Origin of the sequence: Rhodococcus sp. MH15 (assembly GCF_019266045.1) — a bacterium.
GTDB classification, from domain to species: domain Bacteria; phylum Actinomycetota; class Actinomycetes; order Mycobacteriales; family Mycobacteriaceae; genus Rhodococcus_F; species Rhodococcus_F qingshengii.
On sequence record NZ_LPNP01000061.1, the window covers coordinates 631,730 to 747,072 of the forward strand.

Consider the following 115,343-nt stretch of genomic DNA (forward strand, 5'->3'; position numbering starts at 1 on the left):
GACAGAACCAGATTCGGATCCGCTAGCCGAACCGGTTCCTGATCCGGATCCGCTCGACGAACCGAAATCGACAGATCCGACCGCCGGCGCGGCGACCGCGGACCCAGCCCCGGCAAATACAGTGATCGCGCTCAGCGCCACCGCAGCTACGAGTGTTCTTGATGAATGCATCGCGCTCCTTGTTAGATAGCTGACAAACAGTGATAGAACGATCTAGAGCGAGTACTCCCGGTCCAACGACGAGAGACCGTCACGAGGTCCGCACTCCGCACTACTACTTGGTGGGTTGAAAGTCGTTCGTCAGAGCGCCGCGAATCGCGTCGGTGTCCGACTGAGACCAGTTGTCGGGGTGCAGGATCCGCGCCCACATGTCCGCCGCCTCGGCACCGTAGTTGTGCCCGTGACCTGGCGGAACGTCCGCCGAGAAGACCATGTCGAGTGTCACCTGCCAGAATGTCAAGAACGGTATCCACGTCATTCCCGGATCGACATCACGGCCGAGAGGCTCGGCAAGCCAGTCCGGCTTGTTCAGAAGCAGGTCGAAAGACCACCAGACAATTGGGTCGCTGGCGTGCTGCCAGTACACGACGCGTGAGTCGTTCCACGGCGCATCCAGTTCGAGATCCTCCGGATAGGCAGCGAAACGAATCGACTGCCCGTCGTCGATCACCGGCACGGCTTCCCGTGAGCCGGAGTCACGACTGCTGGTGATCTCCTGCCATTGAGCGGTGAAGTTCGGAGTCCCCGACCACAACGCCCCATCCACCCGCGTCGCCATGTCCTGTGCTCCCGCGAACGCGGCCTGTCCCCCGTACGATCCGAGGCTCTCGCCGAAAACGACAAGCTTGGGGCGCTTGTCGAACGGCAGATCGATCCACTTCGCATAGACAGAGTTGAACAGCGCCCGGCCTGCGGCCATCGGGGTTTCGCGATCGGCGATGAATGCCAAAGGGCTGGGAAGGAACGAGTACTGCATCGCCGCGATGGCGGTGTCGCCGCCCTGGACGTATTCGAAAGCGGACGCCACGTCGTCGTTCACCCAGCCGCGGCCGGTGGTGGTCACTACTGCCAGGACGGCACGGTCGAAGCCGCCGGTGCGCTCGAGTTCGTTGACGACCCGCTGCGCGACACCGTCGACGGAATCCGACGACTCACGGCCGGCGTACACGCGGATGGGTTGCTTCGCGTCCAGCCCGGTCAGCGCGGAAATCTGCACCGCAGACGGCCCGCTACCCATGAAGGTGCGACCCTCCTTGCCCAGCGAATCCCATGCCTCGGCAGACATGGGTGAACCACTGCGTTCGGCGATCAGAGGCTGGTCGATACCATCGGGCGTGTCGTTGTCCGCGCCGGAGAAACTCCAGTTCGCAAAAGCGATGAGCCCGTTGTAGAGGGCACCGTTGACGACGAAGATCGCCAACGCGAAGACGACGACCAAGCTCGCGACTTTCGCTGCTTCCTTGGGAACAAACCGCAGAGCAACGGCAGCGAGTCCTCTGGTGAGATGCCGCAGACCGCGACCCACCTCCAACAAGATCAACCACACCACCAGCGAAATCAGCAGCACCAGAAGATAGTTCGCCCGGTTCACGCGAGGCGCCTCGACCAGATCACGGACGATCTGCTGCCACCACGAACCCAAGATCAGAAAAAGAGGCACCAATATCACTGCCAGTACGGCGAGTACGGCCCAACCGATCCGCTTGGTCCGGTCCGACCATCTCGGTTCGACTCCGCATTTGCGGATCATCCACGCCACGCTCACACCGATGCCGTACCCGGTGGCGACGGAAATACCGGTTGCCACGCCCTGCAGGTACCACGCGCGCGGTAAGAGGGACGGGCTCATCGAGAGGACGAAAAACACCAGACCGAACGACAACCCGACCGAGTGCAGTGTCTTGCCGTAGCGCCGCACACCTTCCCACACACGTTTCATGCCCGAATCGTAAGTGCGCCAGAAAGATGAAATGCGCCTCTCATCCCTTTCGAATGAGGCGCGAACTACGTCGGTGGAAAGTGTTCGCTATTCCGCGTCATGCACCGAAAAGCTTCGACCCAACGGCAATCACGGGCGAACACCGGTGGTGCGTTGACAGATTTCACACACGCGATTCCGCGTACACTGTGTGGGGTCAATCCACTCAGCACGTACAAATTCGGCGCGATTCTCATGGCGGCAAAACGAGGAAACCTACCGATCGAACTGAGCAGTTTCGTCGGTCGCCGGTCCGAGGCCAAAGAAGTCCGACGCCTGCTGTCGGACTACCGGCTCGTGACCCTTACGGGCCTGGGTGGGGTCGGCAAAACCCGCTTGGCGCTCCGTGCCGCCGATGATTCCTCCCGTGCGTTCCCCGGGGGCGTCTGGTTCGTCGACTTCAGCGAACTGCGGGAGCCGGCACTTCTCGATCAGACGATTCTTGCCGCACTCGGAGTACAAGACCGATCTACGCGGTCACCGCGATCGGTACTGATCGGCCGTCTCGTCGACGAACGTGTCCTGCTTGTTCTGGACAATTGCGAACACCTCATCGGCTGGGTGGCCGACACCGCCGCCGAACTCCTCCGGTGCTGTGCCCGATTGGCACTTCTGGCGACCAGCCGAGAACCGCTCGACATTCCCGGCGAGATGGTATTACGGGTGCCGCCTCTGCGATTTCCCAACGAGGCGCCGTCGCCAACCGACACCCGTGATGGTGATGCGATGATGCTGTTCGAGCAGCGGGCACGTTCCTCCGTGACGGACTTCCGCATCACCAGCGAGAACAGCGCGGCTGTGGAGAAGATCGTCCGCCGGTTGGAAGGACTACCGCTGCCGATCGAGTTGGCGGCTGCCCGACTGAGGGCGATGTCGGTCGATCAGATCCTGCAAAAACTCGACGACCGCTTCCAACTGCTGACGCGGGGCAGCCGGAACGCTCCAGCGCGTCAACAGACGCTTGCACAGAGTATCGACTGGAGCTTCGATCTGTGTACGCCGCCGGAGAAGTCGTTGTGGGCGAACTCGAGCGTATTTGCGGGTAGCTTCGATCTCGGGTCCGTCGAAGGAATTCTCGCCGACGAAGCACAGAACGACGACTTGGGCGATCTCGTGATGTCCCTTGTCGACAAGTCGATCCTCATCCGTGAACAAAACGGCTCGTACGTCCGCTACCGCCTACTCGAGACTCTTCGCGACTACGGGCGTGAACTGGTGTCAGTCGACGAGTGGGTCTCGCTGCAGCGCAGGCACAGTGAGTGGTTCAGGCAACTCGTCTTCCGCGCCGGAGTCGACTGGACGGGGCCGCACCAAATCGACTGGATGACGCGGATCGACCGCGACTTACCCAACGTGCGCACCGCGTTGGAATTCGGTCTGACCGAACCCGACTCGGTCGAAGCCACATTGCGTACCGCAAGTGCTCTGCATGATTACTGGCTTGCACGTGGTCGATTCAACGAAGGTCGCTACTGGTTGGGTCGCGCCCTGGCCGAGGTGCCCGAACTGACCGAGGGCACTCTCGGTGACGCGGTAGTCGAGGCCGCCGCGACAGGCGCACTGCTGGCAGCCCTCCAACGAGATATCGCTTCGGCGACAAGCATTGCCGAAGAGGCTCGGCGACAGGCCGAGATGCAGCGGAACGACGACGGACGCATACTGGCGCGGTACACGCTCGGATTCGTCGCGGTCGCCGACGGCGATCTCGTGCGCGGCGCCGAGTACCTGGAGCAGGCTGTCGCAGCATTCCGGGCAAACGACGACATCGCCCGTCTGGTACCCGCGCTCTACTGGTTCGCCTTCGTCGTCGACGCACTCGGCGAAACCGACCGGGCTGCAAGTATTTACGAGGAGGAGTTGGCCCTCACCGAATCGCGCGGCGAAATCTTGTGGCGGTCGATGACGATGTCGGACTACGGATCCGCCCTGTGGCGTCATGGCAACCACGCTCGCGGTATCGAGCTACTCGAAGATTCTCTCCGATTGCTGCGAGGGCTGGGTAACCAGTTCGGATGTGCATGGTGCCTCGAGGAAATCGCGTGGACGCTTGTCGACCGGGACGCAAAGCTGGCAGCCACACTGATGGGAGCTGCCAACACGCTGTTCACCGCCACGGGCAGCCCGATGGACACCTTCAGGAGCATGGTCCCGTACCACGAAAACAGCGTGACCGAGGCTCGTAACCGGCTCGGAGACAGGGTGTTTCAAACAGCATTCGATCATGGACGAGCTCTGACTCTCGACGACGCAGCGGCCCGCGCGCTGAGAGAGCAACCGCCCGGTGGATCACCGAAATCGGCGGCCGACGAAGTGCTGACTCCGCGGGAGCAGCAGGTGGCCGAACTCGTCGCACAGGGCCTGACAAACCGAGCAATCGCGGACAAGCTGGTCATTTCTCAGCGCACTGTCGACGGCCACGTCGATCACATACTGAACAAACTGGGGTACGGCTCGCGCACCAGGATTGCGGCCTGGGTGCTCCAGCGCACAAACGACTTCCGCAACCCTTCGACCTCGTGACGGTCGGTGTCTTCGATCGATCGCGGCGCGGCGGGTAACCCGGCCGAATCCTGTCGCAAGAATCCGACCGTCGAAAGTTTTCTCAGCCTTCGTGATCAGCGAGAGTCCAGTGTCCCGCACCGCGCAGTTCGAGTTGTCGATTGTGAAAAACGTCGAGAGTGCTGCGATGCCCGACGCTGACAATGATGCTGTCGGGCAGTTCACGGCGAAGGATGTCGTAGAGCGTGTACTCGAGGCCTTCGTCGATTCCGGATGTCGCCTCGTCGAGAAATGCGGTTCGCGGTCGGATCAGGAGGACTCGGGCGAACGCCAACCGTTGTTGTTCGCCCGGCGACAGAATTCGAGTCCAATCAGCCGGCTCGTCGAGCCGACCGATCAAATGTGCGAGATGCACCTCGGCGAGCGCATCGTGGAGCCTGCGGTCGTCGAAGTTCGAGCGCCCGGTGTTCGGCTGACCTGAGGGCAACTGGTCCGGATATGCCAAACCCGCGCGCAGAGAACCCAATGGTAGGTATGGCCGTTGTGAGAGGAACAGGACGTCTCCGACCGGGGTGGTCACGGAACCGTTTGTGTACGGCCACAACTGCGCGATGCTGCGGAGCAGCGTGGTTTTGCCGCTACCCGACGGACCCTTCACCAGCAGTGCATCGCCGGGCCCCAGTGACATGTCGAGTTCGGAGATCAACGCCTCACCAACCGGCGTGCGCACGTCGAGTCCCCGAACAACCAAATGACTGCCAGCGGAGAACGCGTCGAGCACGGGAAGTGCGCGGGCACGTCGATTGGCATCGGCGAGCCCGGTCAAACGGATCAGTGTGGCCCGGAAACTTGCAAAATCGGCATAGGACTCTCGAAAGAACGACAACGAATTGTGCACCTGGCCGAATGCTTGAGCAGTTTGCATCACGTCGCCGAAAGTGATCTGCCCGCTGAACAATCGAGATCCCTGGACCAGAAACGGAAACACCACCGCTGTCTGATCCACTGCCAGATTGAAGCCACTGAACTTGAGCGTCCGGAAGACGATCGCCCACATATTGCGGATCACTGCAGCAAAACGTAGTCCGAGCGTGCGTCGTTCGACGTTCTCTCCGCGATAGAAGGCGATGCTTTCGCCGTACTCCCGTAGTCGAACCAACGCGTACCGGAAGCTGGCGCCGAGTTTCTCGTTCAAGAAGTTCAGCATGATCAAAGGCCGGCCGATCCAGAATGCGAGTGCCGTGGTCACCAACACGTAGATGTAGACGAGAAAGATCATCGCTCGCGGAATCTCGGCACCGAAAACAGTCAAGGGACCGGACAGATCCCACAGGATCTTGGTGAAGCTGACGATCGAGACCATTGCGGCGACGGCGCCCATGGACAACGTGCGGGACGACGTCGCGAATGCGGTGATGTCTGCCTGAATACGTTGGTCCGGATTGTCGACCGGGTTCTCCAGGAAGTTTCCGCGATAGTACGCGCGGCCGTCGAGCCAATCGTCGGTCAATGTGTCATTGAGCCAACTGCGCCAATTGATATCGAGTGTTTGGCCTACCAGGTAGACGACGAGTGAGCTAGCGACGTGGACTGCGGCCAATATCGCGAACACTCGCAGGTAGTGCCAGAAAGCGGTTTCGTCGAGGTTCTGAATGGCGTCGTAGAAATCCTTGTACCAGTACGAGAACAACACCGTCACGCGGACACCGAATATCGTGAGCAGCAGCAGTAACGCGAGAATCGACAGCGGAATGACGGTGCGCCGGGGATCGAAGTAGGGCCAAGCCATTCGCCGAAACTGGTTGCCCCAGACGGTATACCGAGCAAGCAGCAGCGCGGTGACGACGAGAACCGCTACCGTGATCGCATATGCCTCTGCCAACCACAGTGCGCTGTCCGGTACCGCGCTACCCCAATTCACCGTAGCCTCCGTCCTGGAGGGGAACTGACGATCACATATCGGTCGACAGCATTCGGTTCGCGATCCGCAATCCCGAGTCTTCCGCGGCATCCAATGCACGTGATTGCTCTGCCGTTATCCTGTCGCACACCCAATCCCAGTGCATCGTCACCACAGCGCCGGGGACGGGCATCGCCGCAAGCGCGTTGCCCTCGACCCTCCACCGCACTCTCTGCGTTGCCGGTCGGCCGCGTGCGAGTTGCTCACCGTCGAACTCGAGCGGGGACGAAACCACCAATGCATGCTCCTCGCCGACGTCCTCGACCACTCCCCATCTGATCCGGCAGTTCTGGAGGACGGACAGTGGGACCGCACCGCGCTTCCGAAGAAGCTTGACCCACGGATACACCAGAAATACGTGAAAACTGTGGTGCGCGAGCGCGCGGTCCCGACCCCCGAGGACGGGGAGGAACCCGGTGTTCTCGCGTTCACCGAATGCCCCCCTCAAGTGCTGTAACAACTTCCCCGAATCGAGAGAGTCGAGGAGATCACCTCCCACCCAATAGGCTTCGATCACTCGCGAATCCAGGGGGTCGTCGATGCCCGCTCCTACAGCCAATGCCTCGAGGTACGGCCACGCACCGTCGAATTGACGAGCGTGATCACGGTCGCCGCTGCCCGAGTTGCCGCTGGCCAGACGAAGCAGCACTGAAGGATCGTCGGGTCCGCAGTAACCCAACTCGTTCGGCGGATACGCGTAGCGGGCAAACAACGCCGGCCCGTTCATACCGACGGCAGTCATCAGCAGATCCGAGGAAGTTGTTCACCTGCCGGCAAATCCACTACCCGATTGCCTCCCAATGCCGTACGCGCCACCACCATTGTGCGATGTTCGGCCACGCACTCCCCGATCACGGCGGCTCCCACACTCAGTGGATTGCCGTGCATCGCTTCCAGAACCAGGGCGGCATCTTCGCGTGGAACGAAAGCGATCAACTTGCCCTCGTTTGCGACGTACAACGGATCCAAGCCGAGTAGCCCACAGGCGTCGCGCACGTCAGCGGGAATCGGCAGATCTCGCTCCACCAGCGCAACCCCGATGTTCGACGCCTGAGCGATCTCGTTGAGGGTCGCGGCGACTCCGCCCCGCGTAGGGTCGCGCAGGACGTGGATGTCGACGCCGGTGGCAATCATGTCGGCCACCACGCCGTTCAGGGCCGCACAATCACTGCGCACTTCGGTCCCGAATTCGAGACCTTCGCGACAACTCATCACGGCCACGCCGTGAACGCCGATGTCGCCGCTGACGATCACGACGTCACCCACTTGTGCGCGAGTGGGGCTGATGTCCACCCCGTCTGCGACAATCCCGATTCCTGCGGTGTTGATGAAGACTCCGTCGCCGTGACCGGCATCGACGACCTTGGTATCACCTGTCACCAGCCGAACGCCGGCAACGTGCGCGGCCTCACCGAGCGCCTTCGCGATTCCCGCGATGTCGGTCAGTGCCGTCCCTTCTTCCAGGATGAATGCCGTCGACATCACCAATGGCTGCGCTCCAGTCATCGCCAGGTCGTTCACCGTTCCGTTGACAGCGAGATCGCCGATAGTTCCGCCGGGAAACACCATGGGTTTGACGACATACGAGTCGGTCGAGAACGCGAGTCGCACCCCGCCGACGTCGAATACGGCCGAGTCACCGAGTTCTGCTTCGGCAGCGCTTCCGAACGAGGGCAGGAACAGGTGCTCGATGAGCTCGGCGGACATCGCTCCTCCACCACCGTGCCCCATGACGATGTTCGGCGAATCACGCAGCGGCAGTGGGCAGACCCACGCCGACAAGTCCACGACAGCGGTCTCCTCAGCCGGCATGACCCGCCTCCTGAAGTTCCAGGCGCCGGTACAGGTAGTACGCGGCGCACGCCCCCTCGGACGACACCATCGTGGCACCGAGCGGATTCCGCGGAGTGCATTCCTTCCCGAAGGCACTGCACTCGTGTGGCTTGATCAAACCTTGCAACACTTCTCCGGAACGGCAGACGCTCGACTCGTCAGTGTGGATATCGGTCACCGAAAAACGCTCTTCGGCATCAAAATACGCATACTTCGGTGCCAGCTGCCAACCGCTGTCCGGGATCGATCCGATGCCGCGCCACGTCCGGTCCGACACGGCGAACACATCCTCGAGCATCGCTTTCGCTGCGGTGTTGCCCTGCGCGGTGACGGCACGGGCGTAGGCATTTTCGACCTCGTATCGACCCGATTCCAACTGCAGCACCGTCTTTCGGATGCCCTCCAGCAGATCCAGCGGCTCGAATCCGGTGACGACGATCGGGACCTTGTACTTCTCGGCCAGCGCCGGGTACTCCGACGTTCCCATCACACTGCATACATGCCCGGCCGCCAGAAATGCCTGCACGCGGCACTCTGGCGAATCCATGATCGCGGCCATCGCCGGCGGGACCAGAACGTGCGAGACGAGTAGCGAGAAGTTCTCGATACCCAGGCGATTGGCCTGATAGACGGTCATGGCGTTGGCCGGCGCGGTGGTCTCGAATCCGATCCCGAAGAACACCACTTGCCGGCCCGGATTCTCCTTGGCAATAGTCAGTGCATCCAACGGTGAGTACACCACCCGCACGTCACCGCCGGCGCTCTTGATGCGGAACAGATCCGACGAACTCCCCGGAACTCGCAACATGTCCCCGAAGGAGCAGAAAATGACATCGGGTCTTGCCGCGATTTCGAGAGCTTTGTCGATGATCTCGAGCGGGGTGACACAGACCGGGCATCCGGGTCCGTGGATCATCTCGATCTGTTGGGGAAGTAATTGATCGATGCCGTGTCTGATGATCGAATGTGTCTGACCACCACACACTTCCATGATCGCCCATCGCCGTGTGGCCAGCGCACGGATCTGATCCAGCAGTTTGCCGGCCAGTTCCGGATCGGAGAACTCGTCCAGATATTTCATGATTCCGTCTCCTTCGGTTCGATCCCCGCGGCCCGGGCAGCCCTTTCGAACCCGTCACCGAATTCCTCTTCCAGTACGCCGAGGTGCTCGAATTCCGCCAGCGTGCTGCGAGCGGATTCCTCGTCGAGTCGCTGGATGGCAAATCCGACGTGCACCACGACGTACTCGCCGACTTGGGCGCCCGGAATGTACTCGAGGCACACTTCTTTTCGGACGCCACCGAAGTTCACCACCGACATCGTCGTTCCGTCGCGTTCCTCCAGGGACTCGATACGTCCCGGTACGGCTAGGCACATGACACAACTCCTGACCTCATGACGAACTCCCCACCAGCACTTGGCCGTAGGCGAGACCGCCGTCGTTCGGCGGCAACTCCAGTCCTGTCAACGGCGTGAATCCAGCGTCTGAGAGCAGAGCACACGCCCGAACGAGCAGTAGAGGGTTCTGAAAGACACCTCCGGTGAGTACTACCTCGTCCACTCCCGCCAGTTCCCGGCCACGAATTGCCCACTCGAGCACCAGGTGCGCTACGGATTCGTGGAAACGGGCGCCGATCACTTCAGCGGGCAACTTCTCCCGGAGATCGCGGACAACAGCCCGAATGACCGACCGCGGATCTGCTGTCCACGAATCGTCGTCCGACTGCGTCCAATCGAAGGTGTACCGCGAACCGGCGCTGTCGACTCCCCTCGACACCCCCTCCAACTCGATGGCAGCCTGCGCTTCGTAGTCGACCCTCTGACGGACCCCGGTCAGCGAGGAGACTGCGTCGAACAACCGCCCCATGCTCGAGGTGTCCACGCACCCGAAACCGGTTTCCATCTGGTGAAGTAGGACCGACTGCTCTCGGGGCGGACAGGCTGCCACGGGCGCGAGGTCGGATTCCCAGTCCAACCCGGCATGCCACAGGTGGGCGAGCGCCATTCGGTACGGCCGTTCCACTCCGGCATCGCCCCCGGGCAGCAGTACGTATCCCAGATGCGCGAGACGGCGATAACCCTTGTACGTCGCCAGCAGTAGTTCCCCTCCCCACACTGCGCCGTCCGCCCCGTAGCCGGTGCCGTCGAACGCTATTCCGAGAACTGGTTCGCTCCCGTCCCGGCCGTTCTCCCCCATCACGGAAGCCACATGTGCGTGGTGATGCCCGACGATGCGCACCGGTCGGTCACCACTACGACTGCGAGCCCACGAGGACGAGCGATACCGCGGATGCTCGTCACAGGCGATCTGGTGCGGCACCACCCCCGTGATCGATTCGAAGTGACTCTCCGACGCAGCAAAACTGTCGATGACAGCGAGGTCGCCCATGTCTCCGATGTGCTGACTCGGCCACACATATCCGTCCTCGGCAAGACAGAAGGTGTTCTTCAGGTCGGCCCCGACCGCCAAGGTAGGCGGTACGTCGAACGGCGCGGTGACGGGCAGCGGAGCATATCCGCGCGAGCGACGAAGCAACTGTCTTCCACTGCCGACTATTCGCATCACCGAGTCGTCACACGGCATCAAGATCGGACGGTTGTGGGTCAATACCCCGTCGGCCAGGTCACCCAATCGTTCGAGATCGTTGTCGGAGTACAGAATCGGCTCACCGCCGATGTTCGCCGATGTCATGACCAACACCGCTGGGCCCGCCTCTTCTCCGGCCAAACCCAGAAGAAGATGCTGAATCGGGTTGTAGGCCAGCATGATTCCGATATCCGGAATGCCGGGGGCAATCAAGGGGGAAAGCGCGTATCCAGACGCTTTGGCAACCAGCACAATCGGGCGCTCGCGCGAGGACATGGCATCAGCCTCGGCATCACCGACCACACCCAACTCTCTGGCTTCTGGCACATCGCGCACCATCACCGCCAACGGCTTGCTTGCTCGATGCTTGCGTTCACGCAACTCGTGAACCGCGCGGTCGTCGCGGGCATCACAAGCCAGGTGAAATCCTCCGATTCCCTTGACAGCAAGAATCTTCCCGTCTCGCAGTAGGGATCGGGCTCGTAGCAGTGCACCCTCACCGGTCACGGCGGGCGCGTCCCCTTCCACGAACGATAGCGTTGGACCGCACTGCGGGCAGGCAATCGGTTGCGCATGAAACCGGCGGTCGGCGGGATCCACGTACTCCGCCGCACAGTTCGCGCACAACGGGAATCGCTTCATCGTCGTAGCGGCCCGGTCGTAGGGCAGCGATTCGATGATCGTGAATCGCGGACCGCAGTTGGTGCAGGTGATGAATGGATGACGATATCGCCGATCGCTCGGATCAGTCAGTTCCCGGAGGCAGTCGTCGCAGATCCCGACATCCGCCGGCGCCAAGGTTCGCCCGACCGACCCCGCATCCGTCTCGACTATGCGAAACCCCTCACGACCAACCGGCCGCGAGTCCTCGCGCTCCACCGACTCCACCCGTGCCAGCGGTGGGGGGCGGTTTCGCACCCGAGCGACAAATGCATCGATTGTCTCTCCGTCGCCTTCGACGTCGATCACGACACCGAGAGCAGAATTTCCCACCGAACCCGACAGTCCCAGTTCGGTGGCGGTCGCATGGACGAACGGCCGGAAGCCCACCCCCTGGACTACGCCACGAACGATGACACGGCAGGCGATCTTCATGTCCCGACCTCGCCGTTACCAGTATCGGAGTCGACTACCTCACCGTCGTGGCCACCACGGCCCATCAGTTCGAGGCCGGCCCGAGCATGGCGAGCTCCCTGCTCGTCGACCTTCTCGACTGCAAAGCCCATGTGGATCACCACCCAGTCACCTGCCGTGACGGTGCCTTCGTCGAGCATTCCGATGTTGACCTTGCGTGGTGCCCCCTCCACGTCGACGAGAGCGAGTTGACCTCCGTATCCGTCCAGTAGTTCGCGTACCCGTCCCGGAATCCCCAGACACATGACTCACACCTCCGGCCCCAGTGTGGTGGCATCACAGTCCACGTCGATGGACCGGACGAGTGCCAGCACCGCAGAAGCGGCTTGCCTTACCGAATCACGCATCTCCGCACTCAATCCGATTCCGTCGCCGATCGATTTCGCATGTGCCCCCACCACGAACGTCCGCGGGAGTGTTCCGCCGAGGGCCTGCAGGCTGGCAAACACCGAACTCGGATGCATCGAGTGCGCGTCGAAACCTCCTTGCGGGCCTTCACTTTCGGGGTCCACTTCGATGATCGCGAGCTTGCCCGGGACTCCGGTCGCCGGTAAGGCATCGATCAGGACCAGGGCGTCCCACGACTCCAACAAGTCGTACGCCAGATGCACGCCCCGAATCCCGTAGTCGACCAGGTGAGCTCCCGATGGGAGATTCTCATGCTGCAGCGCCCGAACAACTTCGGGGCCGAATCCGTCGTCTTCGAGAAATATGTTTCCGACACCTGCAATCAGCACGCGCACAGCGCTTTACATCTTTCGCATTCGCAGATAGCGCTGGATGTCCGGCATCGACACCACCAGGACGATCGCGGCTGCGATCGCGGTGGCGCCGAGAAGTGCCGTCGACAGCAATCCCATGCTCCTCATGGCGAGTTCTCCTCTCGATAGCTGTGAAGTTCGATAGCTGTGAGTACGTCACGCGCTGTCGCGCGGCATCGGCTCTATCTCGTCCGGCGCGAAGTACAGGTAGCGGCCGTACCAGTTGTGCAGATCGGCGGCCGGATCGTCCAACAGTGTCACCCCAACATGAATGTCGCCGTCCACGTCTTCATGAATGGTGGCGACGTGGGCGATCCGGCCGTCGAAGAACAGGTCCTGAGCATCAGCGCGGCGTGAGGGGTGGAGCCGAACTGTACTTCCACCAGAGACACGGACGCCGTTGATCAGAACTGCGTCGGTGCGTGGTTGGACACTGGTGTCGGCTTCCGGGGTCCACCAGTCCACACCGTCAGGCACCTCGGGTATCAGATCAGAACCGGCGTGCGGATTTCGCAGCACACCGTGCAGGCCGGCTAGATCGTCGTCCGTCAATCGCTCACATCGGTCGATGATGTCGGCAGCTCTGGAGTCGGTAGCTCGCGCCCGCGCCTTTTCCTCGTCGGTCATGGCAAGGATTCTCAGGGTGAGAATTTCGTCGATCTCGGTCGAGTCGAAGAGAGATCCCTCGCTCTGCGGCGCAATCTCGGGAAAGTCGTACAGGATGATCGGTGACACCAGAACGGTGGGAGATGTGCCAGGGTGAGTGGGGTCCTCGGTCCCCGCAAGCACCGGATAACAGCGATTTTGCCGCAACTGCTCCGAGTGATCTGCTTCTTCGAACAACGACAGGAACCTCGAGCCTGTGCAGTTCACAATGACGTGAGTCCCCAGCATCGATTGCGCGGTGGCCGTGCCCTTGTCCCGTGCGTCGACGCTCGTGGCGTTCATGATCGTCACGGAAATCACCGTGCGTCCGTCCCCGGCGGAGGCGCTCACTGCCAAGAGGCCATTGACCGGAAGCCGTGTCCGAACGATCCGTCCGACCACCCTGCCCCGAGAGTCCGACAAAGTCTCTCCTTCGACAACTCCGGCCGCACAGAAGGTTTCTTCGACGCCGGCCTCGAGTTCGTCCAGACCCCACGGACCCAACACGATCTCGGACTCGGTGGCTTCGTCCCACGAGATCGACTCCCGCTCGCCGACCACCAACCGATCGACCGGGATCCACGCCCCGCCGGCGCCGAGTCGTTCAACCGTCCGCGACTGGTGGTGCAGAAATCTCACAGTCGCAGAAACCTCGACGCCGTTCCGCTCGAATTCGCCGAGCAGACATTGCGCGGACATCGACGGTTCCTCGCCGACTCCGACCTCGGCGGCGCCGGGCGGTCCGAGAACCCCGAACTGCCAACGGGATTGATTCTTCGCCGAGCCGGCCCGGTAGGGATAGAGAAGATATCCCTCGTACAGGACGGCGTCGGCCACGGCCCGAACGTCGTGATCCATCCCCGTTCGAGTCATCGCGGCACCTGGCTCGCCGTCAGCAACTGCCGCACGGCTGAATCGAGGTCCGTGAGGCCGTGCGCTGCCTTGAACCGCACGAGATCGGCAATCGTCTCATGGTCGAGGCGTACCCAACCAGACGCCGGATAATGCGCAGCCATCAGCTGTTTCCACACGTCGACCGGCAATTCGTAGGCAGCAGATCTGTCCCACGGGATCTGCTGCACGGAGAAACCACGCGGTCCGTCGGTGAATACCGTGCCGCTCAGTAGAACCACGATCGGAATCGTTCCGTCTCCGAGTGCGTGCATGTACTTCGACGCCGTCACCGAGAAGTCGTACGTACACGCCATGGGCAAGGCCGCGACCGTTGTTCCGGTGAATCCTTGAACGACCGTGGAACATTCCATCCACAGGAAGGTGCGCAGCGTACTCGACCAACGCTCCCGCGGACCGAAGAGATCGCGCAGACCTTCGCCTTCGGCGTCGGAGTACGGTCGGCGGTGTGGTTCGATTCGTACCTGCGCGCGCAGAGCCACCGCACGGACGGTCGTGCCGGTGGATTCCGACATTCTCAATCTCACCGTCAGATTCGGCGTAACCGCGTACGGTTCCACCTCCATGTTGTCGATCGAGAAGTCGAGAACAGTCATGCCGACCTGCTTCGCGCCTCGACGCGCCCGAAGAACTCGTCCACTGCGCGTGCGGCATCCTGGCCACCGTCGAATCCGCGCCACACGGTGCGCAATCGTCCCACCAGTTCGTAACAGGCGTCGATGGGAACAACGAAGCATCTCGGCGATTGTCCTGACGTGGGCACCGACACGATCAACGCCTCGACGTCGGCCCGCATCTGCGCGAGCCCCGGATTCTCCTCGAGCACAGTCTCGAACGAGTCGATGGGCAACTCGGATTCGGTAGCTCCGGCCGGTCCCGGATAGAGGACTATGTACTTGTCGAGGAGTGAGTTGCGGAAGAAGAATGCCAGGCCGACGGGGATTTCCAGAGACTCCCACCGGCCAGGGCCGAGGTCGAAGTCCGGAAACTCGAGGTACCGATCGGGAACCGCTTTGTATCGAAGGTCCGCGTCGACCGGTGCAAAGAGTAGATAGCAGGGTCGGCACACGCACATCAGGCTCCGGACCTGTACGTCCACGACGTGCTGGTGTTCGTCGCCTATGCCCGCCGCACACATCTCACACCTCGGTCCGGTCGGAACGACACGCGACGAGGCGATTCGTGTGAGCACCTCTCCCACAGTGACTTTCATGACCGGGCTGCGTTCACGGCTAGGTCACCGGTATCACAGAATCGTCAGCAAGCGCGACCGAGAGCACTCCGTCGCGAATCAGCACCGGCACAGGCGCCAGGTGCTCGGAGCCGGTGCCCACCCGCGCTCCCGCCCCGTACACACTGAAGTGGGCAGAGCACGTCGGACAGGTGAGGACAGCGGCGTCTCGGGCAGGACGGCCCATCATGCGTTCGAGCACAGCCCCCGCCATCGAGTGCTCACACACCGGGCAACGGTCGCGATACGCGTACAGATCGTCACCGGAGCGGCAGACCAACAGATCGGTGCCCGACACGCGGAAGCCCGCGACCTCTCCCACCTCGACTTCGGCGAATTCGGGGACCTCCACCCAGTGCGTACCTCCCCCGTCGGCGTGAACGTGCGAGAACAGGGACTCGACCGAAATCACACCCGACTTCAGCTCATGCGAATCCGGTGTTTCGACGTCGATTCCGGTGGTCTCGGGTGCCGCCGCCTGCACCGCGTCCTGGACCGCGGTTTCGAGGGTCACCGAGGACGAAGGGCAACTGTTACAGCTTCCGAGAAGCCGTAGTCGCACTACGCCGTCCGCCACCTCGATCAGTTCGACGTCGCCTCCGTGCGAACCGAGGTACGGACGCACGCTGTCGAGCGCAGTGCGGACGCGGGTCTCCACGTCGTGCGGGTGAAGTCCGTGCACCAGTAGCAGGCTGGACACCAGATCGTCGCGAACCATCGCATCCATCGTGGCCGGATCTGCCAGAGCGACGGTGCGTTCGAGTGCTGCGCCGTACAACTGCACGACTTCACGCACCAGTTGCTCGGCGCGATCTCTCGCCACCGGGCCTGCGCCGGCATTGGCCTGCAACAACGTCTCGATGCGCTCACCTGCTCCGCGCCAGTAGTCGGCCGATTGCTCCATCGATCACTCCCCGGTCACGGACTGCGTCGGAGAGTGCAACTTCTCCAGAGTCTTGCCACCGCCGAGATACATGTGAACACCACACGGCAGGCAGGGATCGAAACTACGCACGGTCCGCATGATGTCGATGCCCTTGAAGTGGTCTCGATCGTTCTCCTCGAAGATCGGCTGACCCTGCACGGCATCCTCGTACGGACCGGGGGTTCCGTAGCTGTCGCGCGGGCTCGCATTCCACGGTGTCGGTGGGTACGGGTGATAGTTCGCGATTTTTCCGTCACGAATCACCATGTGATGTGAGAGAACTCCGCGGACGGCTTCGGTGAATCCGCAACCGATACCCTCGTCCGGGACCTCGAACGACTCCCACGTCTTGGTCCGGCCGGCCCGGATCTCGACAAGCGCCTTCTCAGCGAAATGAAGGGCAGCCGCGGCTGCGTATGCCTGGAAATACGTTCGCGCGCGGTTTCTTTCGAGGGTATTGCTGCCATGTTCGGGAATCTTCCACTCGAGCGAGACAGGAGCCTTCAGTGCTGTTTTCGGAAGATTGATCTTCACACTGTGTCCGGTCGACTCCAGGTATCCGATGTCGACCAGGCCGGCCAGAGCGGTGCTCCACAGGCGAGCCAATGCTCCCCCGCCCGTATCCAGAGCAAGGTTGTCTTTTCCGTCGAACCATCGCGGTGACATGACCCAGCTGTACTTGTCCTCGAGGTTCCGCTTCTGCGGGTGAGGGTTGGTGTGCTGATTCCACGGGTGCCTGCGATCGACCGGGTTACCCAGCGGATCGGTTTTGACGAACATCTCCTGATCACTCCAGTCCTCGTAATACGAGGAGCCCAGCATGATTCGGATACCGAGGTTGATGTCCACCAGATCCGTGGTGACCAACTTTCCGTCGACAACCACACCGGGAGTGACAAACATCTTCCGGCCCCAGTCGGTCATGTCCTTGTAGGAGAAATTGCAGTACTCGGGGTCTTGGAACGATCCCCAACAACCCAGCAGGGTCCGCCGCAGGCCAACCTTTTCGTAACCAGGCATCGCCTGGTAGAAGAAGTCGAACAGGTCGTCGTGCATCGGCACGACCTTCTTCATGAATTCGACGTACCGCATCAGCCGCGACATGTAGTCCGTCATCAGTTCGATCGTCGCGACGGTGCCGACGCCGCCGGGATAGAGCGTCGACGGGTGAACGTGCCTGCCCTCCATCAAGCAGAACATTTCGCGAGTCGAACGCGAGACTTGCAACGCTTCGCGATAGAACTCACCCGTGAACGGATTGAGAGTCCGCATGATGTCCGCGATCGTGCGATACCCGTGCTGCTCCTCGTGCGGGCAGCGCGTGTTCTCTGCCTGCGCCAGCACACCGGGATTCGTCTCGGAGACCATCTTCTCGCAGTAGTCGACGGCGACAAGATTCTCTTGAAAGATGTTATGGTCGAACATGTACTCGGCGGCCTCGCCGAGATTGACGATCCACTCGCCCAGATGCGGCGGCTTGACGCCGTACGCCATGTTCTGTGCGTAGCACGAGCATGTGGCGTGATTGTCACCGCAGATGCCGCAGATACGACTGGTGATGAAATGCGCGTCGCGCGGGTCCTTCCCCTTCATGAACAGGGAATACCCGCGAAAGATCGACGACGTGCTGTGGCACTCCACCACTTCGCGATTGGCGAAGTCGATCTTGGTGTAGATGCCCAGACTGCCGACGATTCGGGTGATGGGGTCCCACGCCATCTCGACAAGACCGTCGCGGTCCGCAGTCGAGGTGGGTTCGGGAACGATGGCCGTCATTGCAGTGCCTCCCAGAGACGTTGCTCACGAACTGATTTGAATGTATCCGGTCGGTCACCACGTACGCGTCGCACCGGTGAGTAATTTCGACCCGCGCTCGCGCCAGTGCGGTTCCTTGTCCAACGTGTTTCCGGTGATCCGGCGGAGACTGTGGATCACGGACCCGTACATTCCCACCGCATTGGTGGAGAGTTTGCCGCCAGGTGGTTCATCCATGAACGGCATGAACTTGTCGGGGAATCCCGGCATCGTGCACCCGATGCAGATCCCGCCGACATTAGGACACCCGCCGACTCCGTTGATCCAACCACGTTTGGGGACATTGCATTTCACGACCGGTCCCCAACATCCGAGTTTGACGATGCACTTCGGTGACCCGTACTCCGTCGCGAACTCACCCTGCTCGTAGTACCCACCACGGTCACAGCCCTCGTGTACGGTGGCACCGAAAAGCCACTGCGGGCGCAGGGATTCGTCCAAGGGAATCATCGGCGCCTGATCAGTGGCCATGTACAGAAGGTAGGTCAGGGTCTCGGAGAGGTTGTCCGGCTGAATGGGACACCCGGGAACGCAGACGATCGGGATGCCCGCCTTCGATTTCCAGGTCCACCCGAGATAGTCCGGCACGCCCATCGCACCGGTCGGATTGCCGGCCATCGCATGTATGCCGCCGTAGGTCGCGCACGTACCGACCGCAACTACCGCAGTGGCTTTCGGTGCCAGCTTGTCGAGCCATTCGCTCGTGGTGACCGGTTGGCCGGTTTCGCGATTGTTCCCGAAGCCGCACCAATACCCCTCGTCGTGAAGTTTCTCGTTCGGTATCGATCCTTCGACGACAAGAACAAAGGGTTCCAGTTCTCCGCGGTCGGCTTTCCAAAACCACTCCAGGAAATCGTCAGCGCCACCCTGCGGTCCGCATTCGAAGTCGATGAGCGGCCAATGAACCGCTACCTGCGGCAGGCCGGGCAAGGCGCCGAGCGCGATCTCCTCGATACTGGGTTGCGTGGCTGCAGTGAGCGCCACCGAATCTCCGTCGCAACTGAGACCGGCATTGATCCACAGCACGTGGATCAGAGTTTCTTCCGCTTTGGCCGCTGCGCTTGCGGGGGTAGCTGCGCTTTCGGAGGCAGGTTCCGCCGTGGTGCCAGCAGTCGATTTTTGTGTGTCCATGTCAGCCGCTTTCACGGGTGCACTTGCGCCTTGACTCTCAGCGCCGCGACTGGCCTGACACGCTATGGCCTCAAGACTCTGTGGCCTCGAATTGCCGCGGCACCGAAACGCTGACGCCACCGGAGTCGAACCTCGGCCCACTTGCGTGGCACCCACTCATTTCATTAACTACCCGAGCAGATCAGTTGTCAACGGCCACCGGAGAAATCGCCGAACGACTACCGATCCACTCGTACCACTCGTCCATGCCCTCACCTGTCGTGGCAGACAGAACAACAACGCGCACAGCAGGATTGAGTATTCTCGCCTGCTCGACGCAGGCATCGACGTCGAACTCGACGTACGGGAGCAAGTCGATCTTGTTGATCACCACGAGGTCCGCGACAGCGAAGATGTGTGGGTACTTTTTCGGTTTGTCTGCCCCCTCCGGCGTAGAAATTAGGACAACCTTGCCTTCCTCGCCGAGGTCGAAGAGCGCGGGGCACACCAGGTTTCCGACGTTTTCGATCAGAAGCAGCGATTCTTCAGCGGGATCCAAGGCGCGCAGTGCGCGGTCGATCATCGCGGCATCGAGGTGACATCCGGCCCCGGTATTCACCTGCACCACCGACGCGCCGGTCTCTCGGATCCGCTCGGCGTCGAGCCGGGTTTCCTGGTCACCTTCGATCACGGCTATCGGTCGCTGACATCCGAGCTCCCGGATAGTTCGCGCCAGCAATGTCGTCTTCCCCGCGCCGGGGGAACTCATGATGTTGAGCGCCGTGATTCGGCGGTTCCGCATCCACTGACGATTGTGAACCGCAATGCCGTCGTTCTTGGCGAGCACCTGCTGCTCGAGAATCACGGTGTGGTCGGGGTGGCCGTGCTCATGGTCATGCTCGTGACCGTGCCCATGATCGTCGTGTTCCTGCTCGTGTTCTCCGTCTGCGACAACCGACACCCGAGGTCCTGTGGTGTCCCCGCACCCACACGTCGCGCACATGCTCAGCTCACTTCCATCGACAGGATCCGTAACTCTCGGCCGGCAAGCACCTCGACATCAGCACTGCCGCATTCACACAGCAAGAACATGTCGGGCGGCGAGAACATCACGCCGCAGCTTTTGCATCGCGCGCTGGTTGCAATCTCATCGATGTGCAAGCTGGCACCTTCGGCGTGAGTACCCGCGGTGACGACGTCGAAGCAGAACAGCAGAGAGTGTGGAACCACCGCGCAGAGTTGCCCTACTTCAAGCCGCACGCTCGATACTCGTCGCTCGCCGGCACGCTCACACACGGCTTCGACCACACTCTGCGCAATGGACAGCTCGTGCACGGTGAAACCCACGATTCGTGATCCGGAAACCTCCCTTCCACGATAAGCACCAACGGTCGTTGTGCGTAACCCGTACACGAAAACAGGCTGCGATCCGCAACTAATTGCGGATCGCAGCCTGTGACAGCGTTATTCGTGTGACGAACGCCGGCGAGAAGGATTACGGGTTCGGAACCGGCACCTTCGTCGTCGTGGTCGTCGACGTCACTGTCGTAGTCGGGGGGGCCGTCGTTGCATCCGTTCCCGCTACCGGTGTGGTCGGAACTGTCGACGTCGGCGTCACTGCCGCCGAACCCGTCGGAGTGGCAACCGCTCCCGATGTGACCGACGCCGATCCTGCCGCAGGCACCTGTGACGTGGTTGCGGGCGCTCCAGCAGATCCCGTGGAGCCAGTGGTCCCGGCCGGTGCCTGACCGGTTCCGGTGCCTTCAGCCACCGCGGCGTCGCCCTCAGCATTGCCGTCAGCCATGTAGGCATCGACAGCAGCACTGATCTGTTCCGGGGTCGGCTTCGCAGTTGTGTCGACGGGCTTTCCTTCCTTCGCCTGCTGGGCGAGGTAGGTGAGCCAGGCCGCTGCGTACTCAGCTGAAGTCAACGGCTTGCCGTTGGCCGCATCCGCATCTCGCCAGTAATCGAAGTGGTGTCCGACGTCTGGAGCGAGTGTCTGCTGGTAGGGGTCGCTCAAGATCACGGGAATCGTGTTCTGGTTGGTAGCAATCAGACCGACGATCTCCTTGAAAAGCTTCTGCGGCAGATATGCCAGCGGAGACACCTTGTCGGTGGACACCGTCTCGCCCTCGGCTACCGGCGCCGGCGCGGGTGTTTTTCCGGGCTTGTACTCCGGATCCGAGACCTTGAGCATCACCTGAAGGAATGTCTCGTCACTCTGCATCCAGTTGGGATTGGACGAAATGTCTGCGAACGCCTCGAAGACGATCTGGCCGAACACCACCGCGACGTCCTGACCGGTGGCCGGGTTCAGACCCTGCGCTTCGAGTTGGTCGATGTTCAACTGCCGACCGACATTTGCCGCCAAGATCAACAGAGAGATGTTGCTGGGAGCCGAGCAGGTGAAGTCACCGTCCGAGCAGAAGGACGCGACCTTGCCGTTCAGCTTGCCGAAACCTCCGGCAGTGCCGGGGAGTACACCTTCGCCAGGTGTCGCGGAGGTGCCGTTCTGGTACTTCGTATTGAAGTTATCCGGGTTCGTGAACGGATTCTTGGCACCGAGGAACGTACCGTCGCCCGCTTCACGGCCTGCATCCGCCAGCATGACCACACCGACAACCTTGTCCGGGTCGACCCCGAACTCGTTGTTCTCCTGCGTACCGATGTCCATCGCGACGCGACGCACCACATCGGCGCCTTCGCTGTACCCGACGATCGAGAACTGAGTCTTCGGGCATTCCTTGGCGATGGCACTCATCACGGACTGCGTATTTGCAGCGCCGGCAGCGACGGCATCCTCGTAGGACGCCATGTTGGCCGGGTACGCGATATACACAGCCGCGTACGAGCCGGGCTTGTTCGCGTTGACGGAGCCTGCCGGGTTGATCACCTGGTCGACGCGTTCACTCTTGTAGTCACCGGACAGGGCGGCCGGCAGCGGCTTCCCGTCGGCTCCCAGCAACATCTTCACCGTCGAAGCGTCCGGTGTGTCGTGTCGACCGGCAACCGCGATGCTGACCATGTCGTGACACTCGGTGACCGACGACGTCAATTGTGTCTCGATCGTGCGTGACTCCGGAGAGTCCACAGCGACCGCAACCGCGACCAGTGCGGCCACGCCGAGCGCTGCGGGCGCTACTGCACCCGCCAGTATTCGATGTCGCGAAAAGAACCCACGAACCGGCATATCTTCTCCCCAATCAGCTTTTGGAAAACGTACGACCGACCCCCGGGGCGTCACGCAACGTCATTCGAGTAGTCGTCCAGTACGAGAGGAGCGTTACAACGGGTAACGATTTTCCGTGGCGACTCGGGAGGGAATCGGGAGCGCAAACGCCTCATTTCCGCTGCATAACACCGACGTGCACCTACTCCGCGTCGAAGATAATGACCTGTCGGATTGCTTTTCCGTCGGCGAGTTCGTCCATACCCGAATTGATGTCGGCCAATTCGATTCGCGAGGAAATGAGCTTCTCGACCGGCAGCTTCCCGTCGCGCCACAACTGCGCGTAGATCGGGATGTCGCGGGACGGGACCGCAGATCCCAGGTAGCTGCCGATAATGGTCCGCGCTTCGGCGACCAGTCCGAGAGGTGAGATCGACGAGCGCGCGTCAGGCGCCGGCAACCCGACCGTGACGGTCGTGCCACCCGCTGCCGTCGCAGCCACCGCTGTCTCGAAGGCCCGAGAATTTCCCGCGGCCTCGACGACGATGTCTGCGCGAACGCCACTCTCGGACAGGCCGGACGGTGTGAAGACCTCGGTCGCGCCCAGTTCCAGCGCCTGAGCCAGCTTGGACTCCAGTGCGTCGACGCCGATGACGTTCTCGACCCCGAGTGCCCTCGCCGTCAGGATTGCGGCCATCCCGACGCCACCCAAGCCGACCACCATCACGGTGTCTGCCGGGCGAGGCTTCGCCGCGTTGAGGAGCGCTCCCCCACCGGTCAACACCGCGCAACCGAGTACGGCTGCAATTTCGGCCGGGATGTCGTCGTCGACGGGAACAACCGACTTGGCGTTGACCACAGCATGCGTCGCGAAACCCGAAACACCGAGATGATGTTTGACGTTCTCGCCGGAGCGCCGCAGTCGTTGCGCGCCACCGAGCAAACTGCCGTCGTTGTTGGCAGCGCTACCCACCGTGCAAGGCATCCGGCCGTCAGTGGCGCATCCCGCACATTCACCGCACCGTGGAAGAAAAGTCATCACGACGCGGGTGCCCACCGACAACGAATCAACTCCGTCGCCGAGTTCGATGATTCGACCTGCCGCCTCATGGCCCAACAACATCGGCACGGGTCGTACCCGATTCCCGTCGACCACGGAGAGGTCGGAGTGACAAAGCCCGGCAGCTTCGATCTTGACCAGGATCTCACCCGGGCCCGGGGATTCGAGGTCGAGTTCCGAAATCGAAATCGGAGTCGACTCTGCGAAGGGACGCTTCCGGCCGATCTCTTCGAGCACTGCACCACGGATCTTCAACTGCACACCCCGATTTCGATAGTTCGAACTACTTGCCCACGATCCCGCGTACCGACGCGGGGAGGTCACGAACCCGCTTGTACGGACCCACGACGGCGGCTGCAAACGGCCTCGTCAAGAGCACCTGCGCCACCTCGAGCACCTCTTCGGAGGTGACTGCGTCGATGGTCGCGAGCGTCTGCGCAACACTGCGATGGTTGCCGTAGTTCAGTTCACTGCGACCGATACGGTTCATGCGTGAGCCTGAATCTTCCAGTGCCAGAACCAATCCGCCGCGCAGCGATCCCTTGGCGCGGGCGATCTCGGCATCGGTGATTCCGTCCGTCGCCACGTTCGCGAGTACCTCGCGGATCACCGTGGCAACCTCCCCGAGGTTCTCCGGCTGGCAACCTGCATACACGGAGAACGCTCCGGTGTCCGCGAAGGTGTCGACGCCCGAATAGACGGAGTACGCAAGCCCGCGCTTCTCCCGAATCTCTTGGAACAGACGAGAACTCAGCCCACCGCCCACTGCGGCGTTGAGCACCGACAGCGCCCAGCGATGGCCCTCGTGCCGGCCGAACGCGCGTACCCCGAGCGCAAGGTGGACCTGCTCGCTGTCGCGGTGGGTCAAGCTCAGTTCAGGCATCGTGCGCAACCGCAGAGTGCCTTCGCGCCGCGGCGCCGGCTTGACCCCGCGCTCGAGATGTCCGGCAAATGCACGGCGAGCGAGCGTCACAACCTGCTTGTGGTCGACGTTTCCCGCTACGGCCAGCACCATCCGCTGCGGTGTGTAACGCCGAACATGGAAGGAATGCAACTGATTGCGCGACATCGACTCGATCGATTCGACGCTACCGATGATCGGACGGCCGACAGGATGATCGCCGAACAACGCGGTCAGGAACGCGTCGCCGAGCAAGTCTTCCGGATCGTCGTCACGCATCGCGATCTCTTCGAGCACTACTTGCCGCTCGACGTCGACGTCCGCGGTTCTGCAACGCCCTCGCAGCACGACGTCGGCGACAAGGTCAACCGCCATCGGAAGGTCGTCGTCGATCACGTGCGCGTAGAAACAGGTGTGTTCCTTCGACGTGAATGCATTGAGTTCGCCGCCCACACCATCCATGACCTGCGCGATGTCCAACGCCGTCCGTGACGGCGTCGACTTGAACAGCAGGTGCTCGAGAAAATGCGCGGCACCGGCCACACTCGGCTGCTCGTCGCGCGAGCCGACTCCGACCCACACACCGACGGAGGCGGAACGCACACCGGGAATGAACTCGGTGACGACGCGCAGGCCGCCGGGAAGGACCGTGCGCTGTACTCCGGATTCGGGAGTCGCATCGATCGGCGATTTCAGCACAGCGCTGCGGCTGCGCGTGGTGTTGGGAGTGGTCTTTGCCATGAAAAGGTTCAGCAGTCCTCGGTGCAAGTGGTCAATCAGGTATCTACAGGCTCTGTGTCTACAGACAGTACAGATGCGGCCCCGCACGGAAATCCGCGCGGGGCCGCATCAGAGTACGAAGTGAGATCTACTCGGAAGCAGCCTCGTCGGCGGCCGGAGCGGCAGCCTCGTCGTTGCCCTCTTCGACCGGGATCAGCGAGATCTTGCCACGTGCATCGATGTCGGCGATCTCGACGCGGATCTTGGATCCGACGTTGACCACGTCTTCGACCTTGGCAATGCGCTTACCGCTGCCCAGCTTCGAGATGTGCACCAGTCCGTCGCGTCCCGGCAGGAGCGAAACGAAGGCACCGAAGGCGGTGGTCTTGACGACCGTGCCCAGGAACCGCTCGCCGACCTTGGGGAGCTGCGGGTTGGCAATGGCGTTGATCATGTCGATCGCGGCCTGTGCAGACGGTCCATCGGTGGCGCCGACGAACACGGTGCCGTCGTCTTCGATGGAGATGTTGGCACCGGTCTGCTCGGTGATGGAGTTGATCATCTTGCCCTTGGGGCCGATGACCTCACCGATCTTGTCGACGGGGACCTTGATGGCCGTCACGCGGGGAGCGAACGGGCTCATCTCGTCCGGGGTGTCGATGGCTTCCGCCATGACCTCGAGGATCGTGGTCCGTGCGTCCTTCGCCTGCGAGAGTGCACCGGCGAGGACCTGCGACGGGATGCCGTCGAGCTTCGTGTCCAGCTGCAGGGCCGTGACGAAGTCCTTGGTACCTGCGACCTTGAAGTCCATGTCGCCGAAGGCGTCTTCGGCGCCGAGGATGTCGGTCAGCGCGACGTAGCGGGTTTCGCCGTCGACCTGGTCGGAAACCAGACCCATGGCGATACCGGCAACCGGAGCGCGAAGCGGCACACCGGCGTTGAGCAGTGCGAGCGTGGACGCGCACACCGAGCCCATCGAGGTGGAACCGTTGGAGCTCAGCGCCTCGGAGACCTGGCGAATCGCGTAAGGGAACTCTTCGACGCTGGGCAGAACCGGCATGAGAGCGCGCTCGGCGAGTGCACCGTGACCGATTTCGCGACGCTTCGGCGAACCGACGCGGCCCGTCTCACCGGTGGAGTACGGCGGGAAGTTGTAATGATGCATGTAGCGCTTGGTGGTCTCGGGACCGAGCGAGTCGACCTGCTGAGCCATCTTGACCATGTCGAGAGTGGTCACACCCAGGATCTGGGTCTCGCCACGCTCGAACAGTGCGGAGCCGTGTGCGCGCGGGATGATCGCGACCTCGGCGGACAGCGAACGGATGTCCGTGACGCCGCGGCCGTCGATGCGGAACTGATCGCGCAGGATGCGCTGGCGAACCAGCTTCTTGGTGAGCGAGCGGAACGCTGCTCCCAGTTCCTTTTCGCGGCCTTCGAAGTTCGGTGCAACCTGCTCGAGAACCTCGACCTTGACCTCGTCGGTCTTGTCGTCGCGTTCCTGCTTGCCGGCGATTGTCAGTGCGGCATTGAGCTTTTCGGACGCAGCGGCCTCGACGGCAGCAAAAACGTCGTCCTGGTACGCCGGGAAGACCGGGTAGTCACCCGTGGGCTTTGCAGCCTTGGATGCCAGTGCTGCCTGTGCAGCGCACAGACGTGCGATGAACGGCTTGGCGGCCTCGAGGCCTTCGGCGACGATGGCCTCGGTCGGTGCCTGAGCGCCGTCGGCGATCTTCGCGATGACGTTGTCGGTGGCCTCGGCCTCGACCATCATGATCGCGACGTCGGCGTTGTCACCGCTGCCGGACACGACGCGGCCGGCGACGACCATGTCGAAGACAGCGTTCTCGAGCTGATCGACCGTCGGGAATGCAACCCACTGGCCGGCCTTGTTGTCCTCGGAGACGATGAGTGCAACACGCACGCCACCGACGGGGCCGGAGAACGGCAGGCCCGCGATCTGCGTCGACGCGGAAGCGGCGTTGATAGCCACGACGTCGTACAGATCCTGCGGGTTGAGGCTCATGACCGTGACGACGACCTGGATCTCGTTACGGAGACCGTCGACGAACGACGGACGCAGCGGCCGGTCGATGAGGCGGCAGGTCAGGATCGCGTCGGTGGAGGGGCGTCCCTCACGACGGAAGAACGAACCGGGGATGCGGCCCGCTGCGTACATGCGCTCTTCGACGTCCACCGTCAGGGGGAAGAAGTCGAAGTGCTCCTTGGGGTGCTTGCTGGCGCTCGTGGCGGACAGCAGCATGGTCTCGTCGTCCAGGTAAGCAACGACGGCGCCGGCGGCCTGCTGAGCAAGGCGTCCGGTCTCGAAACGGATGGTGCGGGTACCGAAGGACCCGTTGTCGATCACGGCGGTGGATTCGAACACGCCTTCGTCGACCTCTACTACGGAATTCTCTGTCATTCTTTTCTCTTCACTTCCCTCTCGTCTTCGCCGTACCCGCGCGGGCGTTTCCACCCTCCTGGTGGAAACTGCGCACCGAGGGACGTCCCCCTCTTGAATTGCAGACGCTCCTTGCGATGCGAGCGATTTCTGCTTCGGGACGTCACGACGTTCGGGCGGCCGTCGATCGAAGTCCGCCGGAGCTTTCGGGCACTTGCCCGGTCCGGAGAACCACTACCGACAACCGACACCACGTTCTCTGGTGCATACGGTGTGCTGGCTGCGCACTGCACAACTGCGCCTAGACAACTGCGCCTGGACAACTGTGCATAGCGCCGACAGCGGAAACTGCCTTGCGGCAGCTAACGCCGAAAGCCAGCGAAGCCCAGTATATGCGTGGCTTCGCCGGCTGACGGAGTGTTCGGCAAACCGAAGCATGCCGTGTTGCTTTCGATCAGCGTCGTGAGAAAAATCTAGCGACGCAGGCCGAGACGCTCGATGAGCGTGCGGTAGCGAGCGACGTCAGTCTTTGCCACGTACTTCAGCAGACGACGACGGCGACCGACCATCAAGAGCAGTCCACGACGCGAGTGGTGGTCATGCTTGTGGGTCTTGAGGTGCTCGGTGAGATCGGTGATGCGCTTGGTGAGCATTGCCACCTGAGCTTCAGGCGATCCCGTGTCGGTCTCGTGCAAGCCGTACTCGCCGAGAACGACCTTCTTTTCTTCCGTGGTCAATGCCACTTGATTCACTCCTGTGATGACGTTTGCGTGAAAGGAACTAGATCGGTGCGGCCACCGCAAACCGCAGCACGCACCGAGAGAAGATCCTACCAGCAGCAATGAGGCGCTTTCGCCCACCTGGAGCGAATGTGGCGGCCGCCACTGACACAGGAGCAGCTCAACCGACGCTGCGTTCTGCATCCTCACTCAGAATCCGGCGTGCGCGTTCGACATCTCGGTTCATCGCCGTGATGAGCGACTCGATCGAGTCGAACTTCTCCATACCGCGAATCCGCGAAACCAGGTCGACCGCGACGTGTTGTCCGTACAGGTCTGCTTCGGTGTCGAGAACGTATGCCTCCACGGTTCGGGTCCGGCCCGAGAAGGTCGGATTGGTACCCACAGACACCGCGGCTTGGTATCGGCGACCGGGAACGACGGTTCCGAGTTCCTCGCCGGCACCGAGCACCGTGAACCACGCCGCGTACACGCCGTCGGCCGGAATCGCCGAAAACATCGGCGGTGCAACGTTGGCCGTCGGGAACCCCAACTCGCGTCCACGCTTGTCACCGTGGACGACCACACCTTCGACACGATGTGGACGGCCCAGAGCTTCGGTAGCCGCTTCCATGTCGCCTGCGTCGACGCACGAGCGGATGTAGGTCGACGAGAACGTCACCGCATGCTCGGCGAGCAGCTGGACGCCGTCGACGGCAAAGCCGAAGCGAGCGCCCATTTCACGAAGAAGATCGACATTGCCGAGCGCCTTCTTGCCGAAGGTGAAGTTGTCCCCCACCACGACCTCGGCGACATGTAGACGTTCGACGAGAATCTCGTGGACGTAGCGCTCCGGCGTCAGCTTCATGAAATCAGCGGTGAACGGCATCACGCAGAACACGTCGATGCCCAGATCCTGAGCCAATTCCGCACGCCGTTGCAGCGTCGTCAACTGGGCTGGATGACTACCCGGTCGCACAACCTCCATAGGATGCGGGTCGAACGTCATCAACACGCTCGGAACACCACGTTTGCGGGCAGCGGTAACCGCTCTCGCTATCAATTGGGCATGCCCACGATGCACACCATCGAACACACCGATAGTGAGCACACAACGACCCCAATCGGCCGGAACTTCGTCGAGACCACGCCATCTCAGCACGATTGGCAGCCTACGGGTCCACCGGCGGCGGGTCACGTTCGGACCCGCCCAGCGAATCACCGCTGTGCTGCCGCTCACGTACGGAAGTTCCGGATTTCGTAGCCTAAGCTAAGCGTTGTGGCAGCTCACAAGACCGGAACCTCGGAAGCATCATCGACGTCGGATGGCGACAGCACTTCGGCGCAGGACGCGGCAATCGACACGCTCGCACTCTCGTCGGTGGCCCAGGACTACCTCAAGGTCATCTGGACTATCCAGGAGTGGTCCCACGAGCGGGTTTCCACCAAGCTCCTGTCCGAGAAAATGAGCGTCTCGGCCTCGACGGTGTCCGAGGCGATCCGCAAACTCTCGGACCAGGGCCTGGTCGATCACGCCCGCTACGGATCCATCGCCCTGACCGACAGCGGCCGCGCCGCCGCCGTCTCCATGGTCCGGCGCCACCGGTTGATCGAGACCTATCTGGTTCAGGAACTCGGATACGGCTGGGACGAAGTCCACGACGAGGCCGAAGTCCTCGAACACGCCGTTTCCGATCTGATGATCTCGCGGATGGACGCCAAACTGGGCTTCCCCGAACGTGACCCGCACGGTGATCCCATTCCCGCCACCGACGGTTCGGTGCCGACTCCCCCGGCCCGCCAGCTCAGCGACTTCGCCAACGGTGAGCGGGGCCGCGTTGCCCGGATCTCCGATTCCGATCCCGAAATGCTCCGGTACTTCGATTCCGTCGGCGTCAGTCTCGATGTCGAGATCACCGTCGAGGAGCGCCGCGATTTCGCCGGGACAGTGTCCGTTCGACTCGGCGACAGCCCCGACACCATCGACTTGGGAAGTCCAGTCGCTCAAGCAATTTGGCTCGTCTAGCCGAGGTAGTCAAAGCGGCAGTCGGTATCGGCGTTCCACGGGCCGGACGCCGTCGGTCCGGGTCCAGTCGGCGAGCCTCTCGTCGACGTACACCCACCCTCGACGCTCGTACAGTGCGATCGCCGGCAGAGCGTCGTCGACGACGGCGAGCACCAGTTCCAACCGACTCTCGGCTGCGAAATCCGTCACAGCATCGAGTAGCGCATCGCTGAGGCCGTGTCCACGTGAGCCAGGATGAACGAACAATCGCGACACGGCTGTCGATCCCGCGGTTGTGGGCACACCTGCGACCTCGCTGTCGACGGCCACATGACCGACAACACGACCGTCACTCTCACCGACCCACGCCTTCACCACCGTGGGCGAACTGAGCCAGCGGTGCGGGTTCTGCGGCCACGTGTTCGGATATCCGTCGCACTCGTGGACCTGTGCCAGCGCATCGACGCAACCGTCGAGGTCGCCGTCGACACGCTCGCGGACGATCACCCGCGAAGCGTCGCCGGTCGCACGACCATCACCGAACTGGCGCGTCGACCCTTCTCCTGCAGAAGCGCAATCGTGTGACCGGTGGGATCGATCGCCGCACAGATCCCCTTCATCCCGATCGGCTCGAGCCAGCGCCCCTGGCTGATCGCCTCGGCTTCCTCCGCCGTGATCTGCCGATGCGGAAAAGCCGTCTGCGCGGCCTGATCGATGTCGAGGCTCACACCCGGCTGTTCCGCGAGATCTTCGAGCGTGCGCGCATGTTCGAGAGTGAACGGCCCGACGCGGGTGCGGCGCAGTGCCGTCAAATGACCGCCGACGCCCAATTCACGACCGAGGTCGCGGGCGAGCGAGCGGATGTACGTACCGGACGAGCACTCCACGTCGACGTCCAGATCGACGAATCCTCCCGGGACATCTCGCCGCGCCAGAACCTCGAAAGTCGACACCGTTACCGAGCGAGGCGCGAGTTCGACGGTTTCTCCGGCTCGCACCAGCGCGTGTGCGCGCTGACCGTCGACCTTGATAGCACTCACGCTCGCCGGGATCTGCTTGATGTCTCCGGTCAGCGTGGCCACGATCGCCGCGATCTCCGCGTCCGTCACTTGCGATGCGTCTGTGGAAGTCAGGACCTCACCCTCGGCGTCGTCCGTGTCCGTCGCTGCACCGAGGCGAATGGTCGCCGAATACGCCTTGGTGGTCAGCGCCAGGAGTCCGAGCAACTTGGTCGCACGCTCCACACCGAGAACAAGGACGCCGGTCGCCATGGGATCCAGCGTCCCGGCATGTCCCACTTTGCGGGTGTTCAACAACTTGCGGCACCGAGCGACCACGTCGTGGCTGGTGATACCCGCCTCTTTGTCGACAATCAGAATTCCGGCGCCGACAAGACCGGAGGAAGGCTTTTCACGAGCTGACACGTGTGCCGATTCTGCCAGTCGCGCTCACTGCACCGAAATTGCCGTCAGGATGAGTCCGTCCGACACCAACCACCTGCCGTCGAAAGAGGTGAGCGGCGGACCGGACGTCGCCTCACCGGGGACCAGCAGACGCGAGTTGAAAGTGCCGGACGTTTCCGACTCCGCCTCAAACGTGATGTGGGCGTCCTCGAAACCCAACCAGCGCCCGGTGAGCGGAAACCACGCCTTGTACGTGGCTTCCTTCGCGCAGAAGAGCACTCGATCCCAGTGCACCGGACCGCCGGTTTCCTGAGTGTCCAACCACGTTCGTTCCGCCTCGATGCTGACCGCGGGCAATACCCCGTCCGGCAGCGGGCCGTGCGGTTCGGCGTCGATACCGAGTGAGCGGACCTGCATGGAGTACGCCAGGACAGCGCCGCGGTAGCCGTCGCAATGGGCGAGGCTCCCGACCACTCCCTGCGGCCAGAGCGGCGCACCACGCTCACCGCGCATGACAGCGGCAGACGGAACACCGAGCTTGCCCATCGCCTGACGCGCAAGGTGCCGGGTGGTCACGAACTCACGACGACGCTTCTCGACCGCGCGGCCGATCAACGCCTCCTCACTGGGGTGCGGAACCAGACCGGGCGGATCTACGAAGGCCTCGGCCGTCGCAACTCCACCGGGAAGAATCTGTTCGATCACGTAGCGATACCTCTCAGCGTCCGGCGCGCATGCGCTCGACTTCGGCTTCCTGCTCCGGCGTGACCTTGAAGTGGCCACCCCACTTGTTGAGCGTTCCCGGCGGGTACTCCGGAACGGGAAGAATCTGACGCAACAACTTCTCCGGCAGTCCACGCCGACGCCACTCGCGCGGGTATCCGAGTGAGACTTCCTCGAAGCGGACGCCGTCGTAGTACGTGGTTCGAGGGATGTGCAGGTGCCCGTACACCGAGCACACCGCGTTGTACTTCACGTGCCAGTCGGCGGTCGCGGTGGTTCCGCACCACAGTGCGAACTCCGGATACATGAGTACGTCCGTCGGCTGCCGGACCATCGGGAAATGGTTCACGAGGACGGTTCTTGTGCCTTCGGGAAGCGCATCCAACCGCGCCTGGGTGTACTCGATCCTCGCCCGGCACCACGCGTCGCGCGTCGCATACGGCTGCGGTGAGAGTAGGAACTCGTCGGTGGCGACGACGTTCTTGTCACGCGCGATCTCGAGCCCGTGTTCCTTGTCTCGCGCACCTTCCGGCAGGAAGGAGTAGTCGTAGAGAAGAAACATCGGGACGACCGTGACCGGGCCCCCGTCTCCCTCCCACACCGGGAACGGGTCCTCGGGTGTGATGACGTCGAGTTCGCGGCACATGTTCACCAGGTACTCGTACCGCGGCGCTCCGTGAATCTGAACCGGGTCCTTGGCGGTCGTCCACAGTTCGTGGTTGCCCGGAATCCAGATGACCTTTGCGAATCGGCTGCGAAGGAGCTTCAACGCCCACCGAATGTCGTCAGTTTTCTCGGAAACATCTCCGGCGAGAATGAGCCAGTCGTCAGGCGAATCCGGGAACAGTTCCTCCGTCATCGGCTTGTTGCCGTTGTGACCGACATGAATGTCGCTCACCGCCATCAGCTTTGCTGCCACGATCCCTCTGCTTCCTCAGTTGAACTTCCGCGCTTCGCCGTCGCCGGACCTGTCACTGCCCACTTGCCGGAAAACGCTCGCCACGACACCGCGACCATCCGAAGTACTACGAACACGGTAAGCCCTGCCCAAATTCCGGCGAGCCCCCAGTCGTAGGCGAGAGAGAGCCAGATCGCGGGCAGAAACCCGAGAACTGCGCACAGCATGGTCGCGTTGCGCAGAAACACCACGTCCCCGGCGCCGAGTAGAACACCGTCGAGTGCGAAGACGATTCCCGCCACCGGCATGATCGCGACGAAGAACCACCATGCGATCGACATCTGACCGAGCACCTCGGCGTCGGACGTGAAGAGTCCGGGGATCACGGAGTGGCCGGCGGCGAAGAAGATCGCGAGCACCACGGCAAATACCGTCGACCATGCGGTGATCCGCCAGGTCATCTTTTTCGCCGCGGCTGCGAATCCACCGCCGAGCGCCGCTCCGATCAGCGTCTGAGCTGCGATCGCCAAGGAATCGAGAAGGAGCGAAACCAGGTTCCACAGTTGGAGGACGACTTGGTGTGCACCGACTACAGCCGCACCGAACCTCGACGCCACTGCAGCCGCGGAAACGAAACACGCTTGGAATGCGAGGCTGCGCAGAATCAGGTCACGGCCCATCAGCATCTGCGCCCGCATGATCGCAAAATGTGGTCGAGCCGAAACCGGTTCACGAAAGAGCGCCCAGGCGAACAGCACACCCGAAACACTCTGGCCCACCAGATTCGCCACAGCTGATCCTTCGAGTTCCAGACGCGGAGCACCGAGCAAGCCGTGCACCAGAATCGGACACAACACCGCCGAAATACCCAGGCCGACAAGGACGAACCGCAGCGGTCGCACCGTGTTCTGAACCCCGCGCATCCAGCCGTTGCCGGCCAGGGCCACCAGGATGAGTGGAACACCCAATACCGCTATCCGGAGCCAACTTTCCGCAGCCGCGGCGATGTCGGGAGTCCCGGCCACCGCCGAAGTCAGCGGGCCGGCGATCACCTGCACGATCACGACCAAGGCCAAGCCGATCGCGGCCGCCAGCCAGGTCGCCTGAACACCCTCGCCCACCGCGTCGCGCTCGCGGCCCGCCCCGTGCAGCCGTGCGGCGCGCGCCGTCGTGCCGTACGACAAGAAGGTCAGCTGCGTACTCACCAACGACAGGATCAGACCACCGACTGCCAATCCGGCCAGCGGAAGCGCCCCGAGTCGGCCGACCACGGCGATGTCGAACAACAGATAGAGGGGTTCGGCTGCCAGCACACCGAGTGCCGGAAACGCCAGGGAAAAGATTCGTCGCCCAGTGACGTCGAAATCAGCTGCCGAAGATCCCGCCGAGGTGGCGTCAGATTCGCTCAATGCCGCGGATTCAGCCGAGTGCCGCGACGAGCGCGGCAACAATCTCGTCGCTGGAACTGGTCGACGTGTATCCGGCCGACAGCCGATGTCCGCCGCCACCAAGACTTTCAGCGACCGCCGACACGTCGATCGCCGACTTTGCACGCAACGAGATCGACCAGCTTCCGGAAACCGACTCCTTGAGTACCGCAGCAACTTCGGCTTCCGAAGTGGTTCGCACGATATCGACGACACTCTCGATCTCCTCGGAGCGAAGAGCGCCGATGTCACTGCGTCGGATCACCGCGTACACCAGCCCACGGCCGTCCGCGGCTTCCGGAACCAGCACCGCGGACCCGAGTACCGAAGCCAGCATCGGCAACCACCCGAACGGATGGGTGTCGAGCAGCTTTCGCGCAATCGCGTCGCCGTCGATGCCGGTCGCCAGCAAACGCGCGGCGAGCACGTGCGGAAGCGGACCTCCCCACCGGAAGGAGCCGGTGTCGGTGACCAGTCCGGCATAGAGACAGTGCGCGATATCGCGATCGATCGCGACTCCCCACGCATCGAAGAATCGTGCGATGAGCGCCGTCGTCGAAGCCGCGGCTTCGTCGACGACGTTGATACTTCCGAATTCGGAATTGGAGCGATGGTGATCAAGGACGATCGTGCGATTCGCGCCGCCGAGGCGACTCGCCAACTCACCGAGGCGGCCCTCGCTGCCGACATCCACCGTCACCAGTACATCGACACTTTCCCGAACATCAGTGGGCGCCACGAGCAAGTGGAGACCGGGGAAATCGCGCATCGACTCGGGCAGCGCCGACGGCCGACTGAACGCGACCTGCACCGAAACTCCCCGACGCTCGAGAACGAGACCGAGTGCAAGTCCGCTGCCGATCGTGTCTGCATCCGGTTGCACATGGCAGAGGATTGTCACCGAATGTGCTGCTTCGAGAACCTCGGCCACCTGAGCGAACTTCGCCTCGCAGGGGTCGACGTCCGAAAGTGCGGTGATCGTCATTCTCGGTGCGCGTCAGTCGGCTTCACGAACATCTGGCGACGCCTCGTCTTCGTCCGAAGCCACTCGCGGCTCCTTGTACGGATCTGCATCTCCGGCCGGCTGTGCATTCTCACGCGCCTTGGCGACCTCGTCGTCGGCGGCCTTGGCACGGGCCAGCAGTTCTTCCATATGACGCGCGGTGTCTGGAACGGTATCGGCGACAAACGTCAGAGTCGGTGTGAAGCGAACGCCAGTTCCGGCACCGACCTTCGAGCGGAGAACACCCTTGGCCTTCTCGAGACCTGCGGCGGCGGCTTCCACATCGGGTGCGGAATCGACCTTCTCGCCCATGACTGTGTAGTACACCGTCGCGTCGTGCAGATCGTTGGTGACCTTGGTGTCCGTGATGGTCACGAATGCGAGTCGCGGATCCTTGATCTCGTGATCGATCGCCGTTGCGACGATGGTTCCGATACGCTTTGCCAACTTGCGTGCCCGGGCTGGATCTACCATGACTGTCAGTCTCCTCTACCTGGCCACTCGAATCGAGGTGACTCGATCGATCAAAGTTCTGGTTAACAAGAATTATTACCGACAACAGTCTCGTCCATCGGCTACCCGGCAACCAAATCACCATCGGTAGAGGTCAGTTGTCGCATGTGTCGAGCGTGAGCACAAACACCGCCACAGTTGGTCCCGAAGCCACCGAATCCCTTGCCGACGAACTCGATTCGGTACGCCGTCTGGAAGCGTGGCTCATCGACACCGCCCGATGACGCTCAGTCTTCCGGGCCGAAGATTCGCCTTCGCACAGCCAGCAACTGAATCTCCGGACGCTCGGCGACCGCCCGCTCACAATGATCGAGAACGTCGTGCAGGTGATCGACGGACGAACTGACCACACCGACGCCCACGAGCGCACGACGCAGGCGTCCCTGCTCCCCCGCCTCCGCTGCACTCACACCGAATCGACGGAGTTCCGTCAGGATCGGCGACAGCATCGAACGCTTTTCCTTGAGTGAGTGGACATCGCCGAAAAGGATGTCGAACTCCAGTGCCCCTACAAACATTTTCCCCCTAGACAGAGCCGAATGGACTCTCTCGGACTTGTATGTTCAAGTCCGAGAGAGTCCATGTCAGCTAGTACTCACGTGCGTCCGCCCCAACGCCCGTGTCGACATAATCAGTCGCGCGGCTTCTCGCGAAGCTCGTAGCACTCGAGAACGTCACCGATCTTGATATCGGAATAGGTAACGGTCAAACCACATTCGTAGCCTTCGCGAACCTCGGTAGCGTCTTCCTTCTCCCGCTTGAGCGAGGAGATGGTGACCGTCTCGGCGATGACCTTGCTGTCGCGGATGAGACGTGCCTTGGCGTTGCGACGGATGCTGCCTGAGGTGACCAAGCAACCGGCAATGTTGCCGATCTTGGACGAACGGAACATGGCGCGGATCTCTGCCTTGCCCAGCTCGACCTCTTCGTACACCGGCTTGAGCAGACCCTTGAGTGCCTTCTCGACCTCGTCGATGGCCTGGTAGATCACCGAGTAGTAGCGAATGTCGACGCCCTCGCGGTTCGCCAGCTCCGTTGCCTTGCCTTCGGCGCGGACGTTGAAGCCGATGATGATCGCGTTGGACGCAGCAGCCAGGTTGACGTTGGTCTCCGTGATGCCACCGACACCGCGGTCGATGACGCGCAACTGCACCTCGTCGTCGATCGGAATTCCGAGGAGAGCCTCTTCGAGGGCCTCCACGGTTCCCGAGTTGTCACCCTTGAGGATCAAGTTCAGCTGTGAATGTTCCTTCAGAGCTGCATCGAGATCGTCGAGGCTGATGCGCTTACGACTCTTCGCTGCAAGCGCGTTGCGCTTACGTGCGTTGCGACGGTCCGCGATCTGACGAGCGATACGGTCCTCGTCGACCACGAGCAGGTTGTCGCCTGCACCGGGGACCGACGTGAAGCCGATGACCTGCACCGGACGTGAAGGCAGTGCCTCGTGGACGTCCTGACCGTGCTCGTCCACCATGCGGCGGACGCGGCCGTAAGCATCGCCGGCAACGATCGAGTCGCCGACCCGCAGCGTTCCGCGCTGAATGAGCACGGTAGCGACGGGGCCGCGGCCACGGTCGAGGTGCGCCTCGATGGCAACACCCTGAGCGTCCATGTCCGGGTTGGCGCGCAGATCCAGGGAAGCGTCGGCCGTCAACAGCACTGCTTCGAGCAGTGCGTCGATGTTGAGACCCTGCTTCGCCGAGATGTCGACGAACATGGTGTCTCCGCCGTACTCCTCGGCCACCAGTCCGTACTCGGTGAGCTGCTGCCGGATCTTGTCCGGGTTCGCGCCTTCCTTGTCGATCTTGTTCACCGCGACCACGATCGGCACGTCGGCCGCCTGGGCGTGGTTGATCGCTTCCACCGTCTGCGGCATGACGCCGTCGTCGGCTGCGACAACAAGGATCGCGAGGTCGGTGGCCTTGGCACCACGAGCACGCATGGCCGTGAAGGCCTCGTGACCCGGGGTGTCGATGAACGTCACGAGACGCTCGTTGCCCTCGAGCTCGGTCAGCACCTGGTAGGCACCGATGTGCTGCGTGATGCCGCCGGCTTCGCCCTCACGGACATTCGCCTTACGGATCACGTCGAGCAGACGGGTCTTACCGTGGTCGACGTGGCCCATGACGGTGACCACAGGCGGACGGGACTCGAGGTCCTCTTCTCCGCCGGCGTCCTCGCCGTAGGTGAGGTCGAAGCTGTCGAGCAGCTCGCGGTCCTCGTCCTCCGGGCTGACGACCTGCACGACGTAGTTCATTTCGCCGCCGAGCAGCTCCAGCGTCTCGTCGTTGACCGACTGAGTTGCCGTGACCATCTCACCGAGGTTGAACAACGCCTGCACGAGTGCTGCGGGGTTCGCATCGATCTTGTCCGCGAAGTCCGACAGCGATGCGCCGCGAGCGAGACGGATGGTCTCACCGTTGCCGCGTGGCAGCCTGACGCCGCCGACTGCGGGAGCCTGCATGCTTTCGTACTCGGCGCGCTTCGCCCGCTTCGACTTACGTCCACGGCGAACTGCTCCCCCGGGACGACCGAATGCACCTGCCGCTGCGCCGCGCTGACCGGGACGGCCACCGCCGCCGGGACGACCGCGGAATCCACCGGCCGGAGCTGCTCCACCGGGAGCACCTGCACCAGCACCGGCGCCGGGAGCGCCGCCGCCGCGGTATCCACCGCCGCCGCCGCCCGGACGACCACCGGGAGCGCCACCGGGACGACCCGGACGTCCGCCGCCACCGGGCGCGGGACGAGCGGAACGAGCAGGCATTGCACCCGGGTTCGGGCGAGGAGGCATGGAGCCGGGGCTGGGACGGGGTCCGCCCTGACCTGCAGGCGGACGGGGCCCACCCTGGCCGGGAGCCGGACGGGGACCGCCCTGACCCGGAGCCGGACGAGGTCCACCCTGACCGGGAGCCGGACGGGGACCGCCCTGACCCGGAGCCGGACGAGAACCGCCCTGACCCGCGCCCGGACGCGGTGCGCCGGGAGCCGGACGAGGTGCCGGACGCTCGGCGGGTGCCGAGGAGTACGGGTTGTTACCGACGCGAGGTGCCTTCGGTCCCGGACGCGGTCCGCCGGGCTTCGCGCCGGTGGACGGTGCGGCCGGAGCCGGTGCCGACGCTGCGGGAGCAGCCGGAGCCGGACGTGCCGGCTGTGCTGGTTTCGGAGCGTTGAACGTCGGTGTGGGGACCGGCGCTGACGGTGCTGCCGGAGCAGCGGCTGCGGGAGCCGCGGGGGCTGCCGGGGCCGGAGCTGCGGGAGCAGCCGGTGCGGGTGCGGCCGGCTTGGGGCCGGGACGCGGTGCGCCAGGCTTTGCAGCCGACGGCGACGGTGCGCCGGGCTTTGCCGCGGGGCGAGCCGCCGGAGCGGCTGCGCCGGTCTCGGACTTGGTTTCTGCTCCGCCTGCCGACGGGAATGACTCCCGCAGACGACGGGCGACGGGCGCCTCCACTGTGGATGACGCAGACTTCACGAACTCGCCTTGCTCCTTGAGCGTTGCGAGTAGTTCCTTGCTGGTGACACCGAGTTCTTTAGCCAACTCGTGCACGCGGGCCTTGCCTGCCACTGCTCTCCTCACTGATGAGGTCGAGCAGGAGGCATCCCACAGATGTGGGTCCCGCACGACCTCGGGTTATCGCCGATGGACGTTCATCGTTGGTGCTTCACGGTGTGCTCATGAGTGCTTGTGCCTGTTCTTCTCGAGAGGTACTGCTTTTGTGTGAACTGCGTCGACCAGCTGGTCGACAGCGGACGTGTCCAGATTTCCGGACACTCGCAGTGCTCTGCTGAATGCTCGGCGCCGCTCTGCCAGGCTCAGACAACTCGGATCCAGGTGCAGCCATGCACCTCGACCGGGGAGTCTTCGCGATACGTCGGGGACGAGCGGGGAACCCTCCGGCCCCTGCTCACCAACCACGACCCTCAACAGATCGACAGCCGACCCTTGTTCCCTGCATCCCACACACGTTCTGACCGGCGAACCGGGTTTCACGCGCGCAGAATCCGAGGACTCACGTCGAACCATTGTCCACTCTACCGCCGAACCGTCTCGATCACTGCATTCCACTGTTATCCGTTGGACGTGGCGGGCCGGTCGGACGCGTCGCCAACGGGTGCCGCATCGCTCCGAATGTCGATACGCCAACCCGTCAACCGCGCAGCCAGGCGGGCATTTTGACCCTCTTTTCCGATGGCCAACGAAAGCTGGAAATCGGGCACGATGACACGGGCCGCACGAGCCTCGGGATCGACGACAGTGACGGAGACCACTTTCGACGGGGAAAGTGCGTTGCCCACAAACGTCGCGGGATCTTCGTCGAAGTCGATGATGTCGATCTTCTCCCCCGCGAGTTCGCTCATGACGTTGCGGACGCGCTGACCCATCGGGCCGATGCATGCACCCTTTGCGTTGAGCCCCTGCACACGTGAGGCAACGGCGATCTTGGAACGATGTCCCGCTTCGCGCGCGACGTTGATGATCTCGACGCTGCCGTCCGCGATCTCTGGAACCTCGAGTGCGAACAACTTGCGAACCAGGTTCGGGTGGGTCCGCGAGAGGGTGATCTGTGGGCCGCGGGCTCCGCGAGCAACTCCGACGACGTAGCACTTGATTCGCTCACCGTGCTCGTAGTTCTCGCCGGGAACCTGTTCTGCAGGCGGCAACAATCCCTCGGCGCCATTGGATTCGCTGCCGATTCGGACGACGACCATTCCGCGGGAATTCGCACGCGTGTCACGCTGAATGACACCACCGACGATTTCACCCTCATGGGTCGAGAACTCACCGAAACTGCGCTCGTGCTCGGCGTCGCGCAGACGCTGCAGGATGACCTGGCGTGCGGTGGTCGCCGCGATGCGTCCGAATCCCTCGGGAGTGTCGTCCCACTCCTCACCGATCATGTTGCCGTCGGCATCGGTGTCGTGCGCCATCACTCGCACCGAACCGGTCTTGATGTTGACATCGATCCGAGCGTTCTGCTTGTGCCCCTCGGTGTGGCGGTACGCCGTCAGCAGCGCGGTCTGGATCGTGGCGATCACAGTTTCGATCGAGACACCTTTTTCGGCTTCGATCGCTCGCAACGCTGCAATGTCGATATTCACTTGTCGAACCCTTCTTCGTTTTCTACGTCTTCTAATTCTGCTTCGTCGTCTTCGACACTGTCCACGCCCGAGTCCTCGGTGAGGTCAACCGCATCCGAAGGAACTGCGCGCCCCTCCGGGATGCCGCCCGCGAGTTCCAACTCCGCCTCACTGGGCTTCGAGAACTCCACCTGAACTACAGCCTTTTGAACGTCGCCCAGTGCAATCTCGCGCACGGTCAGTCCGCCACGGCCACCGATGACAACTGCCACGGAATCGTCGTTCATCGTTCCGATACGGCCCACCACGGTCTCGCCGGCCAGATCGATTCGCGCTTTACGTCCGCGAGCCCGACGCCAGTGACGATCGAGCGTCAGTGGGCGGTCAATTCCCGGGGAGGTCACCTCGAGGGTGTACGGCGTTTCACCGATTTCCTCGAGGGTGTCGAAAAGTTCCGAAACGAGTCTGCTGATCTCCGCGGCGGCATCGAGCTCGATCCCGGCATCGCTGTCGACCATGATGCGCACCGCGCTGTGCTTGCCCGCACTGGTCACGACAACGTCGTCGACGTCATAACCCTGGGCGTGCACGAGTTCGGAGATCAGCTCGATCACCCTCTCCCTGGATGGCACCGGCATCTCGCGAACTCCTCATTTCAGTTGTCGTCGATTGTCCGACTTGTGTCGACTGTCGACGTGGGCGGCTGCGAGCATGAAAAGACACCAGGTGCCACATGCTGCAAGCATCCAAGAGTACCGCTCATTGCACGTCTCCGTGACCAGAGTGCCCGACGCACGTCACACTTGAACACGTGCCGCGGATTCGAACGATCGGCCGACCACCTGGCACGATGGACTGGTGCTGACGCCCATGACTACTACCCCACTCTCCCGGCGGAGTGCGCTCAAGATGACGGGAACAGCAGCGTTGGGCGCTGCTGCCTTCTCGTTGTCCGCCTGCACCGACAACGGCACAGCGGAGGCGGCTGCAGAAGTCGACCAGCTGACGGCCCAGGCCGATCGAGCCCGCTCCGACGCGGCAGCCGCAACCGCCGCCATCGCACTCGCACCGGACAAGTCGGCATCACTGACCACGATCAGCGCCGAACGCACAGCGCACGCACTCGAACTCGACGCCGAGATTGCGCGAGCAGCGGGCAGCGGCGCCGCTACGACCACAGCGCCCCCGTCGACCTCGGTCGCAAACGCTCCTACGGGCGTCGAAACCTTGAGTACCTCGCTGGCCGATTCGGCGCGCAGTGCCGCGGATCTCGCTCGGACGATGTCCGGCTATCGCGCGGGCCTGCTCGGTTCGATCAGCGCGTCGTGCTCGACTCAGGTAGCGGTGTTGCTTCCGTGATCATTTCGCACACCCGTCGATCCGAGAGTTCTGCCTTGCTGACCGCAATCGAATCAGAGAATGCCGCGATCTTCGCTTACGGAGTGGTTGCCGCGTTTTCGAATCCTGCCCGTGTCAACGAGGTTGCCACGCACACAGCAGCGCACCGCGCGCGACGTGATGCGCTGGTTGCCCTGTCGACCGACGCGGGCGTGACCCCGCCGACAGCCGCGGCAGCGTACGAGATCCCGTTTCCGGTGACGGACGCCGTTACCGCGGCACAACTGGCAGCACAGATCGAATCCGACACCGCCGTGACCTACCGGGCATTCGTCGAACAGGTCGATACCGACCAACTCCGCACGTTCGGAATCGACGGCCTGACCGATGCGGCTATCCGCGGTGCCGGATGGCGGTCCGCGCTGGGAACCGCTCCGGCCACCTCAGCGTTCCCGGGGGACCCGACTTCGTAACTGCTGTGCGCCTTTATTAACCGCCGGCGGTTAATAAAGGCGCACAGCGGCTCAGGCCTTGCGATGCGAGGGCACGAACCACGCCGCGACAACCGCAACCAATACGAAGCAACCGCCGACGCGCAGTGCAGGTGTCAGCGCATCTCCGTAACCGAGGGGCGTGAGGGCACCGCCGGCGGCAAGGAAGACCGCAGTGAGAACCGCGATTCCCAGTGCAACACCGATCTCACGAAGCGTCGAGTTGGTCGAACTGGCCGTTCCGTGATCAGGCTCGTCCATATCGACGAGTACCGCCGTCGAGCTCGGCGCGAAGGTCAGGCCCATGCCGATTCCCGCCATCAGTAGAGCCGGAACCAGCGACCCGTACGTCACGTCGGGACCGATCAACGCTGCCAACCAGAACAATGCTCCGGCCTGGAGCAACAGACCGGTCAGCAGAAGCGAACGGAGCCCGACCTTCGGCGCCAGAAAACCGGCGAGAGGCGCGAAGATCATCGGCGCTGCCGTCCACGGAAGCGTCCGCAGGCCTGCTTGGAACGGGCTGTAGCCCATCACGATCTGGAGGTACTGCGACAGCAGGAACACCGCCCCGAAGATTCCGATCGAGAAGGTCAAGCCGATGACGTTCGCCATCGAGAAGCTGCGTGAGCGGAACAGACGTAGGGGCATGACCGGATGCGAGGTCTTCATCTCGCGAAGCACGAACAGTGCCAACGCGACTGCGGAACCGACCAACGACGCAACTACTCCAAGCGACCCCCAGCCCTCGTCGTTGCCGTGAACGATCCCCCACACCGCCAGGAACACACCGAGTCCGGCGAGTGCGACACCGGGAAGGTCGAGAGGCTGTGTGCGACCGGTCGATTCACGCAACGCATACAACGCGAGAGGAACAGCGACGATCGCAACCGGCACGTTGATCCAGAAGATCCCCTGCCACGAGAACCCGTCGACTACCGCTCCACCGACCACGGGACCCATCGCGATCCCCAGGCCGGAGACGCCACCCCACACGCCGATTGCCATGGCACGCTTGGCTTCCGGTACCGCTGCCACGAGGAGAGTGAGTGAGAGCGGCATGATCGCGGCAGCGCCGGCGCCCTGAAAGGCTCGGGCCGCGATGAGCAGGCTTGGTGTCGTCGACAACGCCGAAGCAATCGACGCCGCCGTGAACAGCCCGATCCCGAACACGAACATCTTGCGGCGCCCCCACCGATCGCCGAGCGTCGTCGCCGAAAGCATCAGCGTCGCAAAGCAGAGCGTGTACGCATTCATGAACCACTGAAGTTGCCCGACGGACGCATTCAGCTCCTTCTCGATCACCGGCAGCGCGCTCGTCATCACGAGGTTGTCGAGGGTGGCCATGAACATGGGCAGAGAGGCAGCAACCATCGCTATCGCGATCGGAACCTTACGTCCTCCACTGCTTTCCGACCCGGATGCGGCGTCCGATCCGGACTTCGTCAAAACGGTCATCGTGATTCCTCGAGTGAAGGTGCCTTAAGGCATCGGATGATTACTTAAGTCGAAACTAAGCTATCCGGTGATAACGTGTCAACATGTCGATCGGTGCAGCTGAACCACGTACCCGCAGGATGAGCGCACCGGAACGTCGCGCGTTGGTCCTTGCCGCGGCAACGCGAGCTTTCGCAAAGGGTGGATACTCGGGGACCAGTACGGACGCCGTCGCCAAGGAAGCCGGTGTCTCGCAGCCCTACGTCGTGCGTATGTTCGGAACCAAGGCAGATTTGTTCCACGCAGTGTTCACGCGCGCGCTCGACGAAATCGTCCGCACCTTCAACGACAAATTGGATACGGTCACGATCGATCCGAGCAATCCGCAGTTCTGGGCCGAACTCGGATCCGCCTACGGCGAGCTGGTTCTCGACCGAGATCTACTGCTTGTCATGTTGCACGGCTTCGCCACCAGCACCGATGATGTCGCCGCCGTCTCCCGGAACGCCATGTCCGGCATCTACACCTTGCTGCGCGAGCGCACCGGTTGCACACCCGAGCAAGCGCGTTTGTTCATCGCGAACGGGATGCTGATCAACAATCTGCTCGCAATGATGGCGCCCGAACACGCCGAAGAAGATCCAGCCCTCGGCGAGCTCTGGGGCAGCGTCTTCAGCGACTCGACTGCGATCACGCTCACCGGCGACGAATCCTCGAGCGAAACCGACACCGATTCCTGACCGGTCACTGGGAAAAACTACACACATGTGACTGAGGACACCCTACAGTCGATCCGACATGTCTCCGGGAAACCCAGACGAAAAGGACCGACGTTGGATCTCGCACAACGCCTCGACGCGCTCGAACAGATCGAGGAAATCAAGAAGCTCAAGCACGGCTACTGGCGAGCATGTGATGCCAAGGATCCAGTTGGGTTCCGCAACAGCTTCATCCGTTCCGGAGCGTCGATCGACTACGGCCGCCTCGGCGCCTTCGACGACGCGGGGCCGATGGCGGACATCTTCGAGAAGATCGCTCTTCGCAAGGTCGACGGCCGGTACGCGGTCCTCGACATGCATCACGGATTGCATCCCGACATCACACTGACCTCGGAGACGTCGGCGGTGGGGCGATGGGCTCTGCAGTTCCGCCAGATCGACACCGTCGGGCGCACCGAGAAGTTGATGACCGGCGAATACGACGACAAGTACGTGATCGAGGACGGTATGTGGAAAATGAGTCAATGCCATTTCACGGAGACGTGGTCGATCACCACTCCCCTTTCCCCGGACGCTGACATCGCCGAGGGTTCGTTGGGTGGGCCGCGATGACGACGAACGGAAAAGTTGCGCTCGTAACCGGTGCCAGCCGGAGCGTCGGCAAGGGCATTGCCCTCGCGCTGGGAAGCGACGGATGGACGGTGTACGTGACGGCCCGAGGAACCGTCGGCGACGACGGCCCACTCGATCGCACCGCAGCCGAGATCACCGAGCGCGGTGGTCACGGCATTGCCGTGCAGTGCGATCACGCCGACGATCAACAGATCGTCGACCTGTTTGCACGCATCGCCGAGGAACAGTCAGGCCGCCTCGATCTTCTGGTCAACAACGTCTGGGCAAACCCGGCGGGTTATGCAGGCTTCGCCGATCCGTTCTGGAAGAGGCCGATCGACGATTGGGATTCGCTGATCGGAATCGGACTGCGCGCCCACTACGTTGCTTCGGTGGAAGCGGCGAAGTTGATGGTTCCCCGGGGCAGTGGAGTGATCGGCAACATCTCGTCGTTCGGCACCCGCGGGTACCTGCACTCTGTGCTGTACGGGATGTCGAAGGCAGGTTTGGACAAGATGGCCGCGGACATGGCTGTCGAATTGAAGGGGACCGGCGTCACCGCACTTTCCTTCTGGCTCGGGTTGATCCGCAACGAGCGGATGGAGGCGAGTGGGATCGAGAGCTTCGAAGGCTTCTCACTGGCCGAGGCCGAAACCCCGGAATTCGTCGGCCAAGTCATCACTGCATTGGCCAACGATCCAGAAGTGAACGCGCGCAGCGGTCACACACTGATCACCGCCGAGACGGCCGTCGAGTACGGAATCACCGACGCCAACGGGAAACAACCGGCGTCACACCGCAGTGCCTTCGGTGGCGGCCCGCTTTTCTGATTCATCAGTAGCAGTGGTCGCGTCGCGTGCCGGCACAGCACGCGGCGCTGCCACTCGCGCCTTCAGGGCAAGCCAGGCACACCCGATGACGACGACACCGCCGGCCACGATCGAGGGTGACAACGTCTCACCGAGTATCAGCGCCGACCAGGCAATGCTGAGCACCGGTTGAACCAACTGTGTTTGGCTCACAGTGGAAATGGGACCGATCGCCAGACCCCGGTACCAAGGAAAGAACCCGAGAAACATACTCACGCATCCCAGGTAGGCAAACGAAAGCCACGAATTCACATCGGCAGAGACCGGAGCCTGGGCCATGGACGCCACCGTCAACGCAATCGTGACCGGCAGTCCGAGAATCAATGCCCAGGCAATCGTCTGCCACGACCCGATCTCGCGGGCCAGCAACGCACCTTCCGAATATGCCAGCGCTGCACACACCACCGCGGCGAACAGAAGAAGATCAGCGAGATGAAACGAGCCGAGTCCGCCGTTTGCAATCGCCACGAACCCTACGACCGATACCGCGCCGGCGGCGCTTGCCCACCAGAATCCCTTACTGGGACGCTCTTTTCCTCGGACGACCGCAAATACCGCGGTCGCAGCGGGAAGTAGCCCGATCACGACTGCCGCGTGACTCGCCGGCGATGTCTGCAACGCAAACGTGGTGAACAGTGAAAACCCCAGTACCGCACCAACAGTCACGAGTGCGATGCGCAACCACTGCCGAAGCGTCGGAAGCGTCGCGCGAGTAACCGACAGCATCACAATCGCAAGGGCCCCGGCAACGACAGCGCGGCCCGCACCGACGAACAGGGGGTCGAGATCCGCGACGGCGACCCTCGTGAGCGGAACGGTGAACGAGAACGCCAGCACACCGAGCAAGCCCCACCACAAACCGGATCGAGACGATGGCATCGGTAGCGGTTCCTGCGGCGAGACGATAGCGCTACTCTTAATACTCATGTTTTACGATAGCAGTAGCACGCCAACCAGCAAAACTGGTATTTCAGGTGCGCACCCGTGTGCAGGAGATCGAAATTGCTCCGAGCAGTCCGACGAGCGCGAAAGCGTAGAAGCCCCACGGCACGGCGTAACCCGCACCCAGGAGGACTCCGCCCAGGATCGGGCCACAGATCGCACCGACCCGGCCGACACCTGCCGACCATCCGAGCGCGGTCGCGCGAATCTGAGGTGGGTGATTGGCGCTCGTGAAGGCGTAGACCAGTACCTGCGCACTGAACACGAAGCATCCGGCGAGGAAGACCATCACGTAGATTCCGAACGACACCTTCACACTCAGAAGCGCCAGGAACAGTGCAGCTCCGGCGAACCACACGATGGCTGCAGTCCGCGGTCCGATCTTGTTCGCGACGCCCCCGGCGATCAAGAGTCCGACGACGGCGCCGGCATTGAGGATCAGAAGGAACGTCAACGACGCCCCGAGGTTGTAACCGGCCTCACGCATGATCGTCGGAAGCCACGTGTTCAATCCGTAGACGAGCAGCAAGCCCATGAAACTGGTGATCCAGATGGCGATGCTGTTGCGCAGGAACTTCGAAGAGAACAGTGCGCGAACGGGATTGGCGGCTTCGGCGCGCTCAACTTCGGACGTGAGCGCAATCTCGAGTTCGACTCCGTAACGGGCAGCGATTTCCTCGGCTTCGGCACGCTTTCCGTGAGCGAGAAGGTACGACGGGGATTCCGGCAGATACCGCAACATGAGTGGAATCAGGGCGACGGCAGGAAGTGCGCCGACAACGAACATCGCTCGCCAACCGAAAGGTTCGATCACGACGAGCGCCAGCGCTGCGGTGGCAACGGCGCCGACGTGGTAGCCGGTCATCAGCATGGTCGACGCAGATCCACCGCCTTGTTTCTTCGAGAATTCGTTGACCAGAGCCAATGCCGTCGGTAGGGCGCCACCCAGCCCCACACCGGCAAAGAAGCGCAGCAGCCCGAAGATGAACGGATTGGGCGCAATTGCGCACAACAGAGTCAGAATCGAGAATGCGGCAACGGCGTACAGCAGCGCGCGGCGTCGACCGATGACGTCGGTGAGAGTGCCGATGACGAGGGCGCCGATGGTCATGCCGATGAGCCCGAAGGTCGAGATCATCGTGATCGTGCCGGTACTCAAACCCCACGCGTCGTAGTCGAGAAGCGAAGGAATGACCGCGCCGAGTACGACCAGGTCGAATCCGTCCAGAAGCACAGCGATCCAACACAACGGTGCTACCCACATTGCGGCACGCGCCCCAGGCGAACCGGTGATTGAACTCGACTGCGTATGCGGTGCGGTCATCGGATCCTCGACATTCACTGCTTGTGGGCGTTCGCGACCGGTTGGGATCCAGTAGTTCGGATCGAAACGTGTTCGCATTGCGAACGCCTGTTCATAATGAGCACATCGATTGTGTACGGAGTCACAACGCCATGTCAAACGTCGCGGTAATCTCGAGGAATGGCACTCTCCGAAAATGAGCGTGAACAGTTCCTGGCCGAACCCCACATCGGGGCGCTGTCCGTGGCGGACGGCACCGAGCGCGGTCCGTTGACCGTCCCGATCTGGTACCTGTACTCACCCGGTGGCAAACCATGGATCCTCACGGGCAAGGATTCGCGAAAGGCACGACTCATCGAGTCGGCCGGGCATTTCTCGTTGATGGCCGAAAGGCTCGATCCGACAATCCGTTACGTCAGCGTCAGCGGATCCGTCGACAAGATCGTTCCGGGCACCGACGAGATGCTGGTCGAAGTCTCGCGGCGTTACCTGGCTCCGGACAAGGTCGACGGGTATCTCGAATTCGCGCGATCGCAGTTGGGCGAACAGGTAGCGATCTACATGAATCCGCAGCACTGGCTGTCTGCGGATCTCGGGGCGATCTGACAATTCTCAGAAAAGCGAAGGCTCGGCGCGCCGGAGTGGCGCGCCGAGCCTGACCTGCATGTGGAGGGCTCTATGTCAGCTCTCGGTGAAGAAACGCACCCGATTGAGTCGATGACCGCTCGCCTCGAAGCCGAATAATGCGATGGCCGGTTCCCCGCACACGATGACGCTCGCCGTCACGGTGCGACCGGCAACCAGCATCTTGCTCTTCGTCACGCCGGTGAGCAGAGCGTTGACATCAGCGTTGGACAACTGCGTCCCCGCCGGAAGCTCGACGGGTACCGGCGGCGTTCGGCCGACAGCGGCCGCATCGAGGAACCGCGACGCTGCCTTCTTGCCTTTGTCTCCGACGCCGAAGATGCCGCGCGAGAACCCGAGCGCCCCGCCGATCCCCTGGTTCGAGAGCAACTGCGGCGTCAACTTCGCGGCCGCCTTCACCCCCGCCACACCAGCAGTCGCGAGCTGGCTCAACATCGTCGCCAATTCCCAATGCGCGTAGAGGGTTCCGATCCGCAAGGAATCGGGCTCCCCCACCAAGTCGTAGCGCAAGTGCATCGGAACGTCGAGAACGACTCCGGTCGACATCTCGGTAGCGAGGCTCAGATCGCGCCACACCGTCCGGCCGCACACGATGTCGCGCTCGACATGGAAGGTGATCGAATTGGGGGCGATGAACGTGTCGTAGAAACTCTCGATCGCCGCCTGACCGTTGTGCGGACGTGAACCTACAGGGTCGTTGACCTGTCCGTCGCCGGCAAACAGGGCCACCCAGGTCGAGCGGTCATGCGCGCCGACGGCTTTCGGGGATCCCTCCACGACGGCCATCAACTGCTCGCGCGTCACCGGCGCGGTCATGCGCGCATCTCGTATGCACCGTCGTACGCCTTGACCTGCTGCCACACCCGGTCGAAGCGTTCACTGTCGACAACAGGCTTCCGCACCGCGGCCAGGGCCCACTTCTGCTGCTCGGGTGTCGACGACGGCTTTCCGTGCAGTGCGATCGCGTATCCCGAGAAGTCACGAATCTGGAAGTCGAAGATCTGATCGACAACGTCGGCGTCGAGCCCGCTGATCTCGGCCTGTTCGAGAATCAGATGACCGTAGACGACGAGAGAGAACAGGTGCCCGACGTTGAGCATGAAATCGAGATCCTTCTGCTGCTGTGCGTCCGGCGCTGCAGCAGTGAGCAATTCGGTGAGCGCGATCGCCTGCTCGTAAAAACGGGCGACGTTCGGAATCGAAGAGTGCTTCTCGTAGACGGGCTTCCACTCGTGGAACTGAATCTTCGCAGCGCCGCGGGTAGGCCCCTGGTTCCAGAAGAACTCATCGTCGGCGGCGTCGTCGCGCGTGACGATCTCCGGGAACTGCGCCGAGTTGAACAGATAGTTCGGCAAGAACTTGAGAATCAGGCCGACGTTGACGTGGACGGTGCCCTCGAGCTTGGGCAGCGTGCCGATCATCTGCGCTGCCTCGCGGAAGTACGTGGACTTCTCGTATCCCTTGGCTGCGATCACATCGTGCAGCAACCCGACCACCTTCTCACCTTCGGAGGTGACCTTGGCCTTGGTCATGGGATTGAACAGCAGGTAGCGACGGTCCTCGAGGCTGGCGCTGCGGAAGTAGTCGACCGCCCGCGCACTGAACTGCTTCATCGCGATCAGACGTGAGTACGCGTCGACGAAGGCGGCGCGAACGTGGGCAAAATCCGTGACGGGATTGCCGTACAGAATTCGATTCTGCGCGTGAGTGATTGCCTCGAAGAACGCATGCTCGGTGATGCCGATGGAGCCGGTGCAGAGGTTGAACTTTCCGACGTTGACCGTGTTGAGCGCGGCCTCGAATGCGGCGACGCCGGTGTGCAGAATGTCTTCCTCGCGCACCGGGTAATCGTCGAGGCGGAAATTGCTGACATACATCTGCCCGCGCAGGACGTTGTCCACGAGCTGATAGTTCGGATGTGCACTGTCGGCGACAAAGAACACGTAGCCTTCGGGGCCCTCGACGTCGGTACGACGCCCGAACACAGACACCATTCCGGCTACGTTGCCGTTTCCGATGTAGTACTTCTCGCCGCTCGCGCGGAAGGCGACGTCGCCGTCGGTGGGAGTGAGGAGCATGTCGGTGGAGTACACGTCGGCGCCGTGGTCGCGCTCGGACAGCCCGAACGCCATGACACCACCGTCGGCAAGTTCCTGCGCTGCACGCTTCTTCGCAGCGTCGTTGTCACTCATCCAGATCGGTCCGAGTCCGAGGATCGTGACCTGCCAGGCGTACCAGTAAGCGAGTCCGTAAAAACCGAAGATCTCACTCAAGGCCGCGTTGCGGGCACCGTCCCAACGACGGTTCTCGTCACCGTCGGCGAATGCCGCCGGAGTCTGGAACGTCGCGAACAACTTCTCCTTGCCGACGAATTCGAGAAAGTCGGAGACCCACACGGCGTCGAGGTCGTCCTGAAGCAGTTGCTTCTTACCGCGGCTCTCGAACCATTCGATGGTGGCTCGCAGCAAACGGCGGGTCTCCGGATCGAACTGAGCGGGGTCGTAAGTATGGGGGTTGAAGAGCAATCCATCGGTGCCAGACACGTCATTACCTTTCGTCGATGACGCTAAACTACCAGCGGGTAACTTTCCGCGGTGCGATTCATGGAAGACCTGCGATTCTTCGCGAATGCCACAGGTCCATCGGATTCCACGTGCCGGCCCGAGCGCGCGTGATCGGGTAGCACGCCAACCCGAGCAACAACGCAGACATGTGGCCGATGGCGGTGAAATTGGTGGCGAAAATCAGAGGTACACCATAGAAGAGCAGCAACCCCGCGAGATAGACGTATCGCCACGGATCGACGATTCGATATACCAGAATCCCCATGACGCCGGCCAGACCGTAACTCACACCCACGTCGAGAGTGTTGACCGCCGACTCCGCCACGTATCCGTGCCGAATACCTTCGTACAGAACACCTTCGCTGATGTACGTGGCTCCGACGTGGGCGATGACGACAACACACAACCACCGCCACGTCCCGAGCCAACGCTCAGCCGTTGCATGAAAGATGGTGAAGAGAACCAGGTATCCCAACCAACCGCCACCTTCGAGCCAGAAGGCACTCGAGAACAGGACTCGTAGCGGGTCTTCGGCCAGGTGATGCAGATTGGTCGAGCGCTTGCCGAGAAAACGCTCCTCGACATTGTCAGGCAGATGCCGCAGGAACAGTGTGGTGAACAGCAGGGCCAGCAACCAGACGTAGGTACCGGGAGCACTGCGCACCCATCGCCATGCCGCCTTTGCTGCCCCCAGCATCCTCACCGCTTCGAGTCTGCGCTCACTCGTTCACTACTGCAACGGCAAACCCGTCCCATCCCTTCGAACCCACGGTTTGAATGGCGGTGCCGTCGAGTTTCGGCTCGGCCGCGATCATCTCCAACACCGCTCGACTCGCTTTGACGCGCTCGTCGTCGATATCCGGGTTGGACACGTGTCCCCCACGCACCACGTTGTCCACGATGATGACGGTTCCGGGATGCGAAAGGGCCAACGCCCACCGCACGTACTCGGTGTTGTTCTCCTTGTCGGCGTCGATGAAGACCAAGTCGAAAGGTCCCAACTCTTCTTTCGCGATCAACGGGAGACTGTCGAGCGCAGCGCCGACGCGGATGTCGACACGGTCAGCCAGTTCGGCACGCTCGATATTCGCCCGAGCGACATCCGCGTGGATGGGATCGAATTCCAGCGTGATGACCTGGCCCGAGGGACCGACCGCGCGAGCGAGCCAGATCGTGCTGTATCCGCCGAGCGTTCCGATCTCGAGAACATTGCGCGCCAAGCACATTCGCGCCAGAAGGTTGAGGAGCTTGCCCTGGTTCGGCGCCACGTCGATGGGCGGGAGACCTGCCTCGGAATTGGCGGCGAGTGCCGCGTCGAGAACCGGATCTTCACCTACCAACGTGGAAACGAGATAGCCGTCGACTTCTGCCCAATCCGGTTCGCGTTCCATAGCCACGATTGTGGCAGAAAAGAAGGGCCGCCGCAGACACCTCGGAAGGTGGCTGCGGCGGCCCAGACGCCTATTCGAATCAGCCGCGAACTGCGCTGATGATCTCCTCGATCGCCGAGTCGGCGTCGATCTCACGGCTCTCGCCGGTGAAGCGGTCGCGAATCTCGACCTTGCCGTCTGCCCAACCACGGCCGACGACAACGATCAGCGGAACACCGATCAGCTCGGAGTCCTTGAACTTCACGCCCGGCGATGCCTTGCGGTCGTCGAGGATCACTTCGAGTCCCGCGCGGTCGAGCTGCGCGGCGAGGCCTTCGGCGCCTTCGCGAGCGGTCTCGTCCTTGTTCGCAATGACGAGGTAAACGTCGGCCGGTGAGACCTCAGCGGGCCAACGCAGACCCTTCTCGTCATGGTGCTGCTCGGCAATGACGGCCACCAGACGCGAGACGCCGACGCCGTACGAACCCATGGTCGGGCGGACGGGCTTGCCGTTCTCGGCGAGGACATCGACGGTGAAGACGTCGGTGTACTTACGGCCGAGCTGGAAGACGTGCCCGATCTCGATACCGCGAGCCGAGACCAGCGTGCCGGCTCCATCCGGAGAGGCGTCGCCGTCACGAACCTCGGCGGCTTCGATGGTTCCGTCGGGGGTGAAGTCCCGACCGGCAACGAGGCCGACCACGTGCTTGCCGTCTTCGTCGGCGCCGGTGATCCAGCTGGTGCCGTCGACGACACGCGGGTCGACAAGGTAGCGAACGCCGTTGGCCTGCAGCGCCTTCGGGCCGATATAACCCTTGGCCAGGAACGGGTTGTTCTTGAAGTCGGTCTCGGTGATCATCACGAACTCGGCCGGCTCCAGCGAAGCCTCGAGGCGCTTTTCGTCGACCTCACGGTCGCCGGGGATGCCGATACCGAGCAGTTCCCACTCGCCGCCGGGCAGGCGGGTCTTGACCATGATGTTCTTGAGAGTGTCGGCGGCGGTGACGGTACGGCCGAGATCAGCGCCGTTCGCCCAGTCCACCAGGGTGTCGATGGTGGGTGTGTTCGCGGTGTCGTACACCTTGGCTTCGGGCAGCCCGTCGAACGGAATCGAATCGGGAACAACAGTCTTGACGGCCTCGACGTTGGCGGCGTAGCCGGATTCGAGGCAGCGGACGTAGGTGTCTTCGCCGATCTCGCTCTCGGCAAGGAACTCCTCGGACGCGCTGCCGCCCATCGCACCGGAGGTGGCCGAGACGATGACGTACTTGACGCCCAGACGCGTGAAGATCTTCTCGTAGGCGCCGCGATGCGCCTGGTACGACTCCGTCAGGCCTTCGTCGGTCAGGTCGAAGGAGTAGGAATCCTTCATCAAGAACTCGCGGCCGCGCAGAATGCCGGCACGCGGACGCTCTTCGTCGCGGTACTTGGTCTGCACCTGGTACAGGGTGACCGGGAAGTCCTTGTAGGAGTTGTACTCGCCCTTGACCGTCAGAGCAAAGAGCTCCTCGTGGGTCGGGCCGAGCATGTAGTCGTTGCCCTTGCGGTCCTTGAGGCGGAACAGGTTGGGGCCGTACTCGGTCCAGCGGTTCGACGCTTCGTAGGGGTCGCGCGGGAGCAGCGCAGGCAGCAGGATTTCCTGTCCGCCAATTGCATTCATTTCTTCACGGACGACACGCTCTACCTCGCGCAGCACCCGCAATCCCAGCGGCAACCACGAGTAGACGCCTGGAGCGATACGACGCACGTAGCCGGCACGAACCAGCAGTTTGTGGCTGGCAACTTCGGCGTCCGAGGGATCGTCACGCAGGGTACGCAGGAACAGGTGGGACAGACGGGTAATCACGAGGTGTAAGGATAGTCGCCGCAGTCGGCCGAGCGGGCCTCGGTACGGTTACAGCGTGCTTGTACTGCTGCCTCCCTCAGAAACCAAGTCCGACGGCGGCAAGGATGCGCCCCTCGATCTGGCCGAACTGTCGATGCCACAGTTGACCGAAACGCGCGAATTGCTGGTTCAGACGCTGGTCGATCTGGCCGCTGACGTCGAGGCGTCATGCGAAGCGCTCGGGCTCGGCCCGACGCAAGCAGACGAAGTGGAGCGCAATGCCAAGCTGTGGGTGTCCGCGACGCGGCCCGCACTGCAGCGCTACACCGGCGTGCTCTTCGACGCCCTCGACGCAAAGTCGTTCACCCGCGCCCAGAAGGCCAAGGCTCTCGATCGGATCGCGATCGGCTCCGCTCTGTTCGGTGCAGTCCGTGCGGGAGATCTGATCCCCGCCTACCGCCTTTCCGGCGGGTCCAAGCTGCCCGGGATGGGCACGCTCCGCTCACTGTGGAAGCCGGAGTTGCCGAAGGCCTTGGCGGCCGAAGCCGACGGCCTTGTCATCGATCTACGGTCCGGCACCTACCAAGACCTCGGACCGGTTCCAGACGCACTGATCGCAACGGTCCTCACCGAGAAGCCGGACGGCACCCGCACTGTCGTCAGTCACTTCAACAAGCACCACAAGGGTCTGCTCGCCCGTGCGCTGGTGGTCTCGCGTGCCGAACCGACCGACATCAAGGGTGTCGCGCGGGTGGCGTCGAAGGCCGGCCTGCGGGTGGAAATCGCGTCGGAGCGTGAACTGATCATCCTGACGGATTGATGGCTTCGTCTGTCAAGTGCCGCAGAAGGTTTGGAACGTCTCGCTGAAAGACCGCGGAGCCGCCTCGGTGTAGTCAGCCCACTCGTCGCGTCGGTCGAATGGATGCGTGACAACCTCCAGCAGCTTCTCGAATGGAGCGAGGTCGCCGTCGGTCGCGGCGCGCAGGGCAGCGTCGAGCCGATGATTACGCGGAATGTACAGCGGGTTGACGCGATCCAACGCGCTCGCGGTCTCCGCGGCCCCTTGTCCGTTTTCGGTCAGGGCTCCCTGCCACCGCTGCAACCAGGGCGCGATGTGCTCCCGTGGCACGAGTTGGTCGAGAGGCGCCGAATTTCCGCGCAATTCGTCTGCGAGTGCGCGGAAACTGCCTGTCCAATCAGCTCCGTGTTCCGCCAACAACGTCAGCAGATCGTCGACGAGCGCCCGATCGACAAACGGCTGGGCCAGACCGATCTTTGCCGCGAGACCGGCCGCATAGTGTCCCTCGTAGCGCTCGTCGAAGGTCTCGAGAACTGCCGACGCCGCGGAAATCGCATTGTCGGGTGCGGAATCGATCAGCGGCAACAGTGTTTCTGCCAAGCGCGCCAGATTCCACTTCAGTACAGCGGGCTGATTGCCGAACGCATAGCGGCCCCCGTGGTCGATCGAGCTGAACACTGCCGCCGGATCGAATGCGTCGAGGAAGGCGCACGGACCGTAATCGATGGTCTCTCCCGAAATTGTCGTGTTGTCGGTGTTCATGACCCCGTGCACGAAACCGATGAGCATCCACCTCGCCACCAGTGACGCCTGCGCCTCGACGACCGCCTCGAGGAACCTCAGATAGCGATTGTGTGTACCCGTTGACGGAAGTTCGGTCAGCTCCGGGTAGTGCCGGGCGATCGCGTAGTCGGTGAGCGGCTGCAAGACCTCGCCCTGCCGGGCCGCGAACTCGAAGGTCCCAACGCGTAGGTGACTCGACGCGATCCGTGCAAGCACGGCACCGGGTTCTGCGCCGTTGCGGCGAACGTCTCGGCCCGTCGCCACCACCGACAGCGCGCGCGTAGTGGGGACACCGAGGGCATTCATCGCCTCGCTGACGAGATATTCGCGCAGCATCGGCCCTACGACCGCATACCCGTCGCCGCCCCGAGAGAACGGTGTGCGCCCGGAGCCTTTCAGATGCAAGTCCACTCGCTGCCCGGCACTGCTGACGAGTTCGCCGAGCAACAACGCCCGACCATCCCCGAGAATCGGTGCGTACCCACCGAACTGATGACCCGCATACGCCATCGCCACCGGCGTGGCCCCGACCGGCACCGTCGAGCCGGACAGGACGCCGATCCCGTCCACACTTCGCAGCGCTGCTACGTCCAATCTCAACGACGCAGCCAGCTGCTCGTTCACCACGAGCAACTGCGGGTCAGGGGCGGCAGCACCTTGCCACGGCACCGTCAGAGCGCCGAGTTCGTCGGCGAACGTGCTCTCGAGGCAGGCCACGATGGTGACCGTGTCTGCTGTGGATTCCTGGAATGCGGCCATCACACGAGAGTAGTCACCGTGCGACAACCTATCGATCAGCCCTGATCGATGTACGACTCGAGCTGATCGCGTTCGCTCTTGAGCTCGTCGATGCGGCTCTTCACCACGTCGCCGATACTGACGATGCCGAGGAGGTTGCCGTCCTCGATCACCGGCAGATGCCGGATTCGACGCTCGGTCATGATCGCGGCAATGCTGTCCACTGCGTCTGCCGGAACACACGTGTACATCAGAGCGGTCATGACCTCGGAAACCTGGATCCCGAGAAGGTCCGGGCCACGCTCGTGCAGGCGTCGAACGACATCGCGTTCGGAAATGATGCCGACCACCGCATCGTCGTCGACCACCACCATGGCTCCGATGTTGTGGCGGGCAAGATCGCACAGCAGCCCGTTGACCGTCGTGTGGGCGTCGATCGTGACGATGCTGTTGCCCTTGTTTCGCAATATGTCCGCGATCCGCATCACGGCACCCCGATCCGTCGAGACTCTCGGCACGTCCTGCAACGATCGTATCGGCTAGCGAAGCGGAAAAACAGGACTGATCAGGCGATTCCCTGAGCTGCCTTCTCCGCAGCCTGAGCCTGGGCTACCTGAGAAGGTGTGAACCTGATGCACAGCGCCGCGATACCGGCGAACACGGCGCAGACCGCGCAGCCCACAAGTGCGAAGGTGTACCCCTCTCCGAGTGCAATCAATTGCGCCGGATTCATGTCCGCTGCCTTGCCCGAAGTGCCGCCGAGCGAGAGCGTCTTGGACGTCGCCATTGCACCGATCACCGACAGCGCCAATGGTCCACCGAGCGTCTGGGCAACTTGGGAGATTGCGGTCAGCGGGCCGATCTCGGTCTCCGGGACACCGGCGATCGCGCACAGTGGCAAGGGCACCATCGCGAGGCCGATACCGAATCCGATCCCGATCACGGGCACGAACAAGTTGGCCAGGTAGGTGGAGTCGGAATCGAGAGTAGAGCCGTAGAGGAGTCCGACGATCATGATCACGACGCCGGTGAGGACCAGCCAGCGGGGTTGAACCTTCACGGCGAGCTTGGAAGCAACCGACGCGGCGGCGCCCAATCCGAACGCGAACGGAATGAACGCGATACCGGCACGCAACGGCGAATACTGCATGATGTCCTGCACGAACAGTGCGACGAAGGCCGTCATGCTGAACATCGCGCCACCGACGAAGAAGATGGCGAGGAACGTCGCGACACGGTTGCGATCGGCGAACAACGAGAAGGGCAAGAGCGGGTTGTCCGCAGTTCGCTCGACAAAGAGGAAGGCGGCGAGGGCGACCAATCCGGCCGCCAATGCACCGATGACGGCGATGCTCCCCCATCCCATTTCCGGGCCTTCGGTGAGAGCAAAAACAACACCGGTACACCCGAGGGTCGCGAGGATCGCGCCGGGGACATCCAAAGCCAGACGCGTCTGATTCGTCTCGCGAAGGGCGCGGAACGCCATGCCGACGAGCGCGATGCCGATCGGGACGTTGATGAGGAAGATCAGACGCCACGACACCTCGGTCAATGCGCCGCCGATGATCAGACCGGCGATCGATCCGACGCCCGTCATGGCGGCAAAAATCGCGATGGCCTGATTACGAGCCGGACCCGCGGCGAAAGTCGTGGCAACAAGGGCGAAGGCAGTGGGCGACGCCACGGCTGCGCCGACACCTTGAAGCGCCCGCGCTGCGATCAACATGCCCTCGTTCAGGGCGAGACCACAGAGCAACGACGCCACCGTGAACAGCGAGACTCCCGCGATGAACATCTTCTTGCGCCCGTACGCGTCACCGAGGCGACCACCGAGGAGCATGAGCCCACCAAACGCAAGCGCGTAGGAGGTCAACACCCAGTTGCGGCCGCTGTCGCTCAGCCCGAGGTCGGCCTGCAATGGCGCCAGAGCGAGGTTCGCGACAGTACCGTCGAGCACCACCATCATCTGCAAACCACTCAGGACGATGATGGCAAGCCCGATGACTCGAGTCGCTACCGGGGCATTCGCCGAAGCGGTTTCAGATGTTGGGGAGTCAGACACAAGACTTCACGTTACCCAGCGTCGACGGAAAAGCCCGCGACCGGCCCGATCACGATGATCGCCGGAGGCTTGATCTCCTCGTCCTTGACGCGCTGAGCAACGGTCGCCAGATCGGCCCGAAGTTCACGCTGAGTGCGCAGCGTGCCCTCTTGGATGACGGTGACCGGCGTGGTTGCCGGGCGTCCACCGTCGACGAGTGCCTTCGCGAACTGATCGATGCGCTCGACCGCCATGAGCAGCACGATCGTGCCGCGCAACTTGGCCAGCGCCGACCAGTCGACCAGCGAATCCGGATGATCCGGAGCCACGTGCCCACTGACGACGACGAACTCGTGGGTGACGCCGCGGTGGGTGACCGGGATGCCTGCGGCCGACGGGACCGAGATCGCGCTCGTGATTCCGGGCACTACGGTCACCGGAACGCCGGCAGCGGCACACGCTTCGAGTTCTTCGTATCCCCGTCCGAAGACGTACGGGTCCCCGCCCTTGAGGCGGACCACGAACTTGCCTGCCTTCGCGTTGTCGATCAGCGCGGCGTTGATGGCCTCCTGAGCCATGGCACGGCCGTACGGGATCTTCGCGGCGTCGATCACCTCTACGTCCGGACCCAGTTCGGCGAGCAACTCCGGCGGAGCCAATCGGTCGGCCACGACGACGTCGGCGCGGGCGAGCAAACGGCGTCCGCGCACGGTGATCAGATCGGGATCACCGGGGCCACCACCGACGAGAGCAACACCCGCAGCGGCAGGCTCGGCCGTATCGGCGAGCACGCCCGACTGAAGACCTTCGACGACGGCGGTGCGGACTGCTGCCGAACGACGGTGATCGCCGCCCGCCAGAATTCCGATGCTCATACCGTCGTACTCGGCGCTGGCGGGAGTGACGGCGGTGCCGTGCTTCGCGTTGTCGGCGCGCACGCAGAAGATGTGGCGACGCTCCGCTTCGGCGACGATCGCCGCATTGGTTTCCGGCTCGTCGGTCGAGGCGATGGCGTACCACGCACCTTCGAGGTCGCCGTCGGCGTACGGGCGCTCTTCGACCGTGATCTGACCGGCAGTGGCCATACCTTCGACGGCTGGAGTGAACGCGCGACTGATGACGTGAACGCGGGCACCAGAGGCGACCAGCAGTCCGAGTCGGCGCTGAGCCACAGTGCCGCCACCGAACACGACCACGCGTCGATCGGTCAGGTTGAGGCCGACCAGGTAGTTGGTCTCGTCTGCGGTGGACTCGCTCACTCGCACTCCGTTTCGTTGTCAGAATTGGTCAAGCTGGAGGGAACTTTACGGGCCGCGGCCACGGTCACTCCATCCCTGGCAGTCTTGGCCAGCACAAGTCGGCCGCCCCCGGACGCGAGGATCGCAGCCGCTTCCGCGACGCTTGCCGTTCCGACGGCGTTCTCGACGCGAGGCGATGGTGACGGAACTTGAACTCGCGCAAGTACGTCCGGGGCGAAACTCACAATCGGGACGTTCAGTTCATGGGCCGCTGTCAGAAGAGCCGAAGCCGCAGCTTTTGCCGCCACAGTGGCGAGTACCACGATCTTCCCTTGCGCCGCGGGCACAGCCTTCACCGCAGCGACGATGTCCTTCGCGGTGACACTCGTCGTGAATCCCACGCCGATACAGAGGTCATCCCCGTGCGGCATCGACGAACTTCGCGATCGATTCGGGCTGCCCCACCGGATGAGTGTGGAGATACGACGCGTGGACGCCGCCGCGAACAAATCCTTCGCGGACACTGCCGCCGTCCCAGGGCCGCCACCCCCACGCACTTCCGCAACCGTCCGCGTCTGCCGAGACGAGAGACGTTCGGTGGAACTCGTGACCGGTGACGCGGGAGCCTGCTTCGAAGAGGCTGGAGTCGCTGATCGCCACTGCTTCGCGGTACCCGAGGGTCAGGCGTTTCCCGAACGTCGCATCCACCCCGACAACACCGGCCATGCTGTGACCGTCCAAGCTGCGAGCGAGGTAGAGCAGACCGGCACACTCGGCGTGGATCGGTGCGCCGCCGTCCGCCAGGTCACGAACCTGCTGCAGCAGAACGGTATTGGCCGCGAGGTCCACCGCATGCTCTTCCGGGAACCCGCCAGGAAGGACAAGAGCGGCAGTTCCCGCAGGAAGCTCGTCCCGCAACGGGTCGAACACCTGCACGTCCGCGCCGGCGGCGGTCAACAGCTCCCGGTGCTCGGCATAGCCGAAGGTGAAGGCAGGGCCGCCCGCCATGGCAACCACAGGCCGAGACTCTGCGTGTGCGCCGACCTCGGCAACCGGATCCCATGCAGCTGCACTCACGTTCGAGGCGGCGAGTGCGCGAACAGCACCCAGATCGACGTGCGAGGCAATAAAGTCGGACATCGCGTCCACTGCGGCCACAGCGGCGGCGCCGTGCTCGGCCGCCGGAATCAGGCCGAGGTGCCGGGAGGGAACTTCGAGTTCCGTCAACCGTGGCACAACTCCGAGCACTGCGACGCCGACCTTGTCGCACGCATGACGCAACACCTGCTCGTGACGAGCGCTCCCGACGCGATTGAGAATGACGCCGCCGATGCGCACACCTGCGTCGTAGGTCGCGAAGCCGTGGAGTACGGCGGCCAGACTCTGACTGTGCCCACGGGCGTCGATCACGAGGACTACCGGCGAACCGAGGATCGACGCGACCTGCGCCGTCGATCCCTCCGCCGACGGCTGCGAGTTTGCCTCGTCGATCTTCCCGTCGAACAGACCCATGACGCCTTCGACCACGGCGATGTCGCAACCAGCGGTTCCATGCCGGTAGAGCGGTCCGATGCGATCCGGGCCCACCAGAACAGTGTCGAGGTTGCGTCCGGGCCGCCCTGCCGCGAGTCCGTGATAACCCGGGTCGATGTAGTCCGGCCCCACCTTGAAGGGTGCAACGCTGCTACCGGACCGTCGCAGCGCGCCGATCAATCCCGTTGCCACCGTGGTCTTTCCGCTACCCGAGGCAGGAGCGGCGATCACCACGGCCGGAGTGGAAGGACTTACCATTCGATGCCCCGTTGGCCCTTTCGGCCGGCATCCATCGGGTGCTTGATCTTGGTCATCTCGGTCACGAGGTCGGCGGCGTCGATCAACGCCTGCGGGGCGTCGCGTCCCGTGATGACAACGTGCTGGTTGCCCGGACGATCGCGCAGTGTCTGCACGACCTCGTCGACGTCGACCCAGCCCCACTTGAGCGGATAGGTGAACTCGTCGAGGACATAGAATCGATGTTCCTCGCTCGCAAGCCTTCTCGCGATCTCCTGCCAACCCTCCGCAGCGGCAGCAGCATGATCTTCCTCGCTACCGGCCTTGCGTGTCCATGACCAACCTTCGCCCATCTTGTGCCACTGCACCGGCCCACCGACGCCGGTTTCGTCGTGCAGGTTTCCGAGCGCGCGGAACGCGGCTTCCTCTCCGACCTTCCACTTGGCACTCTTCACGAACTGGAACACGCCGATGTCGAACCCCTGATTCCAGGCACGCAGCGCCATGCCGAAAGCGGCGGTGGACTTACCCTTTCCCGGGCCGGTGTGCACGGCAAGTACCGGCGCGTTACGACGCTGACGCGTGGTCAGACCGTCGTCGGGAACTGTCTCGGGAACACCCTTGGGCATCGTGAACTCCTGAGCTGGGATCTAGGCTGCGGCGCGGACGACACCCGCGACCTGCTGCGCTGACAATTCGGCGAGGCGGACGTATCCGCCACGTAGTTCTCGCGCCAACTCGACCGCCAGCCCCAGACGCACGAGGCCGGTCTCGCAGTCGACGACGATGGACGCGACGGACGCGTCAGCGAGAAGATGCGCGGCGACGCGGGCGCGGTGCAGCGCGTCCTTGCCGCCGGTTGCCCGGCCGTCGGTGAGTGTGACGACGAGGGCGCGACGCTGCGGGTCACGAAGTCGTTCACGCAGAACCACTTCGCGAGCACGCAGGAATCCCTCTGCGAGTGGGGATTTGCCGCCGGTACGCATCGACTGCAAGCGACGGACAGCGATGTCCACCGAAGATGTCGGCGGCAGTACGAGCTCCGCTTCACGACCACGGACGGTGATGACGGCGACCTTGTCGCGGCGCTGATAGGCGTCGCGGAGCAACGAGACAACCGCACCGGTGACCGCGGAGAGGCGGTCGCGTGCTGCCATCGACCCCGACGCGTCGACAACGAAGACGATCAGATTGCCTTCTCGCCCTTCACGTATCGCGCCGCGGAGGTCAGCCGGTGCCAGCCGCAACCGTCCAGCAGTGCGACCACGGGCAACTTGAGACTCGGCTGCGGCAAAGACCGTGCTCGTCAGATGCAATCCGTGCCCACGCTCCCGCGTGGACCGCACAACTCGTCCACGGGACGACATGGACCGCGAGCGTCGTCCCGGTGCACCTTCACCGACTCCCGGAACTTCGAGGAGCTTGGCCTTGAATTCGCCGGCCGGTGGAGCCGAGGGACGATCGGTGGCGCGCACTCCCCCACCAGGTCCGTCAGGGTCGTCCGGGCCGTCGTCGTCCGGGCCGTCGTCGTCCGGCCCTTCGTCTCCGGGACCGCCGTCATCGGAGCCGCCATCTTCCGGGCCACGGTCTTCGTGATTTTCGGGAGGTTCGGGCTCTCCGTCGCGCGCGTCGTCCTCTACCTGCGACTGAGCATCCTGATCGGCCTGCTCGAGCGCATCGTCCAACTGCTGCTGATCCAAGCCGGGCTCGTCGAACGGATCGCGGCGGCGGCGATGCGGCAGCGTCAGTTCCGCCGCTACTCGTACGTCCTCCGCAGTGACTTCACTGTCGCCACGCCAGGCAGCGTGGGCCGTCGCGGTGCGCGCCAGCACCAAGTCCGCGCGCATACCGTCGACGTCGAACGACGCACACAGCGAGGCGATACGACGCAGTTCGCGGTTACTCAGCTCGACCGAGTCCAATTTCTCACGCGCCGTGAGGATTTCGGACGCCAACTCCTCATCGGCGGATACGTACCGAGCGACAAATGCCTCGGGGTCACGCTCGTAGTCGAGTCGGCGACGCACCACTTCCATGCGAATGTCGACGTCGCGGGACGCGGCGACGTCGACAGCCAGACCGAAACGGTCCAGAAGTTGCGGACGCAGTTCTCCCTCTTCGGGATTCATCGTGCCGACGAGTACGAACTTGGCCGGATGCGAATGGGAGATGCCGTCACGCTCGATGTGAACCCGGCCCATCGCCGCGGCGTCGAGAAGCACGTCGACCAGGTGGTCGTGAAGCAGATTCACCTCGTCGACGTACAGAACACCCTGGTGAGCGGCGGCGAGCAGTCCAGGTTGGAATGCGCGCTCACCGTCACGCAGAACCTTCTCCAAGTCGATCGAACCGATCACCCGGTCTTCGGTGGCGCCCACGGGCAGTTCGACCAAGCGGGCCGGTCGTGTCGTTCCGGCGTCGTCGACCGCGGGCAGCAGCGCAGTCAGCGCGCGCACGACCGTCGACTTGGCAGTTCCCTTCTCACCGCGAACCAGGACCCCGCCGATCCCTGGATGCACCGCACACAGGATCAGCGCCAATCGCAATTGATCCTGGCCGACCACAGCACTGAACGGGAAGCCCGCCACTGGTCGATCTTCTTCACTTCGCACGTCGATATCCCTCCACCTCTCGGTTTCCTCGCCGAGAATTTGGCTGCACTCGAATGTCGCGGCAACCTGGCTGAGATCTCCCGGTTTATCGGTAGAGGAGAGATCTTTCACAGTGGCGGGACCGCGCCTGGATCGAACAGGACTTCCCCGCGAACATTCGGTATCGAAAAAACCCTAGTCGGCTCGCTTTCCCACGAGCCGACCAGGGTCAATTCTCCGACAAACTAGCTGACGGCCACGAAAGGCTCTCCCCCACCACGACGCATCGGGGTGTGCGGGATGCCGTCTTCGATGAACTCTTCGCCGTCAGCCTTGAATCCGTGCTTGGCGTACATCTCGACCAAGTAGGTCTGTGCATTGATCCGGCACGGCGCTTCGCCGACCTCGGCCAGTGCGGCCTGCAGGAGGCGGGTCGTGTGGCCCTGGCCGCGAGCCTGACGCGACGTGCAGAGGCGTCCGATTCGGAAGCTCTTGTTTCCGTCGTCGTGCTCTTCGAGCAGCCGGAGCGTGCACACCACCTGGCCGTCCTGCTCGAGCCAGAAGTGGCGTGTTTCCGTCAGCAGGTCCCGCCCGTCCAACTCGGGATACGGGCAAGCCTGCTCGACGACAAAGACCTCCACTCGAAGCTTCAACAACTCGTAGAACGTCTTGTTGTCGAGATCGAGTGCCCATGAACGCTTCAAAGCTGCTGTTGCCGTCATGGGTTGGACTATCACACAGTCGCGGCGGTATCCGCGACCGGAGCCGATTCGGAAGCACCGGCGGAATCGAGCTCGAGAACCTTCGAGGACCAATCCCAGACCTGGTTGAACAGGCCTTCGTTGTCGGTGAGCTTGACGCCGATGGACGGAACCATCTCGCGGAGCTTGCCCTTCCAACCCTGGAACTCGGTCGGGAAGCAGCGCTCGAGTACGTCCAGCATCGCCGGGACGGCCGTGGACGCACCGGGCGAAGCACCGAGCAGGCCGGCGATGGAACCGTCCTCAGCGGCGACCACAGCGGTACCGAATTCGAGGACACCACCCTTGCCCTTGGCACGGCGGATCACCTGGACGCGCTGGCCCGCGGTGATGAGTTCCCAGTCCTGGGCCTGCGCCTTGGGCGCGAACTCACGCAGATCCCAGATGCGACCGGCTTCGTTCTTGGCAAGCTCGCTGACCAGGTACTTGACCAGGCCGAGCTCGCTGACACCGACACCGAGCATCGAGAGGATGTTGTTCGGCTTGACCGAGCCGGGCAGGTCCGTGACGCGACCCTGCTTGAGGAACTTCGGCGACCAACCAGCGTAGGGACCGAACAGCAGACCCGGCTTGTTGCCGATGACACGGGTGTCCAGGTGAGGCACCGACATGGGCGGGGCGCCGACGGCAGCCTTGCCGTAGACCTTGGCGCTGTGCTGGTCGATGAGTTCGGGGTTGGTGCATCGCAGGAAGGCACCGCTGACGGGGAAGCCACCGAAGCCCTTGGCTTCCTTGATGCCCGACTTCTGCAGCAGGTGCAGGGCGCCGCCACCGGCACCGACGAACACGAAGCGCGAGCGAACGGTGCGCTTTTCACCGGTGCGACGGTTGGTGACCTTGACGGTCCAGGACTTGTCCGAGTTCTGGGTCAGGTTGGTGACCTCGTGGCCGAAGTACATCTTGCCGCCGGTCTTGCCGATGTAGCCGATGAGCTGCTTGGTGAGCGCTCCGAAATCGACGTCGGTGCCGTCCTGGCTCCAGTTCAGGGCGATGGGATCGGAGAAGTCGCGTCCCTTGGCCATGAGCGGCAAACGCTTGCTGAACTCGGCCGGATCGTCGATGTACTCCATACCGCGGAAGAGCGTGTGGCCGGCAAGTGCGTCGTAACGAGCACGGAGGTACTTGGCGTTGGCCTCACCGTGAACGAAGCTCACGTGCGCGATGGGGTTGATGAATTCCTTGGGCTGTGTCAGGACGCCCTGCTCTACCGCGTGTGCCCAGAACTGGCGTGACACCTGGAACTGCTCGTTGACGTTGACGGCCTTCTTGATGTCGACCGTGCCGTCCGAGTTCTCAGGTGTGTAATTGAGCTCACACAGGGCTGAGTGACCGGTTCCCGCGTTGTTCCAGGGGTCGCTGCTCTCGGCTGCGACGGCATCGAGCCGCTCGAAGGTCGAGATCGACCAATCGGGCTGCAGCTGGCGCAGCAATGCACCCAGCGTGGCGCTCATGATGCCTGCGCCCACGAGCACTACATCCGTCTTCGTCTCTACCGCGTTCTGATTCGACACTGGAGAATCGACTTCCTTGTCATTAGCCGTGCGCGCATCCGCCTGCTGTGTTACGCCGAATAGGTTACCCGTGCGTACACGCGCGGTTCACCACCCCCAATTGTGCTCTACAACGCGCACTCGAAACGACGATTAGATTGTGATTTGTGACTACTTGGGTTCCAGACGTCCTCGGTGACGGATATCAGCAGCTGACGATCCCGCTCGGAACGGATCCGGACGGCGAAGGCGAGGTGGACGCAACACTGGTCCGCTACCAACCGCAGAAGGAGGCAGTGAAGACACACCGTGCCGTTTTGTACGTGCACGGCTTCACCGATTACTTCTTCCAGAAGCACCTCGCCGAGCACTTTGCCGAGCAGGGTTACGCCTTCTTCGCACTCGACCTGCGTAAGTGCGGCCGCTCCCTCAAACCGGGGCACACAGCTCATTACGTCTCCGACCTTGCGCTCTACGACGCCGAACTGAACGAAGCGCTGCGCATCGTCCGCAGCGAGACCGAGGGCAGCGAGGTGCTGCTCATGGCGCACTCCACCGGCGGTCTGATCGTTCCGCTCTGGCTGAACCGTTTGCAGCGCAAGCCCGGTGGCAGCGACGGCGCCGGAATCTGCGGGCTGGTACTCAACAGCCCCTGGTTCGACCTTCAGGGTCCCTCAGTGGTGCGCAACGTCGGTACTACGGCGATCGATGCGCTCGGACGGGTATCGGCGAAGACGGTGATCCCGGGAACTGGGCTACCGACTTACGGTTCCAGTCTTCATGTTTCGGCCAACGGCGTCTGGGATTACAACCTCGACTGGAAGCCACTGGCAGGCTGCCCCGTTACCTTCGGCTGGATGCGGGCCGTCCGAGCGGGTCACGCAAAACTTCACCGCGGCCTAGACATCGGAGTGCCCGCGCTGATTCTGCGCTCGAAGAAGTCGCAGTTCGCGAAGGCGTACAACCCGAGCGTCGACCTCGCCGATTCCGTGCTCGACGTCAAGCAGATCGCACGTTGGGCCGGTTGCCTCGGCGATCGCACCACCATCGTCCCGATCGACGGCGCCCGTCACGACGTGTTCCTTTCGACCGAGAAGCCCTTGGCCACAGCCTTTTCCGAACTCGACCTGTGGTTGGAGTGGCTCGACGGCCACCTCACCCCGGCCGCAGAAAGTTCGGCAAGCACAGCAAGCAACACACAGGAGATCGCGCAGTGACGCACTACGACCTTGCAATCATCGGCAGCGGATCCGGAAACTCGCTGCCCGACGAGCGGTTCGACGGTAAGAAGATCGCAATCCTCGAAGAGGGCACCTTCGGCGGAACGTGCCTCAATGTCGGGTGTATCCCGACCAAGATGTTCGTCTACGCCGCCGAGGTGGCACGCACCGTCACCACTGCCGAGAAGTACGGCGTCGACGCCACGCTCGACGGCGTTCGTTGGTCCGACATCGTCAAGCGCGTCTTCGGCCGCATCGATCCCATTTCTGCAGGTGGTGAGCGGTACCGCAGCGAAGACAGTCCCAACACCACCGTCTACCGCGGCCACGCCACGTTCACCGGCGACAAGACGATCGACACCGGAACCGGCGAGACGATCACCGCTGACCAGGTGGTCATCGCAGCCGGTTCGCGTCCGATCATCCCGGACGAGATCGCGTCGAGTGGTGTGAAGTACTACACCAACGAAGACATCATGCGACTGCCCGAACTTCCCGAGCACCTCGTGATCGTCGGCTCTGGATTCATCGCCACCGAGTTCGCACACGTGTTCTCCGCGTTGGGTTCTCGCGTGTCGATCATCGGTCGCAGCCAGCGACTGCTGCGGCACCTCGACGACGAGATCTCCGAGCGCTTCACCGAGTTGGCCGAACAGAAGTGGGACGTCCATCTGGGCTCCCCCCTCACGTCGGTAGGCGGCGACGGCGACAACATCGCCGTCGAACTGGCAAACGGCACAGTCGTTTCCGGTGACGTTCTCCTCGTCGCGGTCGGTCGTCAGCCGAACGGTGACCTACTCGGTCTCGACAAGGCCGGCGTCGAACTCGACGACAAGGGCTCGATCGTGGTCGACGAATACCAACGCACCACCGCCGAGGGCGTCTTCGCACTCGGTGACGTCTCCTCGCCGTACCAGCTCAAGCACGTCGCCAACCATGAAGCGCGCGTTGTTCAACACAACCTGCTCCAGGACGCGTGGAAGGACACGTCCGGGCTTCGCAGCACCGATCACCGCTTCGTGCCGGCAGCCGTGTTCACCGACCCGCAGATCGCCGACGTCGGAATGACGGAGAAGCAGGCTCGCGACGCCGGACTCGACATCACGGTCAAGGTGCAGGCTTACGGCGACGTCGCGTACGGCTGGGCGATGGAGGATCAGGAGGGCATCTGCAAGGTGATCGCCGAGCGCGGCACCGGACGCATCCTCGGTGCCCACGTCATGGGCACTCAGGCTCCGACCGTCATCCAGCCGCTCATTCAGGCGATGAGCTTCGGTTTGTCGGCTCAGGACATGGCGCGTGGCCAGTACTGGATCCACCCGGCCCTGGCCGAAGTGGTCGAGAACGCGTTGCTCGGCCTCGACATCTGAGCCCCGCCGCCCCAACGACGCCGAAAAGGCGGGCACTCCTCGCAATGGGAATGCCCGCCTTTTCGTAGGTCAGAGTTTCACCAGGGGCTGGTACGCAGCACGATCTCGGTTGCGAGTTCGGCCGGTGCCGACTTGACGACGTCGTCGACACCCGGAAGTTCCGTCACGCGGAAGTCGGAGTACACGAAACGACCGCTGGCGTCGGCGATGGCCCGACCTCCACTGCCCACGACTACGGTGGTCGGAACCTCGACCGGCGGAACGCCGGCAATATCGCTGGCCGACGGATGTCCACGGTCCACGGCGATCAAACTCGCGAAGCGGCCGAACTGACGTGCAGCCAACAGCCACGCGAGATCGGCGCCCTCCCGGTGACCGACCAGGTTCACCCAGGCGATGTTCAACTCGTCCAGAAGTACCACTGCCGAGGTCTCGTCGAGATTCTCGATCGATTCCACCGCGACGGTCCGCAGATCCGAATGGTGCAGTCGCTCACACACATCGTCGTACAAGTCGACGGGGTCGCCCTTGCCGGGAAGCAGGAGTACCGCATGCTTGCTGACCGGCCCGTCGATCCGAACGGTGCACGAACCACTGCCCACCGCTACTCGAGTCAATTCCATGTCTGGAAACGGTACGCGATCCACACAGTGGAGGACCCTGGAGTCGACAGAAGTATGACCACTCATACATTCACGCGCCGCTGCGGGCCCGATTTGTTCGCTCTGTACCGCCTCCACTCGGAGCGAAAGTGGCTTTCGGCGCATCTGAGGCGACGGACGTACCGTTCGCTCGAAAGTGGGGGTGGGCCGAACTCCAGTGGGGCGCGGGTCTAGGTACCGGACGGTTTGGGGAGCCTCGTCATTCCGTAGACGTGATCAGCGCGCACCGTGAGGATCTGTCGACGCTCCGCAACCATCGCTTCGCGGTACTCCTCCCAATCGGGATGCTCCTGACCGCTGATGTCCCGGTACAGGTCGACCAGTGCGTCAGACACTTCGTCGTGAGGATCGGCCGCTGCGGGTGTCACCACAGCAAGTCCTTCGATCACGGCGTAGCTCCAGAAGTCGGGCGCGCTGACGTGAAGGGAAACCCGCGGATCGCGTAGGGCATTACGGCTCTTGGCGCGATCAGCAGTGACGGACACGGAAGCCGTCTTCGACTCGTCATCCCAGCGGTAAATGATGTTGGACAACTGTGGGCGGCCGTCACGCTTGACGGTTGCCAACACACCTTGTTTTCCCTCGGCCACGAGTGCGAACAACGCGTCGTCGGTGTCTGTGTCATTGCTCATGTCTGCACCAACGACGCCGTGCGGCCGGTTTGTTCCGGAGGCAGTCCAGTTCGAAGATCGCGGACCGCAATCGAGCGATGTCTCTTCCCCCGATGGACGACAGCGGACAAAGATGGTCGACATGGCAACTTCTCGCGACATCCTCCGGCTGACTGCGTTCAGTTCGGATCCGGCCGGCGGTAATCCGGCCGGCGTAGTGCTCGACGCGCGCGGACTCGACGACCCCGAATTACAATCTGTTGCAGCCGAAATCGGGTATGCCGAGACGGCGTTCCTCATCGAACCGGAACTCGGAGGCAACCCGCGCCACAGCCGGATCCGGTACTTCTCCCCTATCGCCGAAGTACCGTTCTGCGGTCATGCCACTATTGCGACGGCCATCGCTCTCACCGAGCGAGACGGCGACGGAACCTTCACATTCGAAACACCGATCGGACCGGTATCCATCGACACGGCGACCGACGAGGACGGAACGTCCACCGCGACCTTCACCAGCGTCGAACCATCGGTCTCGCCGATCGATCATGCTGTACTGACAGCACTGCTCGGGCTCATCGGCGTCGATTCGTCTGCGCTCGACGCGCGGTATCCCGCAATGCTCTCGTACGCCGGCAACACGCACCCGATCGTCGTACTTCGTGATCAGGCAGCCTTCGACGAGTTCACCTTCGACCCATCCGCAATGCGAACTCTGATGGACGCGCAGGGGTGGACCGGCACGGTGACGATCCTGCATCCCCTCGACGACAACACCTTCGAAGCCCGAAATCTGTTTCCGGTGGGAAACATCGTCGAGGATCCCGCAACCGGGTCCGCAGCGGCGTCGACCGGCGGTTACCTGCGCAAACTCGAACCCGCGGCCACTCCGCGGCGGATCACCATCCACCAGGGCCGACACGTCGGGCGACCCAGCGTTCTCGCGGTCGAGATCCCGGTCGACGGCGGTATCGCGGTCACCGGCACCGCCGTGCCGACAGACGACCCCCGGTAACCACCAGCGATGAGTTTCTCCCGGCCGGCGGGTCTATTCACCAGAGCGACGTCACAAGACCATCGCATCGAGCCGGGAGAACATCATGTCTGCAATCGCTTCAACCGCACACAACCTCCACCTCACCAAGCCGCGTGCCGTACTCGGGGCCACGGTCATGGCCCTCGTCGCCAACCTGATCCTGTGGCTGATCGGCCTGGCATCGGGCGGATCGTTCGAGATGACAGATCAGGGAAAGGTGGCGAGCGTAGCTCCCGGCGGGGTCATCACACTTACGGTAGTGCCGTTGCTGGTCGGTTTGTCGCTCGCAATGTTGATCTCACTGAAGTGGGAGCCGATCATCCGCATCGCTCAGGTCGTGGGTGCAGTGTTTGCGCTCGGCACCATCGCCCTGACGATCGCCGCGGACTTCGACGCCGCCAGCACGGTCACGCTCGCGCTGATGCACGTGGTTGTCGCCGCGAGCGTGGTCGTCGCGCTCGAGGCCGTACGTCGGTCTCCGTCGAACTAGACCGCGGTAGGCGGCGCGGAATACGTCTCGACGATCTCGGCTGCCACGTCACGCAACTTGGTGTTCGTGGTCTGAGACTGCCTGCGCAGCATGTGAAATGCGGTGTCGGCGTCGATCCGATGGATGGCCATCAGCATGCCTTTGGCCTGTTCTATCGGCGCCCGAGTCTCGAGCGCGCGTTGCAGGGCGTCAGCTACCGCCTTGGCAGATTTGAAACGGGAGAAGTCTCCGATCGCGCGTGAGACTGTTGTCGTGAGAATCTCCATGACTTCCGCGTCGACGCTGTCGAAGGCCGCTGGGGCACGTCCGTACAGGTTGAACGAACCGAGTCGCTGATCCGGCGTGAAGAGCGGCGCCGCGAGAAAGGACTTGATCCCTTCGTCCTTCGCGGCCGCCGCGAACCGCGGCCAGCGTTCTGCGCTGGTCTCGGAATCAACGACTACGGTTTCACCGGTTCGAGCCGCGTGCAGACATGGTCCGTCGCCGGCGTCGTATTGCTCGATGTCGACGCGCAGGGTCCGCGAATCGGTGTGAACGGCGGTGTAGGTCTGCCCGGCAAGATCGATGGTGACGCCGATGCTGTCGGCGCCGTCGATGGCGTCGTTCGCGATTTCGACGGCGCGCTGGAGCAGAACCACGAGTTCGTCCTCGTCGCCGATACTTCCCCCGAGCGCTGCCAGCAACTCTCTGACCGCACGTGCCGTCAGCCGAGTTTCCGCAGCCTCGACGGCGACGTCAGCACCAGTTGCCGTCGCATCGTCCGGCAGTACCGACGGCACCGAATCCTCGGTTCTCGGGTCGAAGCCTCTGGGGTCGAAAGCGGTATCCACGACGAAGCATTCTTCCAGTTTCACGGGCACCAAGGAGAGTGAGTTCGGTGACAGAACCCGGCAAACCGCCGAGTCGTCATCGCCATCGATCGAGTGCGACACCGAGATTCCGCCTCGCCCGAGCGTGCTGGCCACGAACCGCGTCCGGACTCAGCTCCAGGACAACAGCGATCTGCGGATACGTCATGCCCTCCACTTCTCGCAAGACCCAGGCAGCACGCTGACGCAGTGGCAGGCGATCGAGTTCGGATTCCAGGGCGTCGAGAAATGCTGTGCCGCAGACTTCTTCGCTCGGATCACGCAAACGGGGATCAGCTTCTTCCCGGAGTTCGTCCATATCGGCGGCGCAGGAGCCGACTTTTCGATAGAAATCCGAGATCTTGCGAGAACAGATCGCGAACAACCAGGTCTTGGTGCTCGAGCGCCGCTGAAACCCCGGAAGTTGGCGCCACGCAGCGACGCAGGTTTCCTGGACGATGTCGTCGACGTCACTCTCGCTCACGAGCAGTCGACGGGCAAATCGATACAAGTGCGGGCCGTATCGGCGGACGATGACGTCGAAGGCCGCGTGATCGCCGAGCATTGCCGAGTCGACCAGCACCTCGTCACTGAAGTCGGTCAGCAAGCCGTCGAATTGATCTGTCACCGCGCACACTCCTACTAGGGAGCCGTCGCGGGAGTGAGGCCTGGCTATTCCACCGCGTCCACGTCGACGCCCGCGGGAGCGCTCTCAGGCTTCGAGTGCGGAAGCAATGACGGGGAGCCCGATAGGCGCCCCACCGTTGATCAGTTTCTCGAGTAGATCCTGATCGAGGTGCTGCTCGACGAGATCAGCGAGAAGGTCGAGTTGTTGTTCTCGCACCGCGGCAACCGCGGTGTCGGGTGCAGCAACAAAACCGGGAACCGCGAGCTCACGCAGCAGGCTGCGCCGAAAGTCGTCACTTTCCAGGAGACCGTGCCAGTGTGTCCCTCGAACAGGCCCTCGCACACTGCCTTCCGGCATACCGCTCGAGTCCGCCAGCAATGGGTGGTCCCCGTTGCGCACGACGCGTCCGTGATGAATCTCGTACCCGGACACCGAGATACCGTCTGCCGTACCGGTCATCTGCGCCAGCACCTTGTCCGGAGCGAACTCGACATCGAGGTCCAGCAGACCCAGTCCCGCGGTGGTCCCTGATCCTGATTCGACGTCGTCGACGATGGAATTACCCAGCATCTGGTAACCGCCGCAGATTCCCAGGACTGCTTGCCCGCGTCCTGCTCGCGCGACGATCTCGTCGGCCAGGCCGGTACTTCGCAACCACTCGAGGTCACTCACGGTGGACTTACTACCGGGGATCACCACGAGGTCCGCGTCGCGAATTCGCGACGGATCGGTCACCCACGAAACTGCCACGCCCGGTTCACATGCCAGTGCCTCGACGTCCGTGGAGTTGGAGATGCGCGGGAGCCGAACCGCAGCAACGGTGAGCCAGGCCGAACCGACGGGTGGGCCCGGGCGCCCTACCGGGGCATTGCCGGTGACGCCAAGCGAATCCTCGGCGTCGAGCCAAAGATCGTCGGCAAACGGGATCACTCCGAGAGTGGGTCGACCGGTGAGGCTGCGCAGTTGTTCCAGTCCGGGTTCCAACAGTGCAACGTCACCGCGGAATTTGTTGATCACAAATCCCGCGATCAATGCCTGGTCGCTGGGCGAGAGCACAGCAACGGTCCCGAACAGATGGGCCAGGACGCCGCCGCGATCGATGTCACCGACGACGACGACCGGAATCCGCGCAGCCTCAGCCAATCCCATGTTGGCAAGATCCGTTGCGCGCAAGTTGATTTCGGCGGGTGAACCGGCGCCTTCACAGATCACGACGTCGAACTCGGATCGAAGCGATTCGAGATCTTCGGCCACGACGGCGCGAAGCCACTGCCGATGCTGCATGTAGTCGCGAGCACCCACTGTGGTCATCGCCTTGCCCCGAACAACCAATTGCGACGTGCGGTCACTTCCAGGCTTGAGCAGCACCGGATTGAATCGAACACTCGGCTCCAGACCGCATGCACGCGCCTGAAGTGCCTGCGCACGGCCGATCTCTCCGCCGTCCAGCGTGACCACGGAGTTGTTCGACATGTTCTGCGCCTTGAACGGCGCCACTCGGATGCCTCGACGCGCCAACATGCGACACAATCCGGCCACAAGAACGCTCTTGCCTGCGTCGGAAGTAGTGCCGGCTACCAGCAGAGCGCCGCGCATCTCCGAACTCAAGGCAGGGTGAGAATCTCTGCACCGGTCTCGGTGACCACCAAGGTGTGCTCGAACTGCGCCGTCCACTTACGGTCCTTGGTGACGACGGTCCAACCGTCCTCCCAGATCTCGTAGTCGATACCACCGAGGTTGATCATCGGTTCGATCGTGAAGACCATGCCCGGTTCGATGATCGTCTCGACCGCGGGCTCGTCGTAGTGCAGGATCACGAGGCCGTTGTGGAAGGTCTCGCCGATTCCGTGTCCGGTGAAGTCCCGGACGACGCCGTACCCGAACCGATGGGCGTAGGACTCGATGACACGTCCGATCACGTTGAGCGCGCGGCCGGGCTTGACGGCTTTGATGGCCCGCATCGTTGCCTCGTGTGTGCGCTCGACGAGCAAGCGGTTCTCTTCGGACACGTCACCGGCGAGGAATGTCGCATTGGTGTCGCCGTGTACCCCGTTGATGTACGCGGTGACGTCGATATTGACGATGTCGCCGTCCTGGATCACAGTCGAGTCGGGGATTCCGTGGCAGATCACCTCGTTGAGAGACGTGCAGCACGACTTGGGAAAGCTTTTGTAGCCCAACGTCGACGGGTATGCACCGTGGTCGAGCATGAACTCGTGTGCGATGCGGTCGAGTTCGTCGGTCGTGACACCGGGAGCGACAGCCTTGCCGGCTTCCTGCAGCGCGCCTGCAGCGATCTTGCTGGCGATGCGCATCGCCTCGATCGTTTCCGGCGTCTGAACCCAGGGCTCGTTGCCCTCTTTGGCGGTCGGCTTCCACGCGTACTCGGGCCGCTCGATCTTCGAGGGCACAGCGAGGACGGGAGAGACGGTTCCAGGGACCAATGGGGTACGCACAGACATGCAGAACAGCCTAGACCTCGCGTCGCGCGTCAGCCGGATGCACTCCAGTTCCGGAAAACCGGGTCGACGAGAATTCTGACGGGGGTCGACATCGTCTGTCCGAATTCCTCGAAGAGCACGTCGCGAGATTCGAAGGTGCCCAGATCGCGGTCGACGAATTCGGAGAAGTCCAAGCAATCACACGAAACAGACTTGCCCCAACTGATCGGAGCGCGTCCGATCGCGTCGAACAGTGTCTCCTTGCCGGTATTCGTGAACGGTTCGAGCGCTGAGACCACCGCAGGTGAAACGATCTCGGAGATGTCCTGCCAGCGTCCGTCGACCAGAAATTCCGGCCACGCCAGCAGCACTGACTTCGGAATCACCGCATGTAGACGCCGAAATCTCGGGTACCAGAATTCCCCGCGTAGTACGAGACCGCGTACTCGGGTGGCGATACCTCGGCGGCGAGCCAACGCTTCGACGATAGCCAGTCTCTGACTGCAGGATCCGCGCTCTCGACTCAATGTCACCGAGACGGGTTGCCGGTCGTCGAGGCCGTACACCGGCCGAATATTTGCAGCGACGCTGCGATGCGCCGACACCAGGAACTCCTGCGCCGACTGGATCGCACCTTCTGCAATGTCCTCGTAGAGGCGGGCCACGTCGTCGTGGCCCCAGTCGAGGATCGGAGTTGCGGCCACATCGCCACCCGACGCGTCGTGGCGGATGTCACCTTTGCGGATTCCACCGAGCAGTACGCACGTCATGTCTCAACCGTAGTGCGCGACCGGAATCGGTGGAGCCTGACAGAATCCCAACCGTGAAGAAATGGCTGTTGTTGATCACCGCGATCCTTACCGAGGTGTCTGCGACGCTGTCGTTGCGCGCCGCCCTCGATCACCCGGCTTGGTACATCGTGGTCGTCGGCGGATATCTCGCAGCATTCACCGCCTTGTCGTTCGTCCTGCGGGAGGGCATGGGACTCGGTGTTGCATACGGAATCTGGGGCGCAACCGGAGTTGTCCTGACCGCAGTATTCGCAACGGCCCTTTTCGGAGATCCTCTGACGGCCACCATGGGCGTCGGGATTGCACTGGTCATCGGCGGAGTGCTGTGCGTCGAACTCGGCTCTCAGGCTGCCGCCGACAGCGGGCCGGCGGACCCAGCATGACCTTCGTATTTCTGATCGCTGCAATTATTTCCGAGGTCACCGCGACGTTGTCACTACGGATGGCGTCGCAGGACGGCAGCGACAAACGATGGCTCGCGGTTGTCACCGTGGGGTATCTCGCCGCTTTCGCCTTCCTGACCCTCGCGCTCGACGCGGGCCTCACCATCGGCGTCGCATACGGAATCTGGACCGCATGTGGAGTGGCGTTGACGGCAATCGCATCCCGCATTCTCTTTCGCGAACCGCTGACCAGGCTCATGATGGTCGGGATCGGCCTCATCGCGGCAGGCGTGCTTCTCATCGAACTCGGTGCGAGTCACTGATCGCTGCACACATCAGTGTAAGGTTTACCTAACTTTGCTCTGGAGGTAGTCCACGGTGCTGATCCCTGCCCTTCGTGAAATCGCCGACGGTCCACAGCTGGACGACGATTCCCACTTACGGGAATCCGACCGCCACACTCCGATGGCGCGCGCCGTCCCGGCGCCGTTCCAACTCACGACGTACATCGTCGAGACCGACCACATCACCCGGTGGCCAGAGCACGCTCACGTCGAGCACGAACTGATCTGGTCCGACCGCGGTGTCGTCAACATGATCATCGACAATCAACTCTGGACCGTCACGCCCGGCGTCGGCCTGTGGATCCCCCGCGGGGTCCTCCACGAAGGTCAGGCAAATCCCCACGTCGCATTCCGCGCCACGCTCTTCACCCCCGAGCTGTGGACTCCCGCCTGGAACGAACCGTGCATCGTGACACTGAGTGAGGCAGCCCGGGCACTGCTGATACACCTCGCCCACACCGGAATGCCTGCAGAACAACGCCTTCGGGCACAGCAGGTTTGTGTCGATCTCCTCACCCCGGCATCGGCACCTCACTTCGACGTACCGATCCCCCGAGATCCGCGGCTACGGATGCTCGTCGACAAAGTGCTGTCGGATCCCGCCGACGATCGATCACTCGATCAGTGGGCTCACGTTCTCAATCTCAGCCGACGTACGGTCACCCGGATTTTTGCCGCGGAACTCGCCTTGAGCTTTGCGCAGTGGCGCACTCTGGTTCGTATGAGCACGGCCCTCGGCATGCTCGGGACCGGAATGAGTGTGAACGCCGTCAGCCGCCGTGTCGGTTACGGGACGTCGAGTTCCTTCATCGCCGCTTTTCGCAAGACGGTCGGCTACACCCCCGGCAATGCGCTCGCCGCTGTCAACTGACTCGAGCCTGACCTGTTGTCGACATCGGCTGGCCCCTTCGCTACACGCACGCGCCCTACATTCACTTAGGTAAGCCTGCTCTCATGCGCGTACTGCGCTGAGTCGTGCAAGCACTTCCCTGATCAATCCCGAGGAGTTTCGCGTGTTCAGATCTGCCCGTCAGAGAATTCGTCCCCAGCGGAGGCGACGAATCGTTGTTGCGCTCATGCTGGCGGCGGCACTGCCTCTGACCGCCTGCACACAGTCGTCATCGGACGCCCAGGAAAACAATTCATCGGCATCCGCCGTCGAGGACGGCGCCTATCCCGTGACGATCAAGCACGCTTTCGGCGGGACCACCATCGACAAGGAGCCGACACGGATCCTCACCCTCGATTCCGCAGCGGCAGACACGGTCATCGCCCTGGGTGTCACTCCGATCGCGATGCAGAAGGACTCTTGGGCCGGCGACGCCGACGGGTTCCTGCCGTGGACCCGCGCCGAACTCGAAAAGTCGGGCCAGACGCTGCCCACGCCTGCGCCGTACTACTCTGACAGCGGCGAGCTACTGTTCGAGCAGATTCTCAATGCCGCGCCTGATCTGATTCTTGCCCCGTACTCGGGCTTCTCCGAGCAGGATTACCAGCGCCTGAGCTCGATCGCCCCGACCCTCCCGTACGACACCAAGCCGTATCAGCCCAGCTCGTGGCAAAACCTCGCCACCGATGTCGGCAAGGCACTCGGGCGTCCCGCTCAGACCGCGGCGCTGATCAAGTCGGTTGAGGAATCGGTCCAGGAATCGAAGGCGAGTCATCCCGAATTCAACGGAGTCACTTTCGCCTTCGGTTCCTACATCCGTGAAGGAGAAACCGAAACCGCCATCTACGGTCCGGACGATCCGCGCGTCAAGTTTGTCGAAAACCTCGGGCTCACAGTCGCTCCCGACGTGGTGAACGGCGCCAAGAACTTTGCCGGCGACTCGTTCCTTTTCGGCATCAGTATGGAAAAGCTCGACACGATCGACACCGACGTGTATCTCGGTTGGGCAAGCGATCAGTCGGAAGTCGACAGCACATTGGCCAACACTCTGTTCTCGCGGTGGCCGGTCATCGCCAACGGCAAGGACCTGTGGATCACCGACAATCGCCTGACTGCGGCGACAATGTACGTCAGCCTTCTGAGTGTTCCGTGGGCGACCGACGAACTCGTGCCACAGTTGACCGAACTGGTCGCAAAATAGCAGCCCGCTCGGTCTGATCAAGCAACTGAAGGCCACTCACCGCGAAGTGTCGCGAAAACCACGGTGTCGGTCCACTCGTTCTTGATCCACGCGTTCTGCCGAAAATGTCCCTCTCGCCTCATACCGATCCGCTGCGCGAGTCGCGCCGAGGATTCGTTTCTCGAATCCATTCGCGCGACCACGCGGCGCAATCGGGGTGTCGCGAACGCGAGGTCGATCAGAGCGGTCACTGCTTCCGTCGCGAATCCTCGGCCGCCGAACTCGGGCGAAAATGCCCACCCGAGTTCGGCGGTGTGCTCGACTTCGGCTGTGCAATCAGATTCTTCGACTCGCCAAGCACTCACGCTTCCGACAACCCGGCCCCCGTACTCGACAACAAGTGCCACCGCGCCCGATGCCAGGTCGCGGCGAGACATTCTGGTCTGCACGGCCTCTCGAGCCTCCGCGAGACTCCAGGGTTCGTTGAGCAAATACCGGCATACGTCGCTGCGCCCGTAGAAGGTGAGAAGATCCCGGTGATCGCCTGGGCGGTAGGTACGGAGCACCAGCCGGTCCGTCCGGATCACACCCGGTGCAGGCCTCATCGCCACACCTACGTCCGCCATATCCATGCCGTCACGGTAGGTTCTTTCGAATTCGTAGGCGAATGAATATCGCAATGCTGTGCAGCGCTCAATGTTTGATTTGCCCTCCGACGGGCTACTTCACCACCGTAAAAGGTCGGGACAGGGAAATATGCCAGGCTATTTCGCGCTTGAAATCTAGGGGCGGTCATGTCCGAGGATTCACTGGTAAAGCAGGGTGTGGCAAAAGGAAGCGCGCTGGGCGGAGCCGTTCTCCTCATCACAGTCGGCGTGCTCGAAATCCTCCAAGGCATCTCGGCGATATCGGAGGACGACGTGACAGTCGTCGGCCCGGAATACACGTACCAATTCGACCTCACTTCGTGGGGATGGATCCACCTCGTACTCGGTGTGCTCGTCACCGCTGTCGGAATCATGCTCTTCACCGGCGCGACGTGGGCACGGGTAGGCGCGATAGTCATCTGTTCTCTGTCGATCCTCGCGAATTTCCTGTGGCTACCCCACTCGCCGTGGTGGTCGATCATCATCATCGCGCTCGACGTATTCGTCATCTGGGCCGTCGCGACCTGGAATCCCGAGGTCATCTGAGGTCACCCGCCGAATCATCTTCGCAGTTCAGCATTTCAACTGTGCGCCAGTAGTTTCCGTCCCGGGAGGACCATCATGGCAAACGGCACGAGCGACGGACCACTCCAGGAGGACGAACGTGCCGAACTAGCCCGGTTGCGCGAAGAGGTAGCAACACTTCGCGAGCAGACTCCCAGCGCCCGCGAAACGACCGTCGAGAAAGTCTCCCGACCACCTCGACATGGGCTGCGGTGGACGGCGGTGACAATCCTGCTGGTGCTGGTCGCACTGCTCGCAGTCTTGTCGGTAACCACCCGCTTCGTACGTAGTCAGATCCTCGACACGGACCGCTACGTCAGCACGGTAGCGCCACTGGGTGAGAATCCAGCCGTGCAAGCGGAGATCACGAATCAAGTCACGGACGAGATCTTCGATCGCGTCGACGTCGAAGGGCTCACCACCGAGGCACTCACAGCATTGACGGACGTGTCGAATCTCGAAGCCAACGCCCCTCGCGTGGACCAGGCGTTGGTGGGTTTGGCACCGGTGATCGCCGGCCAGGCGAAGAGTTTCGTCCACGACACAGTGGCCTCGCTCGTTCGGACGCAGCAGTTCGAAGACCTTTGGATTCAGGCGAACCGAGCGGCGCACAACTCCCTCGTCGCCGTCATGACCGGAAACTACGGACCCGACTCGGTCGAGGTCGACCAGAGCGGAACGGTCAGCATTTCACTGAGCACGATCATCGACCGGGTGAAAACGGCGCTGACCGACCGCGGCTTCGCTTTCGCAGACAAAATCCCGTCCGTGGACAAGGAGTTTGTTCTCTTCCAGTCCCCCGAGCTGGTGAAGGCGCAGCGAGCCGTCTCGGCACTCGACAAGGTCTCGGCGGTGCTGCCGTGGTTGGGAATCGCTTGCGCAGCAGCCGCTGTCGCCGTTGCGCCAACCGGTCGCAGGCTTCGTACGCTGTCCCTGGTCGGTCTGTCGATTGCGTTGGGAATGCTTGTTCTTGCCATCGGAATTCTGATCGGACGTGCAATCTACCTCGACAGTGTCCCTACCGATATCCTCTCGCCAGACGCCGCCACCGCTGTCATCGACACAGTTCTGGTTCCGCTTCGGACGAGCCTTCGCGCGGTTGCGGTCCTCGGTGTGGTGGTGGGGCTCGGCGCCTACCTGATCGGTGGGTCGTCGTCGGCGATCGCCGTTCGTCGAGGCTACGGGCAGGCGTTGGACTTCGTCCGGCATTCTGCAAGCGGCCGAACGCCGAATCAGGTGGAGCGGTGGGCCAATCAGCTTCGTGTCCCACTGCGCTGTGCCATCATCGGCATCGCCGCACTGTTGCTGCTCTTCTGGCGCTACCCCACCGGATTGGTCGTTGGTTGGATCGTCGTCATTGCGCTCGTTGCTCTCGTCGCACTGGAAGTATTGGTTCGTCCCGCACGCGCCGCCGCGCAGGACGCCGCGCCTGACGACGGCGGAACCGACGACGCCAGGCCCGGGGCAGAAGATACGAAAACTACGCCAGCGCCTTTGCCTTGATGGCCTGGAATTCCTCTTCGTTGATCGCGCCTGAGTCGAGAAGCTCTCTGGCGTCGGCGATCTGCTGAGTCGGCGATTTCCCGGCGACCTTTCGAATGTAATCACTCTGCGCGTGTATGTGCTGTTGAGCGGCTTCCATCGACCGCCTCGTCATTCCGTCATTCTTGACGACCACGTAGATCATCGCGGACAGGAATGGAATGACGAAGAGGAATATCATCCACAACGCCTTGGCCCAGCCTGAAGTCTCGTGATCACGGAACAAGTCGGTGATGATCGAGAACAACACGCTCAAGTACGCCACAAAGGCAAAGCAGACGAAGATGAACCAGAAGAATTCCCAGAAGCCTTCCATGTCAACGCTCCCTGTACTCGGTTTTACACATCAGGAGTTCGGGAGGCTGACGTTCCGCGCCTGAGCTCCTGCATTCGGCCAGAACTCCCTGGTCCAAGGTCATTTCAGTATGCGCCGACGATCCCCGTTCCGGCTACAGCTCGAGAGAGTTCAGACTCGCCGACCGCTCATCCATTATCGGAATCACGATTCTCCGATCCGAGATCTCTTGTCTGGCCGCCTTTTCGACCAGAAGAGGCACGAAGTCGCGGATCCGACATCCCGCAAAACGCTGGTGAATTGTTCGCACTCTGTTTTCGATCTCCGGTGGAGGAACGGCGGGATAGCGGGAAATCAGGCGAGTGATCACCCGCTCGACGTGGAGCAACTCTTCGTCGCCAGTCATCCACTAATGGTCGTCCGTCCAGCCGAGCACGTCAAGACTCGGAAAGGGTTCGAAAACAACACGATTCGGGTCTCGATTGCGAAGAGAATAGGTTCACCGAATATGGGGCATACACATAAGGGCGGACGGTTCCCCGCGCGCTCGCGTTGCGCTCATGATGCCAGGGAGTGGAAGTGGGAAAGAACGCTCGGATTCTTCACGACGACACCCCGTCGACCCTTACCGACGACGCGCCGCCCGTGGCAGAAAAGCCGATGAAGAACAAGGTGTACCGCCGCAAACTCAAGCCGTTGCACGGCGAACTCGTGGCTTTGCAGGAGTGGGTCAAATCGTCTGGAGCCAAGGTCTGCATCGTATTCGAAGGTCGAGATACCGCGGGGAAGGGCGGTGTCATCAAAGCCATCACCGAGCGAGTGAGTCCGCGAGTGTTCCGGGTCGTTGCGTTACCCGCCCCGACCGAGCGAGAGCATTCGCAGATGTACGTCCAGCGCTACGTCCCGCATCTTCCGGCTGCCGGTGAGATCGTCATCTTCGACCGAAGTTGGTACAACCGTGCCGGTGTAGAACGAGTAATGGGCTTTTGCACCGAAGAACAAGCACATCAATTTCTCCAGCTCATTCCGACCGTCGAACGCGCGATCGTCGAATCGGGAGTCATTCTGCTCAAGTACTGGCTCGAGGTCAGCGAAGAACAGCAGCTCTTACGTCTGCAGAGCCGGATCGACGACCCTCGAAAGATCTGGAAGCTGTCGAATCTCGATCTGAAGTCGTTCAGTCATTGGTACGACTACTCGCGTGCCCGCGACGAGATGTTTCGCTTCACCGACACTGGCTGGGCGCCATGGTATGTCGCAAACAACAATGACAAGAAACGCGGACGACTCAACATCATCAGCCACATTCTGAGTCAGATCCCCTACGAGCCCGTGCAATCCACGGACATCACCCTGCCGAAACGGCAGAAGGCTCACGGCTACCAGACGCCCAAACAACCGCTGCACTGGATTCCGACCCGGTATTGACGATCGCCAAGGAAAGGATGTGCGGTCATGAGCCCCACGCCGTGGCATGCGCAGAGTGGCGAATCAGTCGTGTCCGTACTGCAGTCGGACCCGGAGCGCGGACTGCAGTCGGATGAGGCCGACCAACGGCGACGACGCTACGGGTCGAACGAAATCACCTCGACGCCACCGCCGTCGACGTGGTCGATCGCGCTGTTGCAGCTGAAAGATCCGATGAACTTGATGCTCGTCGCCGTGGCCGCGGTCAGCATCGCCATCGGTGAAGTGCCGACAGCAATCGTGGTGGCGGTGCTCGTCGTGCTCAACATCGTCCTCGGAACTCGACAGGAGTTGAAGGCACGGGCGAGCGTCGACGCCCTCGCCAAGATGCAGACGCCCCAAGCACGGGTCATTCGTGACGGGAACCTGATACAACTCGACGCTACCGAACTGGTGCCGGGTGACATCGTCCAAGTCGAGGCAGGAGACATCATCGCTGCCGACGGACGGTTGCTCGCCACCACCACCCTGGAGACACAGGAAGCCGCATTGACCGGGGAAAGCGCGCCGATACCGAAGGACCCGAATACGCTGAACAACGAGGATATTCCGCTCGGAGACCGCAGCAATCTGGTCTTCCAGAACACCTCGGTCACCCGCGGCACGGCGACCATGGTGGTCACCGAGACCGGGATGCAGACGCAGATAGGCCGGATCGCGTCGATGTTGTCGGCGGTCGCCCCTGGCAAGTCGCCACTTCAACGTGAATTGGACTCTCTCACTAAACTTCTCGGAATCATCGCGTGGACGGCAGTGATCGTCATCGTCGTCATCGGGCTCATTCGTGGGCAGGATCTGACTACGCTTCTGCTCCTTGGTATCGCAATGGGAGTGTCCGCGATTCCGACCGGCCTGCCAACATTCGTCCAGGCGATGCTGGCCTACGGTGCCCGTCAACTGGCCGACGCCAAGGCCGTCGTGAAGAACCTGACCGACGTCGAAACACTCGGCGCGACCAGTGCAATCAACTCGGACAAGACCGGCACGCTGACCATGAACCAGATGACCGTCCGATCGCTGTACGTCCACGGCCGTTGGTACACGGTCGAGGGCGAAGGCTATGCCAAAGCGGGAAGGATAACGCAGGTTGCCGGCGAGGCGCCGCCCGACTTCACCCTTCTCGCATACGGACTGTGTCTCGACAGCGATGCCACGGTTTCCGATTCCGGGGAAGTTGTCGGCGACCCGACCGAGGCCGCGCTCGTGGTGCTCGCGGCAAAGATCGGTGCCGACGCCCCACTGACCAGACGGACCTACCCGCGGGTGGCAACGGTTCCGTTCGATTCCGCGTACAAGTTCATGGCCACGTACCACCACCTCGAAGTCGACGGCGAAAGCCAGTTCGTCGGATTGGTCAAAGGCGGACCCGATGTCGTCCTCGCTCGGTGTTCTTCGGCCTTCCTCCCCGGCCGCCGACCGGTACCGATCGAGGAAGTCCGAGAGGAACTCACGGCCGCCAATCAGTCGATGTCCGAAAAGGGTCTTCGGGTGCTTGCATTCGCTGTGAGGCGACTCGACGGACGGGAAGACGCTGTCGTGGCCGACCCCATGTCCTGCGTCGAGGACCTGACGTTTGTCGGCATGGCAGGCATCATCGACCCGCTACGCCCGGAGGCGGTCGATTCGGTGCGCACCGCACACCGGGCCGGCATCGAGGTCCGCATGATCACCGGCGACCATGCCATCACCGCCGCAGCGATCGGTGCCGAACTCGGACTCGGCCCGGGCTCGGTGGGCGGAGGCGAGTTGCAAGCGATGACCGATGAAGAACTGTCGACCGCGTTGCCGAACCTGCACGTGTTCGGCCGCGTCACTCCGCAGGACAAACTTCGCTTGGTCGATGTCATGCAGAGCGGTGGCGCCGTCGTCGCGATGACCGGAGACGCGGTCAACGACGCCGCCGCGTTGAAGAAGGCAGACATCGGCGTCGCCATGGGCTCGGGCAGTGAGGTGACCAAACAGGCGGGCAAGATGGTGCTCACCGACGACAACTTCGGTACCCTCATCACCGCGATCACTTTGGGCCGCAACATCTACGGAAAAATCGTCTCATACATCCGGTACCAGATGTCGAAACTCTTCTCCTTGGTTCTCCTCTTCCTCGCTGCGAGCATCTTCAACATCAACGAGGGTGTGGCACTGACGCCACTGATGGTGCTGTTCCAGCACTTCTTCATCACACTGTTCCCCGTCGCCGTGATCATGCTCGACCCGCCGCCACCGGATCTGATGAACAAGCCTCCGCGCGATCCCAAGATGCCGATCGCACATCGAAGCGCAGTCGCTCAGTGGCTCGCGTACGGTGTCCTGCAATTTGCCGTGACACTCGCGGCGATGCTTCTCGCACCCGGTGAAATGAGTACTTCCGAGGCGAATGTTCCCATGACCACAGCATTCGTAGTGCTCTCTCTCGGTTCGATTCTCGCGGGGCTGACTATACGGCGTGATCCCGAGTCCGGCGTGGTTCCACCGGTGCTCGGTGCCATCAAGATCTTGACGATCCCCACGGTCGTGACCGTATTCGCCGTCGAGGCGGGCGTCCTCCAGGACCTCCTCATGACAACCTCACTGACCGGCGCCCAGTGGCTCGCCTGCCTGGGTTGGTCGCTGATCATCCCGGTTGTCGTCGAGTTGGACAAGGCAATTCGACGCCGCCGCCTCGCACAGGCACCTGCGCCCCTCCCTGCGACCACCGCGGTTGCCCCCGAGCGCGCCCGTTCGCTCCACTGAGGGAGGACAATCAAACGATGATGTGGGCGGAGAGTCTAGGTCGGCTACCGGGCGTCGCGACTGCCCGTGGGTATCGCCGCGAGTGGTTGCGAACAGACGTCACTGCCGGACTCGTCTTGACTGCCCTGCTCATCCCGGCAGGCATGGGCTACGCCGAGGCCGCCGGGTTGCCTGCGTACGCCGGGCTGTACGCCACCATCGTGCCTTTGCTCGCGTACGCGGTAGTCGGGCCCTCGAAAATCCTTGTACTCGGACCTGATTCGTCACTGGCGCCGCTGATTGCCGCCGCGGTCATACCGCTGGCAGTGGTCGGCGATTCGGAGAATGCGCTTGCACTAGCCGGTGTTCTCGCCATTCTTGTCGGACTCATCCTCGTGATCGGCGGATTCCTTCGTCTCGGCTTCGTGACCGAACTCCTCTCGAAACCGATCCGTCTCGGCTACCTCAATGCCATTGCACTCGTCGTCGTAGTTGGTCAGATTCCCAAGCTGCTCGGATTCTCCGTCGACGCGTCCGGTCTACTCGGTGAAATCGGCGGGATCTCAAAGGCCCTGGTGGGTGGCGACGTCGACCCCCTCGCTGCCGCCATCGGTGTCGGTTCGCTAGTCGTCATAGTCGCCTTCCGGCTCTGGGTACCTGTTGTTCCCGGCGTTCTGGTGGCCGTTGTCGCGGCCATAGTCTTGTCCGCTGCCGCCGGTCTCACCGATGACATCGGCATGGTCGGCGCACTGCCGGAAGGACTCCCCATCCCTTCCGTCGGTGGAGTCACGTGGCAGGACGTCGGCCATCTGATCGGGCCCGCCGCCGGTATCGCATTGATTGCCTTCGCCGACACCGGCGTTCTCTCGCGCACCTTCGCCGCCCGCCACGGCGAGGACGTGAACGGCAGTACCGAAATGAAGGCGATCGGTGTCGCGAACGTGGCCGGCGGACTGTTCGGCGGGTTCCCGATCTCGGCGAGCGGGTCACGAACTCCGGTAGCCGAACAGAGTGGGGCGCACACACAATTGGCCGGCGTCGTCGGGGCGCTCGCGGTCCTGGTGTTCGTCCTCGTCGCTCCCGGACTCACGGCATATCTGCCCGATGCAACACTGGCCGCCGTCGTCATCGTCGCCGCGTGTGCACTGATCGACGTGGGCGGCATGGTCCGCATGTGGCGCATGAGCACCGTGGAATTCGGCCTCGCCGTCGCGGCGTTTCTGGGCGTCGCCCTGGTCGGTGTGCTACAAGGCATCCTTGTAGCGATCGGACTGTCCTTCGCAGCGGTCATCGCGCAGGTATGGCAGCCACATCGAACCGAACTCGTCGAGACGGGCGAACCCGCCGGATTCCACGACATCGAACGCCATCCAGATGGGCATCGCATCCCCGGCCTGGTGTTGGTGAGGTTTGACGCGCCACTGTTTTTCGCGAACGGCGAGATCTTCGACGAGTACGTTCGCTCCGTCGTCGCCAAGGCGCCAGATCCGGTCGACTGGGTGGTTATAGCCGCCGAACCGATCACCGGACTCGATACAACGGCAGTCGACGAACTCGTCGATCTGGATACATTCCTCGAAGGCAAAGGAATTCGGTTGGCATTCGCAGAGATGAAAGGTCCGATCAAGGATCGACTCATCCGATTCGGAGTCGGGGATCGATTCGATTCGACGCACTTCTACCCGACCGTCGAAGCCGCCGTGAACGCATTCCGCACCCGAACCGGCGACTGACAAACGCCAGGCAGTCGGGAGCCGTGGCTGCATTGGGTACCGTTTGGTATGGGATTCACGACGGACAATGTTCCGGCACGCCGTATCGCTCAGGTCGCCGGCGTGGGCGGTATCGCCGTCGGCGTTGTCTCGCTGATCGCGTTGTACTCCACCAAGCCGATCAACCCGTTGATCGCCGTGGCCTCCTTCGTCCCGATACTGCTTGCGGTCACACTCGCAGCGTCCCTGATATGCCTGGTCTTTCGCCGCTGGATCCTGCTGGCGATCTCGGTGGTACTGATTGCGGTGGGCGCGTCGGTGATCAGTCCACTGTATGTGGCAAACAGTTCCGAAATCGACGGGCCGACTCTGCGCGTAATGCAAGCAAACCTTCTCTTCGGGCAGGCAGATCCCGCCAGTTTGACTGCGACGGTGCGCGAGAAGGCAGTCGACGTCCTGACGGTTCAGGAACTGACCACATCACTCGAAGGCTCTCTCAGAGATCAAGGACTCGAGCAACTGCTGCCGCATCACTACTTGGTACCGGACGAGGCCGGCGGGGGTGGCGCCGGTATTTACAGCCGTTATCCGCTGACGGACACTCGGGAATTGAACGGATTCGGACCGACCAATCTTGTTGCCGAAGTAGGCTTCTCGACTCCGTTCACCCTTCTGGCGGTTCACCCCGGACCGGCGTACGTGACCCCGCCCGACGTGTGGACTGCCGAGCTGAGCACTTTGCGAAACGCGCTCGACGCTGCTGCCGCCGAGGAAACCGTCATCGTCAGTGGCGACTTCAACACCACATTCACGCACAAGCAATTCCGTGACCTCCTCGATGTCGGCTACTCCGATGCCGCAGACCAATTGGGAGTAGGCATCGTGCGCACCTATCCGGCGGACAAGAAATTTCCCGCGATCGTCGGCATCGACCATGTACTTCTGCGGGGCGGTCAGGCGAAGTCACTCGAGCGGATCGAGATCGAAGGTTCCGATCACTTCGGCTTGATCGTAGACGTGGCGATCCCCAACTAGTCGGAGAGCACCCGACCCGAGCGAACGCGTTGCGGATCACCCGTGCTTCGGCATGCTTCGACCCGACACATCGATCGTCCGATGCAGGTGATGCGGCGTACGCAGGACGATCGACCGGTCCACCACGGATACGCCCGGAAACTGGTCGGCGAGATAACCTTCCAGACGCTGCACGTCGTCGATCGAGCGCAGCCACACCGCCAATGCGATGTCGTAGCTGCCGATCGTAGAAGCAACAAGCCTCGCCTCACGCAGGTGCGAAAGACGCTGAGCAATTGCCTCCTTTCGCCCGTCGAGACGTAAGAAGTACCAGGCGTAGACCGGCCAGCCGGAGTAGGGCCGAGCAATCTCCGTGCGGACGACCAGTCGCCCCGTCGACAGCTCGTGAGAAAGGAGCGCCCCAGCGCGAGCCGGCGTGACTCCGAGGGCCGCAGCGAGTGCCGAGACGGTGACACGTGGTTCGCGAGAAAGAATGTCGAACAGCTGCGACTGTTCCTCTTCGCCGGCGCGTACACCACGAATCTTTCCCGCCGGGGCCGACTCGAGCGCGGCAATTTCTTCCGCATCGAGAGCACGTAGACGCCAGTTCCTCGCGTCGGAGTTCGCCGAGGACACGATCTGAGTTCGCATCGCGGTGATCATCGGCAGGGATTGTGTTCGCTCCAACACGTACCTGGACAATTGATCGAGGTCAGTGCAGGTGAGCGTGACGAGCAGATCCCGATTGCCGGTTGTGAGATCGACTGTGAGAACTTCGGGATCGTGCGCGATCTGTTCGGCAACGCTCATGGTCTGTGCCGGTGCGCATTCGATCTCGAGAAGTGCGGTCGCCGACACGATGGGTCCACCACGGTACGCAGCGATCCACGCTATTCCTTGCGAGTGCAGACGCTCCCAACGCCTGGTCAGGGTGACCGGGTCGGAACCGATCGCGCGTGAAAGCTCGGACCACGACGCTCGCGGCCTGATCTGTAGTGCGTTCAACAGCCGAAGATCGTCGTCCTTGAGCATCTGATCCTGCACCGAGGACCTCACTTTCAAAAGAATGCTGCACCGAAACAGGATCGAAACGCGTCGATCCTAACTTCATCACATCAATAGTCCACCAAATCCTGAGCCTCGAGAACGCTTACATCTTGCGTTCGTTCGCCCCCTCGAGAAAGACACCGACATGACCGAAGCATTCCCTGTCTCGCATGACGATTCTCCGGTCAGCGATCAAACCGCGACGCAAAAAGTCGTTTTCGCCATGCGGTCGCCACGCCTGTGGATCGTGGTGACTCTGCTCCTCGGGCTTGCGGCAGGCGCGCAACTGATCGGCCCCGCAGTGATTCCCGTCGGCGCTGCCGCCATCACGATCCTGCCCATGGTGTGGGGACTGATTGCCGGCGGTGTCGTCTCGAGCCAGAAGTGGAAACCACTCGGCCTCGACCTTCAGGCTGCAGCCTCGGCAATCATGGGCCTGGCTGTTCTCTTGCTTTGTGCAAGGTTGTCTTTCACCATCGGCCCGAACATCCAATTGTTGTTCGAGGCGGGCCCCGCACTGCTACTGCAGGAATTGGGGCACTTGTTCGGCACTATCGCTCTCGCACTCCCGCTGGCGGTACTCCTTCGGATGGGGCCGGCCACCGTCGGAGCAACCTTCTCCATCGACCGCGAGGGCTCCTTCGCGATGGTCAGCGAACGCTACGGCCCCGATTCCGACCAGTACCGTGGAGTCCTGTCGATGTACGTTTTCGGCACTCTGTTCGGTGCCGTGCTGATCAGCCTGATTGCGTCACTGGCTACATCCTTCAACATCTTCGACCCCCTCGCATTGGCGATGGGTGCCGGCGTCGGATCCGGCTCGATGATGGCTGCCGCTGCCGCCAGCGTCGTTTCGGCGCACCCCGAGATGGCCGACCAGGTACTCGCCGTGGCGGCCACATCCAACATCATCACCGGCCTCCTCGGCGTGTATGTCGGCATGTATGTCGCACTCCCCCTTGCTGATCGAATCTACGGCGCCCTCACCAAGCGCTCGAAGACGACCAGCGAACGGAAAGCCGACACTGCCCCACGAGCGGTTGCGCCGAGCGTCACCGTGCCGCTGACCACGATCGTTCCGATTCTGTTCGTCGGTGGGGTCATCGTCTCCTCGATCGCAGCGGGTGGCGTATCTCGATCGATCATCGTCGGTTACTTGATCCTCACCGGATTGTTGCTCCTGGGCGTCGGCGTGGCCCGCCTGACCCGCGGCAAGATCGCGGCGATGATCGCAATCATCACCATCGGCGCCTTGGCGACAACACCGTGGTCCCCCATCGGTGATTTCGTCTCGAGCACCGTCGGGACTGTCGACTTTCTCTCGATCTGCACCCTCACCTTGACTGTCGCAGGTCTCAGCCTCGGCAAGGACCTTCCCTTGCTCAAGACGATCGGCTGGAAGATCGTGCCCGTCGGAATCGTCGCGATCCTCGCCTCTTACCTACTTTCCGTGGTCGTCGCGGAGTTCGCGCTGGGCCTCTGGCACTAGAACTGCACCCGAAAACGCTGAGAACCAAAGATGTTGAAAGGAACCAATACCCATGTCCATCGCTGACACCCGCACCCGCACAGACTCGGTTTCGAGCACGATCGAGAAGTGGGCATCACGCCTCATCGACGTCAGCCACACCATCCATGCTCACCCAGAGTTGGCATTCGAAGAGCATCATGCGTCGGCCCTCTTGGCGGACGCCGCGCAGGAAGCCGGCTTCACGGTTACTCGCGCCGCCTACGGCCTCAGGACGGCATTCGAAGCGGTGCGGGGCTCCGGCCCCTTCCGCGTCGTCGTCTGCGCCGAGTACGACGCCCTTCCCGACATCGGTCATGCGTGTGGACACAATGTCATCGCCGCTGCCGGACTGGGAGCAGCGATCGCGCTCGGAGAGGTCGCGGAGGAACACGGTCTGACCGTCGTCCTTCTCGGTACGCCGGCCGAAGAACATGGCGGCGGGAAAGTCTTGCTGCTCGAACGTGGCGCATGGGAGGGGGCGGCGATGTCGATCATGGTCCACGGCGCTGCAGGTGAAGACGTCAGCTGCACCGTCACCGGAACGCAGGCAGTCGACCGGTTCGACGTGACCTACACCGGAAGAGCCGCACACGCGGCCGCTGCGCCACACAAGGGCATCAACGCAGGCGACGCCGCCACGATCGCCTTGGTCGCCATCGGACTTCTCCGTCAACAACTTCCGTCCGACGTCAGGCTCAACGCCTATGTCGAGCACGGCGGCGAAGCAACAAACATCATTCCGGCCTCGACGTTGGTGCGAGCGGAAGTTCGGGCCGCAGAACTCGACGTGCTGTTGGACGCCAAGCGTCGTATGCTCTCCTGCTTCGAGGGCGCAGCTGTGGCCAGCGACTGCTCCTGGTCGACCGAACGCGCCGAACCGCGCTACGAGGAGCTTGTTCAACATCGCGTGCTGGCGACGATCTGGGACGAGGAGATCGCGAGCCTGGGCCGCACCGCGGCCGCCCGAACTCCCCTGACCGGCGGCTCGACAGACATGGGCAACGTGTCGAAGGTGGTTCCCTCGATCCACCCGATGATCGCGTTACGCGGCGTTACCGGAGTTCCTCACACGATCGAGTTTGCCGCTGATGCCCGCTCCGCAGCGGGCGACGAAGCTGTTCTGCACGGAGCAATTGCAATGGCACGCACTGTGATCCGAGCCGCCACCGGGGACTCGCGCTCCAACCTCCTGACGATTGCGGCCCAGCGCGAGTCAGGAGCGACTACCGTCACGAGCGCCGAATGAGCACCACCGGCGTCTATGTTTCCGCGCTCGAATTCTTCTCCATCGGCATCGGGCCCTCCAGTTCACACACGGTCGGTCCGATGCGAGCCGCCCGCACTTTTGTCGGCGAGCTCTCCGACGCCGGCTTGACCGCGTCGGTCGACCGAATTCGCTGCAATCTGCACGGCTCTCTCGCCGCCACCGGAATAGGGCACTGCACTCCCGACGCGGTGATCGCGGGACTTCGTGGGTTGGATCCTGAAACGTGCGAGCCGAACGACATTCACGGGCGTTGGGCCGAGCTCTCGGACGGCGGATCGGTGAAGCTCGTCGGCGGCTCACTCGGGCACGTTGTGTTCACTCACGAGGACATGGTGTTCGAGCCGCTCGTTCGCCGTCACGGGCACCCCAACTCGATGACACTGACCGCCTTCAGCGGTCGCGAAATCGTCTGTACGAGTAAATATCTGTCGATCGGTGGCGGATTCGTACTGCGTGCCGGAACGGAGAAGCAAGCAAGCGCGCATTCGATCAACTCACGCTATCGAACCGCGAAAGAGCTACTGGCGGAATGCGGCTCCGGAACTATCGCCGAACTGGCACTGTCGGACGAAATCGCGATACACGGCCAGGATCGGGCATTCACCGGCATCGACGCGATCTGGTCCGCGATGCGCGCATGCATCGAACGCGGCACCCAGACCGAAGGTGTATTGCCCGGGCGTCTCGGAGTTCGCCGACGAGCACGGTCTGCGAACATTCAACTGGAACAACGTAACTGCGCACCCTCCTCACGCGAGTGGCTGACCGTCTACGCCCTGGCGGTCAACGAAGAAAATGCAGCAGGTGGCCGCGTGGTAACGGCTCCGACGAACGGTGCCGCAGGCATCGTGCCGGCAGTGCTATACCACCACATACGTGCGGCGGGCGCCGGTGTTCACGACGTTCGAACCTTTCTCCTCACCGCTGCCGCAATCGGATCGATCATCAAGGCGAATGCCTCGATCTCGGGCGCGGAGGCGGGGTGCCAAGGCGAGGTCGGAGCTGCCTGCGCGATGGCGGCAGCCGGCTTGTGCGCTGTCATGGGCGGATCGCCACGACAAATCGAGAATGCAGCTGAGATTGCCATGGAACACCATCTGGGGCTGACCTGCGATCCGGTTGGTGGCCTGGTCCAAATCCCATGCATCGAACGAAATGCCGTAGCCGCCTCGACTGCAGTCACCGCAGCTCAGCTCGCATACCTCGGTGACGGGACGCATGTGGTGAGCCTCGATATCGTCATCGAAACCATGCGCCAAACCGGAAACGACATGTCCGTGCGTTACAAGGAAACCAGTGAAGGCGGGCTCGCCGTCAATGTCGTCGAGTGCTGAGGAGGATGTCGACGGCAGCGGCGAGGGCGGGCGGACGCCGTCGCCGGAAATATCATCCTCTCGAACGATGAAGTCCGGCGTACCGATTTCTACACTCGGTGACATGACTTTGTGGACGGTGACCAGATGATCGCTCATCACGCTGGAGGAATCCCACTTCACAATTCTTCACGGCACAACACTGCGGGGCCGTCGCGCTCGACGCAGTCCTCAGGTCGCAAGATCGCCGCGTTGATCGCGCTGGTCGCCGGTTTCTCCGCTGCCTTCGTTCTCGCCCCGGGCATGCTGACGAGTAGGCCGGGTGATGGGTACGCAGACCAAGGAGAACTCGTCGAGACGGTCCGCGCCGCGTTCGTCGAATACTGGAGTTCCGGTGTCCAAGCCTTCTCGCCGAGCTTGGAGTCCGCTGTCGACTACTGGCTGCGGTACCACGTGGCCAAGGCCGTGATCGCGGTAATCCTGCTGACGGTTCTGCTCGCACTCGGCCGGATGCTCAAGGCGTCGTTCGTGAACGCCGGCCCTCTGACGGCTGGAAAGAAACTCGCATTCGCCTCGGCGGGAGGGCTGGTCACGCTCCTCGCGATGTTTTCCTCGGTACTCGTGATGGCAAATATCCAAGGTGTCGTTGCACCCTTCTCTTCGCTGATCTCGATGTTGCCCGTGGCCCAGGCGGATGGGGCACTTGGCGACACTGTCGGGCAGGTCCGCCAACAGCTCGCTCAGTCGACGGGCACCGGAAACCAGCAAAGCCCTGTCCTCGAACTGATGATCAGCGACTTCGCGCGGTATCACTTGGCCATGGCGGTGATCGCGCTGATCGCGGCAGCAATATCACTGACCGTGACTGTGGTCGTGTGGGCACGCTTCGCGAGAACGGCGCGATCCGAGCGACGGACGAGATTCGTGTCGGGGTCGATCGGTCTTCTCACTGCACTGTTCACGCTGGGATTGATCGTTGTCGGCGTAGCAAATATGGGCACCGCGGCAGACCCGGCACCCGCGCTGGCGGCGTTCTTCGACGGCGGAATCTGACCCAAGCCAAGGGTTCAGGCCAGGGTTCCGTAGTCCCCCGGTACCGGTTGAGGAGGTACCTGGGGACTGCGTCTGCCGTACCCGGGGTCGATGTGTGAGTGCCCTCGGACGGGCAGAGTTCGACTCATGAAAACCGGAGCAAGACGCATCCTGCTTGTCGGCCTGTGCAGCGCCATGGTTGTCGGAGCTGTAATCAGCTGCAGCACGGACAAATCCACAGACACATCCGACAAGATCATGGACTCGACCATCACCGACCAGCTCGATTCGATCGTCGACGCAGCGGTGAATTCGACCGGGATTCCCGGTGCGATGGTGGGCATTTGGGGGCCCGACGGCAACTACGTCAAGGTTGCAGGAGTCTCGGATACGGCAACCAAAGCGCCGATGGAAACCGACTTCTACCACCGGATCGGCAGCGTCACCAAAACATTTACCGTGACCGCCCTGCTGCAATTGGTCGACGAGGGAAAGATCGGTCTCGATGATCCGATCTCCAAGTACGTCGACGGCGTCATGGAAGGTGATGCGATCAGCTTGCGTCACCTGGCAGGAATGCGCAGCGGCCTCGTGGACTACACGACGTCCGAACAGTTTGTGATGGAATATCTTTCGGATCCCCGCCGAACTTTCACACCGGAGGAACTCGTCGGATACATCAAGGACCTCCCACTCCAACTTCGACCAGGGACCACCGTCGACTACTCGAACACCAACACTGTTCTGCTGGGCATGGTGATCGAAAAGGTCTCCGGCTCAACACTGTCGGACGTCATCGACACCAAGATCACGACACCACTCGGAATGGAGCACACCAGCTTTCCCACCACCAACGCGTTCCCGACACCACACGCTCAGGGGTACACCAACCAAACGCTCGACGAATCCGTGACCGCGGCGACGGACTGGAATCCGTCGTGGGGCGGCGCCGCGGGTGCAATGATCTCGTCGTTGGACGACATGCGCATCTGGGTTCCGGCGCTGGCCAAAGGCGATCTCCTGACCGACGCCACTCAGAAGCAGCGCCTGCAAACCGTGAGCTTGAGCGAAGGGGACGACAGCTCCGGCTACGGACTCGGTTTGTTCAACAGCGGCGGCTGGATCGGTCACAACGGAAGCCTGCCCGGCTACAAGACAGTCTCGGTCTACTTGCCCGAGAAGGACACAACCCTGGTCGTCTTCATCAACACCGACATCGACGGAGAGACCGACCTGACCAGTGCTTTGATGGTGCCGATCACCAAGTTGATCAGCCCGGGCAACGTCTACGGCTGATCACCTCGGGTCCGATCCACAATTCGGACGAAAGTGACATCTCGGGTTTCGATCTGTCGATAGGCTCGACCGTCGACAGATCGAAACCCGAAAGAGGCACTCATGGGATCGTTGAACGACTGGCTTCTCGACAGCGACAGCCCGCTCGTGGGGATTGTGGGTGGCATCCTACTGACGATCGCAATGCTCTCCGGCGGTTCAGGCATGTAACCCACCGCTCCCGATATGGCTCCGCACAGCGGTGGACGTTCAGTGCGTGATCCAACGAACATGTTCGTTACGAACATGTTCGTGTACGGTGAAATCATGCCCACTCAGCCAACAAGTCCGTCGAGCCGTCGCAATCGTCCGGCCAAACCCGCTCTGACACGCGAGGGCATCGTCAGTACCGCGGTGGAAATCTTGCGGTCGGAGGGCTTGCAGAAATTGACGATGCGTCGACTCGCCCTCGAACTCGACACCGGGCCGGCATCGATGTACGTGTACGTGCGCAACACAGTCGAACTGCATGCCGCGGTTCTCGACGAACTCCTCGGAGTCGTGGACCTCGCCGAAAATTCCTCCGGCACTTGGCAAGCTCGCCTTGAACGGGTGTTGACCTCGTACACGGCCGTGCTGTTCGATCATCCCGGCCTCGCCCAGTCGGCTCTCGTTTCCCGGCCCAGCGGAGTTCACTACGTGCGCCTGCTCGAGCGCCTGCTGGCATTGCTCGACGAAGGCGAAGTCCCTCCAGGTCAGGCCGCGTGGGGCGTGGACTTGCTACTGCAGTACGCGACGTCCACTGCCGCCGAACACTCTGCGCCGAACAATTCCGCCGACGCGGATGCCCAATGGAGCGCGCTGACCGACGCAATCCAGAACGCAAACCCGCAGACGCACCCACTCGTCGCAGGCCATGCAACAGCTCTACTTGCCGGTGAACCCACCGCGCGCCTCTCCTGGGGATTCCGCACGCTCATCACGGGCATCGAGAACACCCCACTCACTTCTTAGGAACCCACCATGAACCACTACCCCATCGCAATCATCGGCGCCGGCCTCGGCGGCCTCACCCTCGCCCGAGTCCTCCATCTCCGCGGAATCGATTCGGCGGTATTCGATCTCGAATCCGGACCGACAGCCAGAACTCAAGGCGGGATGCTCGACATCCACGAAGACTCGGGTCAGATCGCGCTTCGTGCCGCCGGCCTCTATGAGGAGTTCCGCGCCCTCGTTCATCAAGGCGGGGAAGAGACACGCGTCCTCGATCGAAATGCCGTCGTGCACCTGAGCGAGCAGGACACCGGAGACGGCGACCGCCCGGAAATCGACCGCGGCCAGCTCCGTGACCTACTGCTCAGCTCAATTCCGAAGGAAACAATCCACTGGGGAGCCAAGGTCCGCAGTGCTCATCCGTTGCCGGATGGTCGACACGAAGTTCACCTCGCGGATGGAACCCACTTCACCACCGATCTCCTGGTCGGCGCCGACGGTGCGTGGTCGAAAATCCGTCCACTGGTTTCAAACGACACTCCTGCGTACACCGGAATATCTTTCGTGGAGTTCGACCTTCACGACGCCGACAACCAGCACGTGGATGCCGCTGAAACCGTCGGCGGCGGAATGATGTTCGCACTCAGTGCCGACAAGGGCTTCCTTGCCCACCGTGAGACCGACAACAGTCTGCACATCTATGCCGCCCTGCGAGTTCCCGAGAGCTGGGCAGCGAGTGTCGACTTCTCCGACGATCACATCGCGAAGAAGGTTCTGCTGGAACACTTCTCGGACTGGGACGAGTCACTGCGTTCACTGATCGTCGAAGCCGACAGCTCGCTGACCCCTCGCCCCATCCATGCCCTTCCCATCGGCCACAGTTGGAGCCGTACTCCCGGGGTCACTCTGCTCGGGGACGCGGCACACGTTATGTCGCCGTTTGCCGGAGAGGGTGCGAACCTGGCAATGCTCGACGGCGCGGAACTCGGCCAGGCGATCGCGTCGCACAGCAGCACGGAGGAAGGGCTAGCTGTCTACGAAGAGCGCCTATTCCCACGCAGCGCCGCGGCGGCACAACAGTCCGCTGATGGACTGGACATGTGCTTCGGCGAGAACGCACCCCAGGGGCTCGTGGACATGTTCACCTCACTCCCGTGACCTGACAAACTCGGATCAGGTCGTCACGTCCACGTGGGCAAGCGACGAGGACAAACCGCGATGGGCTTCAACTTGATCGAGTAGTTGGTGGGCTTTCTGCTCAACCACGGACACTGCATCGGCACCGGCGACCCAACGACGTGGGGGTAGCGGCGAATCGACAAGTGCCACAAGTGCCGCGGCAAGTTTCACCGGATCCCCGCCCTGGGCACCGTTCATACTCTTCCACGCTTCGACGGTCTCGCCGGTCCGAGCGTCGTAATCGTCTATCGACAATTCCGGCCAGACCGACGACGCACCCTCGACAAGCAGTTCGGTCCGGAAGAATCCCGGCTCCACGATCATCGTCCCGATTCCGTACGGTTCGACATCGAATTGCAATGATTCCATCCAACCCTCCAGCGCAAACTTCGACGCCGCGTAGGCTGCGCAAAACTCCTGACCAACCAGGCCCGCAAGCGAGCTGACAGTCACGACACGTCCACTCCGTTGCCTACGCATTACCGGCAACACCGCCCGTGTCACATTGATCGGCCCGAAAAAGTTGGTCTCCATCTGAGCGCGAAGTTGCGCCGGACTGACAACCTCGAAGAACCCGGCGTAGAAGTTTCCGGCGTTGTTCACCAGTACATCGATTCCACCAAATCGTGCAACTGCCGTGTCCACCGCAGCATATGCGGCTTGTTCGTTGGTGATGTCCAAGGCAATCACCAACAGGTCGTCATGCGCACCGATCGCTGCAGACACACGGTCCGCATCACGCCCCGTTGCCACCACCGCGTGCCCGGCGGCAAGAGCCGCCTGAGCAATATCGACTCCCATCCCCCGGCCTGCGCCGGTTACGAACCAGACCTTCTTGTCACCCATGTTCACTGTCCTCCCGTTTGATGGAGTCCAGTACAGAACAGATTCCACGGGCCTGGGAGTGCCTATCGTTCCCGGTAACAGCAGACCCCCTCGACGCCCCTCCTACTCGCGAAGAGTCGTCAAGAAGGCAATACGGTCGCCGCGGTAGAGCGAACGAACGCGCTCGATCGGCACACCGTCCGGGTCGACAGACGTCCGGTGTAATAGAAGCATCGGCATCGAGGTGGTGGACTCGACGAGGGTTGCCTCCCGCGGTGAAGCGAGCACCGTCTCGATCCGTTCGGTTGCGGAGGCAAAGACCACGCCGATGGAACGGATAGCCGCGTACAGCGACGTCGTCGCATCGAAAGCGTCGAGCATCTCACCGAACCTGCTGTCCGGCAGGAACGTTGATTCGAGTCCGATCTTCTCTCCGTCGGCGAAGAGAACACGCTCGAGGTGAACGACGCTGTCACCTGGTTCGATACCCAATTCCGTGGCGAGACCGTCGTCGGCCGACATTCGTTCGAAGGTCACAACCTTACGACTGGGTACTCGCCCAGCACTCAGTGCGCCTTCGGTATACGAACGAATCGAGAGCGGCTGAACCAACTTCGGACTCGCGACGACAGTGCCCCGCCCCCGCCGCTCGATCCGTCCTTCGACAAGCAGATCACGAAGCGCTTGACGGACCGTCTCGCGAGCGACTGTGAACCGCGCCGCCAATTCCCGCTCGGACGGGACTGCGTCGCCCTCCTCGAGCCCACTGAGAATGGTCTCGATCTCGGTGCGCACCCGGTAGTACTTCAACTCCGGTTCGATCACGACGCTCGAGGTCCCCGGCCCGGTGGACGTCTGCTGATTCATGGCGCAAGCGTACAAGAATTCGGTCTATACCAATTGTTAACCTGGAGTTCGTCTCGATTCCCCCTATTGGTCTAGACCAAACGTCACTATCTCTACATGCGAATTTTGATTGTGGGCGGAGGGATCCTCGGAACGGCGCACGCCGACGAGGCAATCCGTCGGGGACACGACGTCATCCATCTCGAACGTGAGCCCGAAGCCCGCGGTGCCACGGTACGGAACTTCGGCCTCGTCTGGGTATCCGGGCGAGCCCCGCACGAACTCGAAGCTGCGCTGCGCTCGCGCGAACTGTGGGCAGACCTTGCCGCCCGTGTCCCCGGCGTCGGATACCGCCCAGCCGGCTCCATCACCCTCATGCGCACCGAGGAGGAGGTCGCGGTCGCGCAGGAAGCGTTCTCTCGGCCGGACGCCGACAACCGAGGGTTCGCGCTCCTGGATCCCGACGCCGTTCGCGTCGTCAACCCCGCGCTCCGGGGCAAGTTTCTCGGCGGACTGCACTGCACGCTGGACGCCGCAGTCGAGTCACGGCAAGCGCTCCCCGCCATCCGTTCTTACCTCGAATCCACCGGCCGTTACACCTTCCACGCCGGAACGGAAGCCCGCGAGATCACGACGACCACCTCCGGCGTACACATCCGCGACGACCACGGTCGCGGCTTCGACGCCGATCTCGTGATCGTCTGCCCCGGAGCAACACTCGGCGGATTGGCTCGCGATCTCGCCGGCGATCTCCCATTGCGCCGTGTGCGCCTGCAGATGATGCAGAGCGCCCCACTCGGCGAAAAGCTCACCACCGCAATCGCTGACGGTGACAGCTTCCGCTACTACCCGGGTTTCGCCGGATCTGCCCTCGATCACCTCCGTACAGTGCAGCCGCAGGAACCGACTGCCGAGGAGCACCGCATGCAACTCCTGTGCGTGCAGCGCTTGCACGGCGGGCTGACCATCGGCGACACCCACGAATACGAGGAACCCTTCGACTTCGATGTCGACGAGGCGCCCTATCGCCATCTGTCCGGAGTCGTGGAAACACTTCTGGGACGCGATCTTCCGCCAATCGTCAAGCGTTGGGCGGGCGTCTACAGCCAGTGCATCGACCCCTCACAACTTGTTCACCGCGCACAAGCTGCCGACAACGTCTGGGTGGTTGCCGGCCCCGGTGGCCGCGGTATGACGCTCGGCCCGGCACTGGCGGAACAAACCGCCGACCAGCTCGGTCTCTGAATCTCTCCGACAAGAAAGACTTCTCATGTCTCCGATCACCCTTGCCGTTCTCGACATGGCCGGCACCACCGTCGCCGACGACGGACTGGTTCTTCGCGCCTTCGCTGCCGCCGCTGAAGCCGGCGGACTGCCCGCCGAAGGCCCGGAAGCCGACGCCGCTCGCCAGTACGTCCTCGACACGATGGGCCAGTCGAAGATCGTCGTGTTCCGGGCGATCTTCGGTGACGAAGACCGCGCCCAGGCCGCGAACGCCGCCTTCGAAACCACGTACGACTCCCTCATCGACCAGGGCCTGGCCGAGCCGATCCCCGGCGCCGAGAAAGCCATCACCACTTTGCGCGAGGCCGGCATCAAAGTTGCCTTGACCACCGGGTTCAGCCGATCGACGCAGGACAAACTCCTCGTCGCGCTCGGCTGGGAAACCCTCGCCGATCTCACCCTCTCCCCCGCCGAGGCCGGTCGCGGTCGACCGCACCCGGACCTGATTCTGGCTGCCCTGCTCAAACTTTCGATCGACGACGTCCACCAGATCGCCGTACTCGGCGACACGTCCAACGACGTGCTCAGCGGCATTCGTTCCGGCGCATCCATCGTCGCCGGAACTCTGACCGGCGCACACGACGAGCAACAGCTTCGCGACGCCGGAGCCACCCACATCGTCCCGTCCGTGACGGAGTTCGCCGAACTCCTCACCCACTCCTGATCTCACCTCCGAAAAAGGAATCGTCATGCGTCTACGCCCGAGCATCGCTGCGGCCGCTCTCGCCGTGTCCGTCCTTTCGTTCACCACTGCCTGCGGTGGCACCGGCACTGCTGCCGGATCAGACACCGAGACCGTCACCGTATACAGCGCCGACGGCCTGTCCGGTTGGTACAAGGGAAGATTCGACGCCTTCACCGCGCAGACCGGTATCGCCGTCAACCTCGTGGAAGCCGGATCCGGCGAGGTCGTCTCCCGCGTCGAAAAGGAGCAGTCCAACCCACAGGCAGACGTGATCATCACGCTGCCCCCGTTCATCCAGAAGGCCGACGCCCAAGGTCTGCTCGAGCCCAGCGGAATCGACACCTCCGCCGTTCCTGCCGACGAGAAGGACGACGCCGGCAAGTACGTACCCGTCGTCGAGAATTACCTCTCGTTCATCGCCAATCCGACTGCATCACCCGCCCCACAATCTTGGGACGATCTGCTCACTGACCAGTTCAAGGGCAAGTTGCAGTACTCCACGCCCGGCCAGGCCGGCGACGGTACCGCGGTGCTCTTGCTGCTCCAGCACCTGATGGGTAAGGAAGGAGCACTCGACTACCTCGGAAAGCTCCAGGCCAACAATGTCGGACCCTCGTCTTCCACCGGAAAGCTCCAGCCCAAGGTCAGTAACGGAGAGCTGCTGGTCGCCAACGGTGACGTCCAGATGAACCTCGCCTCCATCGCCGACGACGGATCGAAGTTCGACATCTTCTTCCCCGCTGGAGCCGACGGCACTCGCACCACCATTGCACTGCCCTACGTGATGGGCCTCGCCAAGAGCGCACCGAGCAGCGAACAAGCCAAGAAGTTGATGGAGTTCCTGCTCTCCGAAGAATCCCAGAAGACCGTCGCCACCGATGCACTCGGCGTATCGGTCCGCGAGGACGTCCGAAGCGCTGCCGGTGAATCCACCGACAAGAACACGCCTTCCGGAGTTCTGCAGGGCGTCAACGTGTGGACCCCGAACTGGAACGACGTCCTCAGCTCGCTCGACGCCGACATCGCCGCTTACCAGAAAGCCACCGGGAGCTGATCATGGCAAGAACCAGACTGGGGCGGACGCTCCCCGAGACCGTCGGTGTTCACGGAGCGATCGAACATTCTGCTCCGGCCATCACCTTCGATCGCGTCAACGTCGCCTACGGCCGCGGGAAGACCGCAACCCATGCACTCGTCGATTTCAATCTGCGAGTGGCACCCGGTGAAACTGTGGCACTGCTGGGGCCCAGTGGATCCGGCAAGTCGACCGCCCTGAAGGCCCTCGCGGGATTTGTCCGCCCCATGTCCGGTTCCGTCAAGCTCGGCACCCGAGACATCACCAATCTGCCTCCCGCACAACGCGGTATCGGCGTCGTCGTCCAGTCGTACGCTCTCTTCCCGCACATGCGTGTATCCGAAAACGTAGCCTTCGGACTCCGAGCCCATCGCGTGCCGCGGTCGGAGATCGGCCCTCGCGTGGCCGAAGCCCTGGACATGGTCGGGATGTCGGCGTACGGAAAGCGGCTTCCCCGTGAACTTTCCGGCGGTCAACAGCAGCGAATCGCCATTGCCCGAGCGTTGGCAATTCGCCCTGGAGTACTCCTCCTCGACGAACCACTGGCCGCCCTGGATGCTCAACTTCGCGAGAGCATGCTCGGCGAACTGGCGAGACTGCGCGCAGCACTACCTGACACAGCCATGCTCTATGTGACGCACGATCAGAGTGAAGCCCTGGCGCTGGCAGACCGAATCGCAGTGATGCGCAACGCCAGACTCGCGGACATCGACACCGCTGAGGCCTTGTGGAAACGTCCGCCGTCCAGCTTCACCGCGGCGTTCCTCGGGGGTGCCAACCTGTTGCCCTGCACCGTCACACGCGTCATCGGCACCTCCGCACTGGTCTCGATCGGTGGCACGCCGTTCACTGCTCACGCCCCGCAGCCCGAGATCGGGCACATCGAATGGGAGTCCGACATGGACGCCTACCTGTGTGTTCGTCCACACGCGGTAGGCGTAACCGGCGTCGGCGCACGAGGATCATTCCCGGCGCGCATCGTCTCGAGCGTCTGGCGCGGTTCCACGACGCGTCTGACGCTGGCTGTCCGTGGCCTCGACGACGTCCGCGTCGACGCGGATGTTCCAGGGCACGACGAACGACCGGTCGACACCGAAGTGGGCGTCGTCTTGCCCACGGACGGCAGTGTCCTGGTTCCGGCGGATCGCCACCCATGACGACAACCCTGGAACGCCCCGAAACCGCTGCGCCCCAGCACAAAGACCCGATCGCGTGGCGCCGGATCGGCTGGGCGCTGCCACCACTGCTTCTTGTCCTCGTGTTTGCTGTCTATCCCACCGCGCGTGTCCTCACGGAATCTCTGAGCACCGCAGATGGCACCGGGTTGTCCACGTGGTCTTCGGTGCTCGGTTCGGAACTGTTCAGAACCGCGCTCTGGCGGACCATCCAAATCGCCGTGGCGTCGACCCTGGGTTGCCTGATCCTGGGAACCTTCCTCGCCTTGGTGCTGGCCTTCGTTCCGTTCGCCGGATCCAAGGTGGTGGGGCGATTGATCGACACGGTGCTCGCCCTGCCGTCTTTCCTGATCACGCTGGCGTTCACGTTCCTGTACGGGACAGCCGGCGCCGTCAACGCCTTGATCGTCCGCATCACCGGCGATGCGAGCGGCCCACTGAATTTCCTCAACACTCCGTTCGGTGTGATCGCGGCCGAAATCACTTTCTTCACACCCTTTGTCGTGCGTCCGCTATTGGCAGCGTTCACCCAGATTCCGCGTGAACAACTCGACGTGGCAGCCAGTCTCGGCGCGTCACCCGTCCGAGTTCTGCGGCAGGTGGTGATGCCGGAAGCGTGGCCGGCCCTCCTGGCCGGTGGATCGCTCGTACTTCTGATGACACTGAATGAATTCGGCATCGTGCTCTTCACCGGGGCTAAAGACGTCGTAACTCTTCCGGTCCTCATCTACACCCGCGGCATTGTCACCTTCGACTTGCCCGGCGCGGCAGTGATCGCGACGGTCCAGGTCGCACTCTCACTCGGCCTGTACTGCCTCTACCGATTCACCTTCAACAGATTGATGGGAGGCAGCCGTGCTGCTGTGGACACGAAGCTCTAGGGCCCTCGTACTCGGATTCTTCACCCTGGTCGTCGCGGTGGTTTTCGTCGCGCCCATCGCCACCGTCGTCGCGGCTGCCTTGGCCGGATCGTGGACCGGTCCACTGCCGTCGAATCTCGGCGGCAAGAACTTCTCCACGGCGCTGTCCGACGAGAACTTCGCCAGCCTGATCGTCAGTTTGCAGACTGCATTCATCGCGGGGGCATTGGCATTGATCGTCGGAACGTGGGCCGCGCTGGCCTCGCGTGAGGCACCGATGTGGCTGCGGCGCATCACCGATGCCGTATTCCATTTACCGATTGCGGTTCCGTCGGTCGCGATCGGCTTGGGTCTGCTCATCACTTTCAACGAGCGCCCGCTACTGCTCGGAGGCACCAAGTGGATCGTGATTCTCGCTCACACGGTTTTGGTGCTTGCCTTTGCCTTCAGTTCCGTATCGGCCGCGCTCGAACGGCTCGATCCCGCCTACCGTCAAGCTGCCGAATCACTCGGCGCCGGCCCGGTGCGGGTGCTGACACGGGTAACGCTACCGCTGCTGCTCCCAGCGTTGGGTGCGGCCGCCGGGCTTTCCATCGCACTGTCGATGGGTGAGCTGGGCGCAACGGTCATGGTCTACCCGGCGACATGGAAGACCTTGCCGGTCAGCATCTTCGGACTCACCGACCGTGGCCAGGTATTTCTTGCCGCAGCAAATACGACACTGCTGCTTGCAGTCACCCTGGTCGCCCTCATGGTGGTCGGCAGAATTCGTCGGCGCTGACCTTGCTGTGCGCCTTTATTAACCGCCGGGGGTTAAATAAAGGCGCACAGCAGGGGTTTATCCCTTCCTCAAGATGTACCGCTGAACCTTGCCACTCGGGGTCTTGGGCAGGTTCGGAACAAAGTGCACCGTGCGCGGGTACGCGTGCGCGGCGAACTTCTTCTTCACCAACGTCTGCAGTTCCTTCTCGAGTTCGTCGTCGCCGTCGACGCCTTCGCGAAGAACGACGAACGCCTCGAGAACCTCACCACGCAACTCGTCGGGCATGCCCACCACGGCGGCCTCGATGACGTGCTCGTGCATGACCAGCACGCTCTCGACGTCGAAGGGACCGATGCGGTAGCCCGCCATGATGATGACGTCGTCGTCGCGCGAGGAGAAGAAGAAGAATCCGTCCTCGTCCGTCATTCCCGCATCACCGGTGATGTACCAGCGGCCGTCTTCGCTGAATCGCTGCTTCGTCTTCTCCGGCGCATCGACGTACCCGGTGAACCACATCAACGGGCTGTTGTGAGTATCGATCGCCACGCGGCCCTGAGTGCGGGCCGGTGCAATGTCATCCGAATTGTCTTCCAGCACAGCGGCAGACCAACCCGGCAACGGACGACCCATGGATCCGGGACGGACATCGTCGCGAAGTCCGTCGGCCCAGGCGTTGACGATGAACATGCCGTGCTCGGTCTGGCCGTAGTGATCACGGACCTCGACGCCCAACGAGTTCTTCGACCACGCAACAACATCCGGAGTCAAGGGCTCACCGGCCGAGGAAGCGCGGCGCAGCGAGATGCCTTCCGGAACGGGAGCCTTGTCGGCACGCAGACTGCGGTAGACGGTCGGAGCGGCGGCAAAATTGGTGACACCGAACTTCTCGATGATCTGCCACGTCAGCGGCGCGGAGAATCCGGCGTGCAGCAGAAGGCTTCGCGTGCCGGCGGCAAGCGGGCCGAGCAACGCGTAGTACAGCCCGTACGCCCAGCCCGGGTCTGCGGCGTTCCAGAACACGTCGTCCTCTCGGACGTCGAGGCCGAACTCCTGGTAGGCGTGGAACGAGGCGAGCGCGCGCACCGGAACCGGCACGCCCTTGGGTGTTCCCGTGGTGCCACTGGTGAACAACTGCACCATCGGTGCGTTGCCGCCGACTGCCTGAGCAGCGCCCTTCGGGTCTTCGGCATCCTGAGCTGCGACAAGTGCGTCGAAGTCCAACTCGTCACCGGCCGCGCCGCCCGCGACGATGACCTGCCACGCTGCGTCGGCGGGGATGTCCTCTCCCGGCGCGAGCTTCTCGAGCTGATTGGCGTCGGAAATGACCACCTTCGCGCCGCTGGCCGTCAAGCGGAAAGCGATGGCCGGCGAAGCGAACGCCGTGAACAAGGGCACGTGGACCGCTCCGCGGCGCCAGATTCCGAGGAGCGCGACCACCAGGTCCGCAGACTTACCCATCAAGGTCGCGACGTTGTCACCCGGCTCGACTCCGAGGTCGGCCAGAGCTGCCGCGAAACGCGCCGACTGCTCACGTAGATGACCGTAAGTGAGGTCCACCGAGCTAAGGTCTGCCTCGACGACGGTGAATGCAACGCCATCCGCGGGATGCCGATCGCAGAGCAATTCTGCGGCGCTGGCATGCGGGGTGTCGTACTGGTCCAGCAGCTCGCGCACCCGTGCGGTGGGATCGGTGCTCATCAACTTGCTCCTTATCGATCGTCGTATGGTTGGCCCGACCGGTTACGTTGGTGGCTCGTCATACGTACTGTTCACCCCCTATGATCTAGCTCACAAGAGAACTTCACTACCCCCAGAAAGGGGTACCTGCGTGAACCGACATGCTTCGTCACTTCTGCGCCCCCGCGACGGGGACGCAATGCGAGGTGAACTCCGCACAATCGCAGCTCAGGGCGTTGTTCCCGTGCTGTTCGGAGGCGAGGTCCAGGACGGAACCCTGCACCTGAGCGAATTCGTCGGCACCCGCACCAACAACCTCAAGGGCTTGGCCATCCCGCCGCGCTCGGGCATGGGCGGACGCGTCGTAGCCCAGGGTTCACCGATCACCGTCAACGATTACGGCAATTCGCAGTCCATCACTCATCACTTCGACCGTCCTGTTCTCAGCGAGGGCCTGCATTCGATCATCGCCGTTCCGGTCATGGTTTCGGGAAAATCGCGCGCTGTGCTCTACGCCGCGATCCGCGATTCCGCTCCGTTGGGTGACCGAACAGCAGACGTCATGGTCGGCGCATCCCGGCGTCTCGGGATGGAGTTCGCCATCCGCGACGAAGTCGATCGTCGTCTGCAACTACTGCAGGCCGCCGCCGCGACTACCGCCGACGGTATGTCTTCGGAAGAGATCCGCGGAGTCCACGCCGAACTACGTAGTGTCGCCCAGACCGTCACCGACACCGACTTGCAGACCAAACTCCGCGGACTCTCCCAGCGTTTGGCCAACCTGCTCCGTCCCACCGCCGACGCCGAATCCGACGTCACGCTCACCCCGCGTGAAGTGGACGTTCTCTCTCAGGTCGCACTCGGCTGCACCAACATCGAAGCCGGCCAACGGCTTTCCCTTCGCCCGGAAACAGTCAAGAGCTATCTGCGAAGCGCGATGGGAAAGCTGGACGCGAGCTCACGCCACGAAGCCGTGGTGACCGCCCGGCGGTTGGGACTGCTCCCCTGACGGGTCAGTAGCCTTCAGGCAGGGCGGTGAGCATGTCACGGGTGACTGCGACGGCGTTGTCCGAACTTCCGCCCCGCACAACCAGAGTCGCGAAGGCCAGGTTCCCGCGATAGCCGACGAACCACGCGTGCGATCCCCCTTCGACCTCGGCTTCACCGGTCTTGCCGTACACCTCACCCTGATCTTCGACGCGTTCTGCAGTACCGCTGGTGACCACGAGTCGCATCATTCCGCGCAGACCGTCGACCACGGCGGGCGAGATCGCCGGGCGCTCACCGTCGATGGTGGTTTCGCGCCCTGAAATCAGTTGCGGCACCGGAGTCGAACCGTTCGCGACCGTCGCCGCTGCCATCGCCATTCCGAACGGACTGACCACGACCTTTCCCTGACCGAACCCGTCTTCGGTCCGCTGCACCAGGTCCGACGCCGGCGGCACCGAACCGGAATCGATCGGCAATCCCACCACGTTGTAGTCCTGGCCGATGCCGAACTGCGCTGCGGCAGTGGTCAACGTGTCTGGTTGCATCTCGCTGGCCAGCTTGGCGAAGGACGTGTTGCACGAACGCGCGAAGGCCGTTGCCATCGGCACCGTGCCGAGTGAGAACTCGTTGTAGTTGGGGACGCTGCGCTCACCGATCTCGATCCGGCCAGGACATGGCACCATCGTGTCGGGGGTCGCCTGACCGGTCGAAATTGCCGCGCCTGCCGTGATGATCTTGAACGTCGAACCGGGCGGGTACTGACCCATCGTCGCGACCGGTCCGTCGCGGTCTGCTGCCTTGTTCTGTGCGACAGCCAGGATCGCCCCACTCGACGGTTCGATGACCACCATCATCGCCTGATCCTTGTTCACGTTCACGGCACGCTGAGCAGCGATCTGAATGTTGCGGTCCAAACTGATACTGAACGACGGAACAGGTTGCGGCGCAGTCTCGGTCAGCACATCGGTGTCGACGCCGTTCTGGTTGACCGTGACGACACTCCAGCCGGCTTTGCCGTCGACCTCGTCGATGATCGTCTTCTTGATCTGCCCGAGAAGGTCAGGCGCGAACTCCGGGTCGGTCGACACGAGATCCGATTCGTCCGAGACAGATACTCCCGAGATGGCTCCCAGTTGCGCCGATACCTGGTCGTAGTCGTCACTGCGCAGGCGGGTCACCAGATAGTCGCCCTTGACGGCCGTCGAGGATTCGGCGATCGATTGACCCGTCAGCGAAGAATCGAACCGACCGAGAACACTTGCGAGATTGTTTGCGGAACCAATGATGTCGTTGCTCTTGGAGCGATCGAACTTCACTCGGTAGACAATTCCCGGCACCAGGACATCCGTGCCCGAATGCTCGTTGACCCGCGCTCGCGGCGCCGCGGTTGCCCGCAACGACATCGTCTGCTTGTCACCGAGGCGCGGGTGAACGTCCGTCGAACTCCACCGGACGGACCAGTCGCCGTCCTTGCGTCCCATCTGCAGCTCGCCGTCGTACGTCCACACGCGGTCTTTCGGAAGGTGCCACTCGTAGGTGTAGCCGACCGTCGCAGTGTCACCGTTCATCTTCACCGACGTGGTCTCGGCAGTCATCGACTCGGCCTGGAGCGCATCCCAGGTGTCACTCAATACAGGACCCGCGGAATCAGGCCGGTCCGTCAGTTTTGCTGCCTCGTCGATATCCCTGTCACCGAACGCACTCAGGAACTGCTGCGCGACGGGCTCGGGGCCGGCGGGTTTCGGAGTACACGAACTGATCCCCACCGCCAAGAAAATCACGGTGCAGGAGGCCAACAGTTGGGCCGAGCGACTACGAGAGAAATGCCGAGTGTTCATCGAGCCCCATAGTAGGGCGACAAATGCTCCACCCAGCGTAGGCGCGACCATTGCACGCAGCTTGTACGGTCAGTCGAGCAGCACCGTCGAGAAGGTCGCGACCTGTCGGAACCCCACCCGCGAATAGGTCGACCGCGCAATCGTATTGAAGCTGTTGACGTACAGGCTCGCAATGCGACCGGTCGCCATGATCGACTCCGCTACAGCCGCTGTACCGGTCACGCCGAAGCCCTGCCCACGAAATTCCGGGTTGACCCACACACCCTGGATCTGGCCACAGCGAGCAGACATCGAACCGACCTCCGCCTTGAAAACGACCTGGCCGTCCTCGATGTGCGCCCACGCTCGACCAGCGGCGATCAGGCTAGCGACACGGTGCCGGTATCCGCGCCCACCGTCGTTGGCACGCGGGTCGACTCCGACCTCTTCGATGAACATCGCGATCGCGGCAGGCAGATAGATCTCGAGTTCGTCCGAGCGAACCTGCCGGACCAGTGGATCCGACGGGCACGCCAGCGGCTCGGAAACCGCGAGCAACGGCTGTTCGGGGCGAACCTCCCGCGCAGTTCCCCAGTCGAGCTCGAGCATCTCCCACAGCGGCAACGCCAATTCGGCGCGGCCGACCACCGACGAGCACATGCGCGGAATCCGACAGGCACGGTCGGCGAATGCCCGAATGTCATCCGGATCGCCTCGAAGCGGAACCAGGTTCGCCCCGGCAAAGCACAGTGAGGACAACGGCCCGCCTCGACTCCACAGCTCGCCGTGAATCATTCGTGGGTCGACGCCGCATTCTTCGACGCGCGCGGCAATCATGCAGGCCGCCACCGGATCGGCGTCGAGTACCCGTCGGACGTCTTCGAGATCTCGACTTCCGACCTGCTTGGCTCCGAGGAGTTTGAGCATCCGTCAACCCCCTCGACTCGACTGCGCGTCCACGAATATCACTACCCGATCATGATGCACTCAGATTGCCACGAACCTGACACCGACGGGGAAGATTCATCCGGCAATCACTCAACTCACGGTGACGACCGGCGCACCCTCCGAGGCGTCACCCTCCATGCTTTCGGCAATTTTCATCGCCTCTTCGATCAACGTCTCGACGATCTGCGCCTCGGGCACCGTCTTGATGACCTTGCCCTTGACGAAGATCTGGCCCTTGCCGTTGCCGGACGCCACACCGAGGTCGGCCTCACGCGCTTCGCCCGGTCCGTTCACGACGCAACCCATGACTGCCACGCGCAGCGGGATCTCCATGCCTTCGAGGCCGGCGGAGACCTCGTCGGCAAGTGTGTAGACATCGACCTGTGCACGGCCACACGAGGGGCATGAGACGATCTCGAGCTTGCGGGGACGCAGGTTCAGAGACTGCAGAATCTGGTTACCGACCTTGATTTCCTCGGCCGGCGGGGCCGAGAGCGAAACCCGGATCGTGTCGCCGATACCCTCCGCGAGCAGCGCACCGAAGGCGACCGCGGACTTGATCGTGCCCTGAAACGCCGGCCCTGCCTCCGTGACGCCGAGGTGCAACGGGTAATCGCATTTGGCGGCGAGTTGGCGGTAAGCCTCGACCATGATCACCGGATCGTTGTGCTTGACGGAGATCTTGATGTCACCGAAGCCGTGCTCTTCGAACAACCCGGCCTCCCACAGCGCGGACTCGACCAACGCTTCGGGCGTCGCCTTGCCGTACTTCTCCATCAACCGAGGATCGAGCGATCCCGCGTTGACACCGATACGGATCGGAATGCCTGCGTCACCGGCAGCCTTGGCCACCTCTTTGACACGGCCGTCGAATTCCTTGATGTTGCCCGGATTGACGCGCACCGCAGCGCATCCCGCATCGATTGCCGCGAAGATGTAGCGCGGCTGGAAGTGGATGTCGGCGATAACCGGGATCTGGCTCTTCTTCGCAATGATCGACAACGCGTCCGCGTCTTCCTGACGCGGGCAGGCGACACGAACGATGTCGCAACCGGACGCGGTCAGTTCCGCGATCTGCTGCAGCGTTGCATTGACGTCGTGCGTCTTCGTGGTGCACATGGACTGCACCGAGATGGGGAAATCGCTGCCCACACCTACCGTGCCGACCTGCAGCTGCCGTGTCTTGCGTCGAGGAGCAAGAATCGCTGCGGGTGCCGAGGGCATTCCCAGTCCGATAGGGATGGTCACGTCTGTGCCTTCTTTCATAGCTTCACTGCAAGTTTAGCCGGGCGATCGTCGCACTACCGCGCGGCAACCGTCACCCTTCTCACACGGTCAGAAGATCTTGATCGGATTGACGATGTCAGCCGTGAGTGTCAGCAACATGAACGCGCCACCGATCACGATGAATACGTAAGTAATCGGAAGGAGTCGCGTGTAGTCGACCGGGCCGCCGGGAATCAAGCCTCGGCGGGCGCGGAACCAATCACGGATCTTCTCGTAGAAGACCACCGCGATGTGACCGCCGTCGAGCGGCAACAGCGGCAGGATGTTGAAAACACCGAGGAAGAAGTTGATCGATGCGAGCAGTCCGACGAACATCGGCCACTCGGCTCGATCTGCGGCCTCGCCACCGATCACGCTGGCACCGACCACGCTGATCGGTGTGTCCTGGGCGCGTTCGCCGCCCGTGATCGACTCCCACAGAGCCCCCACCTTCGACGGAATGTCAGCCAACGCCTTCACCGAGTCGACCATGATCTGGCCGGTGTAGTCGAAGGCTGCCGGAACAGCCGTGAGAGCGTTGTACTCGACCAGCGCCGAGCCCGGTCCACCGATTCCGACAGCGGATACTTCCTGCTTCACGGGAACGCCACTGGCCGAGTTCACATATCGCTGGACTCGTTCGGGCACGACCGTGATCGACAAGGCCTCTCCGTCGCGATCAACCGACAACACGATCGGACCATCCACACCTCGAATAGCTGCTGCCACCTCAGGGAAGGTGCTCGTCGACTTTCCGTCGACTGCGGTGATCCGATCTCCCGATTGCAGGCCCGCATCTCCCGCGGGGCCCCCACCCGAGCACTCTGTCAGCTCGAAGTTGCCGTCCTGGCCCAGCTGATCGGGGGCCACACACGTGACCTCTTGGACCACTGGCTGAGCGGGCTCAGTTCGGCCCCAGCCGAGAAGCAATGCGTAGATCAG

110 protein-coding genes (2 of these 110 running past the window's edge) are annotated in these 115,343 nt (G+C 62.7%); 37 read left to right on the forward strand and 73 right to left on the reverse strand.

Going from position 1 to position 115,343, the window contains the following annotated elements; translation table 11 throughout:
• Positions 1-171 carry the 5' end (the start) of a hypothetical protein gene (locus tag ATN37_RS10870; RefSeq protein WP_218695103.1) on the reverse strand. 1,257 nt of this gene lie to the left of the window's left edge, so 171 of the gene's 1,428 nt are visible here — the first part of the coding sequence; it begins with the start codon at positions 169-171; its stop codon lies beyond the left edge, outside the window.
• A 103-nt stretch (positions 172-274) separates the two neighbouring features.
• Entirely contained in the window at positions 275-1,939 is a 1,665-nt protein-coding gene (locus ATN37_RS10875; protein ID WP_218695105.1) for an alpha/beta-hydrolase family protein, read from the reverse strand.
• Positions 1,940-2,092: 153 nt separating this feature from the next.
• Between ATN37_RS10875 and ATN37_RS10880 the strand changes: the two genes are divergently transcribed.
• The gene (locus ATN37_RS10880; protein WP_218695107.1) at positions 2,093-4,498 is read left to right on the forward strand and encodes a LuxR C-terminal-related transcriptional regulator; all 2,406 of its coding nucleotides are present in this window, start codon (positions 2,093-2,095) and stop codon (positions 4,496-4,498) included.
• An 82-nt stretch (positions 4,499-4,580) separates the two neighbouring features.
• On the opposite strand, the gene ATN37_RS10885 is transcribed toward ATN37_RS10880, so the two are convergent.
• The 23 genes from ATN37_RS10885 to ATN37_RS10990 all read right to left on the reverse strand — a co-directional run bounded on the left by ATN37_RS10885 (position 4,581) and on the right by ATN37_RS10990 (position 29,519).
• Positions 4,581-6,398 (reverse strand): ABC transporter ATP-binding protein/permease, encoded by a 1,818-nt coding sequence (locus ATN37_RS10885; RefSeq protein WP_218695109.1) that lies wholly within the window; start codon positions 6,396-6,398, stop codon positions 4,581-4,583.
• Positions 6,399-6,429: 31 nt separating this feature from the next.
• Positions 6,430-7,179 (reverse strand): DUF6390 family protein, encoded by a 750-nt coding sequence (locus ATN37_RS10890; protein WP_054825611.1) that lies wholly within the window; start codon positions 7,177-7,179, stop codon positions 6,430-6,432.
• Positions 7,179-8,249: a hydrogenase expression/formation protein HypE gene (gene hypE, locus ATN37_RS10895; RefSeq protein ID WP_218695111.1), complete on the reverse strand. Its 1,071-nt coding sequence runs from the start codon at positions 8,247-8,249 to the stop codon at positions 7,179-7,181. Before hypE ends, ATN37_RS10890 begins: the two co-directional genes overlap by 1 nt.
• Positions 8,239-9,351: a hydrogenase formation protein HypD gene (gene hypD, locus ATN37_RS10900; protein ID WP_007735088.1), complete on the reverse strand. Its 1,113-nt coding sequence runs from the start codon at positions 9,349-9,351 to the stop codon at positions 8,239-8,241. Before hypD ends, hypE begins: the two co-directional genes overlap by 11 nt.
• Positions 9,348-9,647, reverse strand: coding sequence for a HypC/HybG/HupF family hydrogenase formation chaperone (locus ATN37_RS10905; protein ID WP_003942168.1), 300 nt, complete (start codon positions 9,645-9,647; stop codon positions 9,348-9,350). The genes hypD and ATN37_RS10905 overlap by 4 nt, the downstream gene beginning before the upstream one ends.
• A 16-nt stretch (positions 9,648-9,663) precedes the next feature.
• A complete protein-coding gene (gene hypF, locus ATN37_RS10910) occupies positions 9,664-11,952 on the reverse strand; it encodes a carbamoyltransferase HypF (protein ID WP_050655148.1) in 2,289 nt (762 codons plus the stop codon).
• Entirely contained in the window at positions 11,949-12,236 is a 288-nt protein-coding gene (locus tag ATN37_RS10915; protein ID WP_007735086.1) for a HypC/HybG/HupF family hydrogenase formation chaperone, read from the reverse strand. The genes hypF and ATN37_RS10915 overlap by 4 nt, the downstream gene beginning before the upstream one ends.
• Before the next feature lie 3 nt (positions 12,237-12,239).
• Positions 12,240-12,734, reverse strand: coding sequence for a hydrogenase maturation protease (locus tag ATN37_RS10920; protein WP_047271381.1), 495 nt, complete (start codon positions 12,732-12,734; stop codon positions 12,240-12,242).
• A gap of 6 nt (positions 12,735-12,740) precedes the next feature.
• Positions 12,741-12,860, reverse strand: coding sequence for a hypothetical protein (locus tag ATN37_RS33140; RefSeq protein WP_003942178.1), 120 nt, complete (start codon positions 12,858-12,860; stop codon positions 12,741-12,743).
• Positions 12,861-12,908: 48 nt separating this feature from the next.
• Positions 12,909-14,270 carry a hypothetical protein gene (locus ATN37_RS10925; RefSeq protein ID WP_064444499.1) on the reverse strand — a complete coding sequence of 454 codons (1,362 nt, stop codon included), beginning with the start codon at positions 14,268-14,270 and terminating at the stop codon, positions 12,909-12,911.
• Positions 14,267-14,905 carry a DUF6084 family protein gene (locus ATN37_RS10930; RefSeq protein ID WP_007735081.1) on the reverse strand — a complete coding sequence of 213 codons (639 nt, stop codon included), beginning with the start codon at positions 14,903-14,905 and terminating at the stop codon, positions 14,267-14,269. Before ATN37_RS10930 ends, ATN37_RS10925 begins: the two co-directional genes overlap by 4 nt.
• The gene (locus ATN37_RS10935; protein ID WP_058038667.1) at positions 14,902-15,522 is read right to left on the reverse strand and encodes a DUF5947 family protein; all 621 of its coding nucleotides are present in this window, start codon (positions 15,520-15,522) and stop codon (positions 14,902-14,904) included. The genes ATN37_RS10930 and ATN37_RS10935 overlap by 4 nt, the downstream gene beginning before the upstream one ends.
• A gap of 19 nt (positions 15,523-15,541) precedes the next feature.
• Positions 15,542-16,444 carry a NifU family protein gene (locus tag ATN37_RS10940; RefSeq protein ID WP_003942277.1) on the reverse strand — a complete coding sequence of 301 codons (903 nt, stop codon included), beginning with the start codon at positions 16,442-16,444 and terminating at the stop codon, positions 15,542-15,544.
• Positions 16,445-16,447: 3 nt separating this feature from the next.
• Entirely contained in the window at positions 16,448-18,241 is a 1,794-nt protein-coding gene (locus ATN37_RS10945) for a nickel-dependent hydrogenase large subunit (protein WP_058038665.1), read from the reverse strand.
• Positions 18,242-18,295: 54 nt separating this feature from the next.
• Positions 18,296-19,411, reverse strand: a complete 1,116-nt coding sequence (locus ATN37_RS10950; RefSeq protein ID WP_042922651.1) for a hydrogenase expression protein HypE — start codon at positions 19,409-19,411, stop codon at positions 18,296-18,298.
• Positions 19,412-19,592: 181 nt separating this feature from the next.
• The gene (gene hypB / locus ATN37_RS10955) at positions 19,593-20,393 is read right to left on the reverse strand and encodes a hydrogenase nickel incorporation protein HypB (protein ID WP_218695113.1); all 801 of its coding nucleotides are present in this window, start codon (positions 20,391-20,393) and stop codon (positions 19,593-19,595) included.
• Between the two features lie 2 nt (positions 20,394-20,395).
• On the reverse strand, positions 20,396-20,725 hold the full coding sequence (hypA, locus tag ATN37_RS10960; RefSeq protein ID WP_073512368.1) for a hydrogenase maturation nickel metallochaperone HypA: 330 nt from the start codon (positions 20,723-20,725) through the stop codon (positions 20,396-20,398).
• 160 nt (positions 20,726-20,885) lie between these two features.
• On the reverse strand, positions 20,886-22,580 hold the full coding sequence (locus tag ATN37_RS10965; protein WP_063316550.1) for a cutinase family protein: 1,695 nt from the start codon (positions 22,578-22,580) through the stop codon (positions 20,886-20,888).
• Between the two features lie 181 nt (positions 22,581-22,761).
• Positions 22,762-23,874: an alcohol dehydrogenase catalytic domain-containing protein gene (locus tag ATN37_RS10970; protein ID WP_172827083.1), complete on the reverse strand. Its 1,113-nt coding sequence runs from the start codon at positions 23,872-23,874 to the stop codon at positions 22,762-22,764.
• A 28-nt stretch (positions 23,875-23,902) separates the two neighbouring features.
• Positions 23,903-25,261: a pitrilysin family protein gene (locus tag ATN37_RS10975; RefSeq protein WP_003942169.1), complete on the reverse strand. Its 1,359-nt coding sequence runs from the start codon at positions 25,259-25,261 to the stop codon at positions 23,903-23,905.
• 127 nt (positions 25,262-25,388) lie between these two features.
• Positions 25,389-27,659, reverse strand: coding sequence for a polyribonucleotide nucleotidyltransferase (locus ATN37_RS10980; protein ID WP_020907444.1), 2,271 nt, complete (start codon positions 27,657-27,659; stop codon positions 25,389-25,391).
• 452 nt (positions 27,660-28,111) lie between these two features.
• On the reverse strand, positions 28,112-28,381 hold the full coding sequence (rpsO, locus tag ATN37_RS10985) for a 30S ribosomal protein S15 (RefSeq protein ID WP_003942254.1): 270 nt from the start codon (positions 28,379-28,381) through the stop codon (positions 28,112-28,114).
• A gap of 157 nt (positions 28,382-28,538) precedes the next feature.
• Positions 28,539-29,519 (reverse strand): bifunctional riboflavin kinase/FAD synthetase, encoded by a 981-nt coding sequence (locus ATN37_RS10990; protein WP_003942148.1) that lies wholly within the window; start codon positions 29,517-29,519, stop codon positions 28,539-28,541.
• Between the two features lie 117 nt (positions 29,520-29,636).
• Between ATN37_RS10990 and ATN37_RS10995 the strand changes: the two genes are divergently transcribed.
• A complete protein-coding gene (locus ATN37_RS10995) occupies positions 29,637-30,383 on the forward strand; it encodes a metal-dependent transcriptional regulator (RefSeq protein WP_058038661.1) in 747 nt (248 codons plus the stop codon).
• Between the two features lie 9 nt (positions 30,384-30,392).
• Here the strand turns inward: ATN37_RS10995 and ATN37_RS11000 are convergent, their stop codons facing one another.
• From ATN37_RS11000 to rimP, 12 genes are all read right to left on the reverse strand, one after another.
• The gene (locus tag ATN37_RS11000) at positions 30,393-30,869 is read right to left on the reverse strand and encodes a GNAT family N-acetyltransferase (RefSeq protein WP_218695115.1); all 477 of its coding nucleotides are present in this window, start codon (positions 30,867-30,869) and stop codon (positions 30,393-30,395) included.
• Complete coding sequence (truB, locus tag ATN37_RS11005; RefSeq protein WP_058038659.1) at positions 30,866-31,786, reverse strand: tRNA pseudouridine(55) synthase TruB; 921 nt, start codon at positions 31,784-31,786, stop codon at positions 30,866-30,868. The genes ATN37_RS11000 and truB overlap by 4 nt, the downstream gene beginning before the upstream one ends.
• Positions 31,787-31,810: 24 nt before the next feature.
• The gene (locus tag ATN37_RS11010; RefSeq protein ID WP_003942126.1) at positions 31,811-32,470 is read right to left on the reverse strand and encodes a 4'-phosphopantetheinyl transferase; all 660 of its coding nucleotides are present in this window, start codon (positions 32,468-32,470) and stop codon (positions 31,811-31,813) included.
• A gap of 13 nt (positions 32,471-32,483) precedes the next feature.
• Complete coding sequence (locus ATN37_RS11015; protein WP_218695117.1) at positions 32,484-33,407, reverse strand: metallophosphoesterase; 924 nt, start codon at positions 33,405-33,407, stop codon at positions 32,484-32,486.
• Positions 33,392-34,795: an MATE family efflux transporter gene (locus tag ATN37_RS11020; protein WP_063316735.1), complete on the reverse strand. Its 1,404-nt coding sequence runs from the start codon at positions 34,793-34,795 to the stop codon at positions 33,392-33,394. Before ATN37_RS11020 ends, ATN37_RS11015 begins: the two co-directional genes overlap by 16 nt.
• Before the next feature lie 10 nt (positions 34,796-34,805).
• Entirely contained in the window at positions 34,806-35,798 is a 993-nt protein-coding gene (locus tag ATN37_RS11025) for a bifunctional oligoribonuclease/PAP phosphatase NrnA (RefSeq protein WP_218695119.1), read from the reverse strand.
• A gap of 12 nt (positions 35,799-35,810) precedes the next feature.
• The gene (rbfA, locus tag ATN37_RS11030; RefSeq protein ID WP_003942248.1) at positions 35,811-36,290 is read right to left on the reverse strand and encodes a 30S ribosome-binding factor RbfA; all 480 of its coding nucleotides are present in this window, start codon (positions 36,288-36,290) and stop codon (positions 35,811-35,813) included.
• A gap of 266 nt (positions 36,291-36,556) precedes the next feature.
• Positions 36,557-36,847, reverse strand: coding sequence for a DUF503 domain-containing protein (locus ATN37_RS11035; RefSeq protein ID WP_003942205.1), 291 nt, complete (start codon positions 36,845-36,847; stop codon positions 36,557-36,559).
• Between the two features lie 113 nt (positions 36,848-36,960).
• Complete coding sequence (infB, locus tag ATN37_RS11040; RefSeq protein ID WP_218695121.1) at positions 36,961-39,894, reverse strand: translation initiation factor IF-2; 2,934 nt, start codon at positions 39,892-39,894, stop codon at positions 36,961-36,963.
• A 108-nt stretch (positions 39,895-40,002) separates the two neighbouring features.
• Entirely contained in the window at positions 40,003-40,353 is a 351-nt protein-coding gene (locus ATN37_RS11045) for a YlxR family protein (RefSeq protein WP_019748063.1), read from the reverse strand.
• 44 nt (positions 40,354-40,397) lie between these two features.
• Positions 40,398-41,429: a transcription termination factor NusA gene (gene nusA, locus ATN37_RS11050; protein WP_003942738.1), complete on the reverse strand. Its 1,032-nt coding sequence runs from the start codon at positions 41,427-41,429 to the stop codon at positions 40,398-40,400.
• On the reverse strand, positions 41,426-42,046 hold the full coding sequence (gene rimP / locus ATN37_RS11055; RefSeq protein WP_050655155.1) for a ribosome maturation factor RimP: 621 nt from the start codon (positions 42,044-42,046) through the stop codon (positions 41,426-41,428). Before rimP ends, nusA begins: the two co-directional genes overlap by 4 nt.
• A 271-nt stretch (positions 42,047-42,317) precedes the next feature.
• Here rimP and ATN37_RS11060 point away from each other — a divergent pair, with 271 nt between their 5' ends.
• Positions 42,318-42,767, forward strand: coding sequence for a hypothetical protein (locus ATN37_RS11060; RefSeq protein ID WP_042450877.1), 450 nt, complete (start codon positions 42,318-42,320; stop codon positions 42,765-42,767).
• The gene (locus tag ATN37_RS11065) at positions 42,764-43,219 is read left to right on the forward strand and encodes a ferritin-like domain-containing protein (RefSeq protein WP_058038655.1); all 456 of its coding nucleotides are present in this window, start codon (positions 42,764-42,766) and stop codon (positions 43,217-43,219) included. The genes ATN37_RS11060 and ATN37_RS11065 overlap by 4 nt, the downstream gene beginning before the upstream one ends.
• Positions 43,220-43,270: 51 nt before the next feature.
• On the opposite strand, the gene ATN37_RS11070 is transcribed toward ATN37_RS11065, so the two are convergent.
• Entirely contained in the window at positions 43,271-44,695 is a 1,425-nt protein-coding gene (locus ATN37_RS11070) for an MFS transporter (RefSeq protein ID WP_047271367.1), read from the reverse strand.
• 83 nt (positions 44,696-44,778) lie between these two features.
• Between ATN37_RS11070 and ATN37_RS11075 the strand changes: the two genes are divergently transcribed.
• The 3 genes from ATN37_RS11075 (at position 44,779) to ATN37_RS11085 (ending at position 46,835) form a co-directional block, all read left to right on the forward strand.
• Positions 44,779-45,414, forward strand: a complete 636-nt coding sequence (locus ATN37_RS11075) for a TetR/AcrR family transcriptional regulator (protein WP_003942694.1) — start codon at positions 44,779-44,781, stop codon at positions 45,412-45,414.
• A 93-nt stretch (positions 45,415-45,507) separates the two neighbouring features.
• Positions 45,508-46,005 carry a nuclear transport factor 2 family protein gene (locus ATN37_RS11080; protein WP_007735030.1) on the forward strand — a complete coding sequence of 166 codons (498 nt, stop codon included), beginning with the start codon at positions 45,508-45,510 and terminating at the stop codon, positions 46,003-46,005.
• The gene (locus ATN37_RS11085) at positions 46,002-46,835 is read left to right on the forward strand and encodes an SDR family NAD(P)-dependent oxidoreductase (protein ID WP_003942723.1); all 834 of its coding nucleotides are present in this window, start codon (positions 46,002-46,004) and stop codon (positions 46,833-46,835) included. The genes ATN37_RS11080 and ATN37_RS11085 overlap by 4 nt, the downstream gene beginning before the upstream one ends.
• Here the strand turns inward: ATN37_RS11085 and ATN37_RS11090 are convergent.
• Together ATN37_RS11090 and ATN37_RS11095 are read right to left on the reverse strand one after the other, a co-directional pair.
• On the reverse strand, positions 46,797-47,753 hold the full coding sequence (locus ATN37_RS11090; protein WP_007735024.1) for a DMT family transporter: 957 nt from the start codon (positions 47,751-47,753) through the stop codon (positions 46,797-46,799). The genes ATN37_RS11085 and ATN37_RS11090 overlap by 39 nt on opposite strands.
• Before the next feature lie 91 nt (positions 47,754-47,844).
• Entirely contained in the window at positions 47,845-49,140 is a 1,296-nt protein-coding gene (locus tag ATN37_RS11095) for an aromatic acid/H+ symport family MFS transporter (RefSeq protein ID WP_256933204.1), read from the reverse strand.
• Between the two features lie 159 nt (positions 49,141-49,299).
• Here ATN37_RS11095 and ATN37_RS11100 point away from each other — a divergent pair, with 159 nt between their 5' ends.
• Complete coding sequence (locus ATN37_RS11100; RefSeq protein ID WP_003942732.1) at positions 49,300-49,725, forward strand: pyridoxamine 5'-phosphate oxidase family protein; 426 nt, start codon at positions 49,300-49,302, stop codon at positions 49,723-49,725.
• A 75-nt stretch (positions 49,726-49,800) separates the two neighbouring features.
• Here the strand turns inward: ATN37_RS11100 and ATN37_RS11105 are convergent, their stop codons facing one another.
• The 5 genes from ATN37_RS11105 to ATN37_RS11125 all read right to left on the reverse strand — a co-directional run bounded on the left by ATN37_RS11105 (position 49,801) and on the right by ATN37_RS11125 (position 55,544).
• On the reverse strand, positions 49,801-50,580 hold the full coding sequence (locus tag ATN37_RS11105) for a nuclear transport factor 2 family protein (RefSeq protein ID WP_030535621.1): 780 nt from the start codon (positions 50,578-50,580) through the stop codon (positions 49,801-49,803).
• Complete coding sequence (locus ATN37_RS11110; RefSeq protein WP_007735018.1) at positions 50,577-52,307, reverse strand: acyl-CoA dehydrogenase family protein; 1,731 nt, start codon at positions 52,305-52,307, stop codon at positions 50,577-50,579. Before ATN37_RS11110 ends, ATN37_RS11105 begins: the two co-directional genes overlap by 4 nt.
• Positions 52,308-52,365: 58 nt before the next feature.
• Positions 52,366-53,025, reverse strand: coding sequence for a rhomboid-like protein (locus tag ATN37_RS11115; protein WP_003942804.1), 660 nt, complete (start codon positions 53,023-53,025; stop codon positions 52,366-52,368).
• Between the two features lie 22 nt (positions 53,026-53,047).
• Complete coding sequence (locus ATN37_RS11120) at positions 53,048-53,719, reverse strand: O-methyltransferase (RefSeq protein ID WP_007735014.1); 672 nt, start codon at positions 53,717-53,719, stop codon at positions 53,048-53,050.
• Positions 53,720-53,798: 79 nt separating this feature from the next.
• Positions 53,799-55,544 carry a proline--tRNA ligase gene (locus ATN37_RS11125; RefSeq protein ID WP_054188575.1) on the reverse strand — a complete coding sequence of 582 codons (1,746 nt, stop codon included), beginning with the start codon at positions 55,542-55,544 and terminating at the stop codon, positions 53,799-53,801.
• Positions 55,545-55,599: 55 nt separating this feature from the next.
• Between ATN37_RS11125 and yaaA the strand changes: the two genes are divergently transcribed.
• A complete protein-coding gene (gene yaaA, locus ATN37_RS11130; protein ID WP_007735009.1) occupies positions 55,600-56,343 on the forward strand; it encodes a peroxide stress protein YaaA in 744 nt (247 codons plus the stop codon).
• A 12-nt stretch (positions 56,344-56,355) separates the two neighbouring features.
• Here yaaA and ATN37_RS11135 read toward each other — a convergent pair whose 3' ends face one another.
• The 10 genes from ATN37_RS11135 to mqo form a co-directional block, all read right to left on the reverse strand.
• Entirely contained in the window at positions 56,356-57,864 is a 1,509-nt protein-coding gene (locus ATN37_RS11135; RefSeq protein ID WP_218695123.1) for a YdiU family protein, read from the reverse strand.
• A gap of 35 nt (positions 57,865-57,899) precedes the next feature.
• Positions 57,900-58,328 carry a CBS domain-containing protein gene (locus ATN37_RS11140; RefSeq protein WP_007735005.1) on the reverse strand — a complete coding sequence of 143 codons (429 nt, stop codon included), beginning with the start codon at positions 58,326-58,328 and terminating at the stop codon, positions 57,900-57,902.
• 80 nt (positions 58,329-58,408) lie between these two features.
• Positions 58,409-59,905, reverse strand: a complete 1,497-nt coding sequence (locus ATN37_RS11145) for an MFS transporter (protein WP_050656470.1) — start codon at positions 59,903-59,905, stop codon at positions 58,409-58,411.
• 11 nt (positions 59,906-59,916) lie between these two features.
• Positions 59,917-61,143 carry a uroporphyrinogen-III C-methyltransferase gene (gene cobA / locus ATN37_RS11150; protein WP_007735001.1) on the reverse strand — a complete coding sequence of 409 codons (1,227 nt, stop codon included), beginning with the start codon at positions 61,141-61,143 and terminating at the stop codon, positions 59,917-59,919.
• The gene (locus tag ATN37_RS11155) at positions 61,140-61,553 is read right to left on the reverse strand and encodes a cobalamin biosynthesis protein (protein ID WP_256933205.1); all 414 of its coding nucleotides are present in this window, start codon (positions 61,551-61,553) and stop codon (positions 61,140-61,142) included. The genes cobA and ATN37_RS11155 overlap by 4 nt, the downstream gene beginning before the upstream one ends.
• Positions 61,537-62,913: a cobyrinate a,c-diamide synthase gene (locus tag ATN37_RS11160; protein ID WP_218695125.1), complete on the reverse strand. Its 1,377-nt coding sequence runs from the start codon at positions 62,911-62,913 to the stop codon at positions 61,537-61,539. The genes ATN37_RS11155 and ATN37_RS11160 overlap by 17 nt, the downstream gene beginning before the upstream one ends.
• On the reverse strand, positions 62,907-63,521 hold the full coding sequence (cobO, locus tag ATN37_RS11165; protein WP_003942784.1) for a cob(I)yrinic acid a,c-diamide adenosyltransferase: 615 nt from the start codon (positions 63,519-63,521) through the stop codon (positions 62,907-62,909). The genes ATN37_RS11160 and cobO overlap by 7 nt, the downstream gene beginning before the upstream one ends.
• Positions 63,522-63,542: 21 nt before the next feature.
• Complete coding sequence (locus ATN37_RS11170; protein ID WP_308125205.1) at positions 63,543-65,504, reverse strand: magnesium chelatase subunit D family protein; 1,962 nt, start codon at positions 65,502-65,504, stop codon at positions 63,543-63,545.
• Between the two features lie 224 nt (positions 65,505-65,728).
• Entirely contained in the window at positions 65,729-66,205 is a 477-nt protein-coding gene (locus ATN37_RS11175) for a GNAT family N-acetyltransferase (RefSeq protein ID WP_003942808.1), read from the reverse strand.
• A gap of 11 nt (positions 66,206-66,216) precedes the next feature.
• Positions 66,217-67,755: a malate dehydrogenase (quinone) gene (gene mqo / locus ATN37_RS11180; RefSeq protein ID WP_003942820.1), complete on the reverse strand. Its 1,539-nt coding sequence runs from the start codon at positions 67,753-67,755 to the stop codon at positions 66,217-66,219.
• Positions 67,756-67,901: 146 nt separating this feature from the next.
• Here mqo and ATN37_RS11185 point away from each other — a divergent pair, with 146 nt between their 5' ends.
• Both ATN37_RS11185 and mtr read left to right on the forward strand, forming a co-directional pair.
• Entirely contained in the window at positions 67,902-68,951 is a 1,050-nt protein-coding gene (locus ATN37_RS11185) for an alpha/beta hydrolase (RefSeq protein WP_003942674.1), read from the forward strand.
• Positions 68,948-70,324 carry a mycothione reductase gene (gene mtr, locus ATN37_RS11190; protein WP_054828013.1) on the forward strand — a complete coding sequence of 459 codons (1,377 nt, stop codon included), beginning with the start codon at positions 68,948-68,950 and terminating at the stop codon, positions 70,322-70,324. The genes ATN37_RS11185 and mtr overlap by 4 nt, the downstream gene beginning before the upstream one ends.
• 77 nt (positions 70,325-70,401) lie before the next feature.
• Here the strand turns inward: mtr and ATN37_RS11195 are convergent, their stop codons facing one another.
• Complete coding sequence (locus tag ATN37_RS11195) at positions 70,402-70,947, reverse strand: alpha/beta fold hydrolase (protein WP_003942671.1); 546 nt, start codon at positions 70,945-70,947, stop codon at positions 70,402-70,404.
• 209 nt (positions 70,948-71,156) lie between these two features.
• On the reverse strand, positions 71,157-71,618 hold the full coding sequence (locus ATN37_RS11200; RefSeq protein ID WP_218695127.1) for a PPOX class F420-dependent oxidoreductase: 462 nt from the start codon (positions 71,616-71,618) through the stop codon (positions 71,157-71,159).
• 121 nt (positions 71,619-71,739) lie between these two features.
• Between ATN37_RS11200 and ATN37_RS11205 the strand changes: the two genes are divergently transcribed.
• Both ATN37_RS11205 and ATN37_RS11210 read left to right on the forward strand, forming a co-directional pair.
• Positions 71,740-72,609, forward strand: coding sequence for a PhzF family phenazine biosynthesis protein (locus tag ATN37_RS11205; RefSeq protein WP_256933206.1), 870 nt, complete (start codon positions 71,740-71,742; stop codon positions 72,607-72,609).
• Positions 72,610-72,694: 85 nt separating this feature from the next.
• Positions 72,695-73,120: a DUF6069 family protein gene (locus ATN37_RS11210; RefSeq protein WP_007734977.1), complete on the forward strand. Its 426-nt coding sequence runs from the start codon at positions 72,695-72,697 to the stop codon at positions 73,118-73,120.
• Here the strand turns inward: ATN37_RS11210 and ATN37_RS11215 are convergent.
• From ATN37_RS11215 to ATN37_RS11235, 5 genes are all read right to left on the reverse strand, one after another.
• The gene (locus ATN37_RS11215) at positions 73,117-73,950 is read right to left on the reverse strand and encodes a GAF and ANTAR domain-containing protein (RefSeq protein WP_064073718.1); all 834 of its coding nucleotides are present in this window, start codon (positions 73,948-73,950) and stop codon (positions 73,117-73,119) included. The genes ATN37_RS11210 and ATN37_RS11215 overlap by 4 nt on opposite strands.
• A gap of 76 nt (positions 73,951-74,026) precedes the next feature.
• Positions 74,027-74,596, reverse strand: a complete 570-nt coding sequence (locus tag ATN37_RS11220) for an RNA polymerase sigma factor (protein WP_218695131.1) — start codon at positions 74,594-74,596, stop codon at positions 74,027-74,029.
• 84 nt (positions 74,597-74,680) lie between these two features.
• The gene (locus ATN37_RS11225) at positions 74,681-76,192 is read right to left on the reverse strand and encodes a cobyric acid synthase (RefSeq protein WP_058038645.1); all 1,512 of its coding nucleotides are present in this window, start codon (positions 76,190-76,192) and stop codon (positions 74,681-74,683) included.
• An 8-nt stretch (positions 76,193-76,200) separates the two neighbouring features.
• Positions 76,201-77,058: a type I methionyl aminopeptidase gene (map, locus tag ATN37_RS11230; protein WP_007734970.1), complete on the reverse strand. Its 858-nt coding sequence runs from the start codon at positions 77,056-77,058 to the stop codon at positions 76,201-76,203.
• A gap of 29 nt (positions 77,059-77,087) precedes the next feature.
• Positions 77,088-77,807 (reverse strand): transglutaminase domain-containing protein, encoded by a 720-nt coding sequence (locus tag ATN37_RS11235; protein WP_218695133.1) that lies wholly within the window; start codon positions 77,805-77,807, stop codon positions 77,088-77,090.
• 53 nt (positions 77,808-77,860) lie between these two features.
• On the opposite strand from ATN37_RS11235, the gene ATN37_RS11240 reads away from it, so the two are divergent.
• The 4 genes from ATN37_RS11240 to ATN37_RS11255 all read left to right on the forward strand — a co-directional run bounded on the left by ATN37_RS11240 (position 77,861) and on the right by ATN37_RS11255 (position 80,645).
• Complete coding sequence (locus tag ATN37_RS11240) at positions 77,861-78,211, forward strand: multidrug efflux SMR transporter (RefSeq protein ID WP_003942817.1); 351 nt, start codon at positions 77,861-77,863, stop codon at positions 78,209-78,211.
• Positions 78,208-78,534: a multidrug efflux SMR transporter gene (locus ATN37_RS11245; protein WP_003942819.1), complete on the forward strand. Its 327-nt coding sequence runs from the start codon at positions 78,208-78,210 to the stop codon at positions 78,532-78,534. The genes ATN37_RS11240 and ATN37_RS11245 overlap by 4 nt, the downstream gene beginning before the upstream one ends.
• A 55-nt stretch (positions 78,535-78,589) precedes the next feature.
• The gene (locus tag ATN37_RS11250) at positions 78,590-79,426 is read left to right on the forward strand and encodes an AraC family transcriptional regulator (protein ID WP_030535637.1); all 837 of its coding nucleotides are present in this window, start codon (positions 78,590-78,592) and stop codon (positions 79,424-79,426) included.
• A 142-nt stretch (positions 79,427-79,568) separates the two neighbouring features.
• Positions 79,569-80,645: an iron-siderophore ABC transporter substrate-binding protein gene (locus tag ATN37_RS11255; protein ID WP_223304443.1), complete on the forward strand. Its 1,077-nt coding sequence runs from the start codon at positions 79,569-79,571 to the stop codon at positions 80,643-80,645.
• A gap of 17 nt (positions 80,646-80,662) precedes the next feature.
• Here ATN37_RS11255 and ATN37_RS11260 read toward each other — a convergent pair whose 3' ends face one another.
• Positions 80,663-81,256 carry a GNAT family N-acetyltransferase gene (locus ATN37_RS11260; protein WP_050656477.1) on the reverse strand — a complete coding sequence of 198 codons (594 nt, stop codon included), beginning with the start codon at positions 81,254-81,256 and terminating at the stop codon, positions 80,663-80,665.
• Positions 81,257-81,418: 162 nt separating this feature from the next.
• Between ATN37_RS11260 and ATN37_RS11265 the strand changes: the two genes are divergently transcribed.
• Entirely contained in the window at positions 81,419-81,817 is a 399-nt protein-coding gene (locus ATN37_RS11265; protein ID WP_007734954.1) for a hypothetical protein, read from the forward strand.
• A 75-nt stretch (positions 81,818-81,892) separates the two neighbouring features.
• Positions 81,893-83,338: a hypothetical protein gene (locus ATN37_RS11270; RefSeq protein ID WP_054825512.1), complete on the forward strand. Its 1,446-nt coding sequence runs from the start codon at positions 81,893-81,895 to the stop codon at positions 83,336-83,338.
• Here ATN37_RS11270 and ATN37_RS11275 read toward each other — a convergent pair.
• Together ATN37_RS11275 and ATN37_RS11280 are read right to left on the reverse strand one after the other, a co-directional pair.
• Positions 83,316-83,693 (reverse strand): SHOCT domain-containing protein, encoded by a 378-nt coding sequence (locus ATN37_RS11275; protein WP_003942794.1) that lies wholly within the window; start codon positions 83,691-83,693, stop codon positions 83,316-83,318. The genes ATN37_RS11270 and ATN37_RS11275 overlap by 23 nt on opposite strands.
• Positions 83,694-83,826: 133 nt before the next feature.
• Complete coding sequence (locus tag ATN37_RS11280) at positions 83,827-84,078, reverse strand: three-helix bundle dimerization domain-containing protein (protein WP_007734945.1); 252 nt, start codon at positions 84,076-84,078, stop codon at positions 83,827-83,829.
• Between the two features lie 191 nt (positions 84,079-84,269).
• Here ATN37_RS11280 and ppk2 point away from each other — a divergent pair, with 191 nt between their 5' ends.
• From ppk2 to ATN37_RS11300, 4 genes are read left to right on the forward strand one after another with little or no spacing between them, the layout of a single operon-like run.
• Entirely contained in the window at positions 84,270-85,100 is an 831-nt protein-coding gene (ppk2, locus tag ATN37_RS11285; protein WP_228402274.1) for a polyphosphate kinase 2, read from the forward strand.
• 27 nt (positions 85,101-85,127) lie between these two features.
• On the forward strand, positions 85,128-87,869 hold the full coding sequence (locus tag ATN37_RS11290) for a cation-transporting P-type ATPase (protein ID WP_218695135.1): 2,742 nt from the start codon (positions 85,128-85,130) through the stop codon (positions 87,867-87,869).
• Between the two features lie 17 nt (positions 87,870-87,886).
• Positions 87,887-89,581, forward strand: coding sequence for a SulP family inorganic anion transporter (locus ATN37_RS11295; protein ID WP_218695137.1), 1,695 nt, complete (start codon positions 87,887-87,889; stop codon positions 89,579-89,581).
• A gap of 48 nt (positions 89,582-89,629) precedes the next feature.
• On the forward strand, positions 89,630-90,595 hold the full coding sequence (locus ATN37_RS11300) for an endonuclease/exonuclease/phosphatase family protein (RefSeq protein WP_218695139.1): 966 nt from the start codon (positions 89,630-89,632) through the stop codon (positions 90,593-90,595).
• Between the two features lie 36 nt (positions 90,596-90,631).
• Here ATN37_RS11300 and ATN37_RS11305 read toward each other — a convergent pair whose 3' ends face one another.
• Positions 90,632-91,630: an Lrp/AsnC family transcriptional regulator gene (locus tag ATN37_RS11305; RefSeq protein WP_228232586.1), complete on the reverse strand. Its 999-nt coding sequence runs from the start codon at positions 91,628-91,630 to the stop codon at positions 90,632-90,634.
• Between the two features lie 136 nt (positions 91,631-91,766).
• On the opposite strand from ATN37_RS11305, the gene ATN37_RS11310 reads away from it, so the two are divergent.
• The 7 genes from ATN37_RS11310 to ATN37_RS11340 all read left to right on the forward strand — a co-directional run bounded on the left by ATN37_RS11310 (position 91,767) and on the right by ATN37_RS11340 (position 100,169).
• Positions 91,767-93,110: a DUF3100 domain-containing protein gene (locus tag ATN37_RS11310; protein ID WP_003942681.1), complete on the forward strand. Its 1,344-nt coding sequence runs from the start codon at positions 91,767-91,769 to the stop codon at positions 93,108-93,110.
• 52 nt (positions 93,111-93,162) lie between these two features.
• Entirely contained in the window at positions 93,163-94,377 is a 1,215-nt protein-coding gene (locus ATN37_RS11315; RefSeq protein WP_218695141.1) for an amidohydrolase, read from the forward strand.
• Positions 94,374-95,732 carry an L-serine ammonia-lyase gene (locus ATN37_RS11320; RefSeq protein WP_218695143.1) on the forward strand — a complete coding sequence of 453 codons (1,359 nt, stop codon included), beginning with the start codon at positions 94,374-94,376 and terminating at the stop codon, positions 95,730-95,732. The genes ATN37_RS11315 and ATN37_RS11320 overlap by 4 nt, the downstream gene beginning before the upstream one ends.
• A 126-nt stretch (positions 95,733-95,858) precedes the next feature.
• The gene (locus tag ATN37_RS11325) at positions 95,859-96,764 is read left to right on the forward strand and encodes a hypothetical protein (protein WP_218960095.1); all 906 of its coding nucleotides are present in this window, start codon (positions 95,859-95,861) and stop codon (positions 96,762-96,764) included.
• 126 nt (positions 96,765-96,890) lie between these two features.
• Positions 96,891-98,039, forward strand: coding sequence for a serine hydrolase (locus tag ATN37_RS11330; RefSeq protein WP_050656488.1), 1,149 nt, complete (start codon positions 96,891-96,893; stop codon positions 98,037-98,039).
• Between the two features lie 306 nt (positions 98,040-98,345).
• On the forward strand, positions 98,346-99,032 hold the full coding sequence (locus ATN37_RS11335) for a TetR/AcrR family transcriptional regulator C-terminal domain-containing protein (RefSeq protein ID WP_064073720.1): 687 nt from the start codon (positions 98,346-98,348) through the stop codon (positions 99,030-99,032).
• Positions 99,033-99,041: 9 nt separating this feature from the next.
• Entirely contained in the window at positions 99,042-100,169 is a 1,128-nt protein-coding gene (locus ATN37_RS11340) for an NAD(P)/FAD-dependent oxidoreductase (RefSeq protein WP_058226314.1), read from the forward strand.
• Between the two features lie 15 nt (positions 100,170-100,184).
• Here the strand turns inward: ATN37_RS11340 and ATN37_RS11345 are convergent, their stop codons facing one another.
• Positions 100,185-101,036 carry an SDR family oxidoreductase gene (locus ATN37_RS11345; RefSeq protein WP_218695145.1) on the reverse strand — a complete coding sequence of 284 codons (852 nt, stop codon included), beginning with the start codon at positions 101,034-101,036 and terminating at the stop codon, positions 100,185-100,187.
• Positions 101,037-101,138: 102 nt separating this feature from the next.
• Positions 101,139-101,882: a GntR family transcriptional regulator gene (locus ATN37_RS11350; protein ID WP_007734901.1), complete on the reverse strand. Its 744-nt coding sequence runs from the start codon at positions 101,880-101,882 to the stop codon at positions 101,139-101,141.
• 96 nt (positions 101,883-101,978) lie between these two features.
• Here ATN37_RS11350 and ATN37_RS11355 point away from each other — a divergent pair, with 96 nt between their 5' ends.
• From ATN37_RS11355 to ATN37_RS11380, 6 genes are read left to right on the forward strand one after another with little or no spacing between them, the layout of a single operon-like run.
• Positions 101,979-103,106: a TIGR03364 family FAD-dependent oxidoreductase gene (locus ATN37_RS11355; RefSeq protein WP_218695147.1), complete on the forward strand. Its 1,128-nt coding sequence runs from the start codon at positions 101,979-101,981 to the stop codon at positions 103,104-103,106.
• A 25-nt stretch (positions 103,107-103,131) separates the two neighbouring features.
• On the forward strand, positions 103,132-103,809 hold the full coding sequence (locus tag ATN37_RS11360; protein ID WP_064073699.1) for a phosphonatase-like hydrolase: 678 nt from the start codon (positions 103,132-103,134) through the stop codon (positions 103,807-103,809).
• 25 nt (positions 103,810-103,834) lie between these two features.
• A complete protein-coding gene (locus ATN37_RS11365; protein ID WP_003942754.1) occupies positions 103,835-104,884 on the forward strand; it encodes a 2-aminoethylphosphonate ABC transporter substrate-binding protein in 1,050 nt (349 codons plus the stop codon).
• 2 nt (positions 104,885-104,886) lie between these two features.
• Positions 104,887-106,062 carry an ABC transporter ATP-binding protein gene (locus tag ATN37_RS11370; protein ID WP_218695149.1) on the forward strand — a complete coding sequence of 392 codons (1,176 nt, stop codon included), beginning with the start codon at positions 104,887-104,889 and terminating at the stop codon, positions 106,060-106,062.
• Positions 106,059-106,961, forward strand: coding sequence for a 2-aminoethylphosphonate ABC transporter permease subunit (locus ATN37_RS11375; protein ID WP_054781691.1), 903 nt, complete (start codon positions 106,059-106,061; stop codon positions 106,959-106,961). Before ATN37_RS11370 ends, ATN37_RS11375 begins: the two co-directional genes overlap by 4 nt.
• Positions 106,936-107,721 (forward strand): ABC transporter permease, encoded by a 786-nt coding sequence (locus ATN37_RS11380; protein ID WP_003942733.1) that lies wholly within the window; start codon positions 106,936-106,938, stop codon positions 107,719-107,721. Before ATN37_RS11375 ends, ATN37_RS11380 begins: the two co-directional genes overlap by 26 nt.
• Positions 107,722-107,778: 57 nt before the next feature.
• Here ATN37_RS11380 and ATN37_RS11385 read toward each other — a convergent pair whose 3' ends face one another.
• A complete protein-coding gene (locus ATN37_RS11385; RefSeq protein ID WP_003942743.1) occupies positions 107,779-109,401 on the reverse strand; it encodes an AMP-binding protein in 1,623 nt (540 codons plus the stop codon).
• Positions 109,402-109,579: 178 nt separating this feature from the next.
• On the opposite strand from ATN37_RS11385, the gene ATN37_RS11390 reads away from it, so the two are divergent.
• Positions 109,580-110,389, forward strand: coding sequence for a LuxR C-terminal-related transcriptional regulator (locus tag ATN37_RS11390; RefSeq protein WP_042450799.1), 810 nt, complete (start codon positions 109,580-109,582; stop codon positions 110,387-110,389).
• Positions 110,390-110,393: 4 nt separating this feature from the next.
• On the opposite strand, the gene ATN37_RS11395 is transcribed toward ATN37_RS11390, so the two are convergent.
• The 4 genes from ATN37_RS11395 to ATN37_RS11410 all read right to left on the reverse strand — a co-directional run.
• Positions 110,394-112,208, reverse strand: a complete 1,815-nt coding sequence (locus tag ATN37_RS11395; protein WP_073512293.1) for a penicillin-binding transpeptidase domain-containing protein — start codon at positions 112,206-112,208, stop codon at positions 110,394-110,396.
• A gap of 69 nt (positions 112,209-112,277) precedes the next feature.
• Positions 112,278-113,114, reverse strand: coding sequence for a GNAT family N-acetyltransferase (locus ATN37_RS11400; protein WP_003942692.1), 837 nt, complete (start codon positions 113,112-113,114; stop codon positions 112,278-112,280).
• Positions 113,115-113,225: 111 nt separating this feature from the next.
• Positions 113,226-114,383, reverse strand: a complete 1,158-nt coding sequence (gene ispG / locus ATN37_RS11405; protein ID WP_007734888.1) for a flavodoxin-dependent (E)-4-hydroxy-3-methylbut-2-enyl-diphosphate synthase — start codon at positions 114,381-114,383, stop codon at positions 113,226-113,228.
• Positions 114,384-114,470: 87 nt separating this feature from the next.
• On the reverse strand, positions 114,471-115,343 hold the 3' portion of the coding sequence (locus ATN37_RS11410) for an RIP metalloprotease (protein WP_030535658.1). 339 nt of this gene lie beyond the right edge of the window; the window shows 873 of its 1,212 coding nt (coding positions 340-1,212); its start codon lies beyond the right edge, outside the window; it ends in the stop codon at positions 114,471-114,473.

Bases quoted from the DNA above. Each gene is read 5' to 3' on its own strand.
- ATN37_RS10875 (WP_218695105.1), bottom strand. From the start codon at position 1,939: ATGAAACGTGTGTGGGAAGGTGTGCGGCGCTACGGCAAGACACTGCAC.
- ATN37_RS10890 (WP_054825611.1), bottom strand. From the start codon at position 7,179: ATGACTGCCGTCGGTATGAACGGGCCGGCGTTGTTTGCCCGCTACGCG.
- hypE (WP_218695111.1), bottom strand. From the start codon at position 8,249: ATGCCGGCTGAGGAGACCGCTGTCGTGGACTTGTCGGCGTGGGTCTGC.
- hypD (WP_007735088.1), bottom strand. From the start codon at position 9,351: ATGAAATATCTGGACGAGTTCTCCGATCCGGAACTGGCCGGCAAACTG.
- ATN37_RS10905 (WP_003942168.1), bottom strand. From the start codon at position 9,647: ATGTGCCTAGCCGTACCGGGACGTATCGAGTCCCTGGAGGAACGCGAC.
- hypF (WP_050655148.1), bottom strand. From the start codon at position 11,952: ATGAAGATCGCCTGCCGTGTCATCGTTCGTGGCGTAGTCCAGGGGGTG.
- ATN37_RS10915 (WP_007735086.1), bottom strand. From the start codon at position 12,236: ATGTGTCTGGGGATTCCGGGACGGGTACGCGAACTACTGGACGGATAC.
- ATN37_RS33140 (WP_003942178.1), bottom strand. From the start codon at position 12,860: ATGAGGAGCATGGGATTGCTGTCGACGGCACTTCTCGGCGCCACCGCG.
- ATN37_RS10925 (WP_064444499.1), bottom strand. From the start codon at position 14,270: ATGACTCGAACGGGGATGGATCACGACGTTCGGGCCGTGGCCGACGCC.
- ATN37_RS10930 (WP_007735081.1), bottom strand. From the start codon at position 14,905: ATGACTGTTCTCGACTTCTCGATCGACAACATGGAGGTGGAACCGTAC.
- ATN37_RS10935 (WP_058038667.1), bottom strand. From the start codon at position 15,522: ATGAAAGTCACTGTGGGAGAGGTGCTCACACGAATCGCCTCGTCGCGT.
- ATN37_RS10940 (WP_003942277.1), bottom strand. From the start codon at position 16,444: ATGGAGCAATCGGCCGACTACTGGCGCGGAGCAGGTGAGCGCATCGAG.
- ATN37_RS10945 (WP_058038665.1), bottom strand. From the start codon at position 18,241: ATGACGGCCATCGTTCCCGAACCCACCTCGACTGCGGACCGCGACGGT.
- ATN37_RS10950 (WP_042922651.1), bottom strand. From the start codon at position 19,411: ATGGACACACAAAAATCGACTGCTGGCACCACGGCGGAACCTGCCTCC.
- hypB (WP_218695113.1), bottom strand. From the start codon at position 20,393: ATGTGCGCGACGTGTGGGTGCGGGGACACCACAGGACCTCGGGTGTCG.
- ATN37_RS10965 (WP_063316550.1), bottom strand. From the start codon at position 22,580: ATGCCGGTTCGTGGGTTCTTTTCGCGACATCGAATACTGGCGGGTGCA.
- ATN37_RS10975 (WP_003942169.1), bottom strand. From the start codon at position 25,261: ATGGCAAAGACCACTCCCAACACCACGCGCAGCCGCAGCGCTGTGCTG.
- ATN37_RS10980 (WP_020907444.1), bottom strand. From the start codon at position 27,659: ATGACAGAGAATTCCGTAGTAGAGGTCGACGAAGGCGTGTTCGAATCC.
- ATN37_RS11025 (WP_218695119.1), bottom strand. From the start codon at position 35,798: ATGACGATCACCGCACTTTCGGACGTCGACCCCTGCGAGGCGAAGTTC.
- rbfA (WP_003942248.1), bottom strand. From the start codon at position 36,290: ATGGTAGATCCAGCCCGGGCACGCAAGTTGGCAAAGCGTATCGGAACC.
- ATN37_RS11035 (WP_003942205.1), bottom strand. From the start codon at position 36,847: ATGTTTGTAGGGGCACTGGAGTTCGACATCCTTTTCGGCGATGTCCAC.
- ATN37_RS11045 (WP_019748063.1), bottom strand. From the start codon at position 40,353: ATGGTTCGACGTGAGTCCTCGGATTCTGCGCGCGTGAAACCCGGTTCG.
- rimP (WP_050655155.1), bottom strand. From the start codon at position 42,046: ATGCCGGTGCCATCCAGGGAGAGGGTGATCGAGCTGATCTCCGAACTC.
- ATN37_RS11060 (WP_042450877.1), top strand. From the start codon at position 42,318: ATGACGGGAACAGCAGCGTTGGGCGCTGCTGCCTTCTCGTTGTCCGCC.
- ATN37_RS11070 (WP_047271367.1), bottom strand. From the start codon at position 44,695: ATGACCGTTTTGACGAAGTCCGGATCGGACGCCGCATCCGGGTCGGAA.
- ATN37_RS11075 (WP_003942694.1), top strand. From the start codon at position 44,779: ATGTCGATCGGTGCAGCTGAACCACGTACCCGCAGGATGAGCGCACCG.
- ATN37_RS11085 (WP_003942723.1), top strand. From the start codon at position 46,002: ATGACGACGAACGGAAAAGTTGCGCTCGTAACCGGTGCCAGCCGGAGC.
- ATN37_RS11090 (WP_007735024.1), bottom strand. From the start codon at position 47,753: ATGCCATCGTCTCGATCCGGTTTGTGGTGGGGCTTGCTCGGTGTGCTG.
- ATN37_RS11095 (WP_256933204.1), bottom strand. From the start codon at position 49,140: ATGACCGCACCGCATACGCAGTCGAGTTCAATCACCGGTTCGCCTGGG.
- ATN37_RS11100 (WP_003942732.1), top strand. From the start codon at position 49,300: ATGGCACTCTCCGAAAATGAGCGTGAACAGTTCCTGGCCGAACCCCAC.
- ATN37_RS11105 (WP_030535621.1), bottom strand. From the start codon at position 50,580: ATGACCGCGCCGGTGACGCGCGAGCAGTTGATGGCCGTCGTGGAGGGA.
- ATN37_RS11115 (WP_003942804.1), bottom strand. From the start codon at position 53,025: ATGCTGGGGGCAGCAAAGGCGGCATGGCGATGGGTGCGCAGTGCTCCC.
- ATN37_RS11120 (WP_007735014.1), bottom strand. From the start codon at position 53,719: ATGGAACGCGAACCGGATTGGGCAGAAGTCGACGGCTATCTCGTTTCC.
- ATN37_RS11135 (WP_218695123.1), bottom strand. From the start codon at position 57,864: ATGGCCGCATTCCAGGAATCCACAGCAGACACGGTCACCATCGTGGCC.
- ATN37_RS11140 (WP_007735005.1), bottom strand. From the start codon at position 58,328: ATGCGGATCGCGGACATATTGCGAAACAAGGGCAACAGCATCGTCACG.
- ATN37_RS11155 (WP_256933205.1), bottom strand. From the start codon at position 61,553: ATGCCGCACGGGGATGACCTCTGTATCGGCGTGGGATTCACGACGAGT.
- ATN37_RS11160 (WP_218695125.1), bottom strand. From the start codon at position 62,913: ATGGTAAGTCCTTCCACTCCGGCCGTGGTGATCGCCGCTCCTGCCTCG.
- cobO (WP_003942784.1), bottom strand. From the start codon at position 63,521: ATGCCCAAGGGTGTTCCCGAGACAGTTCCCGACGACGGTCTGACCACG.
- ATN37_RS11175 (WP_003942808.1), bottom strand. From the start codon at position 66,205: ATGACGGCAACAGCAGCTTTGAAGCGTTCATGGGCACTCGATCTCGAC.
- ATN37_RS11195 (WP_003942671.1), bottom strand. From the start codon at position 70,947: ATGGAATTGACTCGAGTAGCGGTGGGCAGTGGTTCGTGCACCGTTCGG.
- ATN37_RS11200 (WP_218695127.1), bottom strand. From the start codon at position 71,618: ATGAGCAATGACACAGACACCGACGACGCGTTGTTCGCACTCGTGGCC.
- ATN37_RS11205 (WP_256933206.1), top strand. From the start codon at position 71,740: ATGGCAACTTCTCGCGACATCCTCCGGCTGACTGCGTTCAGTTCGGAT.
- ATN37_RS11210 (WP_007734977.1), top strand. From the start codon at position 72,695: ATGTCTGCAATCGCTTCAACCGCACACAACCTCCACCTCACCAAGCCG.
- ATN37_RS11225 (WP_058038645.1), bottom strand. From the start codon at position 76,192: ATGCGCGGCGCTCTGCTGGTAGCCGGCACTACTTCCGACGCAGGCAAG.
- map (WP_007734970.1), bottom strand. From the start codon at position 77,058: ATGTCTGTGCGTACCCCATTGGTCCCTGGAACCGTCTCTCCCGTCCTC.
- ATN37_RS11235 (WP_218695133.1), bottom strand. From the start codon at position 77,807: ATGACGTGCGTACTGCTCGGTGGAATCCGCAAAGGTGACATCCGCCAC.
- ATN37_RS11245 (WP_003942819.1), top strand. From the start codon at position 78,208: ATGACCTTCGTATTTCTGATCGCTGCAATTATTTCCGAGGTCACCGCG.
- ATN37_RS11260 (WP_050656477.1), bottom strand. From the start codon at position 81,256: ATGGATATGGCGGACGTAGGTGTGGCGATGAGGCCTGCACCGGGTGTG.
- ATN37_RS11265 (WP_007734954.1), top strand. From the start codon at position 81,419: ATGTCCGAGGATTCACTGGTAAAGCAGGGTGTGGCAAAAGGAAGCGCG.
- ATN37_RS11270 (WP_054825512.1), top strand. From the start codon at position 81,893: ATGGCAAACGGCACGAGCGACGGACCACTCCAGGAGGACGAACGTGCC.
- ATN37_RS11275 (WP_003942794.1), bottom strand. From the start codon at position 83,693: ATGGAAGGCTTCTGGGAATTCTTCTGGTTCATCTTCGTCTGCTTTGCC.
- ATN37_RS11280 (WP_007734945.1), bottom strand. From the start codon at position 84,078: ATGACTGGCGACGAAGAGTTGCTCCACGTCGAGCGGGTGATCACTCGC.
- ATN37_RS11290 (WP_218695135.1), top strand. From the start codon at position 85,128: ATGAGCCCCACGCCGTGGCATGCGCAGAGTGGCGAATCAGTCGTGTCC.
- ATN37_RS11295 (WP_218695137.1), top strand. From the start codon at position 87,887: ATGATGTGGGCGGAGAGTCTAGGTCGGCTACCGGGCGTCGCGACTGCC.
- ATN37_RS11300 (WP_218695139.1), top strand. From the start codon at position 89,630: ATGGGATTCACGACGGACAATGTTCCGGCACGCCGTATCGCTCAGGTC.
- ATN37_RS11310 (WP_003942681.1), top strand. From the start codon at position 91,767: ATGACCGAAGCATTCCCTGTCTCGCATGACGATTCTCCGGTCAGCGAT.
- ATN37_RS11315 (WP_218695141.1), top strand. From the start codon at position 93,163: ATGTCCATCGCTGACACCCGCACCCGCACAGACTCGGTTTCGAGCACG.
- ATN37_RS11320 (WP_218695143.1), top strand. From the start codon at position 94,374: ATGAGCACCACCGGCGTCTATGTTTCCGCGCTCGAATTCTTCTCCATC.
- ATN37_RS11325 (WP_218960095.1), top strand. From the start codon at position 95,859: ATGATCGCTCATCACGCTGGAGGAATCCCACTTCACAATTCTTCACGG.
- ATN37_RS11330 (WP_050656488.1), top strand. From the start codon at position 96,891: ATGAAAACCGGAGCAAGACGCATCCTGCTTGTCGGCCTGTGCAGCGCC.
- ATN37_RS11335 (WP_064073720.1), top strand. From the start codon at position 98,346: ATGCCCACTCAGCCAACAAGTCCGTCGAGCCGTCGCAATCGTCCGGCC.
- ATN37_RS11340 (WP_058226314.1), top strand. From the start codon at position 99,042: ATGAACCACTACCCCATCGCAATCATCGGCGCCGGCCTCGGCGGCCTC.
- ATN37_RS11345 (WP_218695145.1), bottom strand. From the start codon at position 101,036: ATGGGTGACAAGAAGGTCTGGTTCGTAACCGGCGCAGGCCGGGGGATG.
- ATN37_RS11350 (WP_007734901.1), bottom strand. From the start codon at position 101,882: ATGAATCAGCAGACGTCCACCGGGCCGGGGACCTCGAGCGTCGTGATC.
- ATN37_RS11355 (WP_218695147.1), top strand. From the start codon at position 101,979: ATGCGAATTTTGATTGTGGGCGGAGGGATCCTCGGAACGGCGCACGCC.
- ATN37_RS11360 (WP_064073699.1), top strand. From the start codon at position 103,132: ATGTCTCCGATCACCCTTGCCGTTCTCGACATGGCCGGCACCACCGTC.
- ATN37_RS11365 (WP_003942754.1), top strand. From the start codon at position 103,835: ATGCGTCTACGCCCGAGCATCGCTGCGGCCGCTCTCGCCGTGTCCGTC.
- ATN37_RS11370 (WP_218695149.1), top strand. From the start codon at position 104,887: ATGGCAAGAACCAGACTGGGGCGGACGCTCCCCGAGACCGTCGGTGTT.
- ATN37_RS11375 (WP_054781691.1), top strand. From the start codon at position 106,059: ATGACGACAACCCTGGAACGCCCCGAAACCGCTGCGCCCCAGCACAAA.
- ATN37_RS11385 (WP_003942743.1), bottom strand. From the start codon at position 109,401: ATGAGCACCGATCCCACCGCACGGGTGCGCGAGCTGCTGGACCAGTAC.
- ATN37_RS11390 (WP_042450799.1), top strand. From the start codon at position 109,580: ATGCGAGGTGAACTCCGCACAATCGCAGCTCAGGGCGTTGTTCCCGTG.
- ATN37_RS11395 (WP_073512293.1), bottom strand. From the start codon at position 112,208: ATGAACACTCGGCATTTCTCTCGTAGTCGCTCGGCCCAACTGTTGGCC.
- ATN37_RS11400 (WP_003942692.1), bottom strand. From the start codon at position 113,114: ATGCTCAAACTCCTCGGAGCCAAGCAGGTCGGAAGTCGAGATCTCGAA.